Consider the following 113,385-nt stretch of genomic DNA (forward strand, 5'->3'; position numbering starts at 1 on the left):
CCATTCCGAACCCGGAAGCTAAGCCTGCCAGCGCCGATGGTACTGCACTCGACAGAGTGTGGGAGAGTAGGACACCGCCGGAACAACCTTCACGAAGGCCCTCGACACCGTCGAGGGCCTTCGGCATTTCCCAAGCGAAAACCATGTTTCGCAGTGAACTCGCAGGGAAAAGTAAGTATATGTAGTGCGCGGACACGGATTATGGATAACGGCGGCAGATCGCCGTCGCCGCGTGGACAACGGAGGTGTGCATGGTCGTCGCGACGAGGCCGGCCGACCTGGCGCCGATCGATTCCCGCGCACCGGCGCGACGCAGCTGGTGGCGACCGAGATTGCCCGCGACGGCCGGATATCTGTCCGGGCTGGTCCTCGTCTCGGCGATCTTCTCGGTACTGAGCGACTCTGCCCAGACGAGGATGGTGCTGCATGCCAGCACGAATCTGCACAACCTGCTGAATGGCCAGGTCGGGACGCTGCTGTCCAGTGCGTTCGTGATCGGCGACGTCGGTGCGGCCTGGATCCTGATCCCGCTGCTCGCCTGCCTGCTAGCCCTCGCCGAGCTGCGCTTCGGCGCGATGCGATTGGTGCGCGTCTTCCTGGCCGGCCACATCGGCGCTACGTTGCTCGTCGCGGCTGGCCTGTGGGTGGCAGTGGAGGCCGGGTGGATGCCCGCGAACATTCGCTGGGCGGAAGATGTCGGCGTCAGTTACGGGGCCATGGCACTGGTCGGCGCACTCGTGGCGGCCGTCCCGTACCGGTGGCGGATCGCGTGGGCCATGGCGTGGTTCATCGTCGCCGCCGAGGGTGTACTGATCGGGCAGACTTTCACCAACGTCGGTCATCTCGTGTCGTTCACGATCGGGTCAGCCGTCGGATTCTTCATGATCCGCAACAGGGCGACCACGGTGCACCGGCTCACCCGGCCCGAATCCGCGCTGTTCGCGGTGAGCGCGGTCCTCGCGGCGATCCTGCTCATGGGCTGACGGCAGCCGCGGGCGGGCGCTCGCCTACAGTGCTTGGGTGCGCCTAGTGATTGCTCGCTGTCAGGTCGACTACGTAGGGCGGCTGACCGCCCATCTTCCGATGGCCCGCCGGTTACTGCTGATCAAAGCGGACGGTTCGGTCCTCGTTCACTCCGACGGCGGCTCGTACAAGCCGCTGAACTGGATGAGCCCGCCATGCCGGTTGAATGAGCGCAACGGCGACGCGGAGCTGCCGGAGGGATCGAAGGGACTCTGGGTCGTCACCAACAAGACGGGGGAAGAACTCCGCATCACCATCGAGGACATCGAACACGACTCCTCGCACGAACTGGGGATCGACCCAGGCCTGGTGAAAGACGGGGTGGAGGCCCACCTTCAGGAACTCCTCGCCGAGCACGTGCAGACACTCGGCGCGGGCTACAGCCTCATCCGCCGTGAGTACATGACGGCGATCGGCCCCGTGGACCTGCTCTGCCGGGACGCAGACGGAGGCACGGTCGCCGTCGAGATCAAGCGCCGTGGCGAAATCGATGGCGTCGAACAGCTCACCCGCTACCTTGAACTGCTCAACCGTGATCCGCTGTTGGCTCCGGTCGCTGGCGTCTTCGCTGCCCAGCAGATCAAGCCGCAGGCGCGCACGCTCGCCGCGGACCGCGGCATCCGCTGCCTCACACTGGATTACGACGCTCTGCGTGGCACGGAGAGCAACGAATTCCGCCTCTTCTGAACTTCCCCCCTCCCCCTTTCCCGCTCTCGAGGGCCTCTGGGGCGCGCGGGCTGATTGCGGCAGAGTATTACGCTCTTTCGCATGCCCCGTCGGAAACCACGTCCGGATCGCCGTGTCGATCGCTTGCGGTCGGGTGGCGCACCGCTCGGGGGCGTGTTCGGGGGTACCGAATCGGGGCCGGACGGCGACGAGACATACGTGGTCCGCACCATCCCGGGGACCCGTGCGATCAAGGCATACCGCTGCCCCGGCTGCGATCACGAGATCGCGGCGGGGGTAGCACATATCGTCGCCTGGTCGGCTCACGGCGGCGAAGAGGACCGTCGCCACTGGCACCGCGGTTGCTGGAACGGCCGCCGGACTCGCCGTATCACCCGCCGCTGGTCGTGATCTGACAACTACTTCATGCGCGCATCGGTAACTCGGCGGGGACCCGCCGACCGGTCCCGTCAGCGCACGGTCGGCTGCCGACGCCAAGTTCTACGCATCTGCGTCCGGCCTTGATACGCGGAGAGGCAGAGGGGCCAGGAAATGAGGGAAGGCCGCCCCAACTGGGGCGGCCTTCGGTGAATTCGGTTGTCAGTCGCCGCGCGACCCGACGTCAGTTGCTGATGTCGGCGTTCTCGCGCTCTTCCGAGTCGATCTCGTCGTCCTCGCCGGCGAGCTCGGGGATCGCCTTCTGGCGCGAACCGGTGACCGACTTGGTGCCACCACCGATCGACTTGCGCTGATCCGGAACACCGTCCAGGAGTTCGCTTTCCCGGTTGACCGCGGCGAGCATCGCGGGCACCGAGTCGAGCTGACCGCGGATACCGAGCAGCTGGGCGAGGACGCGGCCACGCAGCACCCGCATCTCCTCGGCCAGTTCCTTGGCATGCGCGATCTTGCGCTCGGAGGTTTGGGTCGCGGAGGTGATGAGGCGGTTGGCCTCGTCGGTCGCGTCCTTGATCCGCTGCGCGGCCTCTGCGCGGCTGGTGGCTTCCAGCTCCTCCATGGCGCGGGTGAGCTTGGTGCGGCGATCGGCCATGGTGGCCTCGAAGTCCTGCTGGGTGGCCTTGCGCTTCGCATCGGCTTCCTTGCCGATGCGGTCGGCCTCGGCCTGGGCGGCCTCGATGATCTTGGCGGACTCGGTGCGTGCGTTCGCGAGGGTCTGCTCGAATTCGATTTCGAGCGCCTCGCGCTTCTCCTTGGTCTCCGCGAGCAGCGATTCGTATTTGCCACGCATCTCGGTGGCCTGCTGCTCGGCGATCGACACCATTTCCGCTGCCTCGGCCTGCGCCAGGGCACGCACTTCGGACGCCTCGTCGGAGGCGAGCCGCAGCATGCGGGAAATACGGTCGGACATACCTTCCGCGGTGGTCGGCGGCACCGAGAGTCGGTCGACCTCCTTGCGGAGTTCGTCGATCTCGTCGCGCGCGTCTTCCAATTGGCTTGCGAGGTTACGTGCTTGTGCCGCAGCGGCATCGCGGTCTGTGGCGGTGACTCGCAATTCCGCGTCGAAGCGGTCGAAGTAGTTACGCACCTCGTCTTGCGCATAACCCTTGCGCACAACGGTGAAGGGCAGTGCAACGAAGCGATTGCGATCGGACTCGGGTGACGACATGGCACACAAACTACAGCCTTAGGACAGCCGATGGTGACTCGACTGCGAATGTCATTCCAACGAGTTTTCCCGACTTGACGTCGATACTAGTGCGTAACATTCGCGTTTGGTTCGACCAACTCGATCAGCACACCGCCAGCATCCTTCGGGTGGATGAAATTGATGCGGGAATCGGCCGTTCCATGCCGGGGGGCCTCGTACAGCAAACGTAGACCCTTCTCCCGGAGGTGTGCGGAGACCACGTCGATGTCGGTCACGCGGTAGGCCAGTTGTTGCAGGCCCGGTCCGCTGCGGTCGATAAACTTCGCGATGGTCGACTGCGCGTCGAGCGGGGCCAGCAACTGCAGGGCAGTGGCCCGATCAGGTGCCCCGGGCAGCGAAAGCATCGCCTCGTGGACCCCTTGGGCCTCGTTGATCTCGCGGTGAGTCTCGACCATGCCGAGGTTCTCGGCGTACCAGGCCACCGCAACGTCCAGGTCGGGCACCGCGATGCCGACGTGGTCGACCGCGGTCACGTAGTCCGCGGGGATGAAAGACGAATGGCCGATAACGTTGCTCACCACTCGAACGTAGCGCGTACCTGTCCGGAGTAGTGGGGGTCCTACCCGCTACCGTTGAGTACGACATCTGTCGCCGCGCCGCTCCGCGAAGCTGCGAGCAGGTCCGATCTACGAATGCGAGGCTCGTCGTGACCACTTCTGTCATCGTCTCCGGTGCGCGTACTCCGGTCGGTCGGCTGCTCGGGGGTCTGAAGGACTTCAGCGGTTCCGATCTGGGCGGCTTCGCGATCAAGGCGGCGCTGGAGAAGGGCGGCGTCGCGCCAGATCAGGTCGACTACGTGATCATGGGCCAGGTGCTCACTGCGGGCGCGGGACAGATCCCGGCCCGCCAGGCCGCCGCGGCCGCGGGTATCCCGCTGGACGTGCCCGCGCTGACAGTCAACAAGGTGTGCCTGTCGGGTATCAACGCGATCGCCCTCGCCGATCAGCTGATCCGGGCAGGCGAGTACGAGATCGTCGTTGCCGGTGGTCAGGAGTCCATGAGCAAGGCGCCGCATCTGCTCGAAAAGAGCAGAGAAGGCTTCAAATACGGCGATGTGACGTTGCGCGACCACATGGCCTATGACGGGTTGTACGACATTTTCACCGACCAGCCGATGGGCGCGCTCACCGAGCAGCGCAACGAGGCCGACCGGGTCAGCCGCGAAGACCAGGACGCGTTCGCGGCGGCCTCGCACCAGCGTGCGGCGGCGGCGTGGAAGAACGGCGTCTTCGACGACGAGGTGGTCCCGGTCGCGGTGCCGCAGCGCAAAGGTGACCCGGTGCTGGTGTCGTCCGACGAGGGCATTCGCGCCGACACCACGGTCGAGTCGCTGGCCAAGCTGCGTCCCGCGTTCCGCAAGGACGGCACGATCACCGCGGGCACCGCCTCGCAGATCTCCGACGGCGCCGCCGCGGTCGTGGTGATGAGCAAGGAGAAGGCCGAATCGCTCGGTCTGAGCTGGATTGCCGAGATCGGTGCCGCAGGCGTGGTCGCGGGCCCGGATTCGACGCTGCAGGATCAGCCCGCCAACGCGATCGCCAAGGCCTGCGCGCGGGAAGGCATCGCGCCCGCCGACCTGGATCTGGTGGAGATCAACGAGGCGTTCGCGGCCGTCGGTGTCGCCTCCACCCGCAAGCTGGGCATCGACCCGGCGAAAGTGAACGTCAACGGTGGCGCCATCGCCATCGGCCACCCGCTCGGCATGTCCGGCGCCCGCATTCTGCTGCACCTGGTGCTGGAACTCGAGCGCCGCGGCGGCGGCGTCGGCGCGGCCGCGCTCTGCGGCGGAGGTGGCCAAGGCGACGCGCTGATCGTCCGCGTCTGACTGCGGCAGCCGACATCCCGCGCTGAACTGGCGAACATCCGGTACCGCGTGTCCACGCACTGGCGTTCTGCCGACCCTTCAGTCGGGCCGTGAAGAAGGAATGCTCGATCTCATGGCGCCAGTAGATCCGAGTGTCGTCAATGTGGATTCGTTGGTCAGAACCATCGGCAATATGACGCTCTCAGCATCACTGTTGCGTCGCCGCGGTAGGGGCTGCCAGACAAACGCATGAACATCCAACGCGAAGAGGGAATGTTCGATACCGAATTTGCCTGTCGGTGCCTCCATATCGTCCCCCTCCCGTTTGTGAGATGCGAGACCGACCATTGCCCGTTCGCGGCCCGGCTCGCGTCCGAACGGGCCGACACATCCGCCACGAAGGGCGGCAGCCGCAGTAGTTCGGCATACGGGTCATCAATTGCCGCGAACGCGCAGCGCCGTAGGTGCCGCAACAAGCACAGCGCACATGGCCATCGCGAAGACTATGCTGCAATCCCCCCAACCGCATCCACATGGCCCCACTCCCAGTTCTGGGGCTAGCGAGACCGAACATGGCCCGGCTCGCGTCCGAGCGACCAACGTGTCTGCGACGAAGTCACCAGCGTCGGTCGCTCGGACGCGAGCCATGAGGGGGCCGCGAACACGCAGCGCCGCAGGCACAGCAATCAGACACTGACTACGACGGTCCGTAGTGCGTCCGGCAGAATGGTGGCCATGGGCAATGTCTTCGACCTCAGCACGGTCGCCAAGCGGTTTCGCTTCGTCGCGGTGCTCGAGGCGATCTCCTGGATCTTCCTGATTGTCGGCATGGTGTTCAAGCGCCTTCCTGAACCGGTGCTGTGGCCCGTCAAGGTCTTCGGCATGACGCACGGGATCATTTTCGTGCTGTTCGTGATCACCGCGATCGTGGCAGCGCGGAAGCTGGGCTGGAACGCCAAGACCATCGTCCTCGCGCTGCTGTCCAGCATTCCGCCGTTCTGTACCGTCCTGTTCGAGGTCTGGGCGGTGCGCGCGGGGCGGCTGGGTGAGCTGAGCAACACCGTGTCCACCGACTCCGAAGCTCCCGCATCCGTTACGTCGTGACAAACTGGAAACCGTGACTCGACCAGCCGCCCGCCGTCCTTCGCCCGCTGTCGCCGCCGCCATGTCCGGTGCGGTGGATCTGTCCAGTCTGAAGCAGCCCGCCGCTGGTGCGGGTGGTGCGGGTGGTGCGGCGGGCGATTACTCGGTCACCGAGGCCGATTTCGAGACGAAGGTGCTACGCCGCTCGACGCAGGTTCCGGTCGTCGTCGTGCTGTACTCGCAGCGCAGCCCGGGCAGCATCGAGTTGGTGCGGACCCTGGAGCGGCTGGTCGCCGCCGACGGCGGCACCTGGGATCTGGCCACTGTCGAGGCCGAGGCCAATATGCGGATCGCTCAGGCCCTGCGGGTGCAGGGCATCCCGACGGTGATCGCGATTGCGGGCGGCCAACCGCTCGCGGACTTCGAGGGTGCTCAGCCGGAGCAGCAGGTGCGGCAGTGGCTGAACGCGGTCGTCGACGCGGTTGCGGGCAAGCTCGAGAGCAACGGAGAACCGCAGCCCGCCGAGGACCCGCGCTTCACGGCGGCCGAAGCCGCGCTGGAGCAGGGCGACCTGGCGGGCGCCGAGGCGGCCTATGAGGCCATCCTCGCTGCCGAGCCCGCGAACGAAGAAGCCAAGGCCGCGCTGCGCCAACTGCGGTTCCTGGGTCGCGCGCAAGAAATTCCGGCGTCGGCGATCGCGACCTCGGATGCCGACCCGTCGAATGTCGATGCCGCGCTCGACGCCGCCGATCTCGAACTGTTCCACCAGCGGCCCGAAGCGGCTTTCGACCGGCTGATCGCCGTCGTCAGGCGCACTGCGGGTGACGAACGGACCAAGGCCCGCACTCGCCTGCTCGAGCTGTTCGAGCTGTTCGACCAGGCCGAGCCGTTCGTCGTCGCCGCGCGCCGCAAGCTGGCTGCCGCGCTGTACTGAGTTTTCGCTCGCTCAGCGTCCGGGAAGTCCGACGCTGGTCGGCGTGGTCCGTGCCGCGCCGACCAGCGCCGCTAGTAGACCGTGCGTGCGGCTGTTCGACCCCGTGGCTAGGCTGGGCGCAGCCAGACCGCGCTGGTCGGCGCGAGCGCGACCGTGGCCGACGCCGGACGGTCGTGCCACGGCTCCTCGATGGCCAACACCTCGCCCAGGTTTCCGATGCCGGAGCCGCCGTAATGGACGGCGTCGGTGTTGAGGATTTCGATCCAGCGGCCCGCGTGCGGTAGGCCGAGGCGATATGCGCCGTGCACCGAGCCGGAGAAGTTGTAAACGCACGCGACCACGGAACCGTCCGAGCCATAACGCAGGAACGCCAGCACGTTGTTCGCGTGGTCGTTCGCCTCGATCCAGGCGTAACCGCCCGGTGTGGTGTCCTGGCTCCACAGGGCGGGATGGGCGCGATAGACAGCGTTGAGGTCGCGCACCACTGACGTAACGCCCTGGTGCAGTGGGTTTTCCAGCTCGTGCCAGTCCAGTCCGCGATCGTGCGACCACTCGCGGAACTGGCCGAAGTCCTGCCCCATGAACAGCAGCTGTTTGCCGGGATGGGCCCACATATAGGCCAGCAGCGCCCGCACGCCACTCGCTTTGGCGAAATCGTCGCCCGGCATCCTGGTCCAGAGTGTGCCCTTGCCGTGCACGACCTCGTCGTGGCTGATCGGCAGCACGTAGTTCTCGCTCCATGCGTACATCAGTGAGAAGGTGATCTCGTTGTGGTGCCAGGAGCGGTGGATCGGGTCGCGGCCGAGGAATCCGAGGGTGTCGTGCATCCAGCCCATGTTCCATTTCATGGTGAAGCCGAGGCCCCCGACGTCGGTGCCGCGGGTGACGCCCGGCCAGGTGGTGGACTCCTCGGCGATGGTCACGACGCCGGGATGGTGGCGGTGCACCGTGTCGTTGAGGTCCTGCAGGAAGTCGACGGCCTCCAAGTTTTCCCGGCCGCCGTGCACGTTGGGTTCCCACTCTCCTGCGGCACGTGAGTAGTCCAGGTAGAGCATGGAGGCGACCGCGTCGACGCGCAGGCCGTCGATGTGGAACTCTTCGATCCAGTACCGCGCGTTGGCGACGAGAAAGTTGCGCACCTCGTGCCTGCCGAAGTCGAAAATGTAAGTGCCCCAGTCCAGTTGCTCGCCGCGGCGCGGATCGGCGTGCTCGTAGAGCGGGGTTCCGTCGAATCGGGCCAGTGCCCATTCGTCCCGCGGGAAGTGCGCGGGAACCCAGTCCAGCAGCACTCCGATGCCCGCCGCGTGCATGCGGTCGACGAAAGCGCGGAAGTCGTCCGGGGAACCGAATCGTGCTGTCGGCGCGTAGTACGAGGTGACCTGATAACCCCAAGAGCCGCCGAAGGGATGCTCGGCGATGGGGAGTAGCTCGATGTGGGTGAAGCCGGCCTCCCGCACGTATTCTGCGAGCTGGTCAGCTATTTCGCGGTAGCAGAGGCCAGGACGCCATGAGCCGAGATGTACCTCGTAGACGCTCATCGGCGCGCTGGTCGGATCAGTGGACGCACGCTGGTCGAGCCAGGCATGGTCGTGCCAGATGTAGTGGCTCTCGGTGACCACCGACGCGGTCGCGGGGGGCGGTTCGGTGGCGAAGGCCATCGGGTCGGCATGATCGACCGTCCGGCCGTCGGCGCCGTGCACGCGGTACTTGTACTTGGTGCCCGGTTCGACACCGGGGAGGAAGACCTCCCAGATCCCGGACGAACCGAGCGAACGCATCGGCGCGGTGTTGCCGCTCCAGCCGTCGAAGTCACCGATCACGGTGACGCCCCGCGCGTTCGGCGCCCACACCGCGAACGAAGTGCCCTGCACTGCACCGTCCAGCGTCGTGTACCGGCGGGGGTGCGCGCCGAGTACCTCCCACAGCCGTTCGTGGCGGCCCGCGCCGATGAGATGCAGGTCGAGCTCACCGACGGTGGGCAGGAAGCGGTAGCCGTCCGCGCCGAGGACGGTCTGGCCGCCCGGATAGGTGCTGACGATGCGATAGTCCATGAGATCCGGGTATGGCACCACCGCGGCGAACACGCCGTGGCCCAACGGCTTCAGCGGATGATCGACGCCACCGACGCGCACGGACACCGTTTCGGCGTGCGGGCGCAGTGCCCGCACGGCCGTGCCGTCGGGATGGGGGTGGGCGCCGAGAACGGTATGCGGATCCGTGTGTGTGCCCGCCGCCAGCAGCATCAGATCACGATGTTTCATCGCAACGTCCTGCGATAGCTCAGTTCGCTGCGAGCCTGGTGCGGTACCGGGGGCAGGGTGAGGATGTGGGCGACGGCGTGCGCGGGATCCAGGCGTACGTAATTGGTTTGGGCCCAGTGATATTGCTCGCCGCTGACCTCGTCGTACACCACCGGGTGGTCGTGCCATTCGCGGCCGATGGCGGGCAGGTCCAGCGATATCATGCCCCATTCGGCGCCGAACGGGTTCAGGTTCACCACCACCAGCACCGCGTCGCCACTGGCCGGGTCGATCTTGGAGTAGGCGAGCAGTGCATCGTTGTCCACATGGTGGAAGTGCAGGCAGCGCAACTGCTGCAGGGCGGGGTGCGCGCGGCGGATCTCGTTGAGCCGGGTGATCCACGGCTCCAGCGATTCTCCGTGCGCCAGCGCCTCGGCGAACGGGCGTGGGCGCAGCTCGTATTTCTCCGAGTCGAGATATTCCTCGCTGCCCGGGCGCACCGCCTGGTGCTCGAACAGCTCGAAGCCGGAGTAGACGCCCCAGGTCGGTGCGAGGGTGGCGGCCAGCACCGCGCGGACGGCGAACATGCCGGGTCCGCCCTGCTGGAGGCTTTCGTGCAGGATGTCCGGGGTGTTTACGAACAAGTTCGGGCGGGCCTCGTCGGCCTTCGCGGACAGCTCGTCGCCGAACTCGGTTAGTTCCCACTTCGCGACGCGCCAGGTGAAATAGGTGTAGGACTGGCTGAATCCGCGCCGCGCCAGGCCGTACAGCCGGGCCGGGCGGGTGAACGCCTCGGACAGGAAGATCACGTCCGGGTCGGTGCGGCGCACGTTCGTGATCAGCCACTCCCAGAAGTCGGCGGGCTTGGTGTGCGGGTTGTCCACCCGGAAAATCTTGACGCCCAAGCCGATCCAGTGCCGCACCACGCGCAGGACCTCGGCATACAGGCCGTCGGGGTCGTTGTCGAAGTTGACCGGGTAGATGTCCTGGTATTTCTTCGGCGGGTTCTCGGCGTAGGCGATGGTGCCGTCCGGCAGGGTGGTGAACCATTCCGGGTGCGCCTGGACCCACGGATGGTCGGGTGCGCATTGCAGCGCGAGATCGAGCGCCACCTCGAGGCCGAGTCGTGTTGCTACGGAGACGAAGTCAGCGAAGTCGGCTTCGGTGCCGAGCTCGGGATGTATGGCGTCGTGGCCGCCGTGCTTCGAGCCGATCGCCCACGGCGAGCCGACATCGCCGGGCTCGGCGACCAGCGCGTTGTTGCGACCCTTGCGATTCACCTCGCCGATCGGGTGGATCGGCGGTAGGTACACCACATCGAAGCCCATGGCGGCTATGCGTGGAAGCTCCTTGGCCGCGGTGGCGAAGGTGCCGTGGATCGGCTTACCGGTGGTGTCGCGGCCGCCGGTCGAGCGTGGGAAGAACTCGTACCAGGACCCGTAGAGCGCGCGTTGCCGCTCGACCTGCACGGTGTGCTGCGGTCCGCGGGTGACCAGGTCGCGCAGGGGAGTGGCCCGGAGAATATCGGCGACCTCGTCGGTGAAGGCCGGAGCCACCCGCGCGGGCAGCTGCTCGTCGCTGCGTAGAGCCGCCGCCACCGCCCGCAGCCGCTCGAACTGCTTCTTCGGCACGGCCTGTGCCGCGCGATCGAACAGTCGGGCGCCGAGTTCCAGGTCGTTGGCCAGGTCGGCTGCGCTCTGCCCGACAGCCAGCTTTGCCTCCACCGCCGACCGCCAGGTGGCGACGGGGTCGCTCCAGCCTTCGATGCGGTAGGCCCACGCGCCGGGCAGGTTCGGCGTGAAGGTCGCGTTGAACACGTCGGGCTCGTGATCCGGCGTCATCCGGATCCGGACCGGACGTGAGGCGCCGGGCGACCGGACCACCAGCGTGGCCGCGACGGCGTCGTGGCCCTCCCGCCACACGACCGTACGAACCGGGAACACCTCGCCGACCACGGCCTTAGCGGGCCGACCGCCTGCGATGGACGGGGCAGTGTCATCGATAGCGATGCGGCCGGTCACGGGACCAACCTACCGGCAGTCGGCCGCAAGGGCCGGATCAGTGCGTCGACCGCACCGGTCCCGCTGCGAATCGTTCCCATCGCGTGTGGAGTGCCCGCGGGGTCTGAACAGCACGCGCGATGTCGGACCGCTGGCGCGACCTCAGCGGGTATCGGCGGCGAGGCCGAGACCGAGGGCGACCAGAAAGGCGCCGAGCGTGCGTTCGACCCGCTGCCGAATGCCGGTTCGACGCAGCCAGGCGCCCGCGCGGTCGGCGGCAAGGACGACGCCCATAGACCAGGCGGTGTCGATCACCAGTTGAATGAGCGCGAGGATCGCGACCGTCGGGAGCACCGGCCCGCTGGACGGAAGGAACTGCGGCAGGATCGTCAGCCCGAAGACGGCCGCCTTGGGGTTGGCCGCGATCGAGATCAGCGACGCACGGAAGGCGGAGCCGGGTGTCCGTCCCGAAGGCAGCATCTTCGTCATCGGGGCGCCGAATTCGTCGTCACCGCGCGCGCCCCGCCACGCCTGGACGCCGAGCCAGATCAAAACCAGCGCACCGACCACGTGCACCGCGGTATCCATAGCTCGGTTCGCGACCAACAGCACCGATAGCCCGGCCCCGCCCGCCAGTGTCCAGCCGACCACCCCGATTTCATTGCCCGCGACTGCCGCCAGCCCCGCCGCTCGGCCGTCGCGCACAGCGCGCTGAAGGAACAGAGCGGTCGCCGGGCCGGGTAGCGCAGCGAGGATGAGACAGGCCGGCAAGAATCGCGGTAGGACGTGAACCCAGTGCGGCATCAGCCGATGCTGCCAGTTCCATTCGGGCGCGGGCTACTGATTTTTTCGCGTGGCAAGCCGGGGCGACCTGATCGCGTACCAAAAGATCCCCAGGTCAGCTGGGTTAATGGACCCCCAGTCGATGACATCGCGCTACTGCGGACCCGTGTAGTTTCTACCCAATGAAGGCATTGCGTCGTTTCACCGTCCGTGCCCATCTGCCCGAGCGTCTGGCGGCCCTGGGTGAGCTCGCCACGAATTTGCGCTGGTCGTGGCATCCGCCGACGCAGGACCTGTTCGCCGAGTTGGAGCCGCGACGGTGGCAGGAGATGGGCCACGATCCGGTCCGGATGCTCGGCGAGGTGCCCGCGGCCCGGCTGGACGAGCTGGCCGCCGACCCCGACTATGTCGGTCGTGTCGAAGCAGGGGCCGCGGACCTGCGTGATTACCTGGCGGCGCCGGGCTGGTTCCAACTCCGCGCGGGGGAGGAGGAGGTCCGCGGAATCGCCTACTTCTCGATGGAGTTCGGTGTCACCGAGGTGTTGCCCAACTACTCGGGCGGTCTCGGTATCCTGGCCGGGGATCATCTCAAGGCCGCCTCCGATCTGGGCCTGCCATTGATCGGCGTCGGATTGCTCTATCGCTCCGGCTATTTCCGTCAGTCGCTGTCCGCGGACGGTTGGCAAACCGAGCGCTATCCAGCCCTGGACCCGCAGGGTCTTCCACTGCGCGCGCTCACCTCGGATGGCTCGCCGGTCCTCGTTCACGTGGCCATGCCCGACAACCGCGTGCTGCGCGCGCGAGTGTGGATCGCGCAGGTCGGGCGGGTTCCGCTGTTGCTGCTCGACTCGGACATCGCCGAGAACGATGCCGAACTGCGCGCGGTCACCGACCGTCTCTACGGCGGCGATCAGGAGCATCGGATCCGGCAGGAGATCCTGGCGGGCATCGGCGGCGTTCGCGCGGTGCGTGCGTACACGTCGTCGGCCGGACTGCCCGATCCGGATGTCTTCCACATGAACGAAGGCCACGCCGGCTTCCTCGGTGTCGAGCGGATCCGTGAATTCGTCTCGGCAGGAAGGGATTTCGATTCCGCACTCGCCGCAGTTCGGGCGGGTACCGTGTTCACCACCCACACCCCGGTCCCTGCGGGAATCGACCGCTTCCCGATGCCTATGGTGCGTCGCTACTTCGGCGGCGCACACGGCGAATCCGAATCCGCCATGCTGCCCGGCCTCTCCGTGGACCGGATCGCGACGCTGGGCCGCGAGGCCGACCCCTCGGTCTTCAACATGGCGCACATGGGTCTGCGCCTCGCGCAACGCGCCAACGGTGTCTCGAAGTTGCACGGTGAGGTGAGCCGGGGCATGTTCGCCTCGCTGTGGCCGGGATTCGACGCCGCAGAGGTGCCGATCGGTTCGGTCACCAACGGTGTGCACGCCACCACCTGGGCCGCGCGCGAGTGGGTGGACAAGGCGCGCGAGTACATCGGCGCCGAGCTGGTCGAGGAGGCGCGTGGTTGGGAACGCCTGCGCGATATCGACCTGGCTGAGCTGTGGTCGACGCGGAACACGTTACGCGCGACCCTGGTCGACGAGGTGCGCCGCCGGGTACGCGCGTCCTGGCTGGAGCGTGGTGCAGCGGAGGCCGAACTCGGCTGGGTGAACAGTGTTTTCGACCCGAACGTGCTGACCGTCGGGTTCGCGCGCCGGGTGCCGACCTACAAGCGACTCACCCTCATGCTGCGCGATCCGCAACGGCTGCGGGCGCGACTGCTGGATCCGGAGCGACCGATGCAGCTGGTCGTCGCGGGCAAGAGCCACCCGGCCGATGACGGAGGAAAGGCACTCATCCAGCAGGTCGTCCGCTTCGCCGACGATCCCGAGGTGCGCCACCGGATCGTCTTTCTGCCCGACTACGACATGTCGATGGCCCGCTATCTGTACTGGGGCTGCGACGTCTGGCTGAACAACCCGCTGCGGCCACTGGAGGCGTGCGGTACATCCGGTATGAAGTCCGCGCTCAACGGCGGGCTCAACCTGTCTATCCGGGACGGCTGGTGGGACGAGATGTACGACGGCGAGAACGGCTGGGCCATCCCGACCGCAGACGGCGTCCGCGACGAGCACCGCCGCGACGACCTCGAGGCCGCCGCGCTCTACGACTTGTTCGAGCGCACCGTCGCCCCGCGCTTCTACGATCGCGACGCGTCCGGGATGCCGGTGCGCTGGGTCGAGATGGTCCGCCACACCTTGCAGACCTTGGGGCCCAAGGTGCTGGCCTCGCGCATGGTCCGCGATTACGCGGTGGAGTACTACGCACCCGCCGCCGCGGCGTATCAGCAGGCCACTGCCGACGATTTCGCGGTAGCCCGCGCCATCGCCGAGTACCACCGCCGGGTGGAAGCGGCGTGGCCGGCGGTCAGGGTGATCCAGGTGGATAGTGCGGGCCTGCCGGATACACCGATCATCGGAGCTCGGCTGTCGCTGACCGCGCGAATCGAGCTCGGCGGATTGAGCGTCTCGGACGTCGTCGTGCAGGCGGTCCTCGGCCGGGTGTCCGTGGCCGACGATCTCTCGGATGTCACCACGGTCCCGATGACGCACAGTGGTTCCGATTCCGGCGTCGAGTTGTTCACCGTCGACACCCCGGTCCCGCTGTCCGGCGCGGTCGGCTACACGGTGCGCGTGCTGCCGCACAACGACCTGCTGGCCTCCGACGCCGAACTGGGGCGGGTGTCCGTGCCGCACGCCTGAGTGACCTACCGCTCGCCACGATCTCTTCCGGCAGCCGGTCGGCACTGGCGCGATCGGCTGGTGCTCTGCTCGGCGAACCGCTCCAACGCGATCAGCGCGCCTGTTCCACGGTGAGTTGTCCGATTCAGTGAATCGTCGGCTACCGTGCCCTGGCACACCCGTATCGTCCCGAGTGGAGTCTGCCATGGTCACCGACGTTCTGAATCGGACCCGAGGGCGCCTCGACGCGTACTTCGGCATCAGTTCGAACGGCTCGACCATGAAACGAGAGGTGATGGCCGGGACGGTGACGTTCCTGGCCATGTCCTACGTACTCGCGGTGAATCCCGCGGTGTTGGGCGATCAGGGCGCGCTGGGCGACCGGGGCATCCCCATGCAGGCGGTGTTCACCGCGACGGCCGTCGCCGCCGTGTTCGGCACGCTGGTCATGGGCATGTGGGCCAGATACCCGATCGCGCTCGCACCGGGTATGGGGCTCAACGCGTTCTTCGCGTACTCGGTAGTGCTCGGCATGGGGATTCCATGGCAGGTGGCGCTGTCGGGCACATTTCTGTCCGGGCTCATCTTCTTCGTCCTCGCAGTCACCAAGATTCGCGAACGCATCCTCAACGCCATCCCGATGCAGTTGAAGCTGGCTGTCGGCGCGGGCATCGGGTTGTTCGTCGCGTTTCTCGGCCTGAAGAACGCGGGCATCGTGGTGAACAGCGACGCGACGCTGGTCACGCTCGGTGACTTCACCAAGGGCACGACGCTGCTCGCGCTGTTCGGGTTGCTGGTGACCGTGGTGTTCCTTGTGATCGGCTGGCATGGAGCGGTGCTGTACGGCATCGTGCTCACCGCGATCGTCGGGATCGTCAGCGGCTTGGTCGACTTGCCCGATGGCGTGGTCGCCGCGCCGGAGGGGCTCGAGCACACCTTCGGCCAGGCGATCATCCATCTCCCCGACGCGTTCACCGCTCACATGGCCATGGTGGTGCTGACCATGCTGTTCGTCGACTTCTTCGATGCCTCGGGCACTTTGATCGGCGTGGCGAATCAGGCCGGGCTGCTGGACAAGAACGGCAAGCTGCCGCGCGCGGCGAGCGCGCTGGCGGCGGACTCGGTGGGCACCATGGCGGGCGCCGTCATCGGCACCTCGACCACCACCGCCTACGTCGAATCGACCGCGGGCGTCTCGGCGGGCGGCCGTACCGGTCTGACTGCCGTCACCACCGCGGGCTGGTTTCTGATCGCGATGTTCTGCTATCCGATCTTCGCGGTGGTCGCGGGTTCCGGCGAGGTGACCGCGCCGGCCCTGATCGTGGTCGGCATCCTCATGGCCCGAGCGTTCGGCGAGATCGACTGGAACCGGTGGGAGTATTCGGTTCCCGCGTTCATCACCATCGTGATGATGCCGCTGACGTACTCCATCGCCAACGGACTCGCCATGGGCATGCTCTTCTACCCGGTTGTCATGGTGGCAAGGGGCCGGATCAAGAACGTGCACCCGGCCATGTGGGCGCTGATGGTGGTGTTCCTCGGCTACTTCTTCTTCCTCGCGGAATAACTCTCCCGCGCGTCTCGGGCTGAACCATCGCACGGGCTGAAACGTGTGGAATACGACCGGAGCCGGTGCCCTCGTGTGATAATCGGACCGCAGTCCGATTCATTGCCGACCAAGACCATGTCCGGAACGACATTGCAGGGATGAGAACCAGGATGACCAGGAAATCCGTACTCGAACGCACCGCGAACAACACCGCATTGGATGGAATCTCGACCGACATCGGCCTCCTGCTCGTGCGCGCCGTCTTCGGCGGCCTGCTCGCCGCGCACGGTGCGCAGAAGCTCTTCGGATGGTTCTCCGGGCCGGGATGGCGAGCGAACGCCGACGGCTTCGAGTCGATGGGTTACAACCCGGGCACGGTGTTCGGAACGCTGGCAGGCCTGTCCGAGTTCACCGGGGGTCTCTTGCTTCTGCTCGGTCTGCTGACTCCCCTTGCCGCGGCCATCGTGCTCGGCACGATGATCAACGTGATCAACACCACCTGGGCCGGAGGGCTGCTGACCGGCAAGGGCTACGAGATGGGACTGCTGTTCGCAGTGGTCGCTGCGGCGCTCGCGTTCACCGGCCCCGGCAAGTTTTCGCTGGACGCGGGGCGCCCATGGCACCGGCAGGGTTTCGTGTGGGGTGTGGGTGCGGTGATCCTCGCGGTCGTGGCCGGAGTGTTCACCCTGATCCTGAAGTGGGTGCTCTGAGTTTGTGACACGCCGAATTCGCGGCGCGGTGACCTGCGGGTCGCCGCGCCCGCAGTCGTCTGGGTTCGAGGTCGTGTCACATCTCGGCCTGCCGAATCGTCGTTCTGCTGTTGTCATACGAAACAATCGAGCAAGGAGCCGACGATGGCCGTCGAAATCAGCAATCCCGCCGAACTGCCCGACCCGACCGGGTTCGGCTACAGCCACGTGGCGAGGGTTCGTGGGGAGCTGGTGTTCATTGCGGGGCAGTACGACTCCGACGCCGAAGGGAACCCGACCGGCAACGACTTCGCGGTGCAGGTGGACAACGCCTTCTCCAACCTTGGGATCGCGCTGCGCTCCGTCGGTCTGGACTTCGCGGATGTCGCACAGCTGCGCACCCACATCGTTGACCACGATCTGGACAAGCTTGCGGTGCTCGGCAAGAAGATCGCGGCGCTCTGGGGTGATCGTCCGCCCGCGCAAACCTTGACCGGAGTCGCCGCGCTCGCACTGCCCGGAATGTTGTTCGAGGTCGACGCGGTAGCCGTACGGGACTGACATCCGTGGCGAGGTTCGGGCCCCTGCACCGCGTGCGGGGCTCTGCGCGGGACCGCCAATATTTCGGTGTGGGAATCGGGGGGCCACGGAAGCATCGGGACTCGATCCGCTTCCGTATCAAATTATGTGCGCACTGGTGTGTTGCCGTACACGGCGGCCGCTGCCAGCCGTTGCAGCGCTTTGACCACGACCTCCGGGTCTGCGGTCTCCCAGTACGGCGGCAGCGAAGCACGCAGGTAGCCGCCATAGCGGGCGGTGGCGAGGCGCGAGTCCAGGATGGCGACCACGCCACGATCGTCGACGCTGCGTAGCAAGCGGCCGGTGCCTTGGGCGAGCAGCAGTGCGGCGTGATTGGCCGCCACAGTCATGAACCCGTTTCCGCCGCGCAGTTCCACCGCCCGCTGCCGGGCCGCGAGCAGCGGGTCGTCCGGACGGGGGAATGGGATGCGGTCGAGGATGACCAGGCTCAGCGACGGACCCGGCACGTCGACGCCCTGCCACAGCGACAGCGTGCCGAACAGCGAGGTTTCCGGATCGTCGGCGAACTTGCGGACCAGCGCTCCCGTCGCGTCGTCACCCTGGCACAGCACGGGAGTGTCCAGTCGCCCGCGCAGCGCGTCGCTGGCGGCGCGCGCCGCGCGCATGGAGGAGAACAGGCCGAGCGTGCGCCCGCTCGCAGCCTTGATCAACCGCTCGATCTCGTTCAGGTAGGCAGGCGCCAGTCCGTCGCGGCCCGGCGCGGGCAGATGTTTGGCGACGTACAGAATGCCGGACTTGGCGTGGTCGAAGGGCGAGCCGACGTCGAGCGAGTTCCATCGGACGATGTCGGCGTCCGAGGGCGCTTCGGCGCCGTTCGCGGTTGCCGCGTCGGTGTGATTGCCCGATTGCGCGGGCAGACCCCAGGTGATGGCGAGCCCATCGAACGATCCGCCGATCTGCAACGTGGCCGAGGTCAGCACGACCGTCGCCGTGCCGAAGAGCCTGCCGCGCAGCAGCCCGCCCACGGAGAGCGGCGCCATGCGGAGCGAGCGCCGCACGACGCCGCGCATCTCGTCGGCCGCCAGCCAGATGACATCGCGACGGGAGGCGGGGTCCGGCTCATCGAACGCGGTCAGCGCGCGGACCGCGCTGTCGTGCACCTCGTCGATCGCGGCCACCGCCAGATTCCGGGCAGCGGCGTTCTCGGGATCGCCCTGTGCTGTGGTGCCGTGGGGTGCGAGCGCGGTGCGCGCGTTCCAGGCGGCGTCGCGGATGAGGGCGAGTACCGGGGCCACGCCGTCGGGCAGTTTGTCCCAGCGTGCAGCGGGCAGGTCGTCCAAGACGTCGTGCCACGACTCGGCGGCGCCCTCCAAACGATCCAGTTCCTGTTCGTCGATGAGCTTGGCGCAGCGTCGGGCGGCCGCGCTGATCGCGGAAGGGGCGAGCTCGGCGGTTGCTACGCCGGTGACCCGGTCGACCAACTCGTGGGCCTCGTCGATGACCACCACGTCGTGCTCGGGCAGCACCTGGATGCCGCTGATCGCGTCGATCGCGAGCAGCGCGTGATTGGTCACCACCACGTCGGACTGCGCCGACTCGGCCCTGGCCCGCTCGGCGAAGCAGTCCTGGCCGAAGGGACAGCGGGACTTGCCGAGGCATTCCCGCGATGACACGCTGACCTGCCGCCAGGCGCGATCGCTCACCCCCGGGGCGAGCTCGTCCCGGTCGCCGGTCTCGGTGTCGGAGGCCCACTCGTTGAGCCGCTGCACCTCGCGTCCGAGCCGGGAGATCGCGAACGCGTCGAACAGCTCCGCCTCGGCGGGCTCGTCCGGGACAGCGCTGTTGATCTTGTTCAAGCACAGATAGTTGTTACGCCCCTTGAGGATCGCGTACTTCGGGGTCCGTCCCAGCGGCTTGGTCAATGCCTCTGCGAGCCGGGGCAGATCCCGGTCGACCAGCTGGCGCTGTAGGGCGATCGTCGCCGTCGAGATCACCACGGTGCGCCCGGTGCGCACCGCGTGGCGCAGGCTCGGGACGAGATACGCAAGGGACTTGCCGGTCCCCGTCCCGGCCTGCACGGCGAGATGCTCCTTGGTGTCGATCGCGTGGTCCACCGCCGTCGCCATCGTCACCTGCCCGACACGCTCCTTGCCGCCGAGCGCCTGCACGGCGGTGGCCAAAAGGTCGGAAACGGGCGGCAGTTCGGGCACGCGAGCAGCCTACTTGGTCCGTCCGACACAGCAGGGCGGTCAGCGAGACCGGACGGTCCTATCGGTGGATGCTTCCTTCCAGGTCGACACCCGCCGTGCGCATGCGGTTCAGCGCGGCGGCGGTGGTGTCCGGCGCGACCCCGGCTGTGAGGTCGAGTAGAACACGGGTGTCGAAGCCTTCGATGCGCGCGTCGAGGGCGGTGGCGCGCACACAGTGGTCGGTGGCGATGCCGACGATGTCGACGGAATCGATGCCGTGGTTGTGCAGCCAGTCGGCGAGTTCGGTGCCGTCGTCGGCGGCGCTCTCGAACCCGGAGTAGGCCGCGGAGTACGCGCCTTTGGAAAAGATCTGGTGGATGGGCCCGGTGGTCAGTGCGGGGTGGAAATCGGCGCCGGACGTGCCGACCCGGCAGTGCGGCGGCCAGTTGTCGACGTAGTCGGGGTCGTCGGCGAAGTGTTCGCCGGGATCGATGTGGTAATCGCGGGTCGCGACGACCGCGTGGTAGTCCGTGGCCGCGAGGTGCTCGCTGATCCGCGCGGCCACCGCGGCACCGCCGGTGACGGCGAGCGAACCGCCCTCGCAGAAATCGTTCTGGACGTCGACGATGATCAGGGCTCGGGTCATGGTGACCTCCCGCGGTGTGAACTGTGTGGCCGTCTCGATTCTGCCGCTAGGTCGAACGACCGGTTCACGCGACTCGCGGTGAATTCCCTACCCGCGAACGAATGTTGTCGAGACGGCGGGCTCGCCCGCGGAGAGTTTCAGGCCCTCCCACGGCAGGCTGATCAGCCCGCGGGCGACCAGGTCGCGACTGGCGGCCAGCGTGGGCAGTCCCTCGACCTGCTCGCCGGCGCGCACAAGCGGAACGAGTAGCTCGCGCGCCACCAGTCCGTCGACGGCGGGTGCGGGTCCGGTCGCCGGGTACACGACCTCCTCGACGATCGTCCCGGTGCTTCGGGCCAGGCGGACCGCCTTCTTCGTGCCGCCGCGGGACTCCTTGTGACTGCTGCGCTTGGCCACCGGCAACCCGTCCACCTCGACCAGCTTGTAGACCATCCCCGCCGTCGGGGCGCCGGATCCGGTGACCAGCGCGGTACCGACCCCGTAGACGTCGACCGGTTCGGCGCGCAGCGCGGCGATGGCGTACTCGTCGAGATCACCGGAGACCACAATGCGGGTCTTGGTGGCGCCGAGCGCGTCGAGCTGGTCACGCACCTGCCTGGCCAGCACGCCGAGATCGCCGGAGTCGATCCGCACGCCGCCCAGTTCGGGGCCCGCCACCTCGATGGCGGCCGCCACGCCCTTGGTGATGTCGAAGGTGTCCACCAGCAGTGTGGTCCCGATCCCGAGCGTCTCCACCTGGCTGCGGAACGCGGCCGCCTCATGCGCACCGTCGACGCCGCTGTGCAGCAGTGTGAAGGCGTGTGCGCTGGTGCCCGCGCCGGGAACCCCATAGCGGCGCACCGCCTCGAGATTCGAGGTGGCGTCGAAGCCGGCCAGGTACGCGGCGCGGGCGCTGGCGGGCGCGGCAAGCTCGTGGGTGCGCCGCGAGCCCATCTCGATCATCCGGCGACCGCCCGCCGCGCTCACCATGCGCGCGGCGGCGGATGCGATGGCGCTGTCGTGATTGAGGATCGACAGGATCAGCGTCTCCAGAACCACACATTCGGCGAAGCTGCCGCGCACCGAGACGATCGGGGAGCCGGGAAAGTACAACTCGCCCTCTGGGTAGCTGTCGAGATCGCCGGTGAACCGGTAGTTACGCAACCAGTCGATGGTGCGCTCGTCCGAGAACGACGCCGCGACAGCCAGCTCGGCCTCGCCGAAGCGGTAGTGCCGCAGCGCATCCAGCAGCCTGCCGGTGCCCGCGACGATGCCATAGCGGCGCCCATTCGGCAAGCGCCTGGCGAACACCTCGAAGGTGCATCGTCGATGCGCCGAGCCGTCGGCGAGCGCGGCGGCGAGCATCGTCAACTCGTACTGGTCGGTGAGCAGCGCCGTGCTGGTGACGCCGTCGCGGATATCCACCCAGTCACTGTAGACACGCCGGTTCCGCAGCTCCGGCGGGCACCGGGCCGGTGAGCTGGGTAAGGCGCGAATCGGGCCCACGCGGGTGTTGTTTATCGAGAGTCGAGTCGTACCCTGGACGTTATGGCCTTGTGCAACATAGTCCGAGGTGACGTCGTTATGGGCGCCGCGAGCGGGACACTGTCGGCGGCACAGGCGACTCCCGAGGCGGTCGAATACACCGAGATCCTGGAGGCGGAGGACCGTCCCTGGGTGACCGTCGTCTGGGACGACCCCGTCAACCTCATGCACTACGTCACCTATATCTTCCAAAAGCTGTTCGGCTACAGCAAAGCGAAGGCGACCGAGCTGATGCTGAAGGTGCACAACGAGGGTAAGGCGGTGGTCTCGTCGGGTTCGCGGGACAAGATGGAACACGATGTCCAGCGGCTACACGCCGCCGGACTCTGGGCCACAATGCAACGAGACGACTGACTACGACGACTACCCTGACGCCGTGCGTAAGTGGAGTAGGAAGAACTCGCTGAGCGGTCTCAAACTGCGTTCCGAAATGGACGCACGCGAGGCCAACGTGCTTCGCTCGTTGGTCGGCGCGGTCGCCGGACTGCTCACCGAACGCGCCGAGTCGTCCCCTGAGGACGATCTCGCCGCGTTGACCGGTCTGCGCTCAGGCAACACGGAGCCGCCGGACGACCCGCGGCTGAGCAGACTCCTCCCGGACTTTCACCGCAGCGAGCCGGGGTCGCCGGATGCCGACCGCGCCGACCTCAACAGCGCGCTGCGCGGCCTGCACGAGCCGGACATCATCGACGCCAAGCTGGCGGCGGGTTCGGTCGTGCTGGACACCGTGCCGGACTCCGGCGGCAGGGTCGTGCTCACCCCCGAACAGGCCGACGCGTGGCTGACCGCGCTTACCGACGTGCGGCTCGCGCTGGGCACGGTGCTGGGCATCGACGCCGACACGCCCGACCATCTGAACCCTGATGACCCGCGCGCCCCGCACCTGGACGTGTACCACTGGCTGACCTGGATGCAGGACTCTTTGTTGGAGGCGTTGGCGCCCTGAGCGGTCCTCCGGTGCGAAGATCGCTCGGAGCGATCGGCACATCCGCGCGCCGTGAGGAGCAGAGATAGTGAATGGCCAAGCGGGGCAGCGTAATTCGCTCACCGACGTCCCCGGGCTGCTGGTCGGCCATCACCACGTGCTCGACGCCGACGCCACGCTCGGAGCCGGGGCGGCGACCGGATGCACGGTCGTACGCATACCGGGTGCCGCGGTGGCGGCGGTCGACGTGCGCGGCGGTGGACCCGGCACTCGGGAGACCGACCTGCTCGATCCGGTGAACACCGTTCGGCAGGTCGACGCGATCCTGCTGACCGGCGGCAGCGCCTACGGCCTCGCCGCGGCCGACGGCGTGATGCGCTGGTTGGAGGAAAACGGCGCAGGCATCATGATGGATCCGACCGACACGAGTCGGGTGGTGCCCATCGTCCCCGGCGCGGTGATCTTCGATCTCCCCGTCGGCGCGTGGGACATCCGGCCCACCGCCGAGTTCGGTTATCGGGCGGCGGAGGCGGCGGCGACCGAATTCGCACGGGGCTCGGTCGGTGCGGGCGTCGGCGCGCGCGCCGGAGCCATCAAGGGCGGGGTGGGGACCGCGAGCATCGTACTGAGCGAAGGCGCCGCGGCCGGGATCACCGTTGCCGCGCTGATCGTGGCCAATCCCGTTGGCTCGGTGTTCGATCCGCGCACCGGGCTGCCCTGGGGGTGCGGCACCGACGGCCCCGACTACTTCGGATTGCGCCCGCCGACCACCGAGAAACTGGCGGCGGCCAACGCGCTTCCGGTAAAAGGCACGGTGCTCAACACCACCATCGGCGTAGTTGCCACGGACGCCCCCCTCGATCCTGCAGGGTGCCGACGGATGGCGATCACCGCCCACGACGGTCTGGCCAGGGCAATCCGCCCCGCACATTCTCCGCTCGATGGGGACACGCTTTTCGCGCTCGCCACGGGAACCGCCGATTCGGATTCGGACATTCCGCTCCCGCCTGCCTTCCCCGCGGACCTGCTGGTCCTCGACGAACTCTGCACAGCGGCGGCGGTCTGTGTCGAACGCGCCATCGTCGACGCGATTCGCTCGGCGCGCCCCGTCGCGGGCATCCCGGCCTACCACGACCTGTTCTGTGTTTGATTTGCGGGGTTTTCGGCCGCGCGGGCGCGGCGTTTCGCGGCCCCCTTCTGAGCCGGGCCGCGAACGGGGAATGCTCGGTCTCGCTGCGCTCGAAAGCGGGGGTTGGGCCGATGTGTCGCGGGGGGTGGGAATCGCGGGATCCGGATGTACGAGGCAGAACTGTCCGGTGGGGTCTTGTTCGTGCTGGGGTGTCCGGTGGGGTCTTGTCGTGCCGACGTGGTCGAGGCGGTCTTGTCGTGCCGACGTGGTCGAGGTTCGGGGCCGACTTGTTCGCCGCCGGTGCGGTGGACGCCGACAACCCCGCCCGACGTGCCGCACGGAAGGTGGCAACCGGGGACCGGTCGACGGCATCGCGGGAATAGCCGAATATTCTGGCTCGTTGTCGACTGGGATGGGTCGGCGTTGCGGAAGGGTGTTCGACAAGTGCTGGTGATCAGGGCCGACCTCGTGGAGGCGATGGTGGCACACGCGCGCGCCGATCATCCCGACGAGGCCTGCGGCGTCATCGCGGGGCCCGAGGGCTCGGATCGTCCGGAGCGCTTCATCGCCATGGCCAACGCCGAACGCTCGCCCACGTTCTACCGCTTCGACTCCGGCGAGCAGCTGAAGGTGTGGCGCGCGATGGACGATGCCGACGAGACGCCGGTGGTGATCTACCACTCGCACACCGCCACCGAGGCTTATCCGAGCCGGACCGACGTGTCCTACGCGTCCGAGCCGTTTGCGCACTACGTGCTGATCTCCACCCGCGATCCTGAACGGCACGAGCTGCGCAGCTACCGGATCGTCGACGGCGAGGTGACCGAGGAGTCGGTAAAAATCGTCGACGCGTACCAGAACTAGTTCGATGCCCGTTCGTGAAACCGAGGAGTACCCATGTCGGTAACCGTGTCCATCCCGACCATCATGCGCGGCCTCACCGGAGGTGAGAAGCGCGTGCAAGCGCAAGGCGGCACGCTGGCCGCGCTGATCGACAACCTCGAGACCAACCACCCAGGACTGGCCGAGCGCCTGCTCAAGGACGGCAAGCTGAACCGCTATGTCAACATCTATGTCGATGACGAGGACGTCCGCTTCGCCGGCGGTCTGGCGGCCGAGGTGCCGGAGGACGCCAGCGTCACCATCCTGCCCGCCGTGGCCGGAGGCTGACCGATTCCGTGGCACGTTATGAATCGCTGATCGCGACCCTCGGCAATACCCCGCTGGTCGGCCTGCGCGCGCTTTCTCCGCGGTGGGACGGCGAAAACCACGTGCGGCTGTGGGCCAAGCTGGAGGACCGGAATCCCACCGGCTCGATCAAGGATCGCCCGGCACTGCGCATGATCGAACAGGCCGAGGCCGATGGTCTGCTGCGACCTGGCTGCACCATCTTGGAACCCACCAGCGGCAACACCGGTATCTCGCTGGCGATGGCCGCCAAGCTCAAGGGTTACCACCTGGTCTGTGTGATGCCGGAGAACACCTCGGTGGAGCGCCGCCAGCTGCTCACCATGTTCGGCGCGCGAATCATCGATTCCCCCGCGGCGGGCGGCTCGAATCAGGCTGTCGCGCAGGCCAAGCAGATCGCGGCGGAGAACCCGGACTGGGTGATGCTCTACCAGTACGGCAATCCCGCGAACGCGCTCGCGCACTACGAGACCACCGGCCCGGAGATCCTGGCCGATCTCCCCGAGATCACCCATTTCGTCGCGGGACTCGGTACCACGGGCACGCTGATGGGCACCGGGCGCTTTCTGCGCGAGGAGGTGCCGGGCATCGAGATCGTGGCTGCCGAGCCGCGCTACGGCGAGCTGGTCTACGGCCTGCGAAACATCGATGAGGGGTTCATTCCCGAGCTGTACGACGAGACCGTCCTGACCAACCGTTTCTCGGTCGGCCCCCACGATGCGGTCAAGCGCACCCGGGAACTCGTGCTGGAGGAAGGCATCTTCGCCGGAATCTCCACCGGCGCCATTCTGCACGCCGCGCTGGGCGTCGCCCGCAAGGCGGCGAAGGCGGGTGCCCGCGCGGACATCGCGTTCGTGGTCGCCGACGGCGGCTGGAAATACCTGTCGACCGGGGCCTACGACGGCACCCTCGAAGAGGCGGAAGAACGGCTCGACGGCCAGCTCTGGGCCTGATTTCCGGACGCGCCGGTACCCTCGGGGAGGTGGGGTCGCACGACGAGGAGGTGGCGGTGACCGGCAATGCGGGACTCGGGCCTTCTTTCGACCCTCATCGGATGGCGTCGATTCGCGCGCGGTTGGGCAAGCCGGCAGAGGCATCCACGCCGCCTTCGGCGAAAACGACGGGTGGCCTCGCGGCGGTCAGACAACTCTGGCTGCGTGCCGGGGTGCTGATCATCGGATTCGTCGGGCTGCTCTACGGCATCGAAGGTGTCGACACCTTCACCGGCCATCGGCTCGACCACGCGGGCATCGAGCCGCGTCGGGCCGACGGACTATCCGGCATCCTGTTCGCCCCGGTGCTACACGGTGGCTGGGACCACCTGATCGGCAACACGCTTCCGGTGCTGGTGCTCGGTTTCCTCGCTCTGCTGGCCGGCGTCGGGCGCGGCCTGGCCGCGACCGCGATCATCTGGATCGTGGCGGGTGTCGGCACCTGGCTCACCGGGGCAGCGGGCTCCGTGCACCTCGGCGCGTCGGCACTGGTGTTCGGTTGGCTGACCTTCCTCATCTCCCGTGGCTGGTTCGCCCGCAACCTCGGTCAGATCGTGCTCGGCCTCGCCGTGCTGGCGCTCTACGGTTCGCTGTTGTGGGGGGTTCTGCCTGGACAACCCGGAATCTCTTGGCAGGGGCATCTTTTCGGGGCGGTGGGTGGGCTGCTGGCCGGCTGGGTACTCTCTGGTGATGAACGTCGACACCGCCGCGGGGATCGAGCCGGAGTCACTGTGCCGCCACGCTGAGGGTGTCGCCCTGCAGGAACTGTGGGGGACCCTTTCTTGAGTGAGAATTCACCGTGGCAGCATGGGGGAATGCGCCTTACCGTCCTCGGGTGCTCGGGCAGCGTGTCCGGCCCGGACTCTCCAGCGTCGGGTTATCTGCTGACCGGACCGGATATGTCGCCGACGGTCATCGATTTCGGCCCGGGAGTGCTCGGCGCGCTGCAGCGCTACGCCAATCCAGGCGAGGTCGACGTCTTCCTGACCCATTTGCACGCGGACCACTGCCTGGATCTGCCCGGCCTGCTGGTGTGGCGGCGCTACCACCCGACACCGCCGGAGGGGAAGGCGATCGTGCGTGGCCCCTCGGATACCTCGCTGCGGATCGGCAATGCCTCCGCCGAGGTCGGCGGCGAATGCGACGACTGGTCCGACGTGATCGACATGCGACCGTGGGCCGACGGGGAATCGGTCGAATTCGGGCCGGGTCACACCGTAACGGCGCGCCGGATGTTTCACCCGCCGGAGGCCTATGGTTTGCGCGTAGTGACCGCGAGCGGGCGAACCTTCGTCTATACCGGTGACACTGCCCTGTGCCCGGAGGTCCGCGTACTCGCCCAGGGCGCCGACATCCTGATGGCGGAGGCGTCCTGGACCCACGACCCCGCGAACCGGCCGCCGGGCATTCATCTTTCGGGTGTCGAGGCGGGTGTGATCGCGGCCGAGGCAGGCGCGAAGGAGCTGCTGCTCACTCACATTCCGCCCTGGACCTCCCGCGAGGATGTAATCGCCGAGGCAAAGGCGCAGTTCGCCGGACCGGTGCATGCGGTGGCACCGGGCGAGACCTTCGATATCTGATTTGCAGCGCCTGAGCACAGTGTTGTTGTGCAAGCAGCGAACCTCGAGACGCAACGATTGCCACCCGACGCAGCAACACTGGCCGGACTCCCGCTTCCGAGCGAAGCGAGACGGGCCGCGAACACGCCGCGCCGCAGGCGCGGCAAGGGAACACAGTAGGCTGTGGCCGTGTCGAGACGAGCCGATGGTAGGGCGGACGATGAACTCCGCGAGGTACGGATCACCCGTGGTTTTACCACGCATCCAGCCGGTTCGGTACTGGTGGAGTTCGGCCAGACGCGGGTGATGTGCACCGCGAGCGTCACCGAGGGCGTGCCGCCGTGGCGTCGTGACTCCGGGCTGGGCTGGCTCACCGCCGAATACGCCATGCTGCCTGCCGCGACGCACACTCGCAGCGGCAGGGAGTCGGTCAAAGGGAAGGTCGGCGGACGGACCCAGGAAATCAGCCGGCTGGTCGGTCGCTCGCTGCGCGCGTGCATCGACCTGGCCGCCATCGGCGAGAACACCATCGCTATCGACTGCGACGTGCTGCAAGCCGACGGCGGAACCAGGACGGCCGCCATCACCGGTGCGTACGTCGCGCTGGCCGACGCGGTGACCTATCTCGGCGCGGCGGGCGGCCTGGCGGATCCCCAGCCGATTTCGTGCGCGATCGCCGCGGTGAGCGTCGGCGTCGTCGACGGCAGGGTGCGCTTGGACCTGCCGTACGAAGAGGATTCGCGTGCGGAGGTCGACATGAACGTGGTCGCCACCGACACCGGCACACTCGTCGAGGTTCAGGGCACCGGTGAGGGCGCCACGTTCCCGCGTTCCACACTGGACAAGCTGCTCGACGCCGCGCTCGCGGGTTGTGAACAGCTTTTCGTCGTGCAGAAAGAGGCGCTGGCGCTGCCGTACCCGGGTGTGCTTCCCGAGCCGTCCGAGCAGAAGAAGAAGTGATGACTCGCCTTCTGGTCGCCAGCCGCAATCGCAAGAAACTGAACGAGCTGCGCCGTATCCTCGACGAAGCGGGCGTCGCGGGTATCGAGATAATCGGGCTCGGTGACGTCCCCGCCTACGATGAGGCGCCCGAGACCGGGGCGACGTTCGAGGCGAACGCGCTCGCCAAGGCCCGGGACGGCGCGGTGGCCACCGGCCTGGCCTGTGTCGCGGACGATTCCGGGCTCGAGGTGGACGCTCTGAACGGTATGCCCGGTGTGCTGTCGGCGCGCTGGTCGGGTGGGCATGGTGACGACGCCGCGAACAACGCGCTGCTGCTCGCACAGCTCGCCGATGTCCCGGACGAGCGGCGTGGGGCGCGGTTCGTCTCGACCTGCGCACTGGTGGTGCCGGGCGGCGGGGAAATCGTCGTGCGGGGCGAATGGCCGGGCTCGATCGGCCGCGAGCCAGTAGGCGACGGCGGGTTCGGCTACGATCCGCTGTTCGTCCCGGAGGGCGGCGCGGTCACCGCCGCCCAGCTGACGCCCGCCCAGAAGGACGCGGTGTCACATCGGGGGCGGGCGCTGACCCAGTTGCTGCCGAAGCTGGCCGCGCTGACCGCGCGCTGACGCCGGAGGCGTCAGACGCCGAAGTCCTGCTTGACCTTTTTCGCGTTGACATGCTCGACGAAGAACGACAGCAGAGGGATGGTCCCCGCGAGCAGGGTGCCGACGGTACGGAGCACTGGCCAGCGGACCTTGACCGCGAGGTCGGCGGTGACCAGCAGGTAGACGAAGTACACCCAGCCGTGGACCACGGCGATCCAACTGGGGGTGTGCACGTCGAAGCCGTATTTGGCGATCATCTCGCCGGTGAGTAGCAGCAACCAGAGACCGGTGATCCAGGCCAGCGCGCGGTAGCGCAGCAGTGCCGAGGTGATCTTTGCGGTGTTCGCCGTCGGCGCGGGCACCACGGTGGCCTCGGTGGAATTCTCGCTGGTGGTCAACCGGCGCTCCTCTCGGGTGTGTTCAGGCCCGCCGCGCGGACCTGCTCATCGATGTCGTGGGCGTGCAGCGCGGCGAGGTACCGGTTGTACTCGGCGAGCGCCGGGTCTTCTTCCCGCACGGCCTTCGGGCGCTCCGGCAGCAGACCTGCCGGAAGCTCCTTGGGTGCAGCGGGTTTCGTGGCAAGCCTGGCCTCGACGGGCTCGTGCTCCGCGTCGGAGGGCATGTCGTTCTGTTCGGCCTCCCGCTCCAGCCGGACGAACCGGAAGTAGGCGAACACGGCAAACGCCGCGAACAGCGGCCACTGCAGCGCGTACCCGAGATTCTGACCGGTGCCGCTGGCGGATTCGAACCGCTCCCACTGCCACCAAGCCAGGGCCAGGCACCCCAGCGCAGCGACAAACACCAGCACGATGAGGGCCGGGCGATTGTGTGCCGAGCGGCGGGGTGAGGCGGACACGGCTTCCACGGTACCTCTTCTACTACGCGGCACGTAGAGCCAGGTCGGTGCTCCCACTGGGCTGTGATCACATCATTGCGGACTGGAACGGCCCGCCGACGGCGGCGGCAGGTTCTTGCGATCAGAACTTGTAGGTGACCCCGGTGAGCCGCTCGGATTCAGCCCACAGCCGCTCCCACAGGTCCTTGCTCTTCGACAGCCGAGACGACGGCGACGCGTCCACCGGGCCTCGGGTCTGGAACAGTCGGGACGGGCCCCAGTACACCTCGGGGTCGGCGTCGGGCATGGTCGCTGCGAAAAGCGTCGAGTGCGCGGCCTTCGCGGGCGAATGCCCGATCAGGCGGATGAAGGGCTTGGCGATCCGGTCGATCGGCGTCTCGGTACGCGCGAACAGGTCGGTGGCCGAGACACCGGGGTGGACGCCGTAGGAGCGCTTCGCCGAGCCGGCTTCGGCCAGCCTGCGCTGGAGTTCCCGTGCGAACATGAGGTTGCACAGCTTGGACTGCGCGTACGCGAGATTGCGCTGATAGCGCCGGTGCTCGTAGTCGAGGTCGTCGATCCGGAGTTTAGGGGTCTGCTTGTGCGCGATGCTGGCCAGTGTCACCACCCGGTCGGTGATCCGGTCCAGCAGTAGTCCGGTCAGCGCGAAGTGGCCGAGATGGTTGACGCCCCATTGGGTTTCGAAGCCGTCCTTGGTCCGCGAGAACGGGACGTTCATCAGGCCGGCATTGTTGATGAGTACGTCGAATTCGCTGCTGCCCTCGGCGAATTCGCGGACCGAGGCCAGGTCGGCCAGGTCCAATTCGGCCACCCGCACATCGCCCTCGATGTCGTCGGCGACCTTTTTCGCCTTCGCCGCGTCGCGGCAGGCCATGACGACGGTAGCGCCTTTGGCCGCGAGGACTCCGGTGGTGACGGCGCCCAGTCCGCCGTTCGCGCCGGTGATCACATAGGTGCGTCCGGTCTGGTCCGGGATTTCAGTAGGTCTCCACGCCATGAAGACAACCTTACTCTTGAGTAAGTTATGAGGGAAGCCGCGCGGGCACCCTCGCGTTGATTGTCGCGGACCGAAATATCCTTGTCGCGGGACGGAATTCGATGATATGTCCAATGCGCCCGGCCGGCATCCGCTGCTGGAAGGTGGCCGCGAGCAGGGTGCTCACGGTTTCGCCCCGCCCCTGACGGGTGGCGGGTCCGGCGTCATCGATCCGACGTCGATGATCGTGACGTCCTGCCTCGCCAGCCGTCCTGCGGAGCAGTCTTTCGCCGCTACGGCCTCGGGGGCGAGCGGCTTCGGTGTGCCTGCGGGAAGTGACCACGCGAGAACCTCTTCGTTCCACGGCGACGTATGTGATCCCGGTTGGTTTCAGACTGTGTCGATTATGCCCGATTATGACCCGCATCACAACTATCACCCGTCGCGAGCGTTCACTCGCCGGTCGTCCGCACGGATGGGCTGTGATCCACGGTTTCGCTACGGTGAAGGTGTGACTGCGATAGGGGGAAGGCAATACGGCGGGCGGGCCGTCGTGGAGCGGAAGGCTGAGCGGCGCCAGCGGTTTCTCGAGGCGGCGACCCGGATCTTCGCCGAGCGTGGCTACGTGAACTGCTCGCTGGCCGACGTGTGCGCCGCCGCGGGCCTGTCCAAGCGGCAGTTCTACGAGGAGTTCCAGACCAGGGAGGACGTGCTGGTCGCGGCCTACGACCGGATCCAGGACGAGGCCGCCGCCGCGGTGCTGGCGAGGATGGGTGCGCTCGACCCCCGATTCGACCTGACCGCCGCGATGACCGCCGTGGTCGCCGCGTATCTCGAGTCGATCGGCTCCGACCCGTACCGAGCCAAGGTCGCCTTCGTCGAAGTGGTCGGAGTGAGCGACCGGATGGAGCGGCACCGCCGCGTGCGACGGCACGTCTGGGCGTCGGTGCTGGAGTCCGCCGTTGTCCCGGTCGTCGCGCCCAGCGCGCGGGTGCGGGGCGGCCCCGGGTGGGCCGCAAACGCTCTCATCGGTGCGATCAATGGGCTCGCACACGAGTGGGTCCTCGCTGATCCGCGTCCGACGGTCACCGAGCTGGTGGATCTGCTGGTGCCGATCGCGCTGTCACTGATCGAGGGGCCAGGGGTGGCTCCGTCGCCGCGCATGGCGTGATCGGTCCGGCCTGCACGACTTGGCACTGGATACTCGTTTACGTATATTCGTATACGAGTAAGGAGGTGCCGTGGTCAAGAAGCGCAAAGTGAACAACTTGCTCGCACTCGCGGTGCTCTCCGCGATCGTCGAGCGACCGATGCACCGGTACGAAATCGCGCAGACCCTGCGGGACCGGGGCAAAGAGCGCGACATGGACATCAAGTGGGGCTCGCTCTACACAGTCGTGCAGAACATGGAGAAGGTCGGCTTCCTCGAGGTCGTCGGCAGCGAACGCGACGGTGCGCGGCCGGAGCGGGTGATCTATCGGATCACCGACGTGGGTCGCGCCGAGATGGCCGACTGGACCAGGGAATTGCTCGCCACCCCCGAACCGGAACATCACCGGTTCGTCGCCGGCCTGTCCATTCTCGCGGTACTGCCACCCGCGGAGGTGATCGAGCTGCTGGGACGGCGTCTCGACGCGCTGCGGCACAACATCGAGGCTGTCCGCCGCGAACTCGACGAACTCGCCGTCGCCGAGCTGCCGCGACTGTTCGTCGTCGAGTCCGAATTCGGGCTCGCGATGCTGGAAGCCGAAGCGGCATGGACGCGTTCCCTGCGCGACGAGCTGAACGAGGGCACCTTCCCCGGACTGACGCAGTGGCGGGACTGGCACGAGCGTGGCATGGACCCGTCCGAAGTCGCCGAGCTGGTGGAGAGGGGGATGACCGAGAACTAGCCGAAACCGGCCCCGGCGGGGTGCGGCAACACCGCCGCCGGGCCCGATCGAACAGTCTCGAACCGCGCCCGCGAACGCGCACCCGGCTACAAGGCTGGCAACCACAGGATAACCAGGTGGCTGACGCGCGGGTCGGTTCGGGGAATCGCAACCCGTATCGCACAAATCCTGGAGACACTCATGTCCACAACACGTACCGCCCTCGTAATCGGTGGCGGCATCGCCGGACCCGTCGTCGCGACGGCCCTGCTCGAGGCGGGCATCGAAGCCCGCGTCTACGAGGCCTACCCCGGCCCGTCCTATGGCATCGGCAGTGGGCTTGCGCTTGCGCCGAACGGCGTCGCCGCCCTCGACCTGATCGGCGCGGGCGATCCCGTGCGCGACATCGCGTTGCCTGTGACGAAGATGAACATGTCCGTCGGGGGCAAGCTCCTGCAGCTGCCCAGCCTTTCCGAGGTCCCACCCCTGCAGGTTGTCGATCGCAGCGAACTGCACCGGGCACTGCACCAGCATGCGGTCACCGCCGGCGTCCCTTTCGAGTACAACAAGCGTCTGGTCGACGTGCGCGAGGACGAGTCGGGCATCACCGCACGGTTCACCGACGGCAGCACGTCCACCGCGGACGTGCTCGTCGGTGCCGACGGCATCCGCTCGACAGTGCGCAACCTGATCGACCCGAACGCGCCCGGTCCCGACTACCTCGGCATGGTCGGCTTCGGCGCGGTCACCGAGTGTGACGCCGACGTCCCGCCCGACACCATGACTTTCGCATTCGGCAAGCGGGCGTACTACCTCTACTGGCCGACCGCGGACGGCAGGGTGGCGTGGGGAGCCAACCTGCCGCACAAGGAGTACCTGTCGCTCACCGCGGCACGGGCCATCCCGAAAACGCACTGGCTCGAGACCCTGCGCGAGACCTACCGTGACGACAATCCCGGCGGCGAACTGGCCAGGCGCACCACCGAGGACCAGCTCGAAGTGGTCGGTGCGCTGCACATCATGCCGCCGGTGCCGCACTGGTATCGCGGACGGATGGTGCTGGTCGGCGACGCGGTGCACGCGCCGTCCAACAGCTCCGGACAGGGCGCGTCGCTGGCGATCGAGAGCGCCGTGCAGCTGGCCCGGTGCCTGCGTGATCTGCCGACACCGGCCGAGGCGTTCGCTGTATACGAGCGGCTGCGGCGCGGCCGGGTGGAAGGGGTCGCGGCACGCGCCGCGAAGATCAACCACAGCAAGACGCCGGGGCCGGTGGCGCGCAAGGCGATGCAGCTGCTGATGCCGCTCATGGTCAAGACACTGATGAACCCGGAGAAGACCATGGGGCCCGAGCAGCGCTATCGGATCGACTGGGACGCGCCGGCCGACGACGAACTCACGACGAGCTCGGTTTAGGCGAATGGTCCTGCCGGACCCTCGGACCGGCAGGACTTATCCGACCCCGGATCGCAGTGCGGCGCGTTCGCGCAGGACCCGCGCGGTCTGCTCGTCCGCGGGCAGAAACGCTTCCAACTGCAACTCGGCAAGCGTGATGTCGACGGCGGTGGCGAACGAGGAAATGGTGGTGATCAAGCGCAGCTCGCCTTCGTCACCGCGTAGGCGCAATGGCACCGCGAAGCCGAGATGGTCTGGACCCGGATCGGTTCGCGGCAGATAGCCTTCCAACTCGGCGATCAGCTCGTCCAAGGTGGGGTCGGGGCTGCGTGCGACTCTGCCCCGTAGCGCTTCGGTGACGTGCCTGCCCCATTCCGGCAGGTTGAGCACCCTGGTCGCCAAGCCTTGGGGGTGCAGCGCGAGCCGCAGCACATTGACCGGGGGTTCGAGCAGCCATGGCGCGGCGCCCTCGGTGAGCACGTCGAATGCGGCGTTGGCGGCGAGCAGGATGCCGTAGGGCCGGGCGATCAGCGCCGGGTACGGTAGGTGGCCGTCCAGGATGGCCGTCAGCGCCTCCAGCGCCGGCGCCAATTCCGCGGTGTCCAGGTCGGATTCGGGAAAGACCGGAGCGTAGCCGGCGGCGAGCAGCAGTCCGTTGCGCTCGCGCAGGGACAAGTCCAGCGACTCGGCGAGCCGCACCACCATGGTGCGTCCCGGCCGCGAGCGCCCCTGCTCCAGAAAGCTCAAGTGCCGTTGCGTGGTGTCGGCGCGGGTCGCGAGGTCGAGCTGGCTGACCCGGCGCAGGGTCCGCCAGTGTTTGAGCTGCCGAGCGAATCCGGACTCGATCGCCGTCGTCATCTGAGCAGTATTGATGCCGCGGGGTTGCTCCGCCATTCCCCGCAGGGAATCGCGCGCGACGACGTGACCGGCGAAACTCTCTCGCATGAGCAACCAACTCGATGAGCAGCAGCTGACGGACTTCACCGACCGATACATCGCGATGTGGAATGAGCCCGACGCCGAGATCCGGCACAAGCAGATCAGGGAGCTGTGGGCGGTGGATGGCGCTCAGGTGCTGGTGGACCCGCCGCAGGCGATGCGAGAGGCGCTCGTCGCCCTGTCTTTTCCGATCCCGACCGTGGAGATCCGCGGCTACGAAGCGTTGGACCGTCGCGTCGACCGCGCGTACGAAATGTTCGTCGCGCCAGGTGCGCACGTGTTCGCGCCGAGCGGACAGGCGGTACGGCTGTCAGCGAACGTGATAGGACTCGCATGGCGAATGGTGAACAAGGCCGACGGGGCGGTCGCAGGCGGCGGATATGACGTCGTGGCGCTGGACGGCGAAGGCCGGATCAGGTGGGATCACCAGTACATCGGGCTCGTGTGATGACCGCGGCTGCCTACCACCTGGACCCGTCGCGCGGCGTGGCCGGGCTGACCGTCGCACCGCAGCCGACTCCGGAGCCGGGTTCTCACCAGGTCGTCGTTCGCGTGCTGGCCGCGGCGCTGAACCGGCGCGACCTGATGCTGCTGGACGGCACCTATCCGCTGTCGGCCACGCCCGGGATCGTGCCACTCTCCGACGGCGTCGGCGAAGTGGTCGCGGTGGGCGACAAGGTGACTCGTGCCTCGGTGGGCGACCGGGTGACCGCGACATACTTCGTCCGGTGGATCGACGGTCCACAACGGCAGTCCCATGTCCTCGAACAGTACGGCGCCACGTACCACGGCATGCTCGCCACGTACGTGGTGCTCGAGGAGGATTCGGTGGTCCACGTCCCCCGGCATCTCACCGATGCCGAAGCCGCCACGCTGACATGTGCGGGCGTGGTGGCCTGGGCGGCACTCACCGCGCCGCTTCCGGTCCTGCCGGGGGAAACCGTGCTGATCGTCGGTAGCGGAGGGGTCGCACTGTTCGGTGTGCAGCACGCCAAAGTGCTCGGAGCCGAGGTCATTTCGATCACTTCCAACGCGGAGAAAGCCACGCGGCTGCGCGATCTGGGCGCCGACGAGGTGATCGTTCGGAGCCGGACACCGGACTGGGAACGTGCCGTGCTGGACCGCACCGGCGGTGACGGCGTGGAACACGTCCTGGACGCGGTGGGGCTGCCGACGCTGGCGCGATCGGTGCGGTCGGGCGCGTACAACGCGCGGATCACGATGGTCGGCGCGATGCCCGCCGAGGATGCGCCGACCGGTAATCCATTCGGGGCGTCGTATCTGTCCATTCGTCGGATCGCGGTAGGCAGCAGAGTCGATTTCGAGGCGATGAACCGCTCGATTGCCGAGCACAAAACGCGTCCTGTGCTCGATTCGGTGTTCTCGTTCGACCAGGCGGAAGCGGCGTATCACTATTTCCGCACCGGTGATCCGTTCGGCAAGGTGGTTGTCGCGTTGCCGTAGGGGTCACGGACAGGTGCGTAGTTCCCGAGCCATGACATCTTTTTCGGAGTCGGTGACCCACAGCTTATAGGCGGCCTTCACCTGGATTTGCCTGGTCAGGTAGGCGCAGTGGTAGCCCTTGTTCGGTGGCAGCCAGGACGCTGCGTCGGAATCGCTCTTGGACTGATTGGTTGGTCCGTCTACGGCCTGGAGGTTCAGTGGATCGTTCGCGAGGTCGCGGCGGCGTTCGGCCGACAGCTGTTGCGCGCCTTTCTGCCAGGCGTCCGACAGGGCGATCACGTGATCGATCTGCACCTCGTCGGAGGTCTTGGTGCCGCGCACGAAGTGGATGGTCTTACCGGTGTAGAGGTCGTTCAGCGTGCCGGTCGCGACGACGCACTTGCCCGACTTGAACGTCACCTCGGTGAGGTCGCGCTGCAGGATGTCGTTGCGGGTGTCACAACCGTTGTCGCCGCCTGGCACCGTGACGTTGTCCGACCAGGGTGGGCCGAATTCCTCGCGGCTGTACCCAGTTTTGGCCGCGCGACCCGCGACGCGCAGGGAATCGAGCAGGGCGAGCGCGTCGCGGCTGGGTATAGGTGCCGGCGTGTCGCTGCATACGCGACCGGAGCCGCACGCGACTTTCGCGGCCGAGCCGCCGCAGCCGACGGAAAAGCATGCCAGTCCGACGAATGCCGCTACCACTAGGCCTAACCGAGCCGGCCGCCGTGCTGTGAACTTCATCGAACTTCCTAACGCCAACGCACTTCAACTGTAACCGGCGTCAAGGTATCCGGTGGGCGTGACGAAATAATCGAACAGCGCGTATGAGATTCGGCACAGCTGCACGGATTCACCGGTGTGCCACATTGACTGGACAGGTCGACAGGGGTGGGGCCCGCCCCCGAGCCGCCGTGCCGGCGCCGACTCGAGGGCGGCTACTCACGAGGGAGACCGGTGGCGCGGCTGTGCGGGACGGGTGTCCAGTCCGAGGACCGCACTTTACGACACCACGGGGCTGATGAGGGGGAGGTCCCGAGGTATCGAGCCGCACCGACTCCGAGCTCGCTCGTGATGATCAGGGGTGAATCGGAATCCGATCCGCGTCGGTTGCCGAGGCCATCCGCCGGTTGCTCACCAGTCGCTGCCGCACCGTTGTATCTCCGTCCGGACTACGCTTCGTCTACGTATCAAGACAGTAGATAGCTGGCGGTGGCCTTGGCAAGCTCCTGTCGATGTACCCGAAAATTCTCAGCTGTTCTTCAGTATCAGCAAGCCATCTACTGCACTCCTACGGATGTTTCCGGCTACCCCGGAGTGTGACAAGCGTCACCTGAAAACCGGTCACAGCCTACCGCGATCGTGTGTCGAAAACGGCATAGGGAGCAAGCCGATATTGGGAGGACAACCTTATGCCTACCGTCGACATTCTCGACTCGTTCATCAACTACCGCGACACCGGCGAGGGGACGGTGCCGGCGGTTTTCCTGCACGGCAATCCGACGTCGTCGCACCTGTGGCGCAATGTAATACCGCACGTCGCGGATCGGACCAGGGTGCTGGCGCCCGACCTGATCGGGATGGGGGAGTCGGGCAAGCCCGATACCGGCTACCGCTTCACCGATCACGCCGCGTACCTGGATGCCTGGTCCGACGCGCTCGGGCTGGACCAGGTTGTCCTGGTCGGCCACGACTGGGGTGGAGCGCTCGGTATGGACTGGGCGGCACGGCATCCCGGCCGCGTTCGCGGTATCGCGCTGATCGAGACCTTCCTGCGGCCGATGCGCTGGGACGAGCTCCCCGGGCTCGGCGCCGAGCTGTTCCGCAAGTTCCGGTCGGCGGAGGGCGAGCGAATGGTGTTGGAGGAGAACACCTTCATCGAGTTCAACCTTCCGAAGGGAGTGGCCGCCCTCTCCGTCGAGGATCACGACGTGTACCGGGCGCCGTATCCGACCCCGGCCTCGCGCAAGCCGCTGCTGGTGTGGCCCAGGGAGTTCCCGCTCGACGGCGAACCCGCCGACGTCGTCGCCATCGTGCGGAACTACGGCACCTGGGCAGCCGCTACACCCGAGGTACCCAAACTGGTGATGGCGCTGGAGAACGGGGTCGGGCTCGGATCGCCGGAGGCGGTCGAGTGGGCCGCGACCACATTCGCGAGCGCCGAGGTCGCGCCGATCGGCCCGGCCGGACACCACGCGCCGGAGGACCGGCCGGAGGAGATCGGCCGGGCGCTCGCGGACTGGCTGGACAGGCACGCTGTGCTCGGTGCGCCCGCCGCCCGGCCCTGACCACACCGATCAGCGCTTCTTGCGGGTTCCGCGGGCAGGCCGAATGATGACCCAATGGGCACGGAGCACGACCTGGTCGCGGACGAGGAGAAGGCGGTGGTCGCCCGTGCGGTCGCGGGCGACCGAGAGGCTGTCGCGCAGGTGGTGCGGCTGCTGCAGGATCCGCTCTACCGGCTGGCCCTGCGCATGGTCGGGCGGCCGCCGGAGGCCGAGGACGCGACGCAGGAGATTCTGCTGCGCGTCCTCGGCCACCTGCACACCTGGCGTGCCGAGGCGAAGCTGCTCACCTGGGCCTACCGGATCGGCGTCAACTATTTGCTGAACCTGAAGCGGCAGACACCGCAGGAGGCCGCACAGCTCAGCCTCGACTCCTATCGGGAAGGGCTGGCCGACGGCCTGGCGGACGCCGACTACCGCGGGCCCGAGGCGGCGCTGCTGACCGCCGAAGTGCGGCTCAACTGCAGCCAGGCCATGGTGCAATGTCTGGTTCGCGACGAGCGGATCGCCTTCGTGCTCGGCGAGGTGTTCGAGCTGCGCTCCGTCGATTCCGCATGGATCCTCGGCATCACTCCCGTCGCCTATCGAAAGCGGTTGGAGCGGGCCAAGAAACGGCTCGGCAACTTCCTCGACGCGACCTGTGGTCTCGTCGAACCGACGGCGTTCTGCCGTTGTTCGCGCCGGGTGGACAAGGCGCTCGCCCTCGGTCGCGTCGACCCGCGCAGGCCGGTCTTCGCCAGGCACGCCGTGAGCCGGGGTGGGCGCACCGCGGCGGTGGCCGAGCAGCAGATGATCCGGCTGCACGACGCGGCGTCGGTGCTGCGCGCGCACCCGGATTACGCGGCGCCGCAAGCGAAGTTGGACGCGATCGCCGAGTTGCTCGACTCGGGTCGGTTCCCGCTGCTGGACTAGGAGTCGCAGCCTGAGGAACCCAGTACCGGCGCAAGAGACGGCGGCCACCGGATACGTCCATCTCCGCGAGTCGAATCCGCTCCGCAGCGGTGAGCGGAAATGCGACGACAATCGCGGCATCGACCTTGCGCCGCAGCGCTGCGACGACTCTATAGAGACAAATGTTTATGTAGCTTCTCGAGGAGATTCGATGTCCCAGTCCGTGCAGTCGGCCGCAAACTCCCCTACGGCCCGAGAAGCGGAACCGTGGTGGAAGACGGCCGTCGTCTACCAGGTCTACATTCGCAGCTTCGCCGACGGGAACGGCGACGGCATCGGCGATCTGACCGGATTGCGATCGAAGCTCCCATACCTGGCCGAGCTCGGCATCGATGCCGTGTGGATCAACCCGTGGTACCCGTCGCCGATGGCCGACGCCGGCTACGACGTCGCCGACTTCCGGAACATCGAACCGTCGTACGGCACCCTCGAGCAGGGCGAAGCCTTTATCATCGAGGCCCACGAGCTGGGCATCCGCGTGATTCTCGACATCGTTCCCAACCACACGTCCAGCGACCACCGCTGGTTCCAGGCCGCGTTGCGCGACGAGCCGGGCGCCCGCGACCGGTACATCTTCCGTCCCGGCCGCGGGCCGGGCGGCGACCAGCCACCCAACGACTGGCAGAGCGCGTTCGGCGGCCCCGCGTGGAGCCGTCTCGATACGGGTGAGTGGTATCTACATCTCTTCGCACCCGCCCAACCCGACCTGAACTGGGAGCACCCCGGAGTGCGAGCCGAGTTCGAGGACATCCTGCGCTTCTGGTTCGACAAGGGCGTCGACGGCTTCCGGATCGATGTCGCGCACGGCCTGACCAAGGACCCCGCCCTGCCCGATGCCGGTGAGCGCCTTCCCGGTTCGCAACACACCGACCCGCACCCGGCGTGGGATCAGGACGCCGTGCACGAGGTGTACCGCGGGTGGCGGGCGGTTGCGAACGAGTACGCCGACCGCGTCTTCGTGGCCGAGGCCTGGGTGGCGAACAACGACCGTCTGGCTCGCTACCTGCGTCCGGACGAGCTGCACACCGCGTTCCAGTTCGACTTCCTTCGTGCCCCCTGGCGTGGGAACAGCATCCGCGCCGTGATCGACGACGCCCTCTCGCAGGCAGGCACGGTGGGTGCGCCCGCGACGTGGGTGCTCTCCAACCACGACGTTCCCCGCACCGTCACCCGCTACTCTCGATCGCAGCCCGACCACTTGGTCGAAACCGACTGGGAGCGAAGCCGCTGGGCCGGCGAGCAGCCCGACCGCGCGCTGGGGCGGCGCCGCGCCCGCGCGGCCGCGCTGCTACAGGCGGCGTTGCCGGGCACTGCGTACATCTACCAGGGTGAAGAACTCGGGCTCGAGGAGGTCGAAGATCTCCCCGGCGAGGTGCGTCAGGATCCGACATGGTTCCAATCCGGCTTCACCGACGTCGGCCGTGACGGTTGCCGTGTGCCGATCCCGTGGTCGAACGACGAAGCCCCGTACGGCTTCTCGCCGCCCGACGCGGAAAAGGACACCTGGCTGCCGCAGCCCGGGCACTGGGCACCGCACACGGTGCAAGCCCAGCACGGCGACCCTGGCTCGTTTCTCACCCTGTACCGGCAGGTCCTCGCGCTCCGCCGGCAGCTGTGGACTACGGACGAGCCGGTGGAGTGGCTCGAAACCCCTCATGACGTGCTCGCGTTCGCCCGCGGCGGCGTTCAGTGCTGGGTGAACACCGGCGCCACCGACACCGAACTGCCTGCGGGCATGCGGAGGGTCCTGGCTTCGGGGCCAGGCGTCACCGGCGGTGTGCTCCCGGCCGACACCGCGGTATGGCTGACGGAACCGGAGCACGACCGATGAGACGTGGCGCGATCGCACTGCTCGCCGCCGGGATCGTACTGGCCGCGACGTCCTGTGCGGATCAGGGAATCAGGGCGGCCGCGCAAGCCGAACACGACAACCTGGACGGACGCGGGCCCATCACCTATGTGCAGGGCAAGGACAATTCGAACGTCATCCGGCCCCTCATCGACGAATGGAACGCGACGCATCCCGGCGAGGAGGTGGTCTTCGAGGAACAGTCCAACAAGCCCGACCAGCAGCACGAAGACTTGGTGCAACACTTCCAGTCCCGCGACACCGGGTATGACGTCACGGTCGTCGACCTCATCTGGACTGCCGAGTTCGCGGCCCGTGGATGGCTGCAGCCGCTGAAAGGCCCGATGGGTATCGACACCGACGAGCTGCTGGAGCCCACCGTGACGGGCGCCCGCTACGGCGACATCTTGTACGCGGCCCCGCAGGTCAGCGACGGCGCACTGCTCTACTACCGCACCGATCTCGTGGACCATCCGCCCGCGACCTGGGACGAGCTGATCGCGCGGTGCGGTGCCGCACGAGACGCCGGAATCGGGTGTTACGCCGGTCAGTACGCGAAGTACGAGGGTCTCACCGTGAACGCGGCCGAAGCCGTCACCACGGCGGGCGGCTCGATCATCGGTGCGGACGGGGTGACTCCGACCATCGACAGCCCCGAGGCCAAGGCGGGACTCCAGTCGCTCGTCGACGCGTACCGGAACGGCGACATCCCGCGCGAGGCAGTCACATTCCAGGAGGAGCAAACCCGCCAGGCATTCCAGAGCGGCAACCTGATGTTCATGCGTAATTGGCCTTATGCGTACAGCCTGATGAACGGGCAGGGCAGCTCTGCGGTCGCAGGCAAGTTCGCCGTCGCCCCGCTGCCCGGAAAGACCGGGACCGGCAGCTCCAGCCTTGGTGGCCACAACGTCGCGATCAACGTGTACTCCATGCACAAGGCCACCGCCCATGACTTCCTGGCCTTCATGACGAACAAGAAGACCCAGGAGTTCTTTCTGTCGCGGGGCTCCCTCGCACCGGTACGCGCCGATGTCTACGACGACCCGGAGCTGATTGCGCGATACCCGTATCTCCCCACGTTGAAGACGTCGATCCAGAACGCGGTCCCACGTCCGATCACCCCCTTCTACCCGGCGGTGACGCGGGCAGTTCAAAACAATGCCTATGCCGCGATCAGGGGCGAGAAGACGGTGGACCAGGCCGTCGCCGACATTCGATCCGCCATCGCGGCGGCCGGATCCTAGCGGAGCTGTGCGATGAGCCTTGAAGATCTATCCGTCGAGAGACCCGCGGAGACCGTCCTCCACTCGGAGGATCTCCCGACCGGTGAACCGACATCGGCATACCGTAAGGGACAGGGCAAGGTGGCGATTCTTCTGATCGTGCCGACCATGATCCTGCTCGGCGTCGTCATTCTCTACCCGGTGGTCAGCGCCATGGTGCTGTCGCTGTTCAAGGACCCGACGATCGACCCGGTTACCGGCAAGTTCGTCGACCGGGGCTTCGCCGGCCTGTCCAACTACAGCCACTGGCTGCTGCAGCGGTGCACCGACTCCACCGGCGCCGCGGTCTCGTGCCCCAGCGGCACCCTCGGCTCCTTGTTCTGGCAGTCGATGTGGATCACGGTGTTCTTCACCGTCGTCACCGTCGCCATCGAGGTTGTGCTGGGACTGTGGTTCGCCACCATCATGAACCGCGCGTTCCGCGGCCGGGCGCTGTTGCGCACCAGCATCCTCGTGGCCTGGGCGATCCCGACGGCCGTGACCGCGAAACTCTGGTACTTCGTCTTCGCCTATGACGGCATCGCCAACAGGATTTTCGGCACCGAGGTCCTGTGGACCGGCGACACGTGGCCCGCACGGTTCGCCGTCGTCGTCGCCGACGCGTGGAAGACCACTCCATTCGTGGCCCTCCTCATCCTGGCCGGGCTGCAGGCGGTTCCCGCCGAGGTGTACGAGGCGGCGCGGGTGGACGGTGCGAGTGTGTGGCAGCGGTTCCGGCTGATCACACTTCCACTGATCAGACCGGCGATCTTCGTCGCGGTCCTCTTCCGCGTGCTCGACGTGCTGCGGATATACGACCTGCCGGCCATCCTCACCGACGGTGGCGGCGGCGACGGCACCGCGACGACGACGCTCTCGATCCTCGTCATCGACCAGATGCGGCAGGGATTCAACAGCGCCTCCGCCCTGTCGACGATCACGTTCCTGTTCATCTTCGCCGTCGCCTATGCGCTCGTGAAGGTGATGGGCGTCAACGTGGTCGAGACCCAAGACAAGCAGCGAAAGGCCTGACAGCATGTCCGCAGCAGTCGTCATCCGAGGCGCGGCGGGGCTTGCGCCGGCGCGCCGCCGCCTCGGCACGCGATTGGCCTCGGCTCGCACCTACCTGGGGCTCGCCGTCATCGTCTTCTGGGGCATGGGCCCCGTCTACTGGATGGTGGTCACCGCCTTCCGGCACTCCGACTACACATTCGACACCACCCCGTGGCCCACCCATGTCACCTTGGAGAACTTCGCAAGCGTGTTCACCACCGACACCGGTAACCACTTCGCCCGGGCGCTGATCAACAGCACCATCATCGGCGCAGTCACCACCGCGATCGGTCTCGTGTTCGGGATCTTCACCGCGTACGCACTCGCGCGGCTGACCTTCCGCGGCAAGAACCTCGTCCTCAGCATTGTGCTTGCGGCGTCGATGTTCCCCGGCGTCGCGCTCTTGACACCACTGTTTCAGCTGTTCACCACGATCGGATGGTTCGGCACATACCAAGCGTTGATCGTCCCGAACATCTCCTTTGTGCTGCCCCTCACCATCTACACACTCACGGCGTTCTTCAAGGAACTGCCGTGGGAGCTCGAGGAGTCGGCCCGGATCGACGGAGCCACCCGGGCACAGGCGTTCCGGATGGTGTTGCTGCCTCTGGCCGCGCCGGGCGTGTTCACGACGGCGATTCTGGCATTCATCGCGTCCTGGAACGAGTACCTGATCTCCAGTCAGCTGTCGAACGACGCGACCCAACCGGCCACTGTGGCGATCGCCCGGTTCGCGGGTAGCAAACCACACGAGGAACCATTCACGTCCGTGATGGCCGCGGGCACCGTGGTCACCATCCCCCTCGTGATCATCGTGATCCTGCTCCAGCGTCGCATCGTCTCCGGACTCACGGCCGGCGGGGTGAAGGGCTGATGATTCCCCTGCGTCCGGCCGGGGCCAGGTGGAAGCGAAGGCGGCCATCGGGTTCCCCGCGAGCCCCATCGCGGGTTACTCGTCGTCGGTGGGCTGGGCCGTCGGGGGAACGCCGGTGTCGAGGAAGCGGATCAGCCGTTCGATGCGGGCTGTGTGATCGACGCAGCGCTCCAAGTGGTGACCGAGCAATGCGATGTCGATCGCCGCGTCGGTCGGTGGCTGGGAAGCCGGATCGGCCAGCGCCGAATGCAGTTGCCGGTGCGGCGTTTTTATCGATCGGGTGCCCGGTTCGTCCTCGGATACCGAGGGGTGACCCGCGACCGCCTGACCGGCCAGCGCGGTGCGCTCGGCCGCGAGCTGCCCCATCGCGGCGAGGATGCCCAGAATGGGCTGCTGTGCCACGTGTCCGGGGTGACGCTTGTACACCTGGTCGGCGACGCGGCTGGCGAGCCAGCCGATACCGGACAGCTCACCGGCGATCTGGATGGCGGTCACCACATGCCGGAGGTCGCGGGCGACCGGCGCCTGCAGCGCGAGCAGTACCACAGTGCGCGCCTCGCAGGCCCCGTACATCTTCTGTAGCTGCTCGTCGAACGCGAAGACCTCGTAGGCCGCGGTGAGGTCGGCGTCGACGAGCGCATCGGTGCCACGTTCGACGGCGTCGTGAGCGAGCCTGCACATCGTCGTCAAATCATTGGTCAACGCGATGAGCTCGGCAGTGAACTGGGTCCGCACCGCCAAATTCTCACCTATCGGCGGGCACCGGGTCGATCCATCGCGATGCTTCTGCCGCCACCACTTGGACACCGCCCGGTGCGCGGATCGCCATGCCCTGCGGCGAACACTGTCGATGGGTTCGTCCGATGTTACCGTCGCCGCATGCCGAACATGCGCGATATTCAGCATCGGGTGGTGACGGCGTTCCAGCGCCGGGTCGGCAACCCGATCCTTCGCAGAGTGCCCGGGCAGCCCCTCCTGGAAACCACTGGCCGGGTCAGTAGGCAGCCGCGCGTCACACCCATCGGCGGACGCAAGATCGGACGGGAGTTCTGGCTCGTCTCCGAGTTCGGGGACCGCTCACAGTACATTCGTAACATCAAGGCGGACAATCGGATTCGGCTACGCTTGCACGGGCGCTGGCACACCGGCACCGCGCACCTGCTGCCCGGCGACGACCCGCGTGCCCGTCTCGCCGCCCTGCCGCGTGCCAACAGCGCGGCCGTCCGGCTCGTCGGCACCGACCTGCTCACCGTGCGGATCGATCTGGACGACTGAACCGGCAGTCGGGGCAGTAGCGGTCGATGAATTGTCCGATATGCTAGTAATTTGCTGGGACGATGGTGGGCATGATCGGTGTTTTGATCGCCCGCTGGACCGTTCTCGTTCCCGTTCTCGCAGTTCTCGCCCTCGGAGCCACTTGGGGCCGAACTCTGCCGAGCATCGCGGTACCGGTCGTGGTGGTCGCGTTGATCGGCGCGGTGCTCTCGGCGGTGCACCACGCCGAGGTGGTCGCACGTCGCGTCGATGAACCATTCGGATCGCTGGTGCTCGCGATCGCGGTGACGGTGATCGAGGTCGCGCTCATCCTCACGCTGATGAGCTCGGGCGGCGACAAGACCTCCACACTGGCGCGCGACACGGTCTTCGCGGCGGTCATGATCACCTGCAACGGTATCTTCGGCCTCGCGCTGCTCATCGGTGCTTTGCGCAGACGGATCGCCGTGTTCAACGCCGAGGGCACCGGCGCGGCTCTGGCCACGGTCGCGATACTGGCCACGCTCAGCCTGGTGCTGCCGACTTTCACTACCAGCAAGCCGGGGCCGGAATTCTCCACCGCGCAGTTGGCCTTCGCCGCGGTGGCCTCGCTCGCGCTGTACGGACTGTTCGTGCTGGTGCAGACCGTGCGCCACCGAGACGACTTCCTGCCCGTCGAAAGCGACGTCGTCGTCACCGCAGACGACGAGCACGGTGAGCGGCCCGGCGTGCGTACCGCCCTGCGCAGCCTGGCGTTGCTGCTCGTCTCGCTGGCCGGCGTCGTCGGTCTGGCGAAGGTGGTGTCACCGGCCGTCGAGTCGGCCGTGGGGTCGGCGGGTCTGCCGCCGTCGGCGGTCGGTGTGGTGATCGCGCTGATGGTGCTGCTGCCCGAAACGCTCGCCGCGGTCCGGGCCGCTCGCCGCGACCGGGTGCAGATCAGCCTCAACCTCGCGCTGGGGTCGGCCATGGCGAGTATCGGTCTGACCATTCCGGCGATCGCGGTGGCAAGCATCTGGTTGGAAGGTCCACTGGTGCTCGGGCTCGGCGCGACCCAGATGGTTCTGCTCGCCCTGACCGTCGTGGTGGGCGGGCTCACGGTTCTGCCAGGGCGGGCGACCCTCCTGCAAGGCGGCGTCCATCTGGCTCTGTTCTCGGCTTTTGTGTTCCTCGCGGCCAGTCCGTAGCCGCGTCCCTTCGCGTCGTCGTCGACGGTGTGATCAACGTGCCGAAAATATTTCAGTTAATTTCTGGCACTTTATTGAACGCTCACTGAGCTGGGAATTCGCTTCTTTCGAAAGCTGATCTACCAGCTGGCAACCTTAGGTAGCCTGCTGGATAGGCGTGCTGTTCGTGACGGTAGCTCCTACTCGGCAGCGAAGGCGGATCGATGGTCACATCCGACAGCGGTCGCGGACCCGACGACGATCGCGGTGGTGATGGTTCACGCATCCTTCCCAATGCGGCGTTGATCGCCGCCGTCCTCGCCCTCGTGGTCGGGATCGTGGTCCTGCTGCAGCCGACCGGCGACTCGGCCGACGGCAAGCCGACGCACTCGACAGCGTCCACGGCGACTCGGACGCGCGCCTGGCCTTACGCCAAGTCCCTTCAGGCGCCGACATCGCCCGAGCTCGTGCCGCTGCGAGCCGCGCGTGAGGTCGGCGGCGATTGTTCGGCGGGCGGCGTCTCCGCGTACTGGGACATGCGTGACGGGCAGTGGACGTGCGTCCCGCGAAACCGCCCCGAGCCGCCGCCTACGGCGCCTGCCGGCTTCTAAGCGCGAAAACTACGGGTGCGTGGTGTCGGCGCTGCCGTCGCAGATACGAAGTTTCTCGAGGTCGGCCGACATCTCCGTGCGGAATACGGCCGACATACCTGGTGGTCGATACCGTGAGACACATGCACGACGCCCAGGGCCCACTACGCATTCACGAATGGGACGCCGTCCGTGGTTTCGCGCTGTGCGGGATCCTGGTGGTCGACATCTGGCAGATCGCTGATATGGCCGTTACGGCAGGACCGGGCGAGATGGTTCCGGTCCGGCACGTGTTGTCGGTGTTGTTCGAAGGACGGTTCTTTCCGATCTTTTCGTTCTTGTTCGGGTTGAGCTTCGCCCTGTTCCTGGACAGCGCGGCCCAGCGGACCGACCGACCGCGACTTGTCCTGGTCCGCCGCCTGCTCGCGCTCGGAGTCATCGGTCTGATCCACCACCAGTTCCAGCCTGGGGAGGCGCTGCTGCCGTACGCGATCGTCGGGTTGGTGATCTTGCTGCCCGCGTCCGCGCTGCCGAACTGGGTGGTGCTGAGCGTGGGCACGGCAGTCACCCTCGCCGTTGCGCTGACTCTCGGCGGCGGCCTGGCCATGGTGCCAGGGCTTTTCCTGCTCGGCCTGGCCACAGCCCGCTACGGGATCGCCGACACCTTGGATGAACGCGGCTGGCAGATCGGCGCGGTGTTCGCCGCAGCGCTGCCCGCCGCCGTCCTGGCGGGCCGGTGGGAGTACCGCACGCCCTATCTCGAGCTGTGGTCCACCCCCGCCTCGCCGGTCGCCGGCCTGCTCGGCGCGCTGGCCTACCTCACCGGCCTGTTGCTGTTGATGCGTATCGAGCCAGGGCAGGTGCTGTCGGAAGTGCTCGAGCCGCTCGGCCGCATGGCATTGACCAACTACGTCTGCGCCACGGCGGTGATCCTGCTCGCGGATCCGTGGCTGCGACTGTCCGGTTCCGACAACTATGCGGCGCTGCTGGGCTCGGCGGTCGCGATCATCGTGTCGCAAGCGATCGTCAGCGCTGTGTGGTTGCGGTTCTTCCGTTACGGACCGCTCGAATGGGTGTGGCGCTGTATCACCTGGTGGGAGTGGGTGCCTGCCCGGCCTGCTCGGGTCTCGAGCCGCCGTTACTGAGAACCTGGCGGCAGCATCGATGGGGCGATCATCGCCGCTCGCCCGCCTCATCCGAGCTTCTCCGGCAGCGTCAGCGGTCTACGACGCCGAAACCCCGAGCGCCAGGCGAGCTCTCGTTCGCCCACCGCTGGCGTCGTATCCGGCTACCACGTGCCGACCTGATCCAAAGCGGACACGGGGCCTCGATGGCGGCAGCGCCCGACCCCGCTTCGGTCAGGAGGCGGCGACGCCGGCCTGGCGGATCGCATCGAGGACCTCGCCGTAGGTGAGAGTGGAATTCACCATGGCACGCTCGGAGGGCACATCGATGTCGACCGAGTCGATGCCGTTGACGCCGCGCAGGTTCGTTTCGATCGCCGACGCGGACTCGCGGGTAACGTTAGGCAAGGTAATGGTGTACGTCATGCTTTCCGCATAGACCGATTCGACCGGCTCAAACTCTTCGATGCCGGGTTTGAGTCTTCTGCTGCCGGGAATAGCGGGGTTGTAATACAAACTCGACGTAACAGGGATTGTCATGATCATCATCATCGGGCTCGTCATCTTGATCGCGGCAGTGATCATCGGAGTCGCCGCCGTGGTCGGCAACATGGGCGAAGCCCAGCAATTGACGAGCGACTTCGCGGCGTTCGATTACCACTTCCACGGTTCCACGGGAGCACTGTTCGGCTACGGGATCGTGCTCGGTGCGATCGGGATGCTCGGGCTCGCACTGGTGCTGACCGGTGCGTGGCGGGTTACGCGGCGTGGCGCGGCCGCCCGTCGTGAACTCCGGCAGTCCCGTCGTGAAATGGCGGCCGTCCGGCGCGATCTCGCAAGCACACCTGAGGTGCGCCAGCAGACCGAACCGAAGGCCACCCGAGAGCCGGCTTGGCGCCGACTGTTCGGCAAGCCGGCGACAGCTCCTGCCGGTGCTGCTCCGCGTACCGCAGGCGCCCGCGGCGTGCGGGCATCGACGTCGAAATAGTTTTCGAGAAAAGGAAATGCGACCATGATTATTCTCGGCCTTGTCCTTCTCGTCGTCGGATGGCTGCTCGGAATTTCGTTGCTCACCACCGCCGGCATCATCGTCTTGGTTATCGGCCTCGTGCTGATGCTGGCCGGTGCGGTGGGCCGCCCGGTCGGTGGCCGCCGTTGGTACTACTAGGAATTCGTCATGATGAAGTTCGATGATCGAATCGCGCACCGGGTGCAGGCCACTCGTGGCAGCGTCAGGAAATTCCTCGGCAAAGCGACCGGGGACTCTCGTCTGGAAGCCGTAGGACGTCGTGAGCGGACCCGTGGAAACGTCAAACGTGCCGCGGACAAATTACGGGACGCATTCAAGCGCTGATCCCCGATCGGCGCTGGTCCGTCGAGCGGAGCCGAATCGCGGCTGGGGCACAACGCCCCAGCCGCCATTCGACGTCGAAACCCGTTCTGCGCCGGTGTTACGGACACTCCGGCAATCTCGGCGAGCTGTCCGATGCAGCGTCACCGCCATTGCCGGCGCACCACCGAGCACGACCCGCGCTATGGCCCTGCCGTGGGCGCATCCCGCCCTGTGCGGCAGGCACGGCGGCGCAACTATTCGGACGGATGGTGACGGACCGGAAGGGGATAGGGCAGGAGCTTCCGGTGGACGATCTGCAGAATCAACAGGAACAGCACGGACAACCCCGCGGTGGTGTAATCGCCGAGAACCAGGGCGAGGAGCGCGAACGAGCCGAACATCGGGACCTCCAGCGCTGCGAACCACCACAGTATTCGGAGCCGTCTTGCATGGGCGTCCAGCCGCTCGACGCCGTCGTCGATGATGTCCAGCGCGGTGTCGTAGCGAACTAGTCCGTCACCGAACTGAACGAACATGTGCACCGCCTGGTCGCGGGTCAGCTCGCCCAGCCAAGCTCGGTCGATCAGCCGCTTGCCCTCCTCGGCGACCTCCCTGATGACCGCATCCATGCGGACCCCTTCCCAGTCGATCCAGAGGATTCTATGCGGCCGATCCGTGCCTTCCCAGTAATGATTCAGGCGGGCGGAAATGCGTAGAGCTTCTCCGGAATGATCCGCACGATCAGCCGCTGGGCCTCCGGTTCCGGCGGGGGTGTCGCGCCGCCCATGTATTTCGCGTACATCTTGTGCAGCAGCGTCTTCTCCGGGTCCTCGGTGATCTCGACCCGGCCGCGCACTTCCACGTACCGCCCGTCGGTGCGGCTGAGCACCAGCAGGCTCACTCGCGGGTCGCGCGTCATGTTGCGGATTTTCAGCCGTCCCTGGATTGTGCTGAACAGCAGGGTGTCGCCGTCGTAGTCGACGAAGATCACCGACGACTGCGGGCGGCCGTCCGCGTTCGAGGTCGCCAGCACGGCGGCATGCGGTCCGTCGATCAAGGTGCGGACGGTGTCATCGAGTGTCACGGTCATCGGATTCTCCTTTTCGGGCTGGTGGATCATGGCGATCCCGTTATCCAGACCGCGGATCCGGTCCAGAGGAATCGGGCTCGAGCGATTCTTTTTCGCAGCCCCGCCGGTCATACCTTTCAAAGGTTCACACCGATGCGAAAGGATCGCGGATGAGTTCGACCAGCGCGTCGCCCGAGGCCGAATTCAACCGCCGCACCCAGCCGTATCGGCGGGAGTTGCTAGCGCACTGCTACCGGATGCTCGGGTCGATGCACGACGCCGAGGATCTGGTGCAGGAGACCTACCTGCGGGCCTGGCGTTCGTTCGACGGGTTCCAGGGGCGCTCGTCGGTGCGCACGTGGCTGTATCGGATCGCCACCAATGTCTGCTTGACCGCGCTGCAGCACCGGGGACGGCGCGTACTGCCGTCTGGACTCGGCGCTCCTGGCGAGGACCCGTGCGCGCCGCCCGTCGCCGCAGCCGCCGAGGTGGAGTGGCTACAGCCGCTACCCGACGCTCTGGTGGGGCCGGAATCGGCGGACCCGGCCAGCGTGGCGGTGGCCCGAGACAGCTTGCGCTTGGCGCTCATCGCCTGCCTGCAGTATCTGAATGGGAGGCAGCGCGCGGTGCTGGTGCTGCGCGACGTGCTCGGCCTGCCCGCGGCCGAGGTCGCCGAGATTCTGGATTCCACCACCGCTGCGGTCAAGAGCACCTTGCAGCGGTCGCGGTCGCGGCTGGCGGAGGTCTCCACGGCGGCCGAGCAAGCCGTGGCGCCGAGCGAACCTCGGCAGCGCGCGCTGCTCGAGGAGTACATGAGCGCGTTCCGCCGCGCCGACGCTGCGGCCATCGAACGCTTGTTGCACCGTGACGCCGTGCTGGAGATGCCGCCGTTCGGCACCTGGTTCGCAGGGAAGCGGACCTGTGTGGCCTACCTGGCCGAACAGGTGCTCGGCGCACCTGGTGACTGGCTGATGTTTCCGGCCGCAGCCAACGGGCAGCTCGCCGCTGTGGCGTACCACCGCGAAGCAGAGTGCCGCTACCGGGCTTTCGGCGTTGCCGTGCTCACCACGACGGAGGACTCGATCACACGGATCGCCGCCTTCGCAGACCCCGGCCTGGTGACCGCCTTCGGCTTCGCCGCGGTACTCGGCGAAACGGCTTGTGTCGTCCCGGATGCTCACTAGCGATTTCGGGATTCTCGAAGTCGAACCGACACTAGGCGCCCCATTCCGAGCGCTGATCGCGCTGTGCCGCAAAGTGTCACACGCCGGGGCTTCCTTGTCTGGCCACCGTCGCGCCGCGTGCGTGGAACCCCGACCATGTGTTATGCCGCTGAGCCGGTCCGTGCGCGCCGTCGCGTCGCAGTGCGGTCGGTGTTGTTCCCCACCATCTTCGGGCGCACCGGGTGAATGTCGCTTGCTCGGACAGTCCGATCAGCGAGGCGACCTGACCCATCGGCATATCTGTTGTGGTCAGATACCGTCGCGCGGCGTCGCGGCGGACGTCGTCGAGGATCGCGGCGAATGAGGTGCTCTCGGCGGCGAGGCGGCGCTGCAGGGTGCGTGGATGAATGGTGAGAAGGCCCGCGACAGTGCCTATTTCGGGCGGCGCGGTACCGAGCAGCTGTTGCACGGCGGCGCGTACCTTCGGTTCGATCGCGGCGTCCGCGCCGCCGGATTGTTCGGCGAGAAACGCCATGGCCAGCCGGTGCAGGTTCTCGTCGCCGCCGGTCAGCGGCCGGTTCGGTAGGTTGCTCGGCACCCGCAGCGCCGCCGACGGCCGGTCGACACGCACCGGCGCGCCGAAGAACTCCTCGTAGGTCCCGATCGGCGCGCTCGGCCGATAGGGGAGTTCGACCGAGCGCAGCCCGTAGCGGTCGTCCACCAAGCGTTGTACGGTGCGATGCACGAACGCGAGTCCGAGATCCGTGCCTTGGATAGGTGTCGGCATTCCGGGCTGCACGCCGTAGCGCAGCGCGATGACGCCGCGGTCGCCGTACGGGTCGGGATCCAGCGTCAGGCTCAGGGAACGCGCGTGCAGGAACAGGTACCGCGACGAGCATTCGAGCACGTCGGCCAGCGAGGGCGAGTTCCGGATCGCGAGCGCCAGCGGCCCGAGCATGTCCAGGTCTTGGCGCCTGGAGATCCGTAGTCCGAGATCGGGGCAGTTCAGCTGGTGTGCGGCCAGCTCGAGCGCCGCGGCCATCGCCTGATCGGGAACCAGCAGGTCGTCGGTGTCGAGCGCGGCGACCGGCAATCCGCATGCCGTGGCCAGCGCCTCGGCGTCTCCGCCCAGCTCGGCCACCGTGGCGCGAAACCCGCGCAATCCCGCCGACCGAATCACCGACATGTCGTTCAAATCAAATAGTTGTCGCGCAAAGTCAAGATAGCCGACTCATTGGATCGCACACTGGAATCATGACCGAGACCGTCGTAGCTCCGGAACACCTCGATGTCGTGGTCGTCGGGGCGGGCCTGTCCGGCATCGGCGCGGCCTACCGGCTACAGACCGAATGCCGCGGCAAGACCTACGCCATCCTGGAGGCACGTGACACCCTGGGCGGCACCTGGGACTTGTTCCGGTACCCGGGCATCCGCTCGGACTCGGACATGTTCACGCTCGGCTACCCGTTCGAACCGTGGCGCGACGCCAAAGCCATCGCCGACGGCTCGTCGATCCTGCGCTACATCGAGAAGACCGCGACGGAGTACGGCATCGACCGGCATATTCGCTACCGCACCAAAGTGGTCTCCGCCGACTGGTCCAGCGCGACCGCCCGCTGGACGCTGAGGCTCGAACGCCGCGACGAGGCGGGCGGCATCGAGTGGCGTACCCTCACCTGCGGCTTCCTCTACTCCTGCGCCGGGTACTACAACTACGACCAGCCGTACACGCCCGAGTTCCCCGGCATCTCCTCGTTCACCGGCCAGGTGGTGCACCCGCAGTTCTGGCCGGAGAACCTCGATTACACCGGCAAACGCGTCGTCGTGATCGGCAGCGGGGCCACGGCGGTCACCCTGGTCCCTGCGATGGCCGAGCAGGCCGAACTGGTGACGATGCTGCAGCGCTCGCCGACCTGGATCAGCGCTGTCCCGGGCCGGGACAAGCAGGCCGACAAGATCCGAGAACTGCTCCCGCCGGGGCTGGCGCACCGGGTGATTCGCACCAAGAACATCCTGTTCAACATCGGCTTCTACCAGTATTGCCGCCGCCGCCCGGAGTCCGCGCGCAAACTGCTGACCGGTCTCACCACTCGAATCCTGAAAGACGACAAGGCCGTCGCCGAGCACTTCACGCCCAACTACAACCCGTGGGATCAGCGACTGTGCGCCGCGCCCGACGCCGACTTCTTCAAGGCGATGAAGAAGGGCAAGGCCGACGTGGTCACCGACCACATCGATAGCTTTGTGCCGGAAGGTATTCGGCTGCGGTCGGGGCGGGTGCTGGAGGCGGACGTCGTGATCACCGCCACCGGGTTGCAATTGCTAGCTTTCGGTGGCATCGTCCCGAGTGTCGACGGCAGGCGGGTCGATGTGGCCGAGCAGTTCGTCTGGCAGGGCACCATGATCACCGGTGTCCCCAATTTCGCCGTGTGCATCGGCTACACGAACGCTTCCTGGACGCTGCGTGCCGACCTCACCTCCCGGCTGATCTGTAAGGTTCTCAACCATATGGACCGCAAGAGTTACGCCGCTGTGGTCCCCGAACCGCAGGGAGAGCTCGACGAGCACCCGCTGCTCGATCTCGCCTCCGGTTACATCCAGCGGTCGATCGGCGATTTCCCGCGCCAGGGTGACCGCCACCCGTGGAAGGTCCGGCAGAATTACCTGCTCGATTCGGTCACCACCCTGCGCACTGATTTGGCCAAGACGCTCACCCCGACGCCGAAATCGGCTGTCCGGGAACCAGTATCGGCTCCCTAGCGCGGGCCGAACACCCTTCCTGGTGGACTTGGCTCGGGTCACGTCGCCGTGACCCGAACATCCCACCGAGGAGAAAAGCGCTTCCTCCCCCTCGTGAACGAGGGAGTATCCACGCTGAACATCTGATGACGAGATTCGTTCGAGCCACCATGCCACTCGGCGGCTGGTAACTCTCGGAGACAACCCACCGAACCGTCAGGCCGGTGCTATGCCGGTGATCAGGGTTTGACTCGAGCCCGTCCGGGTGGTGACGATCTGTGTGAACGTGCTTGGCTGCTCATCCGGGAACTGCTGGGTCAGCCGGACCTCCCACCGTTCCTGCCCGTCGGCGACGTCCCCGCCGCGGGTGATCAGCACGCAGTAGCGGGTGCCTGCCGGCACCTGACTGATGCCGCGCTGGATCTGCTCGGCGGGCGCGACAGCCGCGTCCGGGGCGACCACCGCGCGGGCCCGGTACCCGGAGCGCTCAGCGTAGTAGGCGTACTCGAAGGCCAGGATGGCGTCGGGGCCGTTGCCGGTGCCGCCGGGCTCGGTGCCGGAAATGACGTCGGCGGTGCGCCGTTGCTCGCAGCCGGGCGTCGCGATGGCCCATGGTGGCCTGGCCGATGTCGTTGTCGTCGAGCTGACTTGCGTGGACCCCGATGCGCGCGTCGGTGAACTCGCCACGGTCGTGCGCGAATTCGATCCGGAACCGTAGAGGATGGTCAGCACGATCGAGACGGCCGCGACCGCGACACCGAGCACGATCAGCACAGCCAGTGGACGATTGTCGCGCTGCTGATCCGTTCGCCGGGGACGGCGCACCGGCGTGCCGGGATGGATTCCCGATCGGTTGACGATCGTAGGCGCCTGGACGACGTTGGCTTCGACCTTCGGTGATTCGTCATCGACGGCGGGCACATGCCGGTTGTGCTCGACGGGTGGGTCGGGCAGCTTTTCGCCCGGGGTCGCAGGCTCGAGCCACTCCTCCCACTCCCCGAATCGCGGCCGCGTACTCGCCTTGTCCGGCGGTGACGGTTCGGGAAGGTCGAGTTCCGGTGGGGGAAGGTCGAGTTCGGGTTCGCGGCGACGGACCGGTCTGCGTCGGCCGGGTGGGCGTCGGCGCTTCGCCCCCTTGCCCACGGGCGTTTTCAGCATCGGCAGACCCGTGTCGAACGGATTGCTCTGGGCCGCGCCCTGACTCGGATGCTCCCGGTCAGGGGGCGTCATCGTCGAATTCGCCCAGCACAGGCACGACGGCGGTCGCCATCGAAGGCACGGTCACGCCGAGCTGGCCGTCGCGGGGCTTGTGCTCCTGGTCGTTCCCGGTTGGGGGCGGCGTCGGCGGAATCACCATGCCACCTGCTGGTCCCGGGCGTGCCTGCTGGTCTGGGCGGGTAGCAGGCGCCGGGGCGGATTCGGCGAACGGTCCCGTCCCGGGAATGGGCCTGCTCTGCGGCTTCGGCGCGTCCGACTTCGCGGTGGGCGCGGGCGCGCCGAGACCGGTCGACGTCCCGGGTTTGCTGTCCTGCGACCCACCGCCGAAGTCGAACAGCTTCGAGGAATTGGGCGAGCTCTTCGAGCTGTCGTCATGGGTGGTGGAGCCGGGGTGGATCGCCTCGGAAATGGCCTTGTCCGCCGACGCCGCAACGGTGTCGATGGTGTGGAGGCCGACCTCGGCGATCTTGTCGATGATGTGTGTGCCGATGTCGACGCCCGCGCTGATACCCGCGGTGCCGATCTGCACCCCCGCGGAGATGAGCTGCTGCTGCAGTTGGAGCTGCGCGGCCAGCGCCGGGTCCATCGGCTGCCCGGTGCCCTGCACCGTGGTGCCGGGCACCAATTGTCCTGTGGCGCCGGGTTGGACGGTTTGGCCCTGCACCACCCCGGCCGGTGTTGTGACCGTGAGCGGTCCCATGCCATCCAGTTTCCTGGTGTGGTCGTCCATCTCCGATCGCGCGTTCGTGACCGTGGTGAGGGCGTCGCGCAGCGCCTGGGTGGCGCGTGTAATGACGGCGTCGGTGTCCGGGGCGGTGGTCGCGTTGTCCAAGATCTCGCGCGCGTCTCGCCGGAACTCCGCGATGATCTGGTCGACGCGCTGCGCCGCGCGCCCGGAGGTGGCGTGCGCGTCGGTGAGCACCGACAGGTAGGCCGGGCCCCGGTCGGAGATGTCGCCGATCTGGGTCTGTGTCGTGCGCAGTGCGGGCACCGCGGCGTCGGCGGCGCGGGAGGTCCAGGTCGACTCCAGCGCGTAGAGGCCGTCGCGATGCGGGCCCTCGGTATCGGCCGCTTTGGTGGACGCGGACGACAAGGCGCTGGTCGCGGTCTCGTTCGGAATGCCGACGCCGGTGCCGAGCGAGGAGCGTAACGCCAGCAGCGGGCGCACCAGCGCGGCCACGATCGGTGGGTCGACGCCCGGATCGGTGCTCAGCGGCCTGGCGGTCTCGGCGGAGGTATGCGTGGCCTGTGCGCGTTTCCGCAGTCCCATCAGGCTTCTCATGCCAGTGCCTCCCCCGCGTGGTCGATGGCACCCGCGGTGTCCGCGTCCGCGCCTTGTGCTTTCGCGCTGTAATCGCGCAGGACCTGCCCGTAGGCGCCGACCAGCTGTCCCGCGGTCGACAACGCCTGTGCGTGTTCGGACACGGCCGTAGCGAACCGTGCCGCGAATTCCGCGCCCACCAGGCCGAGGTCGGCGGCCAGCTGGTCGGGATTCACCGCGCCGGACGCGACCGCCGCCGCCGACGCCAATTGTCTGGACACCGCGTCCGCGATCGCAGTGTAGGCGGCCACCGCCGCCGGGTCGAGCCTGAGCGTATCCACTGTTCCCCTCCCGGATCCCAGTCTGTCGCTGCCGCGCCATGATTCATCGCCAAGCGTACTGTGCGACCCCGACACTATGCGGCCGATCCTCGGTGTCCGTTCCGATCGAGTGTGGCCGCGAACGCCGGCAGCGGATCCGATGACGGCCGTCCGGCCCCGCCCAGCCTCGGAGTACTTGCTTCGTGCGGCCGGCCGACGAGCCTGTTCAGGAGCGCTCGCGGCGCGTGTGGTCTGGGCCAGGGAAGGCGTTCTGAGCGAAAGCTCACGTGTCGAAATCGTCCTCGGTGCGCCGGCGGCAGGCGGTTGTCGGATTCTGAGCCCCCAGGGCACTGAACGCGCAGAGGTGCGAAGCGAGCAGCCGCACTCGGGACCGCTGCTGGACAGTGGTCTCCTCCGGATGGTGGATCTCGATGCTCAGCTGGTCGTCGAAGGTGCTGATGATGATGGTGCCGCTGGGCTGCTGCAGCCGGTGCCCGGTCTTGTCGGGCTTGCCCAGCATGATCGAGCGGAAGTCGGTGACCCGCAAGTCATCCGGGACCTCAGGCCGTCGCACGCGACCCCAGTTGGTGGCGAGAACGATTCCCGGCGCGCACGGCGGGGGTCCGGACGCGATATCCGGAATGTGCAGTGGAGTCTGCTGCACGACACCCGCCGCGAGTTCGGCGCACAAGGAGTCGCTGATGCCGCGGGCCAGGCCGACGAGCGTGCCGACCCCCGGAGTCGGGACGAAGTTCGCGAAGCCGAGGACGTTGGTGCCCTCGGTCATACCGATCCGCTGCGCCACGCGGGTGCGAAGGTCGACCGAATAGGTGTAGCTCAGCTCCGAGAGGCGTAGCTCACGCAGCTGGGCCTCGGTGAGCAGGATCGCGGCGGAGGCGAGCCCGTTGATCGTGGTGTTCTCCCGATGCCCCAGCTCGGCCAGCGCCGCAGTCTGCTCTTTCGTCAGCCTGCATCGTGCCGTGCGGGGCAGTAGATAGCCGGGGTCGTCTGGGCCGCAAGGAGTTCGGGACTCCGCGGTGGGGCGGGGCGGCATTGCGGGTGTATCGAACTTTTCGATGCCGCGCACGGTCAGCAGCTCCTCCACCGAACTCGGATAACCGTGCGGCTCCAGCTCCGGTGTGCGGCCCCTTGCCAGATCGGCATAGCTGGACCAGAGTTCGGCGAGCACGGCCAGCGAATGGCAGGCGTCCGCGATGCTGTGGTGCGTGACCAGCGTGACGCTCGCATTCTCGCCGTCGCGCACGACGCACAGCGCACAGAGTGTTTTGCGCTGATCCAGCTGCGCGCCGGCCAGCAACCGTTCCGGATCTCCTTCGGTGACCGAGATTTCCGGTGGCGCGCCGGGCGATTCCAGCAGGACGTGTCCGCCGTGCCCATCCGGCTCCAAGCGGGCGCCGAGGATCGGGCGGGCGCGAACAACCGCCTCGAACGCGGCCGCCAGCGCGGCCGGATTCAACCGCCCCGTAACTCGAACCGAATAGCCGACGAAGACTTCGCTGTTGGCGAAGATCTCCTCACTCGGAGCCAGCGGACGGATGACGATCGCCGTGGTCATGTCGGTTCCTCCACCTGAACTCCTCCCAGACGCCGGCTCATGGCCGGTGCGCCGGTCTCCTTCGACATCATCGCTTCTGTCGTGTATCGCGACATCTGGCGGTGCTGTTTCTCGTCGTTGCCACCGTGACATCGCGCGCGGTATTCGGCGACGGGACGGTCGAACCCAACCAGTGGAGTGCGGCTGTGGAGAGCCGTACTCTCGGAAATTTCATGGCCGGACAGGTCATCTATCGTGCTGTCGGCACGGGAAACGGCGGAATGAATCGTTCGGTATCGGCCGAATGCTGGTTCAGCTGCCGACGAGGGATCACAATGGAGGGGTGTTCCAGCGGATTGTGGTGGGATACGACGACTCACCCGGCGCCCGGGCCGCCCTCGAGATGGCGCTCGAACTGGCGGTGGTGCACCACTCCGCGCTCGTCGTAGTCGCCGTCGAAGAGCATCTGCCGCACTACGGTCCGGTGGTCGGCGAAATAGCGGACGAGCGTTCGATCGGGGAGCTGGCCTGCCGCCGATGGCTCGGCACGGCCGCCGAGGCCGCCGAAAGGCGCGGCATCGAGGTGCAGGCGGAGATCCGTGCCGGGCAAGCTGCGCGAGAACTGGCCACTTCCGCCGCCGACCATGCCGCCGACCTGCTGATTCTGGGACGGAGTGGACATTCCGGCATCTGGGGTCGGTTCATCGGCAGCACCGCGGAGAAGGCCGCCCGGCATGCCGAATGCTCGGTCCTCGTCGCCCACGACGGGCAGGGATAGACCGATCACCCGGCGAACACGTCGGGACGTCCCTCGACTCGGGAGTCCGGCCGATCCCCGTTCTCCGATCGCGCTGCCGAGTGACTATCCTTGCCGCAACGCGGCGGTGGGGCTCGCCGCTCCGGTACCCGGAACAACCGCGGCAGACCGCCGCCGACAGTCCCTATTCGAACAGCAGCTCATCGTTCGTGTAGGAGACATCCCGTGCCCGGTGAACCAACCGAAGAACTGACCGACGCCGACATCGACGCGCGGGACTCGGCACGCCTCCGACGGCTCTGGCGCACCCACGGCACCGTGCTGCTGGTCGTCGCCGCGGGCGGTGCCTTCGGCGCGTCGGCCCGCTACGGTCTCGCGCAGTGGTTGCCCGCCCGGCACGGCCACGTGCCGTGGGCCACGTTTCTCACCAATGTCACCGGCTGCTTTCTGATCGGCGTGCTCATGGTCGCGGTCACCGAGATCTGGGTGGTGCACCCGCTGGTGCGCCTGTTCCTCGGCGTCGGCGTGCTCGGCGGGTTCACCACCTTCTCCACCTACGTCAGCGAGATCCGCGACCTACTTCGGCCCGACACCATCGCCGTCGCGGTCGGCTACCTGGCGGGCACGCTGATCTGCGCCCTGCTCGCCACGCTCGCGGCGATGTGGATCACCCGGGCCGGGTACGAGCGCCTGCGCCGCGCACGGGAGGAATCGGCGTGATCGTGTTACTGGTCGTCCTCGGCGGCGCGATCGGGGCGCCGCTGCGCTATCTCATCGACCGGGCGGTACAGAACCGCCGGGACTGCCTGTTCCCGTGGGGCACGTTCCTCGTCAATGTGGTCGGATGCCTCGTGCTCGGCGGCCTCACCGGCGCGGGGAGCGCGCTGTCGACGCCGCTGTTCGTTCTGCTCGGCACCGGTTTCTGCGGCGCGCTCACCACCTACAGCACCTTCAGCTACGAAACCGTGCGGTTGGTCGAACGCGGCGCCTTTTTCTACGCCGCGATGAACGTCGTGGTCAGCGTTGTCGCCGGGCTGGGCGCAACTCTCGCGGCCTACGCCGCGGTGCACGCCCTGTTCGGATGACCGGTGAGGTCAGGTGCCTACTCGTGCGGTTCGGTTCCGACCTTGTCGATCAGTCGAGTCCATCGACGGGCGCGGTGGGAGTGAATCGAGCTGGTGATCGACGTGATCCAGGTCACTCGGGAGGGCTTCTGCGGACCGTTCGGGGTGAGCTAAGCTGACATAACAGATGCAGATATGCGCATACATCTCTGGTATGAAAGCGGGCGGGGTCGATGGCACATGAACACGAGCATGATCACACACACGGACACGGGGTGTCCGTCGATGCCGACCGGAGGTGGCTGACGGTAGCGCTGACGCTGATCGCCGGCTTCATGGCGGTCGAGGTCGTGGTCGGCCTGCTGGCCAACTCGCTGGCGCTGCTGTCCGACGCGGCGCACATGCTCACCGACGCCGCTTCGATCGTGCTGGCGCTCGGCGCCATCCGACTCGCCGCCCGCCCCGCCCGCGGCAAGTACACCTATGGCTACAAACGCGCCGAGATCCTGTCGGCGCAGGCGAACGGCATTACGTTGCTCGTACTCGCCGGCTGGCTGACCTACGAGGCCGTCCGGCGTCTACTGCAGCCACCGGAGGTGACCGGTGGGCTCGTGGTGGTGACCGCGCTGGTCGGCATCGTGATCAACATCGCGGCCGCGTGGGCGATCAGCAAGGCGAACCGGTCCAGCCTCAACGTGGAGGGCGCGTTCCAGCACGTGCTCAACGATCTGTACGGATTCATCGCCACCGCCGCGGCCGGACTCGTCGTGCTGGTCACCGGATTCGCCAGGGCCGATGCGATCGCCACGCTGATCGTGGTGGCGCTGATGGTCAAAGCGGGGCTGGGGCTGGTGCGCGAATCCGGCCGGATCTTCCTGGAGGCGGCGCCCGCGGGCGTCGATCCGGACGCGCTCGGGCACCGGCTGGTCGAGATCGACGGCGTCGACGAGGTGCACGATCTGCATGTCTGGCAGATCACCTCCGGTGACATCGCGCTGTCGGCACATGTGCTGGTCCGGGCCGGCGCGGACTGCCACGGACTGCGTCACCGGATCGAGCGGCTGCTCGATCACGACTACGGCATCACCCACACCACCTTGCAGGTCGATCACAGTCACGTCGTCGATGCGGCGGCGGCCGCCGACCCGCAGCGCCTGCTACCAGTGCTGGACGACCACTGCGACGACGCTCACGGCCCGGTGCACCGCGACCGCCCGGCGTCCGCGGGCATCGGTGCGTCGCGACCTACTGGTCGGCCGCTGCCCGGCGCCGGCAGCTGGGCCGCCCGCTTGGAATCCGGCACACTCGGTCCACCGGCGCCGAACCGACCGCCGGCTAGCGTTCGGCGCATGCATGAACAGCGTGACGGTTCGGATGGGCGCCTCCGCCGATAAAATCTGGGCGCTGGTCAGCGAAGCTGGCCGGGTGGACCCGCCGCAAGACTAACGTCGAGGGGATGCGGGAGACGCTGAACCGGATCGAGGTCGTCGTCGAATAGCGCACGAATCACCGCATGCGGTCCGCTAATTCACGCAGGGCACCGTGTTGCCGATGGTGGTGGTGACCGGCTTGCCGGCGTCCGGTGTCGGCGGAGCGGAACGGCTCGGCGGGGATGCGATCCCCGCCGCGGTCGAGTCGAATTCGGCGGGCATGGAGAAGTCGCTGCCGAGGACGATCTTGACGTGGCCGGCCGGGACGTCGGATGACGCGGTGGCAGTGAATTCGCCGAGGAGGTCGGCCAGCTGGGTGGCGTCGGCCTCCGCGCCGGGGCCGTAGGTGATCGTGGTGGTGGAGCCGTCGGCGTAGGTGCCGTTGGCCACGGTGCCCTGCTGGTAGCCGCGGCCGGCCAACGCGGAGGAGAGCTTGGCGGCCCGGCCTGCGACGTGGCTGGCGTTGTACACATCGACGATGCCGGCCGGCAGGCGGACCGAGGCAGGCTGCGGCTGTTCGACGCCGAACGCGGCGCGCACCTCCTTCTTGATGGCCACCGCGTCGACGATATTGACGTCCTGGCCGTCGATGGTGTCGTAGCGCAGCACCGGCAGCGTGCGGAATTCGACCGACATCGCCCCCGCCGTGCCGAGGTCGCGGGCGAAGTCGAGCAGGTTCCAGTCGTCGGACAGCACGACGTCGCGGTGCGCCACGTCCATCAGCTGGGACAGCTTGCCGATATCGGTCAGCGTCCCGGAATCCTGCAGCGACTTGGCCACCGAGGTGAGGAACGCCTGCTGACGGTGGGTGCGGTCGAGGTCGCCGTTCTCCAGGCCGTGGCGCTGCCGGACGAACGCCAGCGCTTCGGAGCCGTCGAGATGCTGCGGTCCGGCCGGGAAGGTGGCACCCGAGTAGTAGCTGTCGTCCACCGCGTGGTTCAGGCAGACGTCCACGCCCCCGAGTGCCGTGGCGAGATCGTAGAACCCGGCCAGCGAGATTTCGGCGAAGCGATCGATCGGGACGCCGACCAGGTTGCGCACGGTCGACACGATGGATGCGCGTCCGGCCTCTCGACCCTCGCGCTCCAACGTGACCTGGTCCTTCTCGCCCGCGGCGATCAGCTTGGCCTGGGCGGCGGCCTTCTTCAATCCGTACGCCTCTTTGATCTTGGCGTGGTCGTAGCCGGGGATGCCGGAGACCGGGACGTAGTCGTCACGCGGAATGGAGAACGCCACGACTTTCCGCATGTCCGCCGGAATATGGAGCAGGATAAGCGAGTTCGCGTTGTAGCCGCCCTCTTCACCATCGCCGGCGTGCAGCTGGTCGAGGATCGGCTTCGGCAGATCGTTGCCGTTCTGGTCCTTGCGCGTGTCCAGGCCGATCAGCAGGATGTTCAGGTCACCGCCGAGGGAGCGGGGCGCGTCCGCACCGATCGCGTCGGTGCGGGTGAACCCGTGGTCGAAGTCGGTCTTGGCGGACCAGGCGAAGCCGGTTCCGGCCAGGATCCCGAGAGCGGAGGCCGCCGCGACCAGTCGGGCCGCGATGCGGGCCACGCGGAGGGTGCGCCGGTGCCGCCCGGTGTCGGGGCGACGACGAGCGTTGGTGCGGTGGGGGCGAGGTGCGGAGCGCGGTGGAGGGCTGATCCTGGCAAACGGGACGGTGTCGTCATCGCTCAGTTCCGCGGTTCTCCTAGCCGGTATCCGTTCTCGTTCCACCGGAGCACTCCTTGCCGCCTGACCACGCCCTCGACTCGACAGTACCCACGGTTCGGCGCGACAGTCAGGCCCTCGCTCGCGCCATGTGGCCGCGACAGTGTTACCGCTCGGCGCCGACGAGGCGAGAATCGGATGAGCGTTCGTCAACGAATCACGTGGCGGTCGGGTGCCCCACCTAAGCTCGGGAAACATGACTGCTCCTGTGCTCCTCGTGCTCGGTGCCGGCCCCGGCGTCGGGCTGTCGGTCGCCCGCCTGTTCGCCCGTGACGGCTTTGCCGCGGTGTTGGCCTGTCGGTTCGATACGGAGGCCGAGCCGCTGGCCGAACAGCTGCGGGGCGAGGGGTTCGACGCGTCCGGCGTCGGAGTGGATCTGGGAGATCCCACCGATGTGGGCCGTGCCGTCGCTGGTGTGGGCGACCGGCGCGGCCGCATCGACGTGCTGCACTTCAATCCGAGCATCTTCCGCCAGGCCGATCCGCTGCAGTTGTCGATGCCCGAGCTGATCGAGGACTTCACCGTCGGCGCCGCGGCTCTGCTTCCCGCGGTCCAGGCCGCGCGTCCGTACCTGTCCGAGGGGGCGCGCGTGCTGGTAACCGGCAGCGCGGCCGCGGACAAGCCGTGGCATCAGGCTGCCTCGCTCGGCGTCCAGAAGGCGGCGGTGCGCAACCTGGTCACCAGCTTGGACACCACGCTGGCGCCCGCGGGCATCCGCGCGGTCGCGGTGCAGATCAACGGCGTGCTCGGCGAAGGAACGTTTACCCGGGATCGGGTCGCCGAGGCATTGCACGCGGCGACCACCCGCCCGGCCTCCGCGTGGACGCCGCACGTCTCCTACGACGGCTGAGCTACCGGGACCGATCGCCGCGAACTCGGTCGGCATGTACGCCGGCCGGCGAGGTGGTCCGGCGCTGTCGCCGCGCCGCACGCGAACTGACCATCACCTGTTTCGACCGGCTGTCGACGCCGGTAGCCGAACACAGCGTGCACCGATCGCCGAGGCCACGGAAGGCGACCAGCTCGCGGTGCGCTGGAACCGAACGTCTTCAGTCCAGGAGAGGAGTGATGGCGTCGGCCAGACAGGCCGGCAGCTAGGAGGTAGTACAGCAGCATCGCCATCGGATCGGTTCCGATCATGAACGCGGCTCCGACCCGTGCCGCCGTGGATACGTCGCATTGGAGACCGAACGGTCTCGCGACAGCAGGAGGGGAGTGCAGGCGCCGATCGTCGGCAAGAGCGCTCAGCGTGTCGCCGAGCCGGTGAGCTAGTGCAGCGCGCTGCCCTGCACCCACTGATCCCACGGCAGACCCCAGTCGCCGTTCTGCCAGACCTCCAGTGGGGCGCCGCCCGTGTTGCGGATCTCCACCACGTCACCGGGGACGGCGAAGTTGAAGAACCACTGGGCGTTCTCGCCGCTGAGGTTGAGGCAACCGTGCGAGACGTCGGTGTTGCCCTGGGCCCAGACGGTGGAGTCGAGCTGATGCAGGTAGATGCCGTCAGTGCTGATCCGGGTGGCCCAGCCGATGGCCTCCTTGTAGCCCAGGCGGGAGTTGATCGGCAGGCCGTAGGTGGACGAGTCCATGATCACCGGGTTGGCCTTGTCCATCACGGTGTAGATACCGGGCTGGGTCCAGAAGGTGAGCGTCTTGCCCGCGATCACCTCGCGACCGCCCATACCCATCGAGGTCGGCATCGTGCGAATCAGCTTGCCATTGTCGAAGACCTGGATCTGCTTGGTGTTGTCGTCGGCGATCGAGACGTGCGAGGCGCCGATGCTGAACGCGGTCTTGGTGTCCTCCTGGCCGTAGAGGCCATGGCCGAGTTCCTGGCCGTAGATGTTCGCCGCGACGGCGACCTTGGTGCCCGGGGCGTAGTACTCCTTCGGGCGCCAGTGGGCGTTGCGGTTGTCCAACCAGTACCAGGAGCCTTCGACCGGTGGCTCGGTGGTCACCGACAGCCGCTTCTCGGCGGCGGTGCGATCGAGGATGTCCTCGTCGAAGTGGGCCACCACCACGGTGCCGACGCCGAATGTTCCGCCGTCGGCCAGCGGCGTGCCGCCGGTGGTGGTCAGGTACACCTTGGTCTGGTTGTTCGGCTTCAGCGTGGAGAATGTGGAGCTGGTCGGGCCCACCTTGCCGGTGAGGGTGAGCCCCTCGGCAGTGACGGTGTAGGTGTGCCCGTAGCCGAGTGGTTCGACGGGCTTCCAGGCTGTCTTGTCCGGGGTCAGGATGCCGTCGACCGCCTTGCCCTGTTCGTTGGTCATCGCGACCGAGGTCAGCATGCCGTCGGTCGCGTTCACCTGGACCGGCGTGAGCGGATCGACGTCCTGGGCGCCGGACCCCGGCTTGATGGCGATAGGCGCGGCCACCGGGCCGGTGGCTCCCTGCGCGGGTTTCGGTGCCGACGAGGACGAGCACGCCGCCACGATGAGCGTCATCACCAAGGCGAACCCCGCGATGACACCGGATCGGAAGCGGGGGGTCGCCATGAAGCCTCCTGTGTTCGCCGTGCGCTACCGACAGCGCACCCGCGTACTGTCCCGGGCAGTAGTTTACCGGTCACCCAAGCAGTGAAACGCCCGCGACAGAGGCTCTCGGCAGGTTCCCAGCCGCCCCACAGGAACGATCTGATCGATCGTGGAAATCGGTGGATTGCGGCCCGAGTACCGGCATCGCGGCATCGGTACCGAACTCGTCGACCGTGCCGCGCGGGGCGCGCGGGGCGGCAGGGTGCACCTGCCGCCCGTCGACTTAAAGGATCGGCTCGCGCCTGCCGGTTCCGGTCGACGGCAGCCGAACTGTCGCGTCTGCGGGATGTGGGATTGAGGGTGCGGACGGCGCAGGCGCCGGTCTAGTGCCGGCGGATCCTGGCCAGCCACGCGGCGACGTCGACGAGACCGGACTCGGACACGTCCAACTGCGCTGCCTCCTCGGCCACGGCGTCGGTGATCCGTCCCCGGTAGCGCGTAGGCCGCAGGTCTTCGATCTCCCAGCCGTCGCGGAAGGAGTCCCGGATCACCGAGTCGCTGATCCGTGGTCCGAACCCTGGTTCGGTGTCCGAGAGCGCCAGGACGTGCACCACACCGCCCGGCTTGCAGATCGCGCGCAGGCTGCGAACGTAGGCGGCGCGCGCCTCGTCCTCGTTGCCGAAAACATGGAAAAGTGCGCTGTCCACGATGGTGTCGAACGCGGGTGCGGAGCCGGGCGGATCACCGGCGAAATCCAGGCGGTCGCCGAGCGCGAGCGCATCGGCCACCTCGAATACGGCGGTGGGGACATTCTGCTCGGCGGCATTGGCACGGGCGTAGGCGACAGCGCTCGGCGCCATGTCGATACCGAGTACGTCGTAACCGAGGCTGGTCAGCAGGATCGTGTGTTCGCCCGCACCGGAACCGGGGTCGAGCACCCGGCCCCTGATCCACCCGTCACGTTCGAGCGCGACGATGGCGGGCTGTGGCGCGCCGATCACCCATGGTGCGGTGTCGTTGTCGTAGACGGTGTTCCAGAATTCGGCGGGTCTTGTCATGGTTGCCATGGTCCATCCTGAACCGGGGTTGAGGTCAACCCCGCGGGTCGCGGCCGCGTGCGAACACCGTCGGCCTCGGTCATGCATCCCTTCGCCGACACCGGGTACGCCGCGATCATGACCACACCGGAAATCGACCCGACGACGGCGGAGGCGATGCAGCAGGACTCCGATTTCGCGGAGGAGCACAGCAAGCCGACGCACGCCGACGAGCACCCCACCGACGAAGAACTCGAGATCGACGAGTCCACCCCGCGCGGACACGGCGGGATGGACCACTGAGCCCCGCACGCGGCATGCTCCCGCGAACTGTGCCGCGCGCCGGGTTCAGGCGACGGCGACCAGCCGGGCCGCGTTCGCGGACTCGTCGTCGGCCGCCTGGTTTGCGGCCAGCTCGGCGTGCACCCGGTCGCGGTAGCGGGTGATCTCGCGGTCGGTGGCGGCGGCGTCCCAGCCGAGGCGTGCGCCGACGAGCCAGGCCACCGCGGGTGCGGCGGCCAGGCCGCGGTCTGCGGCCTCGATGGAGATGCGGGTGCGGCGGGTGAGCACGTCGTCCAGGTGCAGGGCGCCCTCATGGGTCACCGCGTACACGGCTTCGGCGCCGAGGTAGTCGGGTGCCCCGGTCAGCGGATCGGCCAGTTCGGGCTTGTCGGCGATCAGGTCGAACAGGTCGGTGATCGCCGAGCCGTAGCGGCCGAGCAGGCGTTCGACCGTCGCTCTCGGCAGCCCGCGGCGCTGCGCGAGGCTGTCCAGGTCGGCGGCGAGTTCGTGGTAGCCCACCGCGCCGAGGATGGGCAGGCGCTCGGTCACCGACGGGGCGACCCCCCGGCCGAGCCCCTCGACCGCCGCATCCACCGCGTCGGCGGCCATCACGCGATAGGTGGTGTACTTGCCTCCCGCGATCACGAACAGACCCGGAGCAGGCTCGGCGACGGCATGCTCCCGTGACAGCGTCGCGGTATCGGCCGACGCGCCGGACAACAGCGGGCGCAGCCCGGCGTAGGTGCCGACGATGTCGTCGCGGGTCAGCGGCTGGCGCAGCACCTGGTTGACGTGGTCGAGCAGGTACTGCACGTCAGCGTTGCTGGCAGCCGGGTGGTCCCGGTCCAGCGACCAGTCCGTGTCGGTAGTGCCGATGATCCAGTGCCTGCCCCATGGGATGACGAACAGCACGCTTTTCTCAGTGCGCATGATCAGCCCGGTGTCCAGGTCGAGGCGCTCGCGCGGAACCAAGATGTGCACACCCTTGGACATACGGACGTGGAACGGGAATTCGACGCCGGTCATCCGATTCATCTCGTCGGTCCAGACACCGGTCGCGCTGATCACCCGGCGTGCGCGGACGGTGTGCACCAGGCCGGTCTCCAGATCGGTGACGTTCGCGCCGACAACCCGCTCGCCGTCGCGCAGCAGCCCGGTCACCTTGGCGCGGGTCAGCACCGTCGCGCCGTGCTGGGCCGCGGTGCGCGCGAGCATCATGGTGTGGCGGGCGTCGTCGATCTGGGCGTCGAAGTAGCGGATGGCGCCGGTCAGCGCATCGGGACGCAGCGCGGGCGCCGATTCCAGTGCGCGTGTGCGGGAAACGTGCCGGTGCATGGGCACTGCGCGGGCGCCACCGATGGTGTCGTACAGCGCGACGCCCGCACCGATGTAGGCCCGTTCCCACACCCGATGTCGCAGCGGCAGCAGGAACGGCACCGGCCGCACCAGGTGTGGTGCGAGGCGGTGCAGCAGCAGGCCGCGCTCCTTCAACGCTTCACGCACCAGCCAGAAGTCGAGCTGCTCCAGGTAGCGCAGGCCGCCGTGGATGAGCTTGCTGGAGCGGCTCGAGGTGCCCGCCGCGAAATCCCTGGCCTCTACCAGGGTCACGGTCAGGCCGCGGGAGGCGGCGTCGAGAGCGGCGCCCGAGCCGACCACACCGCCGCCGATGACCAGCACGTCGATCTCGGAATCGCCGAGCGAAGTCACCGCGCGGGTGCGGTACTGAGAGTCCAATCGTGCGGACACAGCGGCATTTCTCCTTGCTTCGGTGGTATCCCGAGTATCTCGGACAATTCGGACCTCGGTGTGTCCGGGTCGGCGATCATCGACGAACAGGTTGACCGTGATCCCGGCATTGAGTTCGACCAAGCACGTCATCAGGATCGTCGGAAGCGATGATGACGGCGGCGTCCCGCACTGATCGGCTCGCAGGCGAAGACATCGCGGTGGATGTGGTGGGTTGTCAGCGCCGCCAGCCGGGTCGACCGTCCACCCACACAACCGGGGCGGGGATTGTCCCGTCACCGATGCACAGCCACAGCGTGATCCAGTTGACCCGGTACGCACGGCGCATCTCCGCGGTGTCCGCGAAGCGCCGGCATTCGGGCCTGCGGAATGGTTCGTGGTCCACCGCGATCCAGTGCTCGACACACGGCTGCGACCACCCAGGCCAGCGGCCGATCTGAATGTCCGGCGAAGGCACCCACACCGGGCCGCAGTGGCGCCAGCGCAGAAGGGTGTCGTAGTCGATTCCGGCGAGCGTGGCCATGCGGCCGATACCGAGGAAGGAGCGGATCCCGGCATCGTTGTGGTGTGGCGCTGGTCGCGTCATACGTCGTAGTCCCCATCGGTCACGCCGATTCTATTGCTGGGCGATAAGTTTCGTCAGAAATCGCGGTGCTGGGGCAGCCGTCTGGTGAAAGCCCTCTCGATGTCTGAGTTCGTGAACTGCCAGATTGCTTCGCTCTGATTCGGGTCCGGGATGGGCAAGTGGAAGCGAGCGGTGAAGTCGACTTTCGGTCGATTGCGGTCGGAGCCGTGGGCGGTTCGAGCCGCTCTGGGAAATCGCGGGTGTCGCGCGAAGCCGCTTACGTCGGCTGCCTACGTTAGCGTCGCGAGTATGCGGCTTCACGTGGGATGTGCGATGTGGACGCACACGGCATGGCAGGGGCGTCAGCTCGCGCAGGGGGAGCGGCTGCGCTGGTACGCCACATGGTGCAACGCGGTCGAGGGCAATACGACGTTCTACGCGACGCCGTCGCGTCGCACGGTGGAATCGTGGGCAGCTCAGTCCGATCCCGAATTCCGATTCGTGATCAAGTTGCCCAAGCCGATCACGCATGAGCGCAGGCTGATCGACGCCGGCGAAGCACTGCGGTCGTTCCGCACCTCGATGGAGCCGCTCGGCGAGCGTATCCACGCGTTGTGGGTCCAGCTGCCCAGCTCGTTCGGCCCGACCGATCTCGGCGCGCTGGCCGGATTCCTGCGGCAGCTGCCTGCGGCCTACCGGCCCGCCGTAGAGGTTCGCCATCCCGCGTTCTTCGCCGACCAGCAGGCGGCGCACAGGCTGGAGTATGTCCTGTCCCGAGTCGGCGCCGAGTGGATACCGTTCGATACCACAGTGCTTTTCGACGGTCCGCCTACCAGCGCGGGCGAGCAGGAGGCGGCGGCGAAGAAGCCACGCCTGCCGCGCCGGATGCGTGCGCTGACGGAGTATCCGATTGTGCGGTATCACGGCCGCGACGACATCGCACGGACTGTCGAGGGCTGGCAACAGTGGGTCGGCGTGGTCACCGAATGGCTGCGCGAAGGCAGGTCGCCGACGGTGTTCTTGCATACTCCGGACAACGCCGAGGCATTGGGCCTGGCCCGCCTTTTTCACGACGAGGTCCGTGCGCGGCTGCCCGAGCTCGATCCGCTCCCCGAGCCGACGCCGACCGAGCCGATGACTTTGTTCTGACCGGAAGGACATTCCCGCAGGAGCTCCGAACACCTGCGGGAACGTCCGGTCGGTCAGGACTGCGAGCCGACCTCGACCTCGAGGCTCAGCGTGATCTTGTCGCCGATCACCGCTCCGCCGTCGGGCAGCGGCATGTCGATGGTGATGCCGAAGTCGCGGCGGTTGATCACGGCCTTGGCCTCGAATCCCGCGACCGGGCCATGGCCCATGCCGGGATTCACGCCCAGGAACTCGACGTCGAGCGAGACCGGCTTGGTGACGCCGCGGATGGTGAACTCGCCATCTACCACGAAGTCCTCGCCCTTCACCCGGAACCTGGTGGACTTGAAGGTGGCTACCGGAAAGTCCTTGGCATGGAAGAAGTCCGCGGTGCGCAGGTGCTCATCGCGCTGTTCGTTGTCGGTGGTGACCGAGTCGACCCGGATCTCGGCCTCGGCCGAGGCGGTTCCGTCCTCGCCGATGACCAGCTTGCCGGAGAAGTCGGTGAAGCGGCCGCGAATCTTGCTGACCATCAGATGGCGCACCGAGAAGCCGAGGGTGGAGTGGGTGGGATCGATGGCCCAGGTGCCCGCGGTCAGGGTGTTGGCGGTTCCGGTCGTCATATCGTTCTCCTCATATAGTTGAGAATTAAATTACTTGGGGGTGCGTTGGCTTTGTGGATGTCGGTGGGAGGTCAGGGGGTGCCGAGCAGCTGTGCGAACGGTACCGGGTCTTCGTACGGATCGGTAGTGCGTCGAGCATTGCCGAGCGCTGTCGCGAATTCTGCTGCGGCGCGGTCCATTCGGAAACGCAGCCCGTCCGCGTCCGCCGACGCCCAGTCTTCCGACGCCGCGTAGACCGACGTCGGCACGACCATCGCGCGCAGGTAGCCGAACATCGGTCGCACCGCGTGCTCGAGCGCGAGGGAATGCCGCGAGGAGCCGCCGGTCGCGCCGATCAGCACCGGCATCCCACGGAGCGAATCCGGTTCCAGCACATCGAAAAATGTTTTGAACAAGCCGCTGTAGGAGGCGTTGAAGATCGGTGTGACGGCGATCAGGCCGTCGGCCGTGACGACGGTGTCGAGCACCTCCCGCAGTCCGCCCGCCGCGAATCCGGTCAGCAGGTTGTTGGCCAGATCGTGGGCGTGGCCACGCACTTCGACGATGTCGAATGTCGCGCCCCCGCCGGATGCCGCCAGCGCGCGGTCGGTGGCCGCGGCCAAGCGATCGGCCAACAGCCTGGTCGACGAGGGTTGGGACAGGCCAGCGGAGACGACGGCGATGCGGGTCATCGGGTTGTCTCCAGTGCGGCGTCGCGTGCGGTAACCAAGGACGCGTGCGTCGGCGCGTCCGGAATGTGGGCCGGTCGCCGCGCGTCGAATTCCTTGCGCAGCACCGGGACCACTTCATCGCCCAGTAGATCCAGTTGCTCCAGCACCGTTTTCAGCGGAAGGCCCGCATGGTCCATCAAGAACAGCTGGCGCTGGTAGTCGCCGAACGACTCGCGGAAGGTGAGCGTCTTGTCGATGACTTCCTGCGGGCTGCCCACGGTCAGCGGCGTCTGCTCGGTGAACTCCTCCAGTGAAGGGCCGTGCCCGTACACCGGCGCGTTGTCGAAGTAGGGGCGGAACTCGCGGACCGCGTCCTGGGAGTTCTTGCGCATGAACACCTGTCCGCCCAGGCCGACGATTGCCTGGTCGGCCGAGCCGTGTCCGTAGTGTTCATACCGCTGCCGGTATAGCGCGATCAGCCGTTGGAAGTGTTCCTTCGGCCAGAAGATGTTATTCGCGAAGAACCCGTCGCCGTAGTAGGCCGCCTGCTCGGCGATATCAGGGCTGCGAATCGAGCCGTGCCAAACGAAAGGCGGCACGCCGTCCAGCGGGCGCGGAGTCGAGGTGAACGACTGCAGCGGCGTGCGGAACTTGCCCTCCCAGTCGACCACGTCCTCGCGCCAGAGCCGGTGCAGCAGGTGGTAGTTCTCGATCGCCAGCGGGATCCCGTCGCGTATGTCCTTGCCGAACCAGGGATATACCGGCCCGGTGTTACCGCGGCCGAGCATCAGGTCGACGCGGCCCTCGGCCAGGTGCTGCAGCATCGCGAAGTCCTCGGCGATCTTTACCGGATCATTCGTGGTGATGAGGGTCGTCGCGGTGGACAACTGCAGCCGCTCGGTCCGCGCCGCGATGTAGCCGAGCATCGTCGTCGGCGACGACGGCACGAACGGCGGGTTGTGGTGTTCGCCGGTGGCGAACACGTCCAGACCGACCTCTTCGGCCTTGCGCGCGATCGTCACCATCGCCGTGATGCGCTCGTGCTCACTCGGCGTCCGGCCGGTGGTTGGATCCGTTGTCACATCACCGACTGTGAAAATCCCGAACTGCACGATGCCTCCTCGATTCCCAGTCTTACAGCAATTGGTGGATATGGCAACCAAGGCAACCGGCGGGAGTGCCCTGCTATTCCCGCCGCTGCGGTGTGGCGTCGGTTACGGCAGGTATCCGGCGGTCAGGTCACCTGCCAGGTGGTCAGATGGTGGGTGACCTGAGCGCCCGTGTCGAGTTCGGTGGCGTAGAAGCGTGACCGGAATCGGGTAGCCGACTACCCGCGACATCCTGTCGCGTGTCCGCAGAATGACCGCCACAGAGTTGTAGCAATGGGGTCGAAGGGGTGTCATATGGCTGGATATCGCGATTGGCTGTCGCCTGCTCCGAATCCGGAACCGCCGTTGGAAAGTCGTCGCGGTGCCGAAGTCGAGCGGGTGGCGCGGAAACCGGCGGCGCGCGAGTTGTCATGTCGGACCCGCGCGCCCGTCGCCGATTCGGGACGGGCGGGCGCGGGTGTTCGACACGCGATGCGCAAGGGGCATGTGGGTGACACTTCGGGTGACCACGAAAACCCCTTGGCGGCCCGGCATTTCGCCGAGGCGGCGGTGCGGGTCGCGTTGGAGGTGCTCGACCGAAGAAGGTCGGTGTCGCAGCTGGCCGGGGTGGCCGACCCGACGGTGATCGCCGCGGTGCGCACCTTGATCGGCGCCGATCTCGTGCCGGGCCGATCGCTCGGTGTCGCGGTGCCGACCCGGGTGAGCGTGACACTGGTGGACGCCAAGACTGCCGAGGTCTGCGCCGGATATGCCCGCGGCAGGCGGCATTTCGCGCTGGCGGCGCGCATCACACGCACCCGATCCGCGGGGTGGCGGCTGACGGCACTGCGAATCAGGTGATGCGAATCAGGTGATGCGAGGCCGCGACGCGGGCTCGTTCCACGTCGCGGCCGGACACGCCTGCGCGGGTCAGGTGCGCAGCAGCAGGAAGGTGCCCGCGACCAGGAGTGCGAGGATCACCGATGCGACGCCGTACACCAAGCGATGGCCGCGCACGCCACGGAGGGCGCGGTTCGGATCGCTAGCGGTTCAAATGTGAACATCGAACGGGACTGGAGAAATCCGTTCAAATTTGAACAAGAAGACTAGAGTGGGGATCATGGATCCGCAGTGGTTGAACGCGCGCGAGAGGGAGGTCTGGCGGAACTTCCTCGCGGCGGGAGCGCTCGTCGCTCGCGAGGTCGAACGCCATCTCAAACAGGAGGGGCTGTCGCACACGCAGTATGAGGTCCTGGTCCGGCTCGCGGACGCGCCGGGAGGCAACTTGCGGATGACCGAACTCGCCGAGGCGCTCTACACCTCGAAGAGTGGTCTGAGTTACCACGTGACGCAGCTGGAGAAGGCTGGACTGCTGGTGCGCGAGGCATGCCCGACGGACGTGCGCGGCGTCATCGCCGTCCTCACCGACGCGGGCCGGGATCGTCTGGCGAAGATCTCCCCCGGTCATATCGCCACGGTTCGCCGGGTGCTCGTCGACGTGCTCACGCCCGCCCAGCAGGTCGCCGTCGCGGATGGGCTCGGTGCGGTCGGCCGGCGGCTGACCTCCTCATGAGGTGAAACCGGAGTTCAGGCCACCGAGCTCAGCCAGTCGTGCATCCAGGACAGCGCGGTCTTTCCGCCGCCGACCGGATAGCTGCCATAGCGGGTGTGCGCCTGGGAGCGGTAGAACTCGTCGAACAGGCGAGCCCGTTCCTGGTTGGCCGACTCCGAAAGCTGGTTCTGCAGCAGCGTGATCCCGCCGTTGGTCATGAGATCGCCGATGATCGCGCCCATTTCGAGCTGGTAGCGCCAGATGTTGGCTGGCTCAGGATGGGAGGTCTGGGCCAGGAAGCCCGCGAAGCGGGTCACGAAATCGTCCGCGGCGGTGGCGCAGTAGAGGTCCCCGATCGCGCAGATGGTACGGGTCTGTGGGCTGACGAAGCCGAACCCGCCGATCCGGGGGCCGCCCGCGCCCGCGCCTGGGACCGGGGGGCCGACCAGCGCGTCGGCGGGCGAGCGGCGCGGGTCGGAAATGAGACCGACCGCGGCGATCCGGTGCGGTGGTACGACGCCGAGGCCGGTGCCGATCTCCGCGGCGAGATCACCCGCGGCGTCCGCGCCCTGGCTGTACCCGACGAGCGCGATCCTGGCCGCGCCGCACTGGTGGGCCATCGCCGCGATCATGCCGCGCGCGCTGTCCACGGCCTCGCGCTTGGAGGCCCCGTAGACCTCGCTTTCCCACGGGAATGCCGTCGCCGCATAGCTGACGTAGTCCACGCGCGCCGTGGTGGGCAGTCCGTTGGTGACCGCCGCGAGCATCCCGGGCCCTGGCCCGTCGCCTTCCGGCCGATCGGTGGTCTCCCACGTTCCTGGGATCGCCACCACGTACACGCTCGGGCACCCCGGGTCGGCGGCGGCGGGCCCGACGCCCGGGCCGACGCAGGACAGCATCGCCGCGATTCCGACGGCCGCCGACATCAACTTCGATCGCATGGCGTTCGCTCCTGATACTCCACGCGCCGCAGGGCGCTGCCCGGCAGGAATCGGCCTTCGCCAGTGCCATGCGGTGGTCGGACCAGGCCCGTCGAAGGCGGTATTGAGACTCATTGGTCTCAAATGTTCAGCCAGAATAGCGGCGGTGTGCGAGACGGCACAATTATCGCCATAAGTGACTCATATCACACTTGTAGGTGCGGTGTTATTTGTCGGATTGGTGCTGCATCGGGGGCGTGATCAGGATGTCGATGGCCTCGGCCCATTGGTCGACGGTTGTCGTGGCCGAGTGTCCGGTCGCGTGCAGCGGCCGTGCGAGTGCTGTTCCGCGCAGTATCGCGACGGTGAGGTCGCGGATCGCGGGATAACGCGGATGGTCGATGATCCGCGGGCCGAACAGTGTGTCGATCACGCGGTGTAGGTCGCGTCCGGCTCGTCGTTCCGCATCGCGCAGCGCCACGGCGAGCGCCGGATCGGTACGCGCGGCCGCCCACAATTCGAATTCGGCCTGCGCGGCCGGGCGGGTCATCGACTCGTGCAGCGCGGTCAGGGCGCGCATTACCGGGTTGGAGCTGTTGTCGAGCTGGGCCGCCACCTCGTGGACCGCGGCCTCGTTGCGGGCGACCAGATGCGCGACGAGTTCCGAAACCAGCGCCGCGAAGGTGGGGAAGTGGTGCAGCAGGGCGCCGCGGGTTACGCCTGCCGCGCGCTGCACGGCCAGCGTGGACAGCGCGGAGTAGCCCCGATCGACCAACAGGCCCGCGGCGGCGTCGAGGATGTGGACACGGGTCGCTCGCTTCTGCTCCTCGCGTTTTCCCGCCATCCGGCTCCTTTCGCCGGGCCGATATTTTCACAGTCACTATTGACTGTCAAATGGTTGATCGGACAGACTGCCGATATCGGGTATCGGTCGCCATCGAAAGGGAAAAATCAGTGACAGACAGTGGCACCCCAGCCGATGTCGGGCCGGGCGCGTGGTATCGGAATTGGTCCGAAACTCCCGACTCACCTTGGACGGATCGTCCGCAGCCGGAGAGCGACCGGGAATACCGGACGCTGACCTACGAGCGGGACGGCCGCATCGCGCGGATCACCTTCAACCGCCCGGACAAGGGCAATGCGATCACGCCGGACACCCCGCCCGACCTGGCGCACGCCGTCGAGCGTGCGGATCTCGATCCCCGGGTGCACGTGATCCTGCTGTCGGGGCGCGGTAAGGGATTCTGCGGCGGATACGACCTGAGTATGTTCGCCGAGCAGAGCTTCGTGGTGAGCGGCGGTCCCGACGATGTGGCGGGGACGGTCGTCGATCCGACGGTGCAGGGACGCAACCACAATCCGGCGCAGACCTGGGACCCGATGATCGACTATGCGATGATGAGCCGCTTCAACCGCGGCTTCGCGAGCCTGCTGCAGGCGAACAAGCCGACGGTGGCCAAGCTGCACGGCTTCGCCGTCGCGGGCGGCAGCGACATCGCCCTGTTCGCCGACCAGATCATCTGTGCCGACGATACGAAGATCGGCTACCCGCCCACCCGCGTCTGGGGTGTTCCCGCGGCGGGCATGTGGGCGCACCGGCTCGGTGACCAGCGCGCCAAGCGCCTGCTGTTCACCGGCGACTGCATCACGGGAAAGCAGGCAGCCGAATGGGGACTGGCAGTCGAGTCGTGCCCCGCCGACGAACTAGACCAGCGCACCGAGGAATTCGTCGCGCGAATCGCCCGCATGCCGATCAATCAGCTGATGATGGCCAAGCTGGCGCTCAACTCGGCGCTGTACGCACAGGGCGTCGCGAACTCCGGCATGATCAGCACGGTGTTCGATGGCATCTCCCGGCACACCAGGGAGGGCTACGCCTTCCAAGCACGTGCTGCCACAGCCGGTTTCCGCGAAGCGGTGCGGGAACGCGATGAACCGTTCGGCGATCACAAGCGCGGCCCGTCCGACCGGTAGTCCGATAGCCCCGCGCAGCACGGAGATCGACGCCGAATCGCCGAGCTGCCCATCCTCGACCTAGGAGTAGCGCGCTCGGCCGCTACTGCGCCGGCCTGATCAGCACCGCCGTGCCGTAGGCTGCGACCTCGCTCATCGTGCCCGCGATCTCATTGCAGTCGAAGCGCATCGCGATCACCGCGTTGGCTCCGAACGACATGCCGTGCTGGCACATCCGCATGATCGCTTCGTGCCTGGACTGATAGAGGAGTTGGGTGTACTCGGGGATCTCGCCGCCGCCCAGGGAGCGGAAACCGGCGCTGAAGTTCGAGCCGAAGCTGCGGCTACGCACTGTCAGCCCGGCCACCTCGCCGAACACCCGGACGATCTCCTGGCCGGGCACGTCGTTCATGGTGGAGACCAGGATCGGGAACTGCGGTCCCGGCTGCTGCGATGGCTGCGGGGGGTAGGGCTGCTGTGCTGGGTACGGCTGCTGCGGCGGCGGCATCGGCTGATTCATGAGCAGGATGGTAAGGGCCGCGACCTGCCGGAGCCGACCCGGCTGCGCGTGGTTGTCGCGGCTGGACGGCCGCAACGCCGCCAACCACGTGCATGGACGCCGAATTATGGCGCGGGCATGCCATTCCACTGCCTCCCTGCCTGATCACACGTGGATCTCACGACCGTGGAATCGCGCGGCGACGCGTGTGTCGTCCGCGGCACGCCGAATTGTTCCTCGTCTCGACAAATGAATAGTTTCGCTGGCAGCGGTACATCGACTATGAATGGGATGTGCCGTTGCCATACGTGATCACTTGTCCGCCATCGAATCTCCCGTGCGGGGAGCGCTGATGGTCATCGAACATCCCATCGAGGACGAGGTCACACAGCTGGCGAGACGGGTCGAAAAGGCCCGGGGACGGCTCGCCTACCAGTTCGATCCCGCGCTCACCGAGGCGTTGTCGGAGGACGAGCTGTATGCCGAACGTGACCTCGCCGAACGGATTCGCACGCAGGAGCGCGGACAGCGCTGGAAAGAGGCGCAGGCTGCCGCCGCGGCATCCGACCGTGCCAGGCAGACCACCGAAGCGATCGAGAAGGCCGACATGCGAGATCTATTGCTCGCCCGCAAGGCGATTGCCGCGCAGCGACGAGAATCCAGCCCGCACGCGAAACTGGCCTCGCTCTACCGGCACCGGTCGTGGTCGCTGCGCGCGCTGGCCGGGGTGGTGGCCGCGGGCATGCTGTGGTCGGCGGTCAACGTCCAGCACAACATCGCGCCCGGCGGCGCGGCCGATCCGCTGTACTGGTTCAGCTATCTCCTCGAAGGCATGATCAGCGTCTGCCTGATCATCATCATGATCGGCACCAACAAGGTCGCCGAATGGGGCGTCATCGACAACCGCCGTCAGGTCGCCGCGGCCGAAGTCGCCCTGCTGTCCTTGACGGTCAGCCTCAACACCTACCCCTACCTGCGGGCGGGCGCGTGGTACGACGCCGCTGTGCACGCCATCGCGCCGGTGATGATCGGTGTCGCGCTGCTCATCCACGACGCCGCCAGCGCCCGCTACGGCCTCGCCATCGCCAGGGCCACCGAGCAGGTCCGCGATCTGCCCGACCCGGCCGAGCAGATTCGGCTCACGCTGCCCAGATACCGCATGCCTGTTCCCGCGGAAGTGACGGCGCCGGGCGCAGCGCACGATCAGCCCGACGTCGAAGCGCATCCGGAGCCGCCGGCCGAGGTGGAGGTGATCCCGGAGGCCGACATCGAGGACGCGATCGTCGAAACCAATGGCGCACCGGCAGATCCCGAGCGTCCCGCTCCCGTCGCCATGGTGAAGGCCGAGAAGAAGCGCACTCCGGTCGAATCACCCCGGAAACCGGTGCTGCCCGACACCATCGCGGCGCTCGACGCGATCGATGACTTCGAGACTCGTCCCACAGTGCCGGTGCGGGTCGACGATTTCGACGCGTCGGTGGCCGCGAAGACCAAGCCTGCCATGGCAGCCAACGGCAAGAAGGCCGACGTGGACAGCGGGCCCGTCGCACCGGCGACCAAGGTCGACGATCGTCCGGCGGCGCGAGCGCTCATCGAAGAGCCGGCTACCGCTAAAGCTGTTGTCCGGCAGACGGCTTCGGCAAAGCCACGCCCCTCGATGTCCGACTCCGAAGCCCCGACCGCCGCGCTGCCGGTGGTCACCGGCGTCGGCGCCACGACCCGCCCGGTCACGGAAGCCAAGAGTGGCACCGGAACAGTCGATGTCAAGAACGGTAAGGACAACACCACGTCCGATGTCCGCCCGCCGGATATCTACGACACCGGTTCGTTCCGCGTCGCCGATATCCTCGAGCAAGAACTCGCCGAACTGCAGGCCGAGCGCCGTCGCGCCCGCACCAAGCGGACCGCGTCAACCGCGGGACGCGAGTCCTAGGGAGTCCCGTTTTTGACGACAGTGCTCGTCTCGCCAGGCGACCGACCTGGCGAGACGGGCACTGTCGTTTCGGCGTGGGAAGGGCCGGGCCATGCGGCGGAGCTAGCTCTGTCCCGCCGCCAAGTCAGGCTGCGAGGTTGTCCACAGAGCATTGATCGGTACGCACGACAGGCCATCGCCGAAGGGGAGTTGCTGGTCGCCGCAGTAGAGAACGAAGCCTGCGTGGAATCGGGCGCCGAGGCGGCGCTGCAGGATGCGCAGGGCTCGAAAATCGTCGGTCCGCACCGTTTCGGCGGCCTTCACCTCGATGGCCACGATGCGGCCCGCGTTGTCTTCGAGTATCACGTCGACTTCATAGCCGTCCCGGTCACGATAGTGGAGCAGCCGGGTCATGGTCTGGCTCCAGGCGAGCTGACGGGCGAGTTCGCCGAGTACGAAGGTTTCGATGAGCCCGCCGGTGGTGGCATCGTTGGTTATGCCGGAGAGCAGATGAGCGGCGAGGCCGGAGTCGTTGAAGACGAGCTTCGGTGTGGCGATCGCCCGTGCGGTGGCGTTGGCGGACCACGCGGGGATCAGCCGGATCAGATAGACGACTTCCAGCAGGCCGATGTATTCGCGGACAGTGGTGACCGGGACGCCCAGATCTGACGACAGTCGGCTGTAGTTGAGCAGACCACCGCTTTGTGCGGCCAGGGTTGAGACAAGTCGGCGCATATCGGAGCTGCGTTGGATATCGGCGACCTGATGGACGTCACGGCTCATGATGTCGTCGAGGTAAGACTTGAAGAACTGGGCACGGCGCCGGGGATTGATCCTCCTGACGGCTTCGGGATATCCGCCTCGTGCGGCGATCGCCATATAGTCTCGGCGGCGCAGATCCGACGGAGCGGTCCGCAACCGAGCGCCTTCGGCGAACGCCGCATCGATGAATCCCTCGGGTGTGCCGAGTATTTCGCCCTGCGACAGCGGGAAGAGTTCCAGGGTCTCCGAGCGGCCGGGCAGGGCGTCTGAGAGTTCGCTGAGGCTCAGCAGACGCGCAGAGCCGGTCAGCAGGAACCGCCCCGGCCGTGGGTCGCGATCGACGATGTTCTTGATGGCCAGCCAGAGTTCGGGAACTCGCTGTACTTCATCGATCAGCATGGTCCCAGGGGCATCCAGGAATGCGATCGGGTCGGCGGCGGCGGAGGCTCGGGTTCGAGGGTCGTCGAGGTACCGCTTCACAGCGTCAGGGCGATCTCCGAGACACCGATCGGCAAGCGTACTTTTACCGGATTGACGTGCGCCGTTGATGATGACGACGCGCGTGTCCGAGAGCGCCTCCTCGATCAGTCCGGCGGCTCGTCGGGGCAGGTACTCGACGGCTTGTCGCATGGAAGAATTATAAGTACCAGCCGTCGATCTGCCGACGAATATGCCGTCGATCTGCCGATGTGTCAGCCGTCGATCTGCCGACGTGTCAGCCGTCGGTCTGCCGACAAGGTTCTGTCGATCCGCTCTCGGCTGATGTCTCTCGCGGCGACGCTCGCCCAGCTCGTCGATCATCTGCTCTGGCGGGTTGCGCCGAACCCTGCTGGTTGAGTGCGCGCGGCAGCCGCCAGATCCATCTGGTGGTGCATGGTTATTGGTTACCTTGCGGCTAGCGAATTCGGTGAAATAAGATGTGATACGCATCACTTTTTGAATTTTTGGCGTGCGTGGATCTCAGACGACACTGCAGAGCAGATGGGTGTTGCTTCGGGAGATGGGGCCGCAGCGTACTGGCCCCTTCGCAAAGGAGGTCGGCACCGACACGCCACCGGAGGTTCGCAGGTACGAGGTCTACGACTACCTCATTACTCGCGACTGGATCCCAGAGGAGAAAAGTCATGTCTGGTCTGGTGCGCAAGAGTTTCGATTCGCCGGAGGAGACCCGACCCTTCGAGCAGGGTAAGGGCAAACTCGATCTCGTCAACCTCGAGAACGGCCCGGTAGGCCGGGCAGTGTTCGAACCCGGTTGGCGGTGGTCGGTCCACGTCAAGCCGATCGCCGAGACCGACAGCTGTCAGGCGTCCCACATCGGTTACTGCATCTCGGGGCGGATGGTGGTGGCTATGGACGATGGCGAGCAACAGGAATACGGGCCAGGTGACTTCATGATCGCAGCACCCGGTCACGACGCCTGGGTTGTCGGAGACGAACCCTGCGTCATGCTCGACTGGCAGGGCTTCGCCGACTATGCCAAACGGTAGACCGATCGGGCGCTTCACCGACCAGAACGCCGAGTCCCGGCCAGCTGTTGGCGCTACGGCTACCGCTCGGCCTCAGTCGCAGACGGCGCCGTGCGACGCCGAGCCCACCAGCTTGGAGTACTTGGCGAGTACTCCGCGGGTGTAGCGGATCGGCAACGGTTCCCATCCCTTCCCGCGGTGCGCGAGTTCCTCGGCGTCGATCAACAGGTCGAGGGTGCCCGCGCCGACATCGAGCCGGATCTGGTCACCGTCGCGCACGAACGCGATCGGACCACCATCGACCGCCTCCGGCGCGACATGCCCGACGCACAGTCCCGTGGTGCCGCCGGAGAACCGGCCGTCGGTGAGCAGCAGTACGTCCTTGCCCAATCCGGCACCCTTGATGGCCGCGGTGATCGCCAGCATCTCACGCATTCCCGGACCGCCCTTCGGTCCCTCGTACCGGATGACCACTACATCGCCCGCCGAAATGGTGCCGTCTTCGAGAGCGTCCATTGCCGACCGCTCGCGGTCGAAAACCCGTGCCGTGCCGACGAACACGTCGGAGTCGAATCCCGCCGACTTGACGACGGCGCCGCCGGGCGCGAGTGACCCGGCGAGAATGGTGATGCCGCCGGTCGGGTGGATCGGCGAAGCCATGGCCCGGACCACCTTGCCGTCGGGATCCGGAGGGGCGATGTCGGCCAGGTTCTCCGCCACCGTCCGCCCCGTGACGGTCAGACAGTCCCCGTGCAAGAGCCCGGCATCGAGCAGCACCTTCATCATCACCGGCACGCCGCCGATCCGATCCACGTCGGTCATCACGTGCCGGCCGAAGGGTTTGACATCGGCGAGGTGCGGCACTCGGCGACCGACACGGGCGAAATCATCCAGCGTCAGTTCGACGTTCGCCTCGTGCGCGATCGCCAGCAGGTGCAGAACGGCGTTGGTAGAGCCGCCGAATGCCATTACGACCGCGATGGCATTCTCGAAGGCCTCCTTGGTGAGAATGTCCGACGTCGTGATCCCGCGCCGGATCAACTCCACCACGGCCTCGCCACTTCTCCTGGCGTAGCCATCGCGGCGGCGGTCGGTGGCGGGTGGCGCCGCGCTGCCTGGTAGCGACATGCCGATCGCCTCGGCCGCGCTGGCCATGGTGTTGGCGGTGTACATCCCTCCGCATGCGCCTTCGCCCGGGCAGATGGCCCGTTCGATGGCGTCCACGTCCTCTCGGCTCATCAGCCCACGCGAGCAGGCGCCGACCGCCTCGAACGCGTCGATAATGGTCACTTCGCGCTCGCTGCCGTCGGACAGTTTCGCGATTCCGGGCAGGATGGAACCGGCGTACAGGAACACGCTCGCCAGGTTCAGACGGGCCGCCGCCATCAGCATGCCGGGCAGCGATTTGTCACAGCCCGCGAGCAGTACCGAGCCGTCGAGACGCTCCGCCTGCATCACCGTCTCGACACTGTCGGCGATCACCTCACGTGACACGAGGGAGAAGTGCATCCCCTCATGGCCCATGGAGATGCCGTCGGAGACCGAGATGGTGCCGAACTGCATGGGATAGCCGCCACCGGCGAACACCCCGTCCTTGCAGGCCCTGGCGAGCCGGTCGAGCGAGAGGTTGCATGGAGTGATCTCGTTCCACGAGGAGGCCACTCCGATCTGAGCCTTCTCCCAATCCTCGTCGCCCATGCCGACCGCGCGCAGCATTCCGCGGGCGGCGGTCTTCTCCAGCCCGTCGGTGACGTCACGGCTGCGGGGCTTGATGTCAGGGGCGTTCGGATCATTGGCCACGGTCCTCATCATCCCCGCACGGACCGAGATACGGGCGTCGAACACTCCCACGAGATGACCTGATCGGGACCGGCCTGCGATGAAGGCTTCAGCGGATGCGGTGACCGGCGGGATTCGAACCCGCGGGCGGTTTCGGAGCAGGACCGCTCCTTACCACCGAACCGGTGCGCGAGGTTCCTTCGCGCACCGGTCTGCATTGGGCCGCTCTGCCACGGACCGCATCCTGCGGGACTGCGCGATCCCGCTGTGGGCAGCTTAAGGGACGCGCCGGAGCGAGGCCGCCCGCATTCCGGCGCCGGATGCTGTTTCGGGGTCATCGCTGGCCCGGGCACGTGCTGTCGGACAGGTTGTCGCAGCGAACGGAGCCAGCAGTTGTTCACCGCTATCCCGAGGGCTGACCTGCGACGAGAATTCTCTCGACCCTTGATGTCTCCCCCTGCCGGTGCACCTCGCTTCTGGAACGGTACCCGTGCTTCTCAGGTAACTTTCAGCTTGCTGTTGAAAACGGTGATCAATATCCTCTATGATTCTGCGCGGTAGTTCGCTGCCGGAATTCTGGCAAGTATGGGCGTGATATTCCGCCTGGTGCAAGGAGTTTCGTCTCGCTGCGCAGAGGCGCGCGCGGGTCGTGTCATCGCAGGCGGTGTCGCGAGCGGACCACCCGCGCACAGTGGCGTGCGCTGGTCGATGCATTTGCCGTGCGGGCAGCGCGTATTGGGGGACGGGCGCTCGGAGCGCGGGCTCATTCCGTTTCTGTTTGGGAGGAACACATGTCATCCGTCGTCGATGAATCGAGGATGCGTGCGGAGAGGCCCGCGCGGTCGGGGTGGTTCGTGAGCCCGCGCGTCGATGTCTTCCTTGTGCTGGGTCTGGGCGCGTTGCTGTCGGTTGTGCTGTCGCTGACCACCGCGCACAAGGGTGCGTTCCTGGTCGCTGCGGTCGGGTTCTCGGTGCTGTCGGACTATCCGCATGTCATGGCGACATCGGCGCGGGTGTGGCTGGATCCGCGGGAGCGAGAACGCTACGGACGGCATTACCTGATCAGCTGGTTTGTCGTTGCCGCCCTGGTCGGTTCGCTGATGTTCACCGGTTGGACGGCGATTGTGGTCGCCGTGTGGGCGTACTGGCAGGTGTTCCATGTGCTCAAACAGCACTTCGGCATCATCAACATCTACGCGTCGAAGAACGGATACCGGTCGGGTCGCAAGCTGGTGAAGTACGCGTTGTTCGCGGGATCCCTTGCCCCCGCGGTGTATCGGGCGAGTGAGGGTCTGCGATTCTCCGAGTACGTGGTACTCGGTCATCGCCTGCCGTTCTCCGATCTGCGGGTGCCGACGCCACCCATCCCGTTGCCTCTCGTCCTCGCAGGCTTTGGCGTGGCCGCGGTGCTGATCGGGTTGTTCGTGCGTGAGCAGGTACTGCTGCACCGTTCAGGGGGGCGGGCGCTGCCTGCGATGTCATGGGCGACGTTCGGTCTGGCGGTCGTGTCGTACAACCTTTCATACCTGCTGGTTTCGGACTTGTTCGCGCTCATCCTGATCGCGACGACCACGCACAGCCTGCAATATCACCTGATCAACTGGACTCGAAACAACACGCGTTTCCAGCTGTCCGCGGATCCGAAGGAGCGGAAGCTGCTGCTGGCCAGGTTGTCCAGCCGCCGTGCGCTGCCGCTCTATGTGCTGGGTTTCGCGGCGGTGGGCATTGTCACCGGCCAGCTGGATACGATTCTGCTCGGTGTCATTCCGCTGACCTTCGTCTTCCATCACTTCTACATGGACGGTGCGCTGTGGAAGAGCAAGGGCAATCCTGAGCTGGCCTACGATCTCGGAATCGTGCAGCCCAAGCAATGACCATCGACAACGTCGAGATTGTTCGGAACCGGATTTCTGGCGTGGTGGTCCGCGCCGTGGATACCCGCCGCGGCAGGCGAGATTTCGTGAATCTACCCTGGCTGGTCCACGCCGCGGATCCGGTGTGGCGGCCACCGCTGCGCCGGGGCGTGGCCGACGGGATGCGTGCCGCATCGAATCCGTTCCATGCCGAGGCCGATATCGCACACTTCGTTGCCTATCGAGGCGGGAATGAGCCGGTTGGCCGGGTGGCGGTGACGATCGATCACGAATATGTGCACCGCTACGGCGATTACGGCTTCTTCGGCTTCTTCGACAGCGTCGATGACGTCGGGGTTGCCGACGCACTGCTGACGACCGCGCGGCGCTGGGCGGGTGACCAGGGTGCGTCCGTGCTGACCGGCCCCTACAGTTACTCACCACGGCACGAAATGGGGCTGCTGGTCGATGGTTTCGATCACTCGCCGACAGTGATGCAGCCGTACAATCCGCCCTACTACGCCACGCTGCTGGAAGAGTGCGGTTTCCGTCGGCGGTTCGACACCACGACCTACCGCTGGTCGCGCGAGGCGGACGCCGAGCGTGCGGAGAGGCTCGTCGCGCGGGCCGATAAGGTGCTGGCGTCGGGGCGCATCCGGGTCCGAACTCCGGATATGCGGCGCTACGACGAGGAACTCGAGCTGCTGCGGCGGATCTACAACGATTCCTTTCACGATCATCCCGAGCACGTGCCGATCAGTGCGCCGGTGTTCGGCCGGATCGCCGCCGATTTGAAGCCGGTACTGGATCCGGAGCTGATCCGCATCGTGGAGATCGACGGAACGGCATGCGGGTTCTCGATGCTGGTCCCGGATCTCAACGAGGTGGTGCCGCGGTCGGGCCGGCTGACCCTGCCATTGCTGGCACGGCTGCTGTGCAAGAAGGACAACCGGATTCGCGGTGTCGACACCGCGGTCGTCGTGATGATCGGCGTTGCGCGAGAACAGATGGGCTTGGGAGCCGGCCGGGTCGTCGCCGGTGAGATCGCGAAGGCGGTGCTGTCGGGGCGTTACCGCCAGGTCACCACAACCTGGATCCATGAGCACAACCACTGGTCGAAAGCGCTGGTGGCGCAGATGAAATCACCGCCATCACGTCGGTATCGCGTGTACGAGAGAGCGATCGAATGAACGAAGTGACACTGGTGACCGGGGCGACCGGATGCTTGGGCGCCGCCCTCACGCGAGCTCTCCTCGACGGCGGTGAGACGGTCGCCGCGCTCGTCGAACCCGGCGGCGCGGTCATGTCGGCGCCGCGGCTCGAGATTCGCTACGGCGACGTCACCGATCCCGGCAGCCTCGCCGCGGCGATGAAGGGTGTCGCCCGCGTCTATCACCTGGCCGGGGTGGTGGTGCCGCTGGACAGCATGGCCGACCGGATGTGGCAGGTGAATACGCTCGGCTCCTACAACATCGCCCGCGCCGCCGTCGACGCCGGCGTACAGCGGCTTGTCCATGTATCGTCCATCGCCGCCATCGGGTACCCGCCCGACGGCGTAGTTGCCGACGAGACGTTCGATGTGCGTGACTCGGTGACCGACAACGCCTATGCGACCACCAAGCGGTCCGCCGAGCGCCTAGTGCTCGATCTTTCTGCCGCTGACGGTCTCGATACGGTCGTCGTCAATCCCTCGGCTGTGTTCGCCCCGGGGGGCGATCCGCGCTGGGCGTGGTCCCGAATGGTGGGCGCCGCTCGGCGTGGGCTGCTGCGCGCGATGCCGGTCGGCGGAACCGCGGTCTGCGCTGTGCGCGATTTCGTGGACGGCACGCGAAAGGCTATGCGGCAGGGGCAAGCCGGTCGACGGTACATCCTGAATACCGCGAATCTGACCTACCGTGAGATCGGTGACCGGCTGCTGACCGCGGTCGGGAGACCTGGCTCGGTGCGCACGCTACCCAGTCGAGCGTTGCGGCCGGTCGCGCGTGTCAACGCCGGTTTCGCCCGGCTGTCTCGCGATCCGATGCGGTCGTCACTGCTGGTGCCCGAGAACGTGGAGTTGCTGACCAGGCAGTTGTACTACGACCAGGGGCGGGCGGTATCCGAGCTGGGTATGACCCAGACGCCGCTCGACACGATGTTCGGTGATCTGATCGGTCCCACACCGGCCAGAGGTGTGCGGTGACAACGCATATCACCGCGGGATCGGAAGCGGCACTCGGTATTTCGATGTCCGAGGCGCGCCGGATGATGGTCGACCTCAAAACGCCGAAACTTTGGGTTTACTGGGCCGATCTGCTGGCCTCGGTCACCATTGGGGCCACGGCGTTCGTGCTGTTTCCGGCGCGGAATCCATGGTCGCTGACCGCGGCCGTTTGCGTGCTCGTTTCGGCGTTGGCGCTCTACCGTGCGGTGCTGTTCGTGCACGAACTCGTGCATGCCGCCGAGCATCTGCGGTCGTTCTCGCTCGTCTGGCATGTGCTGGTCGGGATTCCGCTGCTGTCGCCGAAGTTCATCTACGAGTTCCATCAGGAACACCACGCGTCGCGCACTTACGGCACCGAATCGGACGGCGAGTACGTCGATTACGCCGATCAGCCTCGCTGGCGGGTACTGCTCACCCCGTTCACGGCGTTTCTCGGGCTACCGGTCTTCATCATCCGGTTCGTCGTCCTCGCTCCGTTGAGCTGGCTGATCCGTCCGCTGCGCGAGTTCGTGCTGACTCGGGCGTCGGCACTGGCCATCGACGCGGAGTTCGTGCGGAAGCTGCCCGATGGTCCGATCCCGCGCCGGTGGATCGTCCAGGAGGCGGCCTGCTTCGTCTATGGCGTGCTGATCGCGGGTCTCCTGCTCATCGGAGTGATTCCCGTCGTTCGTTTCGCCGAGGCGTACGCGGTGATCACGGTGTTGTTGTTTGTGAACTGGTGGCGGGTGCTGGTGTCGCACCGTTACGAGAGCGGGAACCGGCCGATGTCGTTCCCGGATCAGATCCTCGATTCCGTCGACCATACGTCGCACCCGCTGCTGTCCGAGCTATGGGCGCCGGTGGGGCTGCGGTATCACGCCGTCCACCACTTCTTCCCATGGTTGCCGTATCACGCGCTACCCGAGGCGCGACGCAGGTTGGCGACGGCGATCCCTGCGGGCGGCGGTTACTGGCACACCGCCGACCGATCATGGTGGACGACCTTGCGGCGGTTACTGTCCCGGCCCGCTCTGCAATTGAACGGAGGTGCGCGGTGACGCAGACGCGAGCGCCGATCACCCGCTATCACGAGTCCCGCGCGGCCACCTATTCCCGGCGTCTGCCGATCACGCCCGTGCAGGCGCATGGCGTCCGGGTGCGCGATATCGACGGCCGGTGGTATCTCGACTGCCTGGCCGGGGCAGGCGCCATGTCGCTGGGTTGGAATCATCCGGTCGTGACCGAGGCCGTGCGGAGCACGCTGGATTCCGGCGAACCCTTGCTGTCACTGGACTTTCACACGCCGACCAGGGACGCGTTCGTCGAGGACCTGCTCGCCACCCTGCCCAGGGGACTGGCCGACGACTGCGTCGTGCACCTGTGCTCGCCCAGCGGCGCCAATGCGATCGAGGCCGCGTTGACGGTCGCCGAGATCGCGACGGGCGGTAGCGAGCACGTCGCGGTGCAAGGTGGGTTTCACGGCTGCAGCAGGGCGGCGAGGTCGGTGAGTTCCGGTGGTGGACTGCGCACGAGGCAGGTCGCGCTATCGCCCGCGGTGCGATTCCTGCCGTATCCGCAAGACTATCGGTGCCCGTTCGGGGTCGGCGGCGAGGCGGGTGTGCAGCGCGCCGTCGACGCCGTCGCGGACACCTTCGACAACCCGCACAGCGGCCTGGTCGCTCCCGCCTCGGTACTGGCGGAGTTCGTGCTCGGTGAGGGTGGGGTGGTCCCCGCGCCGCGGCCGTGGGCGCAAGCACTGCGACACGCGGCCACCCGCACCGGGGTGCCGTTGATCGCGGACGAGGTCCAGGCCGGTGTCTACCGGACCGGGCGCGCCTGGGCCTTCGAACACAGTGATATCGAACCCGACATGATCGCCATGTCCAAGGGCCTCGGTTCCGGAATCCCCATCGCGGTCCTCGTCATCCGCCGCCAGTTCGATGTCTGGGATCCGGGCACATTCACCGGAACGTTCCGCGGCAACGCCATGGCGTTCGCGGCCGCCAGTGCCGTGCTGCGCTACGCGGCGACCTCCGGACTGGCCGACCACGTCAGCGCGATGGGGGAGCTGCTCTGCTCCGGGCTGCGCGCGATCGAGCAGCGATCCGGCCTGATCGGAGACGTACGCACGACCGGCCTGATGGCCGGGGTCGAGATCATAGATCCCGACGCGCCGTCCGATCACCGTGGTGTCGCGCCGCCGAGCACCCGATTGGCCGCGCACATTCAGCGGGAGTGCCTGCGGGCCGGGCTGATAGTCGAGACCGGCGGGCGCTACGGCAACGTGGTCCGGTTCTTGCCACCGCTGATCATCGATGCCGCCGAGATCGCCACTGTGCTGGAGATCTTCGACGACGTCGTGCACCGAGTCTCGCGCGTGCGCGACTCGGACCGACTGCAGCCGACGGAGACCGCATGATCGACCCCCGCCCCACGTCGCCGTTCGCTACCGAATTCCTGACCGCGACAAGTGTCGACCACTACCTGGACGCTGTCGCCGCGGCTGCCGGGCACATCGCAGACGCGTTCCGCGACTCACCCGCACCGGGCGTGGTAACCGGCTCGGGTGCGCTGCGGCAACGGATCCGGAGCCTTCCGGTGGCCCCGGCTGATGGTGTCGGGCTGGCGGCCGCGCTCGATGAGATCGCCCAGCACGTGGTGCCGCTGTCGACGGCGGTGTCGAATCCCCGGTATGTCGCGCATCTGCACTGCCCACCGGCCATCTCGTCACTGGCCGCCGAGGTGATGCTCAGTGCTCTCAACCAGTCCATGGATTCCTTCGACCAAGGCCCCGCCGCCAGCGCTGTCGAGGAGCACATCATCGAGTGGATGTGCGAGGTGCTCGGCTACGGCGTCGGCGGGGACGGTGTGTTCACCAGCGGTGGCACCCAGTCGAATCTTCAGGGCCTGCTGCTGGCCAGGGACAACTACGCGCGCGAGCGGTTCGGCTGGGACATCAGCCAGCGCGGGCTTCCAGGCAGCGCCACCACATGGCGTGTGTTGTGCACGGCGCAAACGCATTTCACTGTGACGCAGGCCGCGAGCCTGCTCGGTCTGGGCGCCCGCTCGATCATCGCGGTCGACACCGACCGTGCCGGCAGACTCGATCCGCGTGCGCTGACCGCGGCCATCGAGGGCTGCGAGCACGCCGGCCAGCAGGTGATCGCGGTGGTCGCGAACGCGGGCACCACCGATTTCGGTGTGATCGATCCGCTCACACGGGTGTGCGAGATCGCCCATGACCGCGGTATCTGGGTGCACGTGGACGCGTGTGCCGCGGGCTGCTTGCTGCTCAGCGAGCGGCACCGTCATCTCGTCGACGGTATCGGTGGCGCCGACTCGGTGGCGATCGATTTCCACAAGCTGCTGTTTCAGGCGATCAGCTGCGGTGCGCTGTTCGTGCGGAACCGGGAGGCGCTGAATGTCATGTCCAGTCACGCCGACTACCTGAACCCGTCCGACGACGACCCGGACGAGACCCTCAATCTCGTCGGGAAATCACTGCAGACCACCCGCCGTTTCGACGCGCTGAAGATCCTCGTCACACTGCGCGCTGTGGGTGCTACGACCATGGCGGACATGATCGACAGTACGGTGGCGGCGGCCGCGGCGGCACACGCGACGGCAGCGGCGCAGGACCACCTCGAGGTGATCGGCGCGGGCGGAACCAACACGGTGGTGCTGCGCTGGACGCATCCGAGCCTGACATCCGGTCAGCTCGATCAGGTCAACGACGCCATCCGCCACGAGATGGCGATGTCCGGACAGGCTCTGGTCGGTCGCACACGAGTCGATGGCGAGATCGCCGTCAAGCTCACCTTCGTCAACCCGGTGTGCACCGTGGACATTGCCCGCGACCTGGTCATCGACATCGCCGAATGCGGGCAACTGCTCGCCGACCGGATGTGTGAAGAGGTGGTCGTCCGTGCCTGAACCGCAGTTGCGCATCGAACGGATCCGGCATACCGATTCCGGCTTCGCCGATGCGAAGCGCTGGGAGTACGAGGTATTCGGCCGGGAAAATACCTACACCACCGCTGCCGATGATGAGGCGGGGGAGATGCTGCAGTATCGCCGCTGGGAACAATCCTCGGAGTTCTATGTCGGCTTCGGCGTGGAATCCACCGGCGACCCTGTTGCGGTACTGCGCGCCTTGCGCTGGGATTCCCGGCTGGGTTTGGACAGCTTCAGCACGATCAGTGACACCAGAGCCTTTCCCGATCCGGCCGGAGGGTACGAGAATCTCCTGCTTCCCGAGTGGTCGCGGCGTTTCGAGCAGATCCGACCCGACACCGTCGCCGAACTGGCCACCCAGGCGGTACGGCGTACCCACCGGCGCGCCGGTGTCATCGACGAGGTGTGGGCCCGGTTCGCCAGCAGCCTCGCCGAGGAAGGCGTCCGCTATGTGACCGTGGCGCTCGTCGTGCCGTTGTTCGAGTGGTATCGGCTTCTGTTCGGTGCGGCGATCAGCCGGATCGGCCAGTTGCTGCCCGACTATGTCGGTGCCGACAGCATTCCCGCCGTGATCGACCTGCACGCGATCGACACCAGCGACTTCCTATCGAAAACGAAAGTGACAGAATGACATTCGCACGGAAAACCCGCCGCATCGACATGGTCAGCACGGTGGACGCGCCGATCGAGCGGGTGTGGGCCACGGTCACCTCGCCGGAGGGCATCAATGCCGAGTTGCGGCCCTATCTGAAGATGACGGTTCCGCAGCCGTTTCGCGGCCGAACCATCGCTGACATAGACCCGGGAACCCACTTGGGGCGCAGTTTCTTTCTGCTGTTCGGGCTGTTTCCGATCGACTTCGACAACATCACCGTCGCCGAGATCGACGCGGGAACCCGTTTCCGTGAACAGTCGACCATGATGTCGATGAGCGTGTGGGTGCACGAACGGACTCTGCGCGCCGTGGGCGACCGCACCGAAGTGACCGACGCCGTCTCGTTCGTGCCCCGTGCCCCGATGGGCCTGATCCCGGGCTGGGGCCGCGTTCTGCGGGCCACGCTCGCCTTCCTGTTCCGGCACCGGCACCGCCGGTTGCAAGCACACCTCGGCGGACAATCGGCCACGCAGCCGACCGCGAGCGGGCAGCCGTGACGACACGGCGTAGGACCCGGGCGATGCTCGGCGTCATCGGGCCGATAGCTGTCGCGGTCTCAGCGTGTGGCGCGGTCAACGCCGACGCGGGCAAGCCCGCAGCCGAGCGGTTCGCGATGCTCGAACGCGGTACGACGCCGGAGGGCACGCCGATCACTGCCGCGGCCGGATCCGGGGTCTTCGCGGAAGAGGTTTCCGGCTCGGTGGCCTATCTCGACGTGACCACCGACGTCGCAGGCCCAGGCGTGCTGACCGTCGGCCCGGGCGCCATCCCGGGCGAAACCGTACTCAGCCACTTCGGGCACCAGCAGCAGTTCCCATACGAGGTGATGACGGTATCCGCGACCAGCACCGGCCGATACGTGACCGGGCTGGCGGTGACGAACCCGCTCGACACCCGCATCACGCTGCAATGCACCATCCTCGGCGGGCTGAGACTCGATCCCACCGCAGGCCCACAGCCCGTATCGGGCCGCTGCTCCGGCGGCACAACTCTCACCGGCACCAGCACCGTGACCGGCAGCCGGGATGGGCAGTGGAACGGAAAAGCGGTGCAACTGCATACGATCCGGACCGATATCGCCTTCGACGGCCCGGTTGCGGGCACCCTTCGGCAGACCGCCGACACGGTCGACGGGATCGGGATCGCGGCGCGCACGGAACTGGAGACCACACTCGAGGCCAGCGGCGTGCGATTCCAGCAGAACATCGTCCGCACGGTCGGCCAGAACCAGGGAACCCGATGACGGCGATACAAACAGTACCGACCGACGTCGGCGCCGCAGCCATCACAACCACCGGGCTGACGAAAACCTATCCGGGTGCGGCCGTCGATGCCGTTGACCGGCTCGACCTGTCCATACCGCCGGGCGTCGTCTATTGCCTGCTCGGCCGCAACGGCGCTGGCAAGACCACGACGATCCGCATGCTCACCACCCTGCTGTCGCCGTCGTCGGGCACCGCCGAGGTGCTCGGGATTCCACTGCACGAGGTGCGCACGCTGCGCCCGCTGATCGGGGTCGCCCTCCAGGAGGTGGCACTGGATCCCTGGCTGAACGCACGGGAGCAGCTGGACCTCGGGCTCGCTATGGCCGGTTGGCCACGAGCCGAGCGTCGTCCCCGGGTCGCGGCGTTGGTGGAGCAATTCGGCCTCGGCGATTTCCAGAACCGGCGGATCGGGTCGCTGTCGGGAGGTATGCGCCGCCGGGTCGATGTGGCGCTCGCGGTCTCGCACGATCCGTTGTTGCTGTTCCTCGATGAACCGTCGAGCGGCCTGGATATCGAAGGCAAGGATGAAGTGTGGCGGGTGATCGCACAGCTGCGCAGTGAGGGACGGACCGTGGTGCTCACCACTCATGACATGGAGGAGGCTGTCGCGCTCGCGGACCAGGTCGGCATCATCAAGGCCGGGACCTTGGTCGCTTCCGGGCCCGCCGATGATCTCACCCGCGCGCACGGCGCTCGCGCCGTCGTCACGGCCGACAGTGAGATAGCGCCGAACGTCGCCGACGAGCTACGGGCCGCCGGTTTCACCGTCGCCGATTCGGCCGACGGCGCCCGAGCGCTGACGATCGAGCTGCCCACCGCGAATGCCGCCCACCTCGGCCGGTTGACCGATGCACTCAGCCGAAACGATCTGAGCGCTGCGGAGGTTCGCGTCGAGACCACTTCGCTGCGCGATGCCTTCTTGGAGGCCACCCGATGAGCACGACAACCACTATTGCTCCGGCACGGGCCCACCGTCCGCCGGCGCCACCGGTCACGACGTTGATGCTGTTCGCCCGCTACTTCGTCGTCGGCCTGCGCCAGCCGGTGTTCGGGTTCATCTTCCCCATCGTGTTCCCGGTCGTCCTGGTGGTCTTCGTGCGGGCGATGTTCCAACGCGTGGCTGATCTGCCCGGGTTCCCGCTGGCCTCCTACACCGCATACATCGCGCCCGGCATCATCATGCTCATCCCCATGATCGGCTCCGGGTTCGGCGCGAGCACGCTGATCGAGGAGATCCAGTCCGGGTTCGTCGACAGACTTCGACTGCAAGGTATTTCGTCCGCGCAGATCGTGCTGGCGAAGATCGGCTTCGAGGCGGCGCGCATCCTGCCGGCCGGCGGAATCGTCATCGGGCTGCTCGCGGCACTCGGCGCGCCGTTGCGGGCCGGGATCGTCACGGCGGCCGCACTGTTGATCCTCATGTGCCTGTGGTCGGCGGCCTACAGCTCACTGTTCTACCTGGCGGCGGTGCGCACGCTGAACCCGCAGGCGCCGATCGCGCTGCTGCCGCTGGCATTGCCGGTGCTGTTCGTGAGCCAGGCACTCATGCCCACCGACTTCCTGCCGCGGTGGCTGGAGGTAGCCATCATGCTCAACCCGTTCTCCCACGTCGTCGAGGCCGCGGCCACGCTGATGTACGGAGATTTCGAACCGGTCCGGCTCGGAGCGGGGGTAGCTGTCGCGGCAGGTGTTTTCGTGGTGCTACAGCTCCTGCTACGACGACTCGTCTTGCGCCGCATCGGCGCCTGAACCGGCACGGTATTCATGACCGAAAGGAAAAGACACCCATGACCGACTCGTTGGAACAGGTGCTGCGCGACATCCTGATCGAGGATCTGGATGTCACGCCCGAAGAGATGCACCCTGACGCGGACCTGGTCGCGGACCTCGGCTTCGATTCGCTGTCCTTCGCGACCGGTGTCGTCGAAATCCGTGAGCGGCTCGGGGTTTCGCTGGCGAAGGACGACGTCTTCTCCTGTCGCACACTCGGTGATCTGCAGCGGCTCGTCGCGAACAAGCTCGCTGCCACGGTCGGATGAGACGGGTACACATGCCACTCGATCACAAAAGGCCGGCACTGTGGTGAACAGGTTCATCACAGCGTTGCTGCACAGCGCTGACCGAAGCGATCGCGGTCTGCTCAGCGGCGACCCAGCCGACCTCACCAGAACGGAATGGCGCGACGTGCACCGGCGTGCCCGGCGCATCGCCGGCGGTCTGCGGGAAGCGGGCGTGCGCCGCGGGGATACGGTCGCGGTACTCGCCGGTGCTCCGGGCGATATCGCGATACTGGTGCAGGGCATTTGGCTGGCCGGTGCGGCGGTGACGATGCTGCACCAGCCGACGCCGCGCACCGACCTGGCGGCCTGGGCCGCCGATACGCGGCGTGCTATCGCGGTGGTCGATGCCGCGGTCCTGGTGGTCGGCGATACCTTCGGTGCGGCCGTCGCCGAGTTCGGCGGGGAGCGTCCGCGCTGTATCGCGGTCGTCGATCTGCTTGCCGGTCCGGACGTGGAACCGGTGGACACCCAGGAAACCGATCTGGCGTTTCTGCAGCTCACATCGGGCTCGACCGGCAGTCCGAAGGCGGTGGCCATCACCTACGCGAATATGTACGCCAATATCCGCGCCATGGAGATCGCGTCACTCATCAATGACCAGGACGTGATGGTCAGCTGGCTGCCACTGTTCCACGACATGGGCATGATGGGTTTCCTGGTCGCGCCGATGTTCCTCGGCGTCGAACTCGTCGCTATCACGCCGTCCGATTTTCTTGCCGCTCCGTTGATCTGGGCCGAGCTCGTGACCAGGTACCGGGGCTCGATGTCGGCGGCACCGAACTTCGCCTATGGACTTCTTGCCCGCACCCTGGCCCGCGCCGGTGACGGGGACTTCGACCTGTCGTCGCTACGGTTCGTGCTCAACGGTGCCGAACCTATCGATAACGCTGTAGTGCAACGATTTCTGGACGCCGGTGCTCGCTTCGGACTGCGACGTGAGGCAATCGTGCCCGCCTACGGCATGGCCGAGGCGACCCTCGCGGTGTCGTTCACCCGGCCGGGCGACGGATTCAGCGTCGATCACATCGACCCGGAGGCGATGCAAACAGGCGGCCGAGCAACGGTTTCCACCGCAGACGACGCCCGAAGGTATATCGGCCTCGGGCACCCGCTGCCCGGCATCGAGGCGCGGGTGCGCACCGAATCCGGCGCCCTCGCCGACACCAGGCAGATCGGCGAGTTCGAGCTGCGCGGTGACAGCATCGCCACCCGGTATCGGACCGACGCGGGATTCCTCGAGGCCGTCGACGATTCCGGATGGCTAGCCACCGGTGACCTCGGTTATCTGACCGAGGACGGCCAACTCGTGGTGTGCGGACGCAAGAAGGACATGCTGATCATCTCCGGACGCAACATCTACCCGGTCGACATCGAACGCGCCGCTGCCGAGGTCGACGGTGTCCGTGCCGGCAACGCCGTCGCCGTGCCCGCGGAAACCGCTGGGAGGGGCGAGGGATTCGCGGTCATCGTGGAATCCGCGGCCAGTGCCGACATCGACGGATGCGCACGCATTTCCCGTGATGTCGCATACCGTGTCCAAGCGGCACTCGGCGTGAGCCCGCGCCGGGTGGTGGTCGTCCCGGTCGGGCGCATCCCGAAGACACCCTCGGGAAAGCTGCGCCGGCTCGAAGCCCGCGGGCTCCTGGCCATCGGTTAGCAATTGGTATCGGTAATCGTTATTGATAAGGTTCGGTAGTGCGTGAACAAGGTACGGCCGCGGTAGCCCCAGCCGTACGCACCTTCGGTCGCGCGTCGATACTCGCGTGGTCCGCGCTCGGCTGGCTGGCCGCCGACGTGTTTCGTGGGCGATTCGCCTGGCGGGAAGCCTTGGCGCAGGGCTGGTTCATCGTGAGCGTGACGGCGGTTCCCGCGGTGTTCGTGTCGATTCCATTCGGAGTGATCGTCTCCGTACAGGTCGGAAACCTGACCCAGCAGGTCGGTGCCACTTCGCTCGCAGGGGCCGCCGCCGGGGTGGGAGTCGTTCGGCAGGGTGCCCCTTTGGTAGCGGCGCTGCTGCTCGGCGGGGCCGCCGGCGCGGCGATCGCCGCCGACCTCGGTGCGCGGACCATCAGAGAGGAAATGGATGCCATGCGGGTCATGGGCATCGATCCGGTCCGCCGAATCGTCGCGCCACGCCTGGCCGCGATGACAGTGATAGCTCCGCTGCTGTGCGTGGTGGTCATCTTCATGGGCCTGTCGACCGGCTACCTGATCAACGTCGGACTGCAACACGGCGCACCCGGCGGCTACCTCTCGTCCTTCGCGTCTTTCGTCACGGTCTCGGATCTTGTTGCCGCGCTGGCGAAGTCTGCGCTGTTCGGAATCGTCGTCGTGGTGCTGTCCTGCCAGCGTGGGCTCGAGGCCACCGCAGGCCCCAAAGGCGTCGCCGACTCGGTGAACGCGGCTGTAGTACTCGGCGTGGTCGCGACGTTCGGTCTGAACCTGATCATCACGCAACTGCTGTCGATGTTCGGCTCGCGGGTGCTCGGATGACGGCATCGCCGTTGAACCTTGCCACCGGCCGCATCGGATCGGTCGTCGGCACGGCACTCGAGCGGCTCGGACATCAGCTGAGTTTCGGGATGCAGGTGCTCGCTGCCGTGCCGCACACCGTGCGCGCCTACCGCAGGCAGACGATGGTCGTGCTCACTGACATCGTCTGGGGCAGTGGCGGACTGGTCGTCGGCGGCGGCACCGCAGCGGTACTGGTCTTCCTCGGCATCGCGGTCGGCGGATCGGTCGGTATGGAAGGGCTGAACGCGCTCGATATGGTCGGCATGGGCCCGCTGACCGGGTTTGTCTCCGCGTACGCGAATACGCGGGAGTTGGGGCCGATGATGGTGGCGATCGGATTCGCCGCGCAGGCCGGCTGCCGGATGACCGCCGAGATCGGCGCGATGCGGATCTCGGAGGAGATCGACGCCTTGGAAGCCCAAGCCGTACGACCCATCCCGTTCGTGGTGACCACGCGCGTGATCGCGGGGACCACCACGATCATTCCGCTCTACCTGGCGACGCTGATCGTGGTCTACCTCTCCTGCGCGGTGGTGGTGAACGTGCTGCACGGACAGTCCGCGGGCACTTACTTCCACTACTTCGAGTCCTTCCTCCGGCCCGCGGACGTGCTGTATTCACTGATCAAGGCCATCGTTCTGGTGGCGGCTGTCATCGTCGTGCACTGCTATCAGGGTTTTCACGCCACCGGCGGGCCCGAAGGGGTCGGTCGTGCGTGTGGGCAGGCGATTCGGGCCAGCCTCATTCTCATCGTGGTCCTCGACATGGTGATGACCGCGGTGTTCTGGGGCACGAGCACGGGAATCAGGATCTCGGGGTAGCCATGTGGCGAGGACGAAGTAGTAGCCGTGTACCGAGCACCCTGGCGCTGCGGGTGCGCGGGCTCGCTGTAGTGGCGATCGGGCTGCTGGTGACCGCGCTGACCGCCGCTCACTTGCAGGGCCGGTTCCACGATGACGTCTCGCTGACGATCGAGGCCGACTCGCTCGTCGACGGTCTGCTGGCCGGTGCGGACGTGAAGTTCCAAGGAGCCGCGATCGGTACCGTACGCCGGGTGCAGACGGCTGGCGACACCCGCCGCGTCGAGATCAGTATCGATCAGGATCAGGCTCCGGCGCTGACCGATCGCGTCGCCGCGCGCTTCACCGTCGCCAATGTGTTCGGCACCCCCGCGATCGAATTGGTGAATCTCGGTGACGGGCCGCCGGTCCGGGAGCACGCGGTCGTACCACTCGCCACCGGCGCCATGGGCGCCACAGCGACCGGCGTCCTCCAGCGCACCGGCCGGCTCACGGAGGTGCTCGACTCACCCCGGCTGCGGAACCTGCTCGACGTCGCGACCGAGAACCCGGGGCTGTTCGGTCCGACCGTTGAGGCGATCACCGGCATCGCTCGGGCATTGGAGCAGGATCGTCGCGGGAGTACGGCCCACTACCTGCATATCACGAGTGACCTGTCGGATGGATTGGCGGTCCTGGAACCACAGATGGTGGACGCGCTGATCGCGGTGCTGGACCAGAGCGAGTACTTCGGCGACGAAACCAACCGCGCACGGACTCGCAAGGCGATCGCCGGACTGAGCCAGGATTTCCTGCCCGGATACGCACGGCTGGTCGGCGACAACCGCGATCATTTCGCCGAAATCCTCGCTGTGGTACTCGATCTAGGCCTGCCGCTCGGCATGTCCTACGGCTCGATCGCCCCGGCCTATCAGCGCCTGCCGGGTCTTCTCGACCGCATCGGTGCCGCGTTCCCGGTCGTGGACGGAAAAGTGCAGTGGCAACTCGAGATCATCGCCGACACGATGCCGCACATCGCCCGCTCCGTCACCGACACCGGTCCTGGAGGCGTTCGGTGACGGCGGTGCGTGGTCCCGCGATCAAGCTGTCGATCTTCCTGCTTCTGGTGATCGGCTGCCTGAGCCTGATCCTGTCCACCCTGCGTGGGCCGGCAACTGGCGTGGCCACCGCATACGACGCGATTTTCACCGACGTGTCCGGACTGGTCACCGGAGACAGCGTCCGGATGGCGGGGGTGCAGGTCGGCACGGTCACGACCATCGAGTTGACCGAGGACGCGGCTGCTCGGGTGCGGTTCACCGTGGGTGGTGACCGGCCCGTCCTGGACACGACCCACGCCGCGGTGCGGTACCAGACTCTGCTCGGTCAGCGCTATGTGGAGCTGTTCGACGCCCGGCCCGCTGGCACCCGTCTGTCGCCCGGTGCGACGATCCCACGTGACCGCACCGAGCCGAGCTTCGATGTGTCCCGGTTGTTCAATGGGTTCAAACCCTTGTTCACCGCACTCGATACCGGGCAGCTGAACCGCTTGGGGGAGAACCTGGTTCGGGTCCTTCAAGGCGACGGTGCCGGAATCGGCCCGGTACTGGCTGATCTCGACGGCCTGCTGCGGTATGCGAAGAACCGGGATGCGGTCCTCGTGGTGCTGATCCGCAACCTCGGCGAGATCGCGGCGGAGATCGGCGGCAAATCCGAGCAGGTCGGCGCACTCATCAAGCAGGTCGCGGGGATCATCGGAGTGTTCAGCCATCGCGCGGACGAATTGGTGAACTCTTTGCGCGTCGCCGGCTACGGGCTCGAGCCCGACGTCGGCATCCTCGCCGAACTCGAATCCCTCTTCGATGACACCCATGCACCACTGCACCAGCTGCTGCGGCGACTTGTGCCGCGCACCGACCAACTTGTGGAGATCCTCTCCCTGATGCCGGAATTGCTCGGGGGCCTGAACGCGAACTACCCGGCAAATGGTCCATCGCCCGCCTTCACCTGCTCGACGCAGCCCGTCGAGCCCCCCGGCATCGGAAGCGCCATCCTCGGCAATCAACATCTGGTGGTGTGCAAATGAGACTCATCCCGCACAGAATCCGCACCGATCATTCCGAGGGACGCCGCGAATTCCGCTGGGGCTTGGCGGGTCTCGCGATCGGCGCGATCATCATCGCGGTCGTCGGCCTGGTCCGGCTGATTCCCGGCACCGAGCACGGGCACGTCGCCGAATTTCGTGACTCCGGTGGCCTGCAGGCCGGCGACGAGGTGCGGATCGCCGGCGTCCCCGTCGGTCGAGTCCGTACCGTAGAACTTGCCGACGACCACGTTCGGGTCGGATTCACGGTCCACACCGACCAGCCTGTCGGCGATCACTCGACCGCCGAGGTGCGGCTGCTGACCCCCGTCGGCGGCCACTATCTGGCACTCACGCCAGCCGGTGCTCGACCGCTCGGCGCCCAGCCGATTCCACGTGAGCGCACCCGGACCCCGTACGAGCTGGCCGATGTATTCGAACAGAGCGCCCCACGGCTGGACGGTATCGACGGATCGACATTGCGTGAGACGGTCGCCGAACTCGACGCGGCACTGGCGAATCAGCCCGACGCCCCCCGCGGCATCCTCGACAGCCTCACCGGTCTCACTACAACCATCACGGCGCAGTCCGATCGGCTCGATCGCGCCGTCCGGGTTTCCGACGAGTACGTCGCGGCTATCGCGACCGACCGCGAGGTCCTCGCCGGGTTCGTGCGCGAGCTCGGCATCATCTCCGCGAAACTCGGTCAGGCCAAGACCGAGGTCATCCGCGCCTTCCAGCTGCTTCGTCGACTCATCGAAGTCACCCACCGGCCGATCATGGCGTATGGGGATTCGCTCGAGCCCGCCATCACCGACCTCGAGCAACTGCTGGCCAAGGTCGCCGACGCACCCGAGCGGCTCGACACGGTCATTGCCGCGATCAACGACTTCATCGTCAAGATCGCCGCGCTGAGCGGAACAGGGGAACCAGCCGGAGCACCCGGACCCGATCTCTGCGTGCCCCGTGCGGGAAAGGATTGCTGATATGAGGGTCGGAAAACGGGTTTGGTATCCGCTGATCGGGATCGCCGTACTCACCGTGCTCGCCGGACTCGGGTCCTCCGCGGTCACACCCCTGGACCGGACGAGTTTCGGCAAGACCGTCTGCGCGGAGTTCACCGATACCGACGGTCTCTACCGAGGCAACGACGTCACCGTGCTCGGCGTCCGAGCCGGGATCGTCGACCGCATCGAACCCCTCGGCGACCGCATGCGGGTGACGATGCGCCTCGACCGGGACGTGGCACTACCGTTCGATACCAGCGCGGTCACCATGTCCGGCTCGATCGTCACCGACCGCAGGGTCGAACTCATCCGATCCCACACCGACGGTCCGGAACTCGCTGCTGACACCTGTATTCCGCTGTCGCGCACCAAGACCCCGCTCGGGGTCAGCGAATCCTTCGACGCCCTCGGACGATTGACCGCCGACATCACCGGCGGCGTACCCGGTGACACCCGCGCGGGTGACACCCTCGCCGGCCTCGACCGCGCCATGCGCGGCACCGGAACGACCACCAACGACCTGCTCGCGCACCTGTCGCGGCTGGTCGGCGACCCGCGGGACCGGGACGCCACCATGCGGCGGCTGATCGACAACCTCGACCTGCTCACCACCATGTTCGCCGCGAACTGGCCTGATATGCAGCTACTGCTGGACCACCTCTACGACGGATTGGAAGTAGTCGAGGGACTTTCGGCGAACTTCGCACCCATGGTTGACCTATCCAACCAGGTGCTTCCGGTGCTGGCACGCAACGTCGACAAGTACGGCGATCGGGTATACACGGCGCTGGACTCCGCCGTTCCGGCGGCGCATGCCGCGCTGCACAACGCCGGCGGCATCCGAGATCTGCTGTCGCATCTGCCGCCCGCCGTAGATGCCCTCCTGCGCATTCTGCTACCGATCGCGCCCGGCGCCCCGGCGATGGGTTGCCCGGCGACCGCTGACACCCCGCTGCCCGGCACAGTGTGCCAGCACGCCGAGGGAACGGAGCCGCGATGAGATGGCGTCCTCTCTGTGCCGTCGGCGCGGTCGTTCTGATCGCGGGATGTGGTGTCGACCCGGCCGACCTGCCGGTTCCCGGAGCCCGTGTCTCAGGCGCGAGTTACGAGATCAGGATCGAGTTCGCCAGCGTGCTGAGTCTGCCGGCGAAGGCGAAGGTCATGGCGGACGGCGCCGAGGTCGGCGTTGTGGACCGGGTCGAACTGGCCGACCGGGTCGCCATCGCGACTGTCGACCTGACATCGACAGTGCGGCTGCCGAAATCGACCACCGCCGAGATTCGGCAAACCACCCTGCTCGGCGAGTCATACATAGCGCTGCGGCCGCCAGCCGCCGGGGCAGGTCCGCACCTGACATCGGGCGATGTCATACCCCTGGCGCAGACCCGCCCCCCGGACAGCGTCGAGAACCTGTTGCGGGGAATGTCGAACGTACTGGCCAACGGCCGCTTCGACGACCTGGCCGCCGCGATCGGCCGAGTCAACGCCGCCTTCCCCGACGACCGCGAGTACCAGCGTCTGGCAGCGGAGATCCGTACGGATGTGCACGACCTGTCCACCGGCACAGCGGATCTCGACCGCGTCCTCGACTCGGCTGCCGCTATCAGCGACGACCTGGCGGTCAAAAGGTCCGCCGTCGACCGCGCTCTCGTCCTCGGGCCCGACCGCGCCGCCGGTCTGAGCGAGGTCCTCTTCGGGATCGTCGACCTCGCGGTGGCGCTCGGCCATCTCCTGCAGCCAGCCGGTGATCTGGTGTGGCCGATCTACGGCGACACTCTCGATATCTACCGCGCCATGCGGCCGCTGCTGTTGACCGTCGCCGACGCGGACACCACCATCCCGATGAACGCCGACAAGTTCACTCGTTTACTGCGCGACACCCTGATCCCATATTTCAGTGCGCCACCGAACATTCGGATTCACGGCGTCGCGACGCCGGCGTCCGCCGAACAGCAGGCCGACGCGCTGGCTACCGTGCTCCGATCGATCGGAATGGTGCCATGAGCCCGCGCACAACCGCATCCCTGACCGGTCTCCTGGCCACCACTCTCGCCGGTGCCCTGTATCTCGCCGCCGGCGTCCTCGATATCAATCCGGCGCGGGACACCACGACCATCACGGTGCGGATGCCGACCTCGGGCGGGCTGATGGAAACATCGTCCGTCGATCTGCGCGGTATGGCGATCGGCCGCGTCCGTAACATCACCACCACCAAGGACGGCGTCGCCGTCGCCATCGAATTCGATGCGAAATACCGGATTCCGGTGACCAGCACGGTGCGGGTCGCGAATCTGTCCGCCGCGGGTGAGCAGTACCTGGAATTCCGCCCGCACAGCGCCGACGGCCCTTACCTCGCGGAGGGCTCCGTGATATCGGCGGGCCAGGTCGAGATTCCGATCACCGCGGGCGAGATGATGGCACGTCTGGACACCCTTCTCGCCCAATTGGACCCCGCGGTCGTCGATAGTCTGCTGACCACCCTCGACAATGCCACCGCCGGACGTCAGGCCGACATCGCCAACCTCGCGCAGTCCGCCAGCCTGTTGGCGAACACCTTGCGGGACAAACAGGATCAGATCCACCGGCTCTGGCTCAATCTCCAAACCCTCGCCGACAATTTCGACGGCCAGGGCAGCACCTTCAGCGCCGTCGCCCCGGTGATCGATCGCGCCGATCCCGAAGTGGTGCACCTGATCCGCGCCTTCGAGGACTACTCCCATGTCGGCGAGAACGTCTGGGATGACACGCTCACGCCGATGATGCTCAGGATGAACCACTACGTCGCACAGCTGGCCCCGGAATTGGCGTTGATCGCCGGCATCGTCCGTCCGGCCACCGATCGGCTGCGGCCGCTGCGCCTCGACGCCGGCTCGATCGTCGACCTCCTGTCCACCATGTTCCCCGAGGGCGGGCCCGCCCGAGTGACTGTCATCCCACCGAAGTAATCGAGGTAGAACAATGACCGACGAATCGGCGACGACAACAGACGACGAGTCCTCCGCAGCGGTGCGCACCGAAGAGGCGAAACGTCCGGTCTCCTCGGTGATCCCGCGCGCACTGGTCGCTGCGCTGGTCGCCCTTACCGCGCTCGCCGGTTTCCTCGGGTGGCGCTGGTACACCACCGAACAGGACCTCGATGCCCTGCGGCGCGACGTCGACGATCGCGATAAAGCCGCAGCGGTCGCCGCGGACTACGCGAAACGGTCACTGACCTACGACTTCCGCAACCTCGACGCCTTCTTCGACAGCGTGCGGCACGGAACCACCGACCGCCTGTCCCACCGCTACGACACCGTCCACGACACGCTCAGCAAAATCATGACCGAGGCCCAGGTGGTCGCACACGGCGACGTGGTCGGCACCGCTATCGGTTCCGTCGACGGCGACGACTACACCGTCACGGTCTTCGCCACCCAGCAGACCCAGAACGTGCAGCACCCCGAACCGGTCAGCGCCGCCACCCTGCTGACGGTGAATGTGCACCGCGACGGTGGGAACTGGGTTGTCGCCGACTATCGCTCGCAATGAGAACGGGCACTGCGATGAGCCGTGGATCAGCCCCCGCGGTGCGGCGAGGACCTGGCCGCTCGGACCCAAGGCCAGGTCATCAGTGCCCACACGGCTAGCAAGAGGATGGCCACCGTGCACAGATACCAGGGCCAAGGCCCGAGCGCATCGAGCAGTGAGGGAGTTTCGGGTTTCGCGTTGACGAACCCGTAGTTGGTGTCGGCGAGGGCGTTGAATGCGAAGGTCGCCACTACCCAGGCTACGGTGGCCACCACGGCAGTCCGATAGCTGCGCCAGTCCGGGCGCATGCCGATGCCCCAGGTGAGGTAGATCGCCGCCCAGACCACGATCAGGTGAATCGCCCAGAAGGCCAAGAACTCCTGGTCGGGAAAGTCCGGACTGTGCAAGGCCGGTGAAACCAGCGCCTGGGTGCTCAAGGTGAGACACCAGTAGTAGGTCAGCGCATACGCCCAAGTCCGGTGCGACCACAGCGCGTACGCGGACACCAGGCTCGCGAGATCGGTCAACCGTAAGGGAACCGAGCGACCGATAGTCGGCGGGATCAGGGCGACGACGTAGATCGTCGAGTACAGCACGATCGTCGCGACGCCGAAAGATCGGCTGAAACGGCGCGCGGTAGAAGCACTCTGGTGCTTGCGACCGATTCGGACGACGAGCACCGCTCCCGCCGCGAAGACAGCCAGGGCAATCCAGTGCGATAGCCCGTATGCGGAGAATTCCTGTTGCGTCGAGGGCATGTCCACATTCACTGACAGGTAGCGGCCCTGATCGACTACCGGGCCGAAAAGGCGGGGCGGTTCATCCGGCGAATGTCGGGCGATGCGCGCTGGCTTCGCATGTGGGGTTGCGCGATGTCCTCGGCCAGATCAGCCAGCGGCGCGGTTCGGCATGGGGCCGAACCGCGCCGGGCATCGTACACAGAGATCGCGGCACCACCTCGCATGTGACGGGCCGGCAATGCGCGGCACACTCGAGGCAGAACACCGTACAACCGATTGCCGAATTCGTCGGCATCCGCGGCTAGGGCAAGGCGGCGCAGTTGGTCGGGGCGGGCTGGTCCCCGAGCCGATCGGTCAACCACTGCTGCGAGACGGCCAGCGCCGGGAAGAAGGCCAGCACGTGGGTCATCGCCAATCCGGAAATGACAGTGGGAATATGGGCGTTCGAATCCAGCTGAACCGTCGCGCCACCACCGCACCAGCCGGCGGCCATATCGCGGATGGGTACGAACGGCGCTCCCTCGTCGTCCCTGGCCGCGGCGATGAGGACCGGCGCCGACGGGGTGAGAGTGCCGACCCGCTGCTGGTCGAATGCTGCTCTCAACGTCGGCGACTGATTGATCACGTCGACGAGAGATTGTCCGCTGGTGGTCCATTGGGACGTGAACTGATGTTGCTGCGCCAGTCCGATCGGGACGGCGCATTTGTCCTGGGCTTCGCGCAGGATCGCCTTGCCGATGTCGTTGAGTTCGGCGTCGAGCACCGGGCGGGTGGCGGGATAGTCGGCGGCGATGCCGTTGAGGATCCAGGCGAAGGCGGGTGCGATGGGGGCTCGGCCGTCGTTGAATCCGATGAAGTATTCGTCGTCCACCACGGGCCCGCCGACGTACGCGCCGCGCACGTTCAGATCGGGGGCGTAGCTCGGTTGCAATTCGGCCGCGCCGGCCGAGGCCATGCCGCCTTGGGAGTACCCGTAGAGAATGACCGGCGCGTTGGCGGTGAGGCTGGTGCCGGGCAACCGCAGCGCGGCACGCGCGGAGTCCAGTACCGCGTGAGCTTGCGCTTTCCGGTTGAGATAGTCGTGAACCGCGGGCGTGCCCAGGCCCTGGTAGTCGGTCACCACTACCGCCATGCCGCGGGCCAGCAGCGTATAGAGCGCCAGGACGTCGTATTCGACCATGATGTCGAGCGGAGGCTGGTATTGGACGAACTGCGAGAGCAGCTTCGAGGGCGCGCACTGATCGCCTTGTCCCTTTGTGCCGACCGCGTACGCGATCAGCGGGCGCTCTCCCGGTCCTGTCCACGGCTGGGCCGGTTCCAGATACGTTCCCACCGCCGCGGTCGGCGCGTCGTGGGTATCGCTGCTGACGTACATCATGCGCGTCGACGTTGCCGGGATCGATCCGGTCGGTCCGGGGATGGACAGCGCCAGCCGCGCCGCCTCGGTGCGCACGATGGTGCCCGCTCCCTGCGGCAGCGGCGCGGGTGGTACGTAGAAATCAGCGGCGGCCTCCGCGGCCGGCTGCGTCCATGCCTGTGGTGCGGAGATCGCCCCGCCTCCGACCACGATGAGGGTTCCCGTCAAGGCTGCGGTCAATCTGAGTATTCGGCTCCCCACGATTCGATCCTTCCTGCGATTTGGGATACCCATGTCGTCTAGATCGGATACTGAGAGTATCTGCACCGAGCCCAGAGCCAGGCACAGACGCGCGCCGTGTCGATCGCGGCCGCCCGGCGGCCGTTCTGGAGTTCGGCTATCCAGTCGGGGCCATCGACGAGGTCGCCGATGGCGCAGGATTCACCGAACGGGCTCGGCCCGGCTTCCCGCCGTCGGCGACGGGACTCGCTGGGACTTTTCGCCGCAATAGCCGCGACGTACCGCAAAGCGCTACCCCTCATCTGCAAGCACCCGCAGCCGTGTCCGAAGCGGACCACGGGTAGCCGCAATCTCACAGCAAACTGAGGTTATCAGCTGGGACCGGGATTAGTATCGAACTGTCGGGCTTTCTCACGTCGAGAGGCGGACATATGAATGGCTACGGAAGCGGCCGCCCATCAGGCTGCGGGCGAAATATAACGGTATACAGAATATTTCGTTGAGCCACTGGAATTGATGTGCAGACGGTGGCCGGCCATGATCTCGAGGGGACGCAGCGCGATGTCGGTGTGGGTGTCGCGGCGGAGTTGGCTGCGGCGGGGTTCGATGGTGCGCGGGAGATCGGTCGGGGTGGTTTCGGTGTGGTGTATCGGTGTGTGGAGCACTCGCTCGATCGTGCTGTGGCGGTGAAGGTTCTCGATTCGGAGGTGACCGAGCAGGAGCGGGCTCGGTTCCTGCGTGAGCAGCGGGCTCTTGGCCGGTTCTCGGCGCATCCGCATATCGTGCAGGTGTTGCGGGCTGATGTCACCACGACCGGTAAGCCCTATCTTGTGATGCCGTTTCATGCGCAGGGGTCGTTGCAGTCGCGGATCCGAGCGAGGGGGCCGCTGCCCTGGCAGGAGGTGTTGTCGGTCGGGGTGAAGATCGCCGGTGCGTTGGCGGCCGCGCACACCCGCGGCGTCGTGCATCGTGATGTCAATCCCGCCAATATTCTGATGACCGACTACGGTGAGCCGCAGTTGGCTGATTTCGGTATCGCGCGGATCGGTGGTGGGTTCGAGACCGCTGCGGGGTTGGTGGCGGGGACTCCGGCGTTCACGGCTCCTGAGGTGCTTCAGGGTGGGGAGCCGACGGTGGCCGCGGACATCTACAGTCTGGGCGCGACGTTGTTCTGTTTGCTGACCGGTCACGCGGCCTTCGAACGGCGGCGGGGTGAGTCGGTGGTCGCGCAGTTTGTGCGGGTCACCACCGAGCCGGTTCCGGATCTGCGGCGCAGTGGCGTGCCCGCGCTGCTGTGTGTGGTGATCGAATCGGCGATGGCCGGTGATCCCGCGCAGCGGCCCGCGTCCGCGCGTGAGTTCGGTGATCGACTCCGGAATATCGAGTTCTCGGCTGGTGTGGCAGTGAACTCGATGGTGCTTGCGGCCAGCGATGTGACCGGCGGGTGCGGGATCGGTGTCGAACCGGCTCCCACGCCAGCGCCGCCAGTACCTCCGTTGTCTGTGCAGACGGCGTTGGTGACACCGTCGACCCGTTATCGGCCGCCGGAGCCGTCGCGTCAGCCGGTCGCGCGGCGACGGTTGCTCGAGGTCCTGCGGCAAGGCCGGTCCCAGCGGCTGGTGTTGATCCACGGGCCGGCCGGGTTCGGGAAGAGCACGCTGGCCGCGCAGTGGATCGATTCTCTTGCCTGCGACGGTGTCCGTGTCGCCTGGCTCAGCGTGGATCTCGACGACAACAACGTGGTGTGGTTCCTGTCTCATGTCATCGAGGCGATTCGCCGCGCGCACCCTGCGGTGGCGGCCGATCTGGCGCAAATCCTCGAGGAACGCTCCAGCGATGCGGCGCAGCATGTGATGGCCTCCCTGATCGATGAGATCCACAACAGTGGCCAGGCGGTGGCTCTGGTGGTCGATGACTGGCATCGGGTGAGCAGCCCGGTCACCGTGGCGGCGATGGAGTTCCTGCTCGATCGCGGCTGTCATCACCTGCAGCTGATCGTCACCAGCCGTAGTCGCAAAGGGTTGCCGCTGGGTCGGATGCGGGTTCGTGATGAGCTCGTCGAGATCGATGCGGCCGGTCTGCGGTTCGATGATGTCGAGACCGCCGCGTTCGTCGCGGGGGTCGACGATTTGTCGCTGGCGGCCGAGGAGGTCGCGCATTTGCGCGCATCGACCGAGGGGTGGGCGGCCGCGGTGCAGTTGGCGTCGTTGTCGCTGCGCGGACGCGAGGATCCGGGCGCGTACATCAGTCAGATTTCTGGACGGCATTATGCGATCGGTGAGTATCTGATGGAGAACGTGATCGATACTCTCGAGCCGGGCATGCTCGAGTTCGTGATGCGGACCTCGGTTCCCGAGCGGGTCTGCGGGGGGCTCGCCGAAGCGTTGGCCGGCGTGACCGGCGGGCAGGTACTGCTGGAGGAGGTTCGGCAGCGGGATCTGTTCCTGCGCGCTGTCGATGACGAACTGCGGTGGTTTCGTTATCACGCGTTGTTCGCCGATTTCCTGCGCCGTCGACTGGTCCAGCAGTATCCCGGTCTGCTCGAGGAATTGCATTCCACCGCGTGTGAGTGGTTCGCCGAGCACGCGATGGTCACCGAGGCCGTCGATCACGCGCTGGCGGCCAACGCGCCCGACCGGGCCGTGGAACTGGTGGACGCGCACGCCGAGGCGCTGTTGGAAGACTCGCGGATGGCGACCCTGCTCGGGCTGGTGGCCAAGCTACCCGACTCGCTGACGGCACAGAATCCGAAGCTACAGGTGAAGATCGCCTGGGCGAACACCGCCCTACAGCGCCCGGACGTCGCGTCCACCGCGCTCGACCGCGCGGATGCGATGCTGGCGGAGGCACCGGCCGACGATGACCAGAGCAACGAGACCCGCGTCGAATCGGCGCTGGCCCGCACCTGCGCGGCTATGGCCGTCGACCAACCCGTGAGGGTGCCGGAATCGGTACTGGTGCGAGCCCGCGAGCCGCTTCGACCGTATATGGCGCAGGCAGTCGCAATGATGGCGATGGGAACTGCGCTACATCGCTTCGAGTTCGATGAGGTGTACCGCTGGCATCGCTGGTTCGAACCGTACCGAAATCGTGGTCGTGGCCCCTTTGCCGTCATGTACTGCGACTGCATCGCCGGGATAGCCGCCAGCGAGCAACTCGACCTTGCGTCGGCGGAATCCTATTTCCGGACCGCGCTGAGCCTGGCCCTGCAGACCGGCCGGCAGTCGTACTCCACCCGGCTGGCCAGTGCACTACTCGGCGAATTGCTGTATGAGAAGGGGCAATTCCTCGAGGCCGAGGAGTTGCTGGATATCGGGTTGGCCGTCGAGGGCGGCGGGGTGGAGTTCCTGCTGGCGGCCTATGGGACCGGTGCCCGTCTCGCCGGAGTGCGCGGTGATCTCGACACCGTACGGCAACGGCTGCGTACGGGCGCCGAGGTCGCGGTGAACTTCTCGATTCCGCGGCTCGCCGCCCGGATGGTGAACGAGCGCATCCGTCTGGGGCTGCCGATCGCCGATACCGATCGTCGAGACCTCGAGCAGCTCGCCCCGTACACCGCGCAGCCTGACGCGGCGTCGGCGGTTACTTCGGAACTCGCCCACGACTCGGCGATCCGGCTGCTGCTGGCCGAACGCACCAGTGTGGCAGCCGAGCTGGCCTGCCGTCGCGCCGAGCAGCTGGTGCGCGAGATCGCCCGGCAGGACCGGCCGCGTGCGCTGCTGCACGCCGAGCTGCTGCGCGGATGCTGCCTGTCGGCGGCAGGGCACACCCAGCGTGCGGCCGAGCTCCTGGCCCCGGTGCTGAACCAGTGCGCCGAGCAGAGTCTGGTGCGGGTTGTCGTCGA

Annotated in this window: 111 protein-coding genes, 1 tRNA gene and 1 pseudogene (1 of these 113 only partly in view); 75 read left to right on the plus strand and 38 right to left on the minus strand. The window is 67.0% G+C overall.

Going from position 1 to position 113,385, the window contains the following annotated elements; translation table 11 throughout:
• Positions 1 to 251 precede the first annotated feature (251 nt).
• The 3 genes from AB0H00_RS18480 to AB0H00_RS18490 all read left to right on the plus strand — a co-directional run bounded on the left by AB0H00_RS18480 (position 252) and on the right by AB0H00_RS18490 (position 2,100).
• Positions 252 to 983 carry a rhomboid-like protein gene (locus AB0H00_RS18480; RefSeq protein ID WP_357267613.1) on the plus strand — a complete coding sequence of 244 codons (732 nt, stop codon included), beginning with the start codon at positions 252 to 254 and terminating at the stop codon, positions 981 to 983.
• A gap of 37 nt (positions 984 to 1,020) precedes the next feature.
• Positions 1,021 to 1,710, plus strand: a complete 690-nt coding sequence (gene nucS, locus AB0H00_RS18485) for an endonuclease NucS (RefSeq protein WP_357267615.1) — start codon at positions 1,021 to 1,023, stop codon at positions 1,708 to 1,710.
• An 81-nt stretch (positions 1,711 to 1,791) separates the two neighbouring features.
• Positions 1,792 to 2,100, plus strand: coding sequence for an ATP/GTP-binding protein (locus tag AB0H00_RS18490; protein ID WP_357267617.1), 309 nt, complete (start codon positions 1,792 to 1,794; stop codon positions 2,098 to 2,100).
• Positions 2,101 to 2,311: 211 nt separating this feature from the next.
• Here the strand turns inward: AB0H00_RS18490 and AB0H00_RS18495 are convergent, their stop codons facing one another.
• A complete protein-coding gene (locus tag AB0H00_RS18495) occupies positions 2,312 to 3,313 on the minus strand; it encodes a hypothetical protein (protein WP_357267618.1) in 1,002 nt (333 codons plus the stop codon).
• A gap of 86 nt (positions 3,314 to 3,399) precedes the next feature.
• Entirely contained in the window at positions 3,400 to 3,873 is a 474-nt protein-coding gene (gene mce / locus AB0H00_RS18500; protein WP_357267620.1) for a methylmalonyl-CoA epimerase, read from the minus strand.
• Between the two features lie 128 nt (positions 3,874 to 4,001).
• On the opposite strand from mce, the gene AB0H00_RS18505 reads away from it, so the two are divergent.
• From AB0H00_RS18505 to AB0H00_RS18515, 3 genes are all read left to right on the plus strand, one after another.
• Complete coding sequence (locus AB0H00_RS18505; protein ID WP_357267621.1) at positions 4,002 to 5,180, plus strand: acetyl-CoA C-acetyltransferase; 1,179 nt, start codon at positions 4,002 to 4,004, stop codon at positions 5,178 to 5,180.
• 705 nt (positions 5,181 to 5,885) lie between these two features.
• Complete coding sequence (locus AB0H00_RS18510; RefSeq protein WP_357267623.1) at positions 5,886 to 6,263, plus strand: DUF3817 domain-containing protein; 378 nt, start codon at positions 5,886 to 5,888, stop codon at positions 6,261 to 6,263.
• A 61-nt stretch (positions 6,264 to 6,324) separates the two neighbouring features.
• A complete protein-coding gene (locus AB0H00_RS18515; RefSeq protein ID WP_357267905.1) occupies positions 6,325 to 7,176 on the plus strand; it encodes a tetratricopeptide repeat protein in 852 nt (283 codons plus the stop codon).
• 107 nt (positions 7,177 to 7,283) lie between these two features.
• On the opposite strand, the gene glgB is transcribed toward AB0H00_RS18515, so the two are convergent.
• From glgB to AB0H00_RS18530, 3 genes are all read right to left on the minus strand, one after another.
• Entirely contained in the window at positions 7,284 to 9,437 is a 2,154-nt protein-coding gene (glgB, locus tag AB0H00_RS18520; RefSeq protein WP_357267625.1) for a 1,4-alpha-glucan branching protein GlgB, read from the minus strand.
• Positions 9,434 to 11,437 (minus strand): alpha-1,4-glucan--maltose-1-phosphate maltosyltransferase, encoded by a 2,004-nt coding sequence (locus tag AB0H00_RS18525; RefSeq protein WP_357267627.1) that lies wholly within the window; start codon positions 11,435 to 11,437, stop codon positions 9,434 to 9,436. Before AB0H00_RS18525 ends, glgB begins: the two co-directional genes overlap by 4 nt.
• Before the next feature lie 141 nt (positions 11,438 to 11,578).
• Positions 11,579 to 12,220: a LysE family translocator gene (locus AB0H00_RS18530; protein ID WP_357267629.1), complete on the minus strand. Its 642-nt coding sequence runs from the start codon at positions 12,218 to 12,220 to the stop codon at positions 11,579 to 11,581.
• Positions 12,221 to 12,381: 161 nt separating this feature from the next.
• Here AB0H00_RS18530 and glgP point away from each other — a divergent pair, with 161 nt between their 5' ends.
• The 4 genes from glgP (at position 12,382) to AB0H00_RS18550 (ending at position 17,733) form a co-directional block, all read left to right on the plus strand.
• A complete protein-coding gene (gene glgP, locus AB0H00_RS18535) occupies positions 12,382 to 14,955 on the plus strand; it encodes an alpha-glucan family phosphorylase (RefSeq protein ID WP_357267631.1) in 2,574 nt (857 codons plus the stop codon).
• Positions 14,956 to 15,139: 184 nt separating this feature from the next.
• Positions 15,140 to 16,501: an NCS2 family permease gene (locus AB0H00_RS18540; RefSeq protein WP_357267633.1), complete on the plus strand. Its 1,362-nt coding sequence runs from the start codon at positions 15,140 to 15,142 to the stop codon at positions 16,499 to 16,501.
• A 152-nt stretch (positions 16,502 to 16,653) separates the two neighbouring features.
• A complete protein-coding gene (locus AB0H00_RS18545; RefSeq protein ID WP_357267635.1) occupies positions 16,654 to 17,193 on the plus strand; it encodes a DoxX family protein in 540 nt (179 codons plus the stop codon).
• Positions 17,194 to 17,337: 144 nt separating this feature from the next.
• Positions 17,338 to 17,733 (plus strand): Rid family hydrolase, encoded by a 396-nt coding sequence (locus AB0H00_RS18550; protein WP_357267637.1) that lies wholly within the window; start codon positions 17,338 to 17,340, stop codon positions 17,731 to 17,733.
• 122 nt (positions 17,734 to 17,855) lie between these two features.
• On the opposite strand, the gene AB0H00_RS18555 is transcribed toward AB0H00_RS18550, so the two are convergent.
• The 3 genes from AB0H00_RS18555 to AB0H00_RS18565 all read right to left on the minus strand — a co-directional run bounded on the left by AB0H00_RS18555 (position 17,856) and on the right by AB0H00_RS18565 (position 21,951).
• Positions 17,856 to 19,922 carry an ATP-dependent DNA helicase gene (locus AB0H00_RS18555; protein ID WP_357267639.1) on the minus strand — a complete coding sequence of 689 codons (2,067 nt, stop codon included), beginning with the start codon at positions 19,920 to 19,922 and terminating at the stop codon, positions 17,856 to 17,858.
• A gap of 58 nt (positions 19,923 to 19,980) precedes the next feature.
• Complete coding sequence (locus tag AB0H00_RS18560; protein ID WP_357267641.1) at positions 19,981 to 20,547, minus strand: isochorismatase family protein; 567 nt, start codon at positions 20,545 to 20,547, stop codon at positions 19,981 to 19,983.
• Positions 20,548 to 20,634: 87 nt separating this feature from the next.
• Positions 20,635 to 21,951: a nicotinate phosphoribosyltransferase gene (locus AB0H00_RS18565; RefSeq protein ID WP_357267643.1), complete on the minus strand. Its 1,317-nt coding sequence runs from the start codon at positions 21,949 to 21,951 to the stop codon at positions 20,635 to 20,637.
• 123 nt (positions 21,952 to 22,074) lie between these two features.
• Between AB0H00_RS18565 and clpS the strand changes: the two genes are divergently transcribed.
• The 10 genes from clpS to rdgB all read left to right on the plus strand — a co-directional run bounded on the left by clpS (position 22,075) and on the right by rdgB (position 29,432).
• Positions 22,075 to 22,425 carry an ATP-dependent Clp protease adapter ClpS gene (gene clpS / locus AB0H00_RS18570; RefSeq protein WP_357267645.1) on the plus strand — a complete coding sequence of 117 codons (351 nt, stop codon included), beginning with the start codon at positions 22,075 to 22,077 and terminating at the stop codon, positions 22,423 to 22,425.
• A 22-nt stretch (positions 22,426 to 22,447) separates the two neighbouring features.
• Complete coding sequence (locus AB0H00_RS18575) at positions 22,448 to 23,017, plus strand: DUF2017 domain-containing protein (protein WP_357267647.1); 570 nt, start codon at positions 22,448 to 22,450, stop codon at positions 23,015 to 23,017.
• Between the two features lie 67 nt (positions 23,018 to 23,084).
• Complete coding sequence (locus AB0H00_RS18580; protein WP_357267649.1) at positions 23,085 to 24,146, plus strand: P1 family peptidase; 1,062 nt, start codon at positions 23,085 to 23,087, stop codon at positions 24,144 to 24,146.
• Positions 24,147 to 24,548: 402 nt separating this feature from the next.
• Positions 24,549 to 24,989, plus strand: coding sequence for a M67 family metallopeptidase (locus AB0H00_RS18585; RefSeq protein ID WP_357267650.1), 441 nt, complete (start codon positions 24,549 to 24,551; stop codon positions 24,987 to 24,989).
• 33 nt (positions 24,990 to 25,022) lie between these two features.
• Positions 25,023 to 25,295, plus strand: coding sequence for a MoaD/ThiS family protein (locus AB0H00_RS18590; protein ID WP_357267652.1), 273 nt, complete (start codon positions 25,023 to 25,025; stop codon positions 25,293 to 25,295).
• 8 nt (positions 25,296 to 25,303) lie between these two features.
• Complete coding sequence (locus tag AB0H00_RS18595; RefSeq protein ID WP_357267654.1) at positions 25,304 to 26,266, plus strand: cysteine synthase; 963 nt, start codon at positions 25,304 to 25,306, stop codon at positions 26,264 to 26,266.
• A 101-nt stretch (positions 26,267 to 26,367) separates the two neighbouring features.
• Positions 26,368 to 27,051 (plus strand): rhomboid family intramembrane serine protease, encoded by a 684-nt coding sequence (locus tag AB0H00_RS18600; protein ID WP_357267907.1) that lies wholly within the window; start codon positions 26,368 to 26,370, stop codon positions 27,049 to 27,051.
• Positions 27,052 to 27,120: 69 nt separating this feature from the next.
• Positions 27,121 to 27,885 carry a cyclic nucleotide-degrading phosphodiesterase gene (locus AB0H00_RS18605; RefSeq protein WP_357267656.1) on the plus strand — a complete coding sequence of 255 codons (765 nt, stop codon included), beginning with the start codon at positions 27,121 to 27,123 and terminating at the stop codon, positions 27,883 to 27,885.
• A 168-nt stretch (positions 27,886 to 28,053) separates the two neighbouring features.
• Positions 28,054 to 28,824: a ribonuclease PH gene (gene rph / locus AB0H00_RS18610; protein WP_357267658.1), complete on the plus strand. Its 771-nt coding sequence runs from the start codon at positions 28,054 to 28,056 to the stop codon at positions 28,822 to 28,824.
• On the plus strand, positions 28,824 to 29,432 hold the full coding sequence (gene rdgB, locus AB0H00_RS18615) for an RdgB/HAM1 family non-canonical purine NTP pyrophosphatase (RefSeq protein WP_357267660.1): 609 nt from the start codon (positions 28,824 to 28,826) through the stop codon (positions 29,430 to 29,432). Before rph ends, rdgB begins: the two co-directional genes overlap by 1 nt.
• Before the next feature lie 11 nt (positions 29,433 to 29,443).
• On the opposite strand, the gene AB0H00_RS18620 is transcribed toward rdgB, so the two are convergent.
• The 3 genes from AB0H00_RS18620 to AB0H00_RS18630 all read right to left on the minus strand — a co-directional run bounded on the left by AB0H00_RS18620 (position 29,444) and on the right by AB0H00_RS18630 (position 31,264).
• Entirely contained in the window at positions 29,444 to 29,776 is a 333-nt protein-coding gene (locus tag AB0H00_RS18620) for a DUF3817 domain-containing protein (RefSeq protein WP_357267909.1), read from the minus strand.
• A gap of 29 nt (positions 29,777 to 29,805) precedes the next feature.
• Complete coding sequence (locus AB0H00_RS18625; protein WP_357267662.1) at positions 29,806 to 30,276, minus strand: transcriptional regulator; 471 nt, start codon at positions 30,274 to 30,276, stop codon at positions 29,806 to 29,808.
• Positions 30,277 to 30,388: 112 nt separating this feature from the next.
• Entirely contained in the window at positions 30,389 to 31,264 is an 876-nt protein-coding gene (locus tag AB0H00_RS18630) for an oxidoreductase (RefSeq protein ID WP_357267664.1), read from the minus strand.
• Between the two features lie 490 nt (positions 31,265 to 31,754).
• Here AB0H00_RS18630 and AB0H00_RS18635 point away from each other — a divergent pair, with 490 nt between their 5' ends.
• The 3 genes from AB0H00_RS18635 to AB0H00_RS18645 all read left to right on the plus strand — a co-directional run bounded on the left by AB0H00_RS18635 (position 31,755) and on the right by AB0H00_RS18645 (position 34,527).
• Complete coding sequence (locus tag AB0H00_RS18635; protein WP_357267666.1) at positions 31,755 to 32,414, plus strand: TetR/AcrR family transcriptional regulator; 660 nt, start codon at positions 31,755 to 31,757, stop codon at positions 32,412 to 32,414.
• Between the two features lie 70 nt (positions 32,415 to 32,484).
• Positions 32,485 to 33,135, plus strand: a complete 651-nt coding sequence (locus tag AB0H00_RS18640) for a PadR family transcriptional regulator (RefSeq protein ID WP_357267668.1) — start codon at positions 32,485 to 32,487, stop codon at positions 33,133 to 33,135.
• A 180-nt stretch (positions 33,136 to 33,315) separates the two neighbouring features.
• A complete protein-coding gene (locus AB0H00_RS18645; RefSeq protein ID WP_357267670.1) occupies positions 33,316 to 34,527 on the plus strand; it encodes an NAD(P)/FAD-dependent oxidoreductase in 1,212 nt (403 codons plus the stop codon).
• A gap of 36 nt (positions 34,528 to 34,563) precedes the next feature.
• On the opposite strand, the gene AB0H00_RS18650 is transcribed toward AB0H00_RS18645, so the two are convergent.
• Positions 34,564 to 35,364, minus strand: a complete 801-nt coding sequence (locus AB0H00_RS18650) for a helix-turn-helix transcriptional regulator (protein WP_357267671.1) — start codon at positions 35,362 to 35,364, stop codon at positions 34,564 to 34,566.
• A gap of 85 nt (positions 35,365 to 35,449) precedes the next feature.
• Between AB0H00_RS18650 and AB0H00_RS18655 the strand changes: the two genes are divergently transcribed.
• Both AB0H00_RS18655 and AB0H00_RS18660 read left to right on the plus strand, forming a co-directional pair.
• Positions 35,450 to 35,893, plus strand: coding sequence for a hypothetical protein (locus AB0H00_RS18655; RefSeq protein ID WP_357267673.1), 444 nt, complete (start codon positions 35,450 to 35,452; stop codon positions 35,891 to 35,893).
• The gene (locus AB0H00_RS18660; RefSeq protein WP_357267675.1) at positions 35,893 to 36,909 is read left to right on the plus strand and encodes an NAD(P)-dependent alcohol dehydrogenase; all 1,017 of its coding nucleotides are present in this window, start codon (positions 35,893 to 35,895) and stop codon (positions 36,907 to 36,909) included. The genes AB0H00_RS18655 and AB0H00_RS18660 overlap by 1 nt, the downstream gene beginning before the upstream one ends.
• 3 nt (positions 36,910 to 36,912) lie before the next feature.
• On the opposite strand, the gene AB0H00_RS18665 is transcribed toward AB0H00_RS18660, so the two are convergent.
• The gene (locus tag AB0H00_RS18665) at positions 36,913 to 37,632 is read right to left on the minus strand and encodes an HNH endonuclease family protein (protein WP_357267677.1); all 720 of its coding nucleotides are present in this window, start codon (positions 37,630 to 37,632) and stop codon (positions 36,913 to 36,915) included.
• Between the two features lie 668 nt (positions 37,633 to 38,300).
• Between AB0H00_RS18665 and AB0H00_RS18670 the strand changes: the two genes are divergently transcribed.
• The 6 genes from AB0H00_RS18670 (at position 38,301) to AB0H00_RS18695 (ending at position 45,162) form a co-directional block, all read left to right on the plus strand.
• On the plus strand, positions 38,301 to 39,176 hold the full coding sequence (locus tag AB0H00_RS18670) for a haloalkane dehalogenase (RefSeq protein ID WP_357267678.1): 876 nt from the start codon (positions 38,301 to 38,303) through the stop codon (positions 39,174 to 39,176).
• Between the two features lie 54 nt (positions 39,177 to 39,230).
• A complete protein-coding gene (locus AB0H00_RS18675; RefSeq protein ID WP_357267680.1) occupies positions 39,231 to 40,085 on the plus strand; it encodes an RNA polymerase sigma factor in 855 nt (284 codons plus the stop codon).
• Positions 40,086 to 40,275: 190 nt separating this feature from the next.
• Entirely contained in the window at positions 40,276 to 41,955 is a 1,680-nt protein-coding gene (locus AB0H00_RS18680; RefSeq protein WP_357267682.1) for an alpha-amylase family glycosyl hydrolase, read from the plus strand.
• On the plus strand, positions 41,952 to 43,217 hold the full coding sequence (locus AB0H00_RS18685; RefSeq protein WP_357267684.1) for an ABC transporter substrate-binding protein: 1,266 nt from the start codon (positions 41,952 to 41,954) through the stop codon (positions 43,215 to 43,217). The genes AB0H00_RS18680 and AB0H00_RS18685 overlap by 4 nt, the downstream gene beginning before the upstream one ends.
• A gap of 12 nt (positions 43,218 to 43,229) precedes the next feature.
• The gene (locus AB0H00_RS18690) at positions 43,230 to 44,267 is read left to right on the plus strand and encodes a sugar ABC transporter permease (RefSeq protein ID WP_357267686.1); all 1,038 of its coding nucleotides are present in this window, start codon (positions 43,230 to 43,232) and stop codon (positions 44,265 to 44,267) included.
• Between the two features lie 4 nt (positions 44,268 to 44,271).
• A complete protein-coding gene (locus AB0H00_RS18695; RefSeq protein WP_357267687.1) occupies positions 44,272 to 45,162 on the plus strand; it encodes a carbohydrate ABC transporter permease in 891 nt (296 codons plus the stop codon).
• 75 nt (positions 45,163 to 45,237) lie between these two features.
• Here the strand turns inward: AB0H00_RS18695 and AB0H00_RS18700 are convergent, their stop codons facing one another.
• Positions 45,238 to 45,897, minus strand: coding sequence for a PhoU domain-containing protein (locus tag AB0H00_RS18700; protein ID WP_357267689.1), 660 nt, complete (start codon positions 45,895 to 45,897; stop codon positions 45,238 to 45,240).
• Between the two features lie 144 nt (positions 45,898 to 46,041).
• Between AB0H00_RS18700 and AB0H00_RS18705 the strand changes: the two genes are divergently transcribed.
• From AB0H00_RS18705 to AB0H00_RS18720, 4 genes are all read left to right on the plus strand, one after another.
• Positions 46,042 to 46,437, plus strand: coding sequence for a nitroreductase/quinone reductase family protein (locus AB0H00_RS18705; RefSeq protein ID WP_357267691.1), 396 nt, complete (start codon positions 46,042 to 46,044; stop codon positions 46,435 to 46,437).
• 62 nt (positions 46,438 to 46,499) lie between these two features.
• Positions 46,500 to 47,600, plus strand: a complete 1,101-nt coding sequence (locus AB0H00_RS18710; RefSeq protein ID WP_357267693.1) for an ionic transporter y4hA — start codon at positions 46,500 to 46,502, stop codon at positions 47,598 to 47,600.
• A 203-nt stretch (positions 47,601 to 47,803) separates the two neighbouring features.
• Positions 47,804 to 48,190 carry a hypothetical protein gene (locus AB0H00_RS18715; RefSeq protein WP_357267694.1) on the plus strand — a complete coding sequence of 129 codons (387 nt, stop codon included), beginning with the start codon at positions 47,804 to 47,806 and terminating at the stop codon, positions 48,188 to 48,190.
• 122 nt (positions 48,191 to 48,312) lie between these two features.
• A complete protein-coding gene (locus tag AB0H00_RS18720) occupies positions 48,313 to 49,314 on the plus strand; it encodes a DUF418 domain-containing protein (protein ID WP_357267696.1) in 1,002 nt (333 codons plus the stop codon).
• 213 nt (positions 49,315 to 49,527) lie between these two features.
• Here AB0H00_RS18720 and AB0H00_RS18725 read toward each other — a convergent pair whose 3' ends face one another.
• Positions 49,528 to 49,833, minus strand: coding sequence for a hypothetical protein (locus AB0H00_RS18725; protein WP_357267698.1), 306 nt, complete (start codon positions 49,831 to 49,833; stop codon positions 49,528 to 49,530).
• Between AB0H00_RS18725 and AB0H00_RS18730 the strand changes: the two genes are divergently transcribed.
• Genes AB0H00_RS18730 through AB0H00_RS18740 form a run of 3 tightly spaced genes read left to right on the plus strand, consistent with a single transcriptional unit; the run spans position 49,832 to position 50,647 of the window.
• Positions 49,832 to 50,281 (plus strand): hypothetical protein, encoded by a 450-nt coding sequence (locus tag AB0H00_RS18730; protein ID WP_357267700.1) that lies wholly within the window; start codon positions 49,832 to 49,834, stop codon positions 50,279 to 50,281. The genes AB0H00_RS18725 and AB0H00_RS18730 overlap by 2 nt on opposite strands.
• Before the next feature lie 24 nt (positions 50,282 to 50,305).
• Positions 50,306 to 50,461, plus strand: a complete 156-nt coding sequence (locus tag AB0H00_RS18735) for a DUF6131 family protein (protein WP_357267702.1) — start codon at positions 50,306 to 50,308, stop codon at positions 50,459 to 50,461.
• 9 nt (positions 50,462 to 50,470) lie between these two features.
• Entirely contained in the window at positions 50,471 to 50,647 is a 177-nt protein-coding gene (locus AB0H00_RS18740) for a CsbD family protein (protein WP_357267704.1), read from the plus strand.
• Between the two features lie 233 nt (positions 50,648 to 50,880).
• Here AB0H00_RS18740 and AB0H00_RS18745 read toward each other — a convergent pair whose 3' ends face one another.
• A complete protein-coding gene (locus tag AB0H00_RS18745; RefSeq protein WP_357267706.1) occupies positions 50,881 to 51,255 on the minus strand; it encodes a hypothetical protein in 375 nt (124 codons plus the stop codon).
• A gap of 65 nt (positions 51,256 to 51,320) precedes the next feature.
• On the minus strand, positions 51,321 to 51,716 hold the full coding sequence (locus tag AB0H00_RS18750) for a PPOX class F420-dependent oxidoreductase (protein ID WP_357267708.1): 396 nt from the start codon (positions 51,714 to 51,716) through the stop codon (positions 51,321 to 51,323).
• A 149-nt stretch (positions 51,717 to 51,865) separates the two neighbouring features.
• Here AB0H00_RS18750 and AB0H00_RS18755 point away from each other — a divergent pair, with 149 nt between their 5' ends.
• Positions 51,866 to 52,879, plus strand: a complete 1,014-nt coding sequence (locus AB0H00_RS18755) for a sigma-70 family RNA polymerase sigma factor (protein ID WP_357267710.1) — start codon at positions 51,866 to 51,868, stop codon at positions 52,877 to 52,879.
• Positions 52,880 to 52,955: 76 nt separating this feature from the next.
• Here the strand turns inward: AB0H00_RS18755 and AB0H00_RS18760 are convergent, their stop codons facing one another.
• Entirely contained in the window at positions 52,956 to 54,044 is a 1,089-nt protein-coding gene (locus AB0H00_RS18760; protein WP_357267712.1) for an AraC family transcriptional regulator, read from the minus strand.
• Positions 54,045 to 54,112: 68 nt separating this feature from the next.
• Between AB0H00_RS18760 and AB0H00_RS18765 the strand changes: the two genes are divergently transcribed.
• Positions 54,113 to 55,618, plus strand: a complete 1,506-nt coding sequence (locus AB0H00_RS18765; protein WP_357267714.1) for an NAD(P)/FAD-dependent oxidoreductase — start codon at positions 54,113 to 54,115, stop codon at positions 55,616 to 55,618.
• 195 nt (positions 55,619 to 55,813) lie between these two features.
• On the opposite strand, the gene AB0H00_RS18770 is transcribed toward AB0H00_RS18765, so the two are convergent.
• The 4 genes from AB0H00_RS18770 to AB0H00_RS18785 all read right to left on the minus strand — a co-directional run bounded on the left by AB0H00_RS18770 (position 55,814) and on the right by AB0H00_RS18785 (position 59,972).
• Complete coding sequence (locus AB0H00_RS18770; RefSeq protein WP_357267716.1) at positions 55,814 to 56,827, minus strand: hypothetical protein; 1,014 nt, start codon at positions 56,825 to 56,827, stop codon at positions 55,814 to 55,816.
• Positions 56,814 to 58,097: a hypothetical protein gene (locus AB0H00_RS18775; RefSeq protein ID WP_357267718.1), complete on the minus strand. Its 1,284-nt coding sequence runs from the start codon at positions 58,095 to 58,097 to the stop codon at positions 56,814 to 56,816. Before AB0H00_RS18775 ends, AB0H00_RS18770 begins: the two co-directional genes overlap by 14 nt.
• Entirely contained in the window at positions 58,094 to 58,417 is a 324-nt protein-coding gene (locus AB0H00_RS18780; protein ID WP_357267719.1) for a hypothetical protein, read from the minus strand. Before AB0H00_RS18780 ends, AB0H00_RS18775 begins: the two co-directional genes overlap by 4 nt.
• Before the next feature lie 262 nt (positions 58,418 to 58,679).
• A complete protein-coding gene (locus AB0H00_RS18785; RefSeq protein WP_357267721.1) occupies positions 58,680 to 59,972 on the minus strand; it encodes a hypothetical protein in 1,293 nt (430 codons plus the stop codon).
• A gap of 322 nt (positions 59,973 to 60,294) precedes the next feature.
• Here AB0H00_RS18785 and AB0H00_RS18790 point away from each other — a divergent pair, with 322 nt between their 5' ends.
• From AB0H00_RS18790 to AB0H00_RS18805, 4 genes and pseudogenes are all read left to right on the plus strand, one after another.
• Complete coding sequence (locus AB0H00_RS18790; RefSeq protein ID WP_357267722.1) at positions 60,295 to 60,729, plus strand: universal stress protein; 435 nt, start codon at positions 60,295 to 60,297, stop codon at positions 60,727 to 60,729.
• A 204-nt stretch (positions 60,730 to 60,933) separates the two neighbouring features.
• Positions 60,934 to 61,428: a fluoride efflux transporter CrcB gene (gene crcB / locus AB0H00_RS18795; protein ID WP_357267724.1), complete on the plus strand. Its 495-nt coding sequence runs from the start codon at positions 60,934 to 60,936 to the stop codon at positions 61,426 to 61,428.
• Entirely contained in the window at positions 61,425 to 61,793 is a 369-nt protein-coding gene (crcB, locus tag AB0H00_RS18800; RefSeq protein WP_357267726.1) for a fluoride efflux transporter CrcB, read from the plus strand. Before crcB (AB0H00_RS18795) ends, crcB (AB0H00_RS18800) begins: the two co-directional genes overlap by 4 nt.
• Before the next feature lie 212 nt (positions 61,794 to 62,005).
• Positions 62,006 to 62,884, plus strand: a pseudogene (locus tag AB0H00_RS18805) (cation diffusion facilitator family transporter); the annotation flags it as partial.
• Positions 62,885 to 63,295: 411 nt separating this feature from the next.
• Here the strand turns inward: AB0H00_RS18805 and AB0H00_RS18810 are convergent.
• A complete protein-coding gene (locus AB0H00_RS18810) occupies positions 63,296 to 64,756 on the minus strand; it encodes an LCP family protein (RefSeq protein ID WP_357267911.1) in 1,461 nt (486 codons plus the stop codon).
• A 352-nt stretch (positions 64,757 to 65,108) separates the two neighbouring features.
• Between AB0H00_RS18810 and AB0H00_RS18815 the strand changes: the two genes are divergently transcribed.
• Positions 65,109 to 65,762: an SDR family oxidoreductase gene (locus AB0H00_RS18815; protein WP_357267728.1), complete on the plus strand. Its 654-nt coding sequence runs from the start codon at positions 65,109 to 65,111 to the stop codon at positions 65,760 to 65,762.
• A gap of 418 nt (positions 65,763 to 66,180) precedes the next feature.
• Here the strand turns inward: AB0H00_RS18815 and AB0H00_RS18820 are convergent, their stop codons facing one another.
• Positions 66,181 to 67,404 (minus strand): Ig-like domain-containing protein, encoded by a 1,224-nt coding sequence (locus AB0H00_RS18820; protein ID WP_357267730.1) that lies wholly within the window; start codon positions 67,402 to 67,404, stop codon positions 66,181 to 66,183.
• Between the two features lie 362 nt (positions 67,405 to 67,766).
• Positions 67,767 to 68,441 (minus strand): class I SAM-dependent methyltransferase, encoded by a 675-nt coding sequence (locus tag AB0H00_RS18825; RefSeq protein ID WP_357267731.1) that lies wholly within the window; start codon positions 68,439 to 68,441, stop codon positions 67,767 to 67,769.
• 117 nt (positions 68,442 to 68,558) lie between these two features.
• Between AB0H00_RS18825 and AB0H00_RS18830 the strand changes: the two genes are divergently transcribed.
• Positions 68,559 to 68,723: a hypothetical protein gene (locus AB0H00_RS18830; protein ID WP_357267733.1), complete on the plus strand. Its 165-nt coding sequence runs from the start codon at positions 68,559 to 68,561 to the stop codon at positions 68,721 to 68,723.
• Between the two features lie 45 nt (positions 68,724 to 68,768).
• On the opposite strand, the gene AB0H00_RS18835 is transcribed toward AB0H00_RS18830, so the two are convergent.
• Both AB0H00_RS18835 and AB0H00_RS18840 read right to left on the minus strand, forming a co-directional pair.
• Complete coding sequence (locus AB0H00_RS18835) at positions 68,769 to 70,448, minus strand: glycerol-3-phosphate dehydrogenase/oxidase (RefSeq protein ID WP_357267735.1); 1,680 nt, start codon at positions 70,446 to 70,448, stop codon at positions 68,769 to 68,771.
• A 217-nt stretch (positions 70,449 to 70,665) separates the two neighbouring features.
• On the minus strand, positions 70,666 to 71,034 hold the full coding sequence (locus tag AB0H00_RS18840; protein ID WP_357267737.1) for a hypothetical protein: 369 nt from the start codon (positions 71,032 to 71,034) through the stop codon (positions 70,666 to 70,668).
• 288 nt (positions 71,035 to 71,322) lie between these two features.
• Here AB0H00_RS18840 and AB0H00_RS18845 point away from each other — a divergent pair, with 288 nt between their 5' ends.
• Positions 71,323 to 72,162, plus strand: coding sequence for a DUF72 domain-containing protein (locus AB0H00_RS18845; protein ID WP_357267739.1), 840 nt, complete (start codon positions 71,323 to 71,325; stop codon positions 72,160 to 72,162).
• 53 nt (positions 72,163 to 72,215) lie between these two features.
• Here AB0H00_RS18845 and AB0H00_RS18850 read toward each other — a convergent pair whose 3' ends face one another.
• The 3 genes from AB0H00_RS18850 to AB0H00_RS18860 all read right to left on the minus strand — a co-directional run bounded on the left by AB0H00_RS18850 (position 72,216) and on the right by AB0H00_RS18860 (position 74,526).
• A complete protein-coding gene (locus tag AB0H00_RS18850) occupies positions 72,216 to 72,764 on the minus strand; it encodes a YceI family protein (protein WP_357267741.1) in 549 nt (182 codons plus the stop codon).
• 71 nt (positions 72,765 to 72,835) lie between these two features.
• Complete coding sequence (locus tag AB0H00_RS18855; RefSeq protein ID WP_357267743.1) at positions 72,836 to 73,435, minus strand: FMN reductase; 600 nt, start codon at positions 73,433 to 73,435, stop codon at positions 72,836 to 72,838.
• A complete protein-coding gene (locus AB0H00_RS18860) occupies positions 73,432 to 74,526 on the minus strand; it encodes an LLM class flavin-dependent oxidoreductase (RefSeq protein ID WP_357267745.1) in 1,095 nt (364 codons plus the stop codon). The genes AB0H00_RS18855 and AB0H00_RS18860 overlap by 4 nt, the downstream gene beginning before the upstream one ends.
• A gap of 291 nt (positions 74,527 to 74,817) precedes the next feature.
• Between AB0H00_RS18860 and AB0H00_RS18865 the strand changes: the two genes are divergently transcribed.
• Both AB0H00_RS18865 and AB0H00_RS18870 read left to right on the plus strand, forming a co-directional pair.
• Positions 74,818 to 75,363, plus strand: a complete 546-nt coding sequence (locus AB0H00_RS18865) for an Rv3235 family protein (RefSeq protein ID WP_357267747.1) — start codon at positions 74,818 to 74,820, stop codon at positions 75,361 to 75,363.
• Positions 75,364 to 75,622: 259 nt separating this feature from the next.
• Complete coding sequence (locus AB0H00_RS18870; protein ID WP_357267749.1) at positions 75,623 to 76,075, plus strand: MarR family transcriptional regulator; 453 nt, start codon at positions 75,623 to 75,625, stop codon at positions 76,073 to 76,075.
• A 14-nt stretch (positions 76,076 to 76,089) separates the two neighbouring features.
• Here the strand turns inward: AB0H00_RS18870 and AB0H00_RS18875 are convergent, their stop codons facing one another.
• Positions 76,090 to 76,995: a cutinase family protein gene (locus tag AB0H00_RS18875; RefSeq protein ID WP_357267751.1), complete on the minus strand. Its 906-nt coding sequence runs from the start codon at positions 76,993 to 76,995 to the stop codon at positions 76,090 to 76,092.
• A 205-nt stretch (positions 76,996 to 77,200) separates the two neighbouring features.
• Entirely contained in the window at positions 77,201 to 77,818 is a 618-nt protein-coding gene (locus AB0H00_RS18880) for a TetR family transcriptional regulator (protein ID WP_357267752.1), read from the minus strand.
• Positions 77,819 to 77,928: 110 nt separating this feature from the next.
• Here AB0H00_RS18880 and AB0H00_RS18885 point away from each other — a divergent pair, with 110 nt between their 5' ends.
• Positions 77,929 to 78,948 carry a crotonase/enoyl-CoA hydratase family protein gene (locus AB0H00_RS18885; protein WP_357267754.1) on the plus strand — a complete coding sequence of 340 codons (1,020 nt, stop codon included), beginning with the start codon at positions 77,929 to 77,931 and terminating at the stop codon, positions 78,946 to 78,948.
• A gap of 82 nt (positions 78,949 to 79,030) precedes the next feature.
• Here AB0H00_RS18885 and AB0H00_RS18890 read toward each other — a convergent pair whose 3' ends face one another.
• The gene (locus AB0H00_RS18890) at positions 79,031 to 79,354 is read right to left on the minus strand and encodes a YbjQ family protein (RefSeq protein ID WP_357267913.1); all 324 of its coding nucleotides are present in this window, start codon (positions 79,352 to 79,354) and stop codon (positions 79,031 to 79,033) included.
• Between the two features lie 424 nt (positions 79,355 to 79,778).
• Between AB0H00_RS18890 and AB0H00_RS18895 the strand changes: the two genes are divergently transcribed.
• On the plus strand, positions 79,779 to 81,359 hold the full coding sequence (locus tag AB0H00_RS18895) for a hypothetical protein (RefSeq protein WP_357267755.1): 1,581 nt from the start codon (positions 79,779 to 79,781) through the stop codon (positions 81,357 to 81,359).
• Positions 81,360 to 81,461: 102 nt separating this feature from the next.
• On the opposite strand, the gene AB0H00_RS18900 is transcribed toward AB0H00_RS18895, so the two are convergent.
• The gene (locus AB0H00_RS18900) at positions 81,462 to 82,730 is read right to left on the minus strand and encodes an ATP-binding protein (protein ID WP_357267757.1); all 1,269 of its coding nucleotides are present in this window, start codon (positions 82,728 to 82,730) and stop codon (positions 81,462 to 81,464) included.
• A 494-nt stretch (positions 82,731 to 83,224) separates the two neighbouring features.
• Between AB0H00_RS18900 and AB0H00_RS18905 the strand changes: the two genes are divergently transcribed.
• Positions 83,225 to 83,587, plus strand: a complete 363-nt coding sequence (locus AB0H00_RS18905; protein WP_357267758.1) for a cupin domain-containing protein — start codon at positions 83,225 to 83,227, stop codon at positions 83,585 to 83,587.
• Between the two features lie 72 nt (positions 83,588 to 83,659).
• Here AB0H00_RS18905 and ilvD read toward each other — a convergent pair whose 3' ends face one another.
• Complete coding sequence (ilvD, locus tag AB0H00_RS18910; RefSeq protein WP_357267760.1) at positions 83,660 to 85,366, minus strand: dihydroxy-acid dehydratase; 1,707 nt, start codon at positions 85,364 to 85,366, stop codon at positions 83,660 to 83,662.
• 96 nt (positions 85,367 to 85,462) lie between these two features.
• A tRNA-OTHER gene (locus AB0H00_RS18915) sits at positions 85,463 to 85,586 on the minus strand.
• Between the two features lie 550 nt (positions 85,587 to 86,136).
• Here AB0H00_RS18915 and AB0H00_RS18920 point away from each other — a divergent pair.
• From AB0H00_RS18920 to AB0H00_RS19025, 22 genes are all read left to right on the plus strand, one after another.
• Positions 86,137 to 87,219, plus strand: coding sequence for a hypothetical protein (locus AB0H00_RS18920; protein WP_357267762.1), 1,083 nt, complete (start codon positions 86,137 to 86,139; stop codon positions 87,217 to 87,219).
• Positions 87,216 to 88,388 carry an N-acetyltransferase gene (locus AB0H00_RS18925; protein ID WP_357267764.1) on the plus strand — a complete coding sequence of 391 codons (1,173 nt, stop codon included), beginning with the start codon at positions 87,216 to 87,218 and terminating at the stop codon, positions 88,386 to 88,388. Before AB0H00_RS18920 ends, AB0H00_RS18925 begins: the two co-directional genes overlap by 4 nt.
• Entirely contained in the window at positions 88,385 to 89,380 is a 996-nt protein-coding gene (locus tag AB0H00_RS18930) for an NAD-dependent epimerase/dehydratase family protein (RefSeq protein ID WP_357267768.1), read from the plus strand. The genes AB0H00_RS18925 and AB0H00_RS18930 overlap by 4 nt, the downstream gene beginning before the upstream one ends.
• 44 nt (positions 89,381 to 89,424) lie before the next feature.
• Positions 89,425 to 90,438: a fatty acid desaturase gene (locus tag AB0H00_RS18935; RefSeq protein WP_357267915.1), complete on the plus strand. Its 1,014-nt coding sequence runs from the start codon at positions 89,425 to 89,427 to the stop codon at positions 90,436 to 90,438.
• On the plus strand, positions 90,435 to 91,799 hold the full coding sequence (locus AB0H00_RS18940) for a diaminobutyrate--2-oxoglutarate transaminase family protein (protein WP_357267769.1): 1,365 nt from the start codon (positions 90,435 to 90,437) through the stop codon (positions 91,797 to 91,799). The genes AB0H00_RS18935 and AB0H00_RS18940 overlap by 4 nt, the downstream gene beginning before the upstream one ends.
• Complete coding sequence (locus AB0H00_RS18945; protein ID WP_357267771.1) at positions 91,796 to 93,313, plus strand: aspartate aminotransferase family protein; 1,518 nt, start codon at positions 91,796 to 91,798, stop codon at positions 93,311 to 93,313. Before AB0H00_RS18940 ends, AB0H00_RS18945 begins: the two co-directional genes overlap by 4 nt.
• Positions 93,306 to 93,965 carry a hypothetical protein gene (locus AB0H00_RS18950; RefSeq protein ID WP_357267773.1) on the plus strand — a complete coding sequence of 220 codons (660 nt, stop codon included), beginning with the start codon at positions 93,306 to 93,308 and terminating at the stop codon, positions 93,963 to 93,965. The genes AB0H00_RS18945 and AB0H00_RS18950 overlap by 8 nt, the downstream gene beginning before the upstream one ends.
• A complete protein-coding gene (locus AB0H00_RS18955; protein WP_357267774.1) occupies positions 93,962 to 94,486 on the plus strand; it encodes a hypothetical protein in 525 nt (174 codons plus the stop codon). Before AB0H00_RS18950 ends, AB0H00_RS18955 begins: the two co-directional genes overlap by 4 nt.
• Positions 94,487 to 94,509: 23 nt before the next feature.
• Positions 94,510 to 95,232, plus strand: a complete 723-nt coding sequence (locus AB0H00_RS18960) for a hypothetical protein (RefSeq protein ID WP_357267776.1) — start codon at positions 94,510 to 94,512, stop codon at positions 95,230 to 95,232.
• Positions 95,229 to 96,191, plus strand: coding sequence for an ABC transporter ATP-binding protein (locus tag AB0H00_RS18965; protein WP_357267778.1), 963 nt, complete (start codon positions 95,229 to 95,231; stop codon positions 96,189 to 96,191). Before AB0H00_RS18960 ends, AB0H00_RS18965 begins: the two co-directional genes overlap by 4 nt.
• A gap of 65 nt (positions 96,192 to 96,256) precedes the next feature.
• Complete coding sequence (locus AB0H00_RS18970; RefSeq protein ID WP_357267917.1) at positions 96,257 to 97,003, plus strand: ABC transporter permease; 747 nt, start codon at positions 96,257 to 96,259, stop codon at positions 97,001 to 97,003.
• A 38-nt stretch (positions 97,004 to 97,041) separates the two neighbouring features.
• Positions 97,042 to 97,293, plus strand: coding sequence for a phosphopantetheine-binding protein (locus AB0H00_RS18975; RefSeq protein ID WP_357267780.1), 252 nt, complete (start codon positions 97,042 to 97,044; stop codon positions 97,291 to 97,293).
• A gap of 43 nt (positions 97,294 to 97,336) precedes the next feature.
• A complete protein-coding gene (locus tag AB0H00_RS18980; protein ID WP_357267918.1) occupies positions 97,337 to 98,971 on the plus strand; it encodes a fatty acyl-AMP ligase in 1,635 nt (544 codons plus the stop codon).
• 38 nt (positions 98,972 to 99,009) lie between these two features.
• Positions 99,010 to 99,807 carry an ABC transporter permease gene (locus tag AB0H00_RS18985; protein ID WP_357267782.1) on the plus strand — a complete coding sequence of 266 codons (798 nt, stop codon included), beginning with the start codon at positions 99,010 to 99,012 and terminating at the stop codon, positions 99,805 to 99,807.
• Entirely contained in the window at positions 99,804 to 100,649 is an 846-nt protein-coding gene (locus tag AB0H00_RS18990) for an ABC transporter permease (protein ID WP_357267784.1), read from the plus strand. Before AB0H00_RS18985 ends, AB0H00_RS18990 begins: the two co-directional genes overlap by 4 nt.
• A gap of 2 nt (positions 100,650 to 100,651) precedes the next feature.
• Positions 100,652 to 101,686 carry an MlaD family protein gene (locus AB0H00_RS18995; RefSeq protein WP_357267786.1) on the plus strand — a complete coding sequence of 345 codons (1,035 nt, stop codon included), beginning with the start codon at positions 100,652 to 100,654 and terminating at the stop codon, positions 101,684 to 101,686.
• Entirely contained in the window at positions 101,683 to 102,693 is a 1,011-nt protein-coding gene (locus tag AB0H00_RS19000; protein WP_357267788.1) for an MCE family protein, read from the plus strand. The genes AB0H00_RS18995 and AB0H00_RS19000 overlap by 4 nt, the downstream gene beginning before the upstream one ends.
• A complete protein-coding gene (locus AB0H00_RS19005) occupies positions 102,690 to 103,676 on the plus strand; it encodes an MCE family protein (protein WP_357267790.1) in 987 nt (328 codons plus the stop codon). Before AB0H00_RS19000 ends, AB0H00_RS19005 begins: the two co-directional genes overlap by 4 nt.
• Before the next feature lies 1 nt (position 103,677).
• Positions 103,678 to 104,697 carry an MlaD family protein gene (locus AB0H00_RS19010; protein WP_357267792.1) on the plus strand — a complete coding sequence of 340 codons (1,020 nt, stop codon included), beginning with the start codon at positions 103,678 to 103,680 and terminating at the stop codon, positions 104,695 to 104,697.
• On the plus strand, positions 104,694 to 105,701 hold the full coding sequence (locus AB0H00_RS19015; RefSeq protein WP_357267794.1) for an MlaD family protein: 1,008 nt from the start codon (positions 104,694 to 104,696) through the stop codon (positions 105,699 to 105,701). The genes AB0H00_RS19010 and AB0H00_RS19015 overlap by 4 nt, the downstream gene beginning before the upstream one ends.
• Positions 105,698 to 106,642: an MlaD family protein gene (locus tag AB0H00_RS19020; protein WP_357267796.1), complete on the plus strand. Its 945-nt coding sequence runs from the start codon at positions 105,698 to 105,700 to the stop codon at positions 106,640 to 106,642. The genes AB0H00_RS19015 and AB0H00_RS19020 overlap by 4 nt, the downstream gene beginning before the upstream one ends.
• A 13-nt stretch (positions 106,643 to 106,655) precedes the next feature.
• Positions 106,656 to 107,225, plus strand: a complete 570-nt coding sequence (locus tag AB0H00_RS19025) for a hypothetical protein (protein WP_357267798.1) — start codon at positions 106,656 to 106,658, stop codon at positions 107,223 to 107,225.
• Positions 107,226 to 107,251: 26 nt separating this feature from the next.
• On the opposite strand, the gene AB0H00_RS19030 is transcribed toward AB0H00_RS19025, so the two are convergent.
• Complete coding sequence (locus AB0H00_RS19030; RefSeq protein ID WP_357267800.1) at positions 107,252 to 107,962, minus strand: TIGR02206 family membrane protein; 711 nt, start codon at positions 107,960 to 107,962, stop codon at positions 107,252 to 107,254.
• A 283-nt stretch (positions 107,963 to 108,245) separates the two neighbouring features.
• Positions 108,246 to 109,562, minus strand: coding sequence for a lipase family protein (locus AB0H00_RS19035; RefSeq protein WP_357267802.1), 1,317 nt, complete (start codon positions 109,560 to 109,562; stop codon positions 108,246 to 108,248).
• Between the two features lie 506 nt (positions 109,563 to 110,068).
• Here AB0H00_RS19035 and AB0H00_RS19040 point away from each other — a divergent pair.
• Positions 110,069 to 113,385, plus strand: partial view of a protein kinase gene (locus tag AB0H00_RS19040; RefSeq protein ID WP_357267804.1) — the 5' portion only. 148 nt of this gene lie beyond the right edge of the window; only the first 3,317 of its 3,465 coding nucleotides appear in the window; the start codon lies at positions 110,069 to 110,071; its stop codon lies beyond the right edge, outside the window.

The organism is Nocardia sp. NPDC023852, from assembly GCF_040639505.1.
Classification (GTDB): Bacteria; Actinomycetota; Actinomycetes; order Mycobacteriales; family Mycobacteriaceae; genus Nocardia.

Bases quoted from the DNA above. Each gene is read 5' to 3' on its own strand.
- AB0H00_RS18650 (WP_357267671.1), bottom strand. From the start codon at position 35,364: ATGACGACGGCGATCGAGTCCGGATTCGCTCGGCAGCTCAAACACTGG.
- AB0H00_RS18875 (WP_357267751.1), bottom strand. From the start codon at position 76,995: ATGCGATCGAAGTTGATGTCGGCGGCCGTCGGAATCGCGGCGATGCTG.
- AB0H00_RS18530 (WP_357267629.1), bottom strand. From the start codon at position 12,220: ATGCCGCACTGGGTTCACGTCCTACCGCGATTCTTGCCGGCCTGTCTC.
- AB0H00_RS18740 (WP_357267704.1), top strand. From the start codon at position 50,471: ATGATGAAGTTCGATGATCGAATCGCGCACCGGGTGCAGGCCACTCGT.
- AB0H00_RS18955 (WP_357267774.1), top strand. From the start codon at position 93,962: ATGACATTCGCACGGAAAACCCGCCGCATCGACATGGTCAGCACGGTG.
- AB0H00_RS18685 (WP_357267684.1), top strand. From the start codon at position 41,952: ATGAGACGTGGCGCGATCGCACTGCTCGCCGCCGGGATCGTACTGGCC.
- AB0H00_RS18765 (WP_357267714.1), top strand. From the start codon at position 54,113: ATGACCGAGACCGTCGTAGCTCCGGAACACCTCGATGTCGTGGTCGTC.
- AB0H00_RS18705 (WP_357267691.1), top strand. From the start codon at position 46,042: ATGCCGAACATGCGCGATATTCAGCATCGGGTGGTGACGGCGTTCCAG.
- AB0H00_RS18945 (WP_357267771.1), top strand. From the start codon at position 91,796: ATGATCGACCCCCGCCCCACGTCGCCGTTCGCTACCGAATTCCTGACC.
- AB0H00_RS19005 (WP_357267790.1), top strand. From the start codon at position 102,690: ATGAGACTCATCCCGCACAGAATCCGCACCGATCATTCCGAGGGACGC.
- AB0H00_RS18975 (WP_357267780.1), top strand. From the start codon at position 97,042: ATGACCGACTCGTTGGAACAGGTGCTGCGCGACATCCTGATCGAGGAT.
- AB0H00_RS18735 (WP_357267702.1), top strand. From the start codon at position 50,306: ATGATTATTCTCGGCCTTGTCCTTCTCGTCGTCGGATGGCTGCTCGGA.
- AB0H00_RS18745 (WP_357267706.1), bottom strand. From the start codon at position 51,255: ATGGATGCGGTCATCAGGGAGGTCGCCGAGGAGGGCAAGCGGCTGATC.
- AB0H00_RS19010 (WP_357267792.1), top strand. From the start codon at position 103,678: ATGAGGGTCGGAAAACGGGTTTGGTATCCGCTGATCGGGATCGCCGTA.
- AB0H00_RS18970 (WP_357267917.1), top strand. From the start codon at position 96,257: ATGCTGTTCGCCCGCTACTTCGTCGTCGGCCTGCGCCAGCCGGTGTTC.
- AB0H00_RS18895 (WP_357267755.1), top strand. From the start codon at position 79,779: ATGGTCATCGAACATCCCATCGAGGACGAGGTCACACAGCTGGCGAGA.
- AB0H00_RS18775 (WP_357267718.1), bottom strand. From the start codon at position 58,097: ATGAGAAGCCTGATGGGACTGCGGAAACGCGCACAGGCCACGCATACC.
- AB0H00_RS18545 (WP_357267635.1), top strand. From the start codon at position 16,654: ATGACCAGGAAATCCGTACTCGAACGCACCGCGAACAACACCGCATTG.
- AB0H00_RS18645 (WP_357267670.1), top strand. From the start codon at position 33,316: ATGTCCACAACACGTACCGCCCTCGTAATCGGTGGCGGCATCGCCGGA.
- rdgB (WP_357267660.1), top strand. From the start codon at position 28,824: ATGACTCGCCTTCTGGTCGCCAGCCGCAATCGCAAGAAACTGAACGAG.
- AB0H00_RS18510 (WP_357267623.1), top strand. From the start codon at position 5,886: ATGGTGGCCATGGGCAATGTCTTCGACCTCAGCACGGTCGCCAAGCGG.
- AB0H00_RS18495 (WP_357267618.1), bottom strand. From the start codon at position 3,313: ATGTCGTCACCCGAGTCCGATCGCAATCGCTTCGTTGCACTGCCCTTC.
- AB0H00_RS18935 (WP_357267915.1), top strand. From the start codon at position 89,425: ATGTCCGAGGCGCGCCGGATGATGGTCGACCTCAAAACGCCGAAACTT.
- AB0H00_RS18995 (WP_357267786.1), top strand. From the start codon at position 100,652: ATGTGGCGAGGACGAAGTAGTAGCCGTGTACCGAGCACCCTGGCGCTG.
- AB0H00_RS18715 (WP_357267694.1), top strand. From the start codon at position 47,804: ATGGTCACATCCGACAGCGGTCGCGGACCCGACGACGATCGCGGTGGT.
- AB0H00_RS19030 (WP_357267800.1), bottom strand. From the start codon at position 107,962: ATGCCCTCGACGCAACAGGAATTCTCCGCATACGGGCTATCGCACTGG.
- AB0H00_RS18760 (WP_357267712.1), bottom strand. From the start codon at position 54,044: ATGTCGGTGATTCGGTCGGCGGGATTGCGCGGGTTTCGCGCCACGGTG.
- AB0H00_RS18785 (WP_357267721.1), bottom strand. From the start codon at position 59,972: ATGACCACGGCGATCGTCATCCGTCCGCTGGCTCCGAGTGAGGAGATC.
- AB0H00_RS18920 (WP_357267762.1), top strand. From the start codon at position 86,137: ATGTCATCCGTCGTCGATGAATCGAGGATGCGTGCGGAGAGGCCCGCG.
- AB0H00_RS18720 (WP_357267696.1), top strand. From the start codon at position 48,313: ATGCACGACGCCCAGGGCCCACTACGCATTCACGAATGGGACGCCGTC.
- AB0H00_RS19025 (WP_357267798.1), top strand. From the start codon at position 106,656: ATGACCGACGAATCGGCGACGACAACAGACGACGAGTCCTCCGCAGCG.
- AB0H00_RS18655 (WP_357267673.1), top strand. From the start codon at position 35,450: ATGAGCAACCAACTCGATGAGCAGCAGCTGACGGACTTCACCGACCGA.
- AB0H00_RS18550 (WP_357267637.1), top strand. From the start codon at position 17,338: ATGGCCGTCGAAATCAGCAATCCCGCCGAACTGCCCGACCCGACCGGG.
- AB0H00_RS18870 (WP_357267749.1), top strand. From the start codon at position 75,623: ATGGATCCGCAGTGGTTGAACGCGCGCGAGAGGGAGGTCTGGCGGAAC.
- AB0H00_RS18690 (WP_357267686.1), top strand. From the start codon at position 43,230: ATGAGCCTTGAAGATCTATCCGTCGAGAGACCCGCGGAGACCGTCCTC.
- AB0H00_RS18960 (WP_357267776.1), top strand. From the start codon at position 94,510: ATGCTCGGCGTCATCGGGCCGATAGCTGTCGCGGTCTCAGCGTGTGGC.
- AB0H00_RS18850 (WP_357267741.1), bottom strand. From the start codon at position 72,764: ATGACGACCGGAACCGCCAACACCCTGACCGCGGGCACCTGGGCCATC.
- AB0H00_RS18590 (WP_357267652.1), top strand. From the start codon at position 25,023: ATGTCGGTAACCGTGTCCATCCCGACCATCATGCGCGGCCTCACCGGA.
- AB0H00_RS18815 (WP_357267728.1), top strand. From the start codon at position 65,109: ATGACTGCTCCTGTGCTCCTCGTGCTCGGTGCCGGCCCCGGCGTCGGG.
- AB0H00_RS18865 (WP_357267747.1), top strand. From the start codon at position 74,818: ATGGCTGGATATCGCGATTGGCTGTCGCCTGCTCCGAATCCGGAACCG.
- AB0H00_RS18540 (WP_357267633.1), top strand. From the start codon at position 15,140: ATGGTCACCGACGTTCTGAATCGGACCCGAGGGCGCCTCGACGCGTAC.
- AB0H00_RS18840 (WP_357267737.1), bottom strand. From the start codon at position 71,034: ATGACGCGACCAGCGCCACACCACAACGATGCCGGGATCCGCTCCTTC.
- AB0H00_RS18515 (WP_357267905.1), top strand. From the start codon at position 6,325: ATGTCCGGTGCGGTGGATCTGTCCAGTCTGAAGCAGCCCGCCGCTGGT.
- AB0H00_RS18600 (WP_357267907.1), top strand. From the start codon at position 26,368: ATGGCGTCGATTCGCGCGCGGTTGGGCAAGCCGGCAGAGGCATCCACG.
- AB0H00_RS18900 (WP_357267757.1), bottom strand. From the start codon at position 82,730: ATGCGACAAGCCGTCGAGTACCTGCCCCGACGAGCCGCCGGACTGATC.
- clpS (WP_357267645.1), top strand. From the start codon at position 22,075: ATGGCCTTGTGCAACATAGTCCGAGGTGACGTCGTTATGGGCGCCGCG.
- AB0H00_RS18830 (WP_357267733.1), top strand. From the start codon at position 68,559: ATGACCACACCGGAAATCGACCCGACGACGGCGGAGGCGATGCAGCAG.
- AB0H00_RS18845 (WP_357267739.1), top strand. From the start codon at position 71,323: ATGCGGCTTCACGTGGGATGTGCGATGTGGACGCACACGGCATGGCAG.
- AB0H00_RS18755 (WP_357267710.1), top strand. From the start codon at position 51,866: ATGAGTTCGACCAGCGCGTCGCCCGAGGCCGAATTCAACCGCCGCACC.
- AB0H00_RS18820 (WP_357267730.1), bottom strand. From the start codon at position 67,404: ATGGCGACCCCCCGCTTCCGATCCGGTGTCATCGCGGGGTTCGCCTTG.
- AB0H00_RS18965 (WP_357267778.1), top strand. From the start codon at position 95,229: ATGACGGCGATACAAACAGTACCGACCGACGTCGGCGCCGCAGCCATC.
- AB0H00_RS18905 (WP_357267758.1), top strand. From the start codon at position 83,225: ATGTCTGGTCTGGTGCGCAAGAGTTTCGATTCGCCGGAGGAGACCCGA.
- AB0H00_RS18660 (WP_357267675.1), top strand. From the start codon at position 35,893: ATGACCGCGGCTGCCTACCACCTGGACCCGTCGCGCGGCGTGGCCGGG.
- AB0H00_RS19020 (WP_357267796.1), top strand. From the start codon at position 105,698: ATGAGCCCGCGCACAACCGCATCCCTGACCGGTCTCCTGGCCACCACT.
- AB0H00_RS18560 (WP_357267641.1), bottom strand. From the start codon at position 20,547: ATGACCCGAGCCCTGATCATCGTCGACGTCCAGAACGATTTCTGCGAG.
- AB0H00_RS18880 (WP_357267752.1), bottom strand. From the start codon at position 77,818: ATGGCGGGAAAACGCGAGGAGCAGAAGCGAGCGACCCGTGTCCACATC.
- AB0H00_RS18680 (WP_357267682.1), top strand. From the start codon at position 40,276: ATGTCCCAGTCCGTGCAGTCGGCCGCAAACTCCCCTACGGCCCGAGAA.
- AB0H00_RS18725 (WP_357267698.1), bottom strand. From the start codon at position 49,833: ATGACAATCCCTGTTACGTCGAGTTTGTATTACAACCCCGCTATTCCC.
- AB0H00_RS18750 (WP_357267708.1), bottom strand. From the start codon at position 51,716: ATGACCGTGACACTCGATGACACCGTCCGCACCTTGATCGACGGACCG.
- AB0H00_RS18630 (WP_357267664.1), bottom strand. From the start codon at position 31,264: ATGGCGTGGAGACCTACTGAAATCCCGGACCAGACCGGACGCACCTAT.
- AB0H00_RS18675 (WP_357267680.1), top strand. From the start codon at position 39,231: ATGGGCACGGAGCACGACCTGGTCGCGGACGAGGAGAAGGCGGTGGTC.
- AB0H00_RS18855 (WP_357267743.1), bottom strand. From the start codon at position 73,435: ATGACCCGCATCGCCGTCGTCTCCGCTGGCCTGTCCCAACCCTCGTCG.
- AB0H00_RS18990 (WP_357267784.1), top strand. From the start codon at position 99,804: ATGACGGCATCGCCGTTGAACCTTGCCACCGGCCGCATCGGATCGGTC.
- AB0H00_RS18825 (WP_357267731.1), bottom strand. From the start codon at position 68,441: ATGACAAGACCCGCCGAATTCTGGAACACCGTCTACGACAACGACACC.
- AB0H00_RS18730 (WP_357267700.1), top strand. From the start codon at position 49,832: ATGATCATCATCATCGGGCTCGTCATCTTGATCGCGGCAGTGATCATC.
- glgP (WP_357267631.1), top strand. From the start codon at position 12,382: ATGAAGGCATTGCGTCGTTTCACCGTCCGTGCCCATCTGCCCGAGCGT.
- AB0H00_RS18695 (WP_357267687.1), top strand. From the start codon at position 44,272: ATGTCCGCAGCAGTCGTCATCCGAGGCGCGGCGGGGCTTGCGCCGGCG.
- AB0H00_RS18605 (WP_357267656.1), top strand. From the start codon at position 27,121: ATGCGCCTTACCGTCCTCGGGTGCTCGGGCAGCGTGTCCGGCCCGGAC.
- AB0H00_RS18490 (WP_357267617.1), top strand. From the start codon at position 1,792: ATGCCCCGTCGGAAACCACGTCCGGATCGCCGTGTCGATCGCTTGCGG.
- AB0H00_RS18930 (WP_357267768.1), top strand. From the start codon at position 88,385: ATGAACGAAGTGACACTGGTGACCGGGGCGACCGGATGCTTGGGCGCC.
- AB0H00_RS18925 (WP_357267764.1), top strand. From the start codon at position 87,216: ATGACCATCGACAACGTCGAGATTGTTCGGAACCGGATTTCTGGCGTG.
- glgB (WP_357267625.1), bottom strand. From the start codon at position 9,437: ATGAAACATCGTGATCTGATGCTGCTGGCGGCGGGCACACACACGGAT.
- AB0H00_RS18480 (WP_357267613.1), top strand. From the start codon at position 252: ATGGTCGTCGCGACGAGGCCGGCCGACCTGGCGCCGATCGATTCCCGC.
- AB0H00_RS18710 (WP_357267693.1), top strand. From the start codon at position 46,500: ATGGTGGGCATGATCGGTGTTTTGATCGCCCGCTGGACCGTTCTCGTT.
- AB0H00_RS18770 (WP_357267716.1), bottom strand. From the start codon at position 56,827: ATGACGCCCCCTGACCGGGAGCATCCGAGTCAGGGCGCGGCCCAGAGC.
- AB0H00_RS19015 (WP_357267794.1), top strand. From the start codon at position 104,694: ATGAGATGGCGTCCTCTCTGTGCCGTCGGCGCGGTCGTTCTGATCGCG.
- AB0H00_RS18665 (WP_357267677.1), bottom strand. From the start codon at position 37,632: ATGAAGTTCACAGCACGGCGGCCGGCTCGGTTAGGCCTAGTGGTAGCG.
- AB0H00_RS18670 (WP_357267678.1), top strand. From the start codon at position 38,301: ATGCCTACCGTCGACATTCTCGACTCGTTCATCAACTACCGCGACACC.